This window comes from Streptococcus hepaticus (assembly GCF_043656315.1).
In the GTDB taxonomy this organism is placed as follows: Bacteria; Bacillota; Bacilli; order Lactobacillales; family Streptococcaceae; genus Streptococcus; species Streptococcus hepaticus.
Genome location: NZ_JBINIY010000001.1, coordinates 1 through 115343, shown reverse-complemented (window position 1 = coordinate 115343; position 115343 = coordinate 1). Strand labels below are relative to the sequence as shown.

Annotated in this window: 104 protein-coding genes, 4 tRNA genes and 7 pseudogenes (1 of these 115 running past the window's edge); 19 read left to right on the top strand and 96 right to left on the bottom strand. The window is 41.8% G+C overall.

Annotated elements, in window-relative coordinates; genetic code table 11:
• From alr to ACHUFA_RS00550, 6 genes are all read right to left on the bottom strand, one after another.
• Positions 1-854, bottom strand: partial view of an alanine racemase gene (gene alr, locus ACHUFA_RS00575; RefSeq protein WP_394404612.1) — the 5' portion only. It extends 247 nt beyond the left edge of the window; 854 of the gene's 1101 nt are visible here — the first part of the coding sequence; the start codon lies at positions 852-854; the stop codon falls past the left edge of the window.
• Positions 844-1206, bottom strand: a complete 363-nt coding sequence (gene acpS / locus ACHUFA_RS00570) for a holo-ACP synthase (RefSeq protein ID WP_222347112.1) — start codon at positions 1204-1206, stop codon at positions 844-846. The genes alr and acpS overlap by 11 nt, the downstream gene beginning before the upstream one ends.
• 60 nt (positions 1207-1266) lie before the next feature.
• A complete protein-coding gene (gene secA, locus ACHUFA_RS00565; protein WP_222347113.1) occupies positions 1267-3798 on the bottom strand; it encodes a preprotein translocase subunit SecA in 2532 nt (843 codons plus the stop codon).
• Between the two features lie 82 nt (positions 3799-3880).
• Complete coding sequence (gene manA, locus ACHUFA_RS00560) at positions 3881-4822, bottom strand: mannose-6-phosphate isomerase, class I (RefSeq protein WP_222347114.1); 942 nt, start codon at positions 4820-4822, stop codon at positions 3881-3883.
• 107 nt (positions 4823-4929) lie between these two features.
• A complete protein-coding gene (scrK, locus tag ACHUFA_RS00555) occupies positions 4930-5808 on the bottom strand; it encodes a fructokinase ScrK (RefSeq protein WP_394404611.1) in 879 nt (292 codons plus the stop codon).
• Positions 5809-5914: 106 nt separating this feature from the next.
• A complete protein-coding gene (locus ACHUFA_RS00550; protein WP_394404610.1) occupies positions 5915-7780 on the bottom strand; it encodes a sucrose-specific PTS transporter subunit IIBC in 1866 nt (621 codons plus the stop codon).
• Between the two features lie 197 nt (positions 7781-7977).
• Here ACHUFA_RS00550 and ACHUFA_RS00545 point away from each other — a divergent pair, with 197 nt between their 5' ends.
• Positions 7978-9417, top strand: a complete 1440-nt coding sequence (locus tag ACHUFA_RS00545; RefSeq protein ID WP_222347117.1) for a sucrose-6-phosphate hydrolase — start codon at positions 7978-7980, stop codon at positions 9415-9417.
• A 1-nt stretch (position 9418) separates the two neighbouring features.
• Positions 9419-10384: a LacI family DNA-binding transcriptional regulator gene (locus ACHUFA_RS00540; RefSeq protein WP_222347118.1), complete on the top strand. Its 966-nt coding sequence runs from the start codon at positions 9419-9421 to the stop codon at positions 10382-10384.
• Positions 10385-10451: 67 nt separating this feature from the next.
• On the opposite strand, the gene ACHUFA_RS00535 is transcribed toward ACHUFA_RS00540, so the two are convergent.
• The 5 genes from ACHUFA_RS00535 to ACHUFA_RS00515 form a co-directional block, all read right to left on the bottom strand.
• On the bottom strand, positions 10452-13403 hold the full coding sequence (locus tag ACHUFA_RS00535) for an EndoS/ChiA family endoglycosidase (RefSeq protein ID WP_394404609.1): 2952 nt from the start codon (positions 13401-13403) through the stop codon (positions 10452-10454).
• 367 nt (positions 13404-13770) lie between these two features.
• Complete coding sequence (nusB, locus tag ACHUFA_RS00530) at positions 13771-14190, bottom strand: transcription antitermination factor NusB (RefSeq protein ID WP_394404608.1); 420 nt, start codon at positions 14188-14190, stop codon at positions 13771-13773.
• The gene (locus tag ACHUFA_RS00525; RefSeq protein ID WP_394404607.1) at positions 14180-14572 is read right to left on the bottom strand and encodes an Asp23/Gls24 family envelope stress response protein; all 393 of its coding nucleotides are present in this window, start codon (positions 14570-14572) and stop codon (positions 14180-14182) included. Before ACHUFA_RS00525 ends, nusB begins: the two co-directional genes overlap by 11 nt.
• Before the next feature lie 48 nt (positions 14573-14620).
• On the bottom strand, positions 14621-15181 hold the full coding sequence (efp, locus tag ACHUFA_RS00520) for an elongation factor P (protein WP_222347122.1): 561 nt from the start codon (positions 15179-15181) through the stop codon (positions 14621-14623).
• A 90-nt stretch (positions 15182-15271) separates the two neighbouring features.
• The gene (locus ACHUFA_RS00515; RefSeq protein ID WP_394404781.1) at positions 15272-16336 is read right to left on the bottom strand and encodes a M24 family metallopeptidase; all 1065 of its coding nucleotides are present in this window, start codon (positions 16334-16336) and stop codon (positions 15272-15274) included.
• Positions 16337-16491: 155 nt separating this feature from the next.
• Here ACHUFA_RS00515 and ACHUFA_RS00510 point away from each other — a divergent pair, with 155 nt between their 5' ends.
• Positions 16492-17352: a hypothetical protein gene (locus tag ACHUFA_RS00510; RefSeq protein WP_394404606.1), complete on the top strand. Its 861-nt coding sequence runs from the start codon at positions 16492-16494 to the stop codon at positions 17350-17352.
• A gap of 52 nt (positions 17353-17404) precedes the next feature.
• On the opposite strand, the gene ACHUFA_RS00505 is transcribed toward ACHUFA_RS00510, so the two are convergent.
• Both ACHUFA_RS00505 and uvrA read right to left on the bottom strand, forming a co-directional pair.
• Positions 17405-17893 (bottom strand): prolyl-tRNA synthetase associated domain-containing protein, encoded by a 489-nt coding sequence (locus ACHUFA_RS00505; RefSeq protein ID WP_222347186.1) that lies wholly within the window; start codon positions 17891-17893, stop codon positions 17405-17407.
• 88 nt (positions 17894-17981) lie between these two features.
• Positions 17982-20810: an excinuclease ABC subunit UvrA gene (gene uvrA, locus ACHUFA_RS00500; RefSeq protein ID WP_222347124.1), complete on the bottom strand. Its 2829-nt coding sequence runs from the start codon at positions 20808-20810 to the stop codon at positions 17982-17984.
• Positions 20811-20937: 127 nt separating this feature from the next.
• On the opposite strand from uvrA, the gene ACHUFA_RS00495 reads away from it, so the two are divergent.
• Together ACHUFA_RS00495 and ACHUFA_RS00490 are read left to right on the top strand one after the other, a co-directional pair.
• A complete protein-coding gene (locus ACHUFA_RS00495) occupies positions 20938-21882 on the top strand; it encodes a magnesium transporter CorA family protein (protein ID WP_394404605.1) in 945 nt (314 codons plus the stop codon).
• A gap of 26 nt (positions 21883-21908) precedes the next feature.
• Positions 21909-22556, top strand: coding sequence for a DUF1129 domain-containing protein (locus tag ACHUFA_RS00490; RefSeq protein ID WP_222347126.1), 648 nt, complete (start codon positions 21909-21911; stop codon positions 22554-22556).
• 188 nt (positions 22557-22744) lie between these two features.
• Here ACHUFA_RS00490 and rpsR read toward each other — a convergent pair whose 3' ends face one another.
• The 18 genes from rpsR to truA form a co-directional block, all read right to left on the bottom strand.
• Positions 22745-22984, bottom strand: a complete 240-nt coding sequence (gene rpsR, locus ACHUFA_RS00485; protein ID WP_049618463.1) for a 30S ribosomal protein S18 — start codon at positions 22982-22984, stop codon at positions 22745-22747.
• 36 nt (positions 22985-23020) lie between these two features.
• On the bottom strand, positions 23021-23515 hold the full coding sequence (locus tag ACHUFA_RS00480; protein WP_222347127.1) for a single-stranded DNA-binding protein: 495 nt from the start codon (positions 23513-23515) through the stop codon (positions 23021-23023).
• A 9-nt stretch (positions 23516-23524) separates the two neighbouring features.
• Positions 23525-23815 carry a 30S ribosomal protein S6 gene (rpsF, locus tag ACHUFA_RS00475; RefSeq protein WP_222347128.1) on the bottom strand — a complete coding sequence of 97 codons (291 nt, stop codon included), beginning with the start codon at positions 23813-23815 and terminating at the stop codon, positions 23525-23527.
• Between the two features lie 134 nt (positions 23816-23949).
• Positions 23950-25611, bottom strand: coding sequence for a DAK2 domain-containing protein (locus ACHUFA_RS00470; protein ID WP_222347129.1), 1662 nt, complete (start codon positions 25609-25611; stop codon positions 23950-23952).
• Between the two features lie 2 nt (positions 25612-25613).
• Positions 25614-25979 carry an Asp23/Gls24 family envelope stress response protein gene (locus tag ACHUFA_RS00465; RefSeq protein ID WP_222347130.1) on the bottom strand — a complete coding sequence of 122 codons (366 nt, stop codon included), beginning with the start codon at positions 25977-25979 and terminating at the stop codon, positions 25614-25616.
• A 136-nt stretch (positions 25980-26115) separates the two neighbouring features.
• Positions 26116-26304 carry a 50S ribosomal protein L28 gene (rpmB, locus tag ACHUFA_RS00460; RefSeq protein ID WP_001140949.1) on the bottom strand — a complete coding sequence of 63 codons (189 nt, stop codon included), beginning with the start codon at positions 26302-26304 and terminating at the stop codon, positions 26116-26118.
• 543 nt (positions 26305-26847) lie between these two features.
• Positions 26848-27729: a class II fructose-bisphosphate aldolase gene (locus ACHUFA_RS00455; protein WP_394404604.1), complete on the bottom strand. Its 882-nt coding sequence runs from the start codon at positions 27727-27729 to the stop codon at positions 26848-26850.
• A gap of 159 nt (positions 27730-27888) precedes the next feature.
• Positions 27889-27974, bottom strand: a tRNA-Leu gene (locus tag ACHUFA_RS00450).
• Between the two features lie 67 nt (positions 27975-28041).
• Positions 28042-29646, bottom strand: a complete 1605-nt coding sequence (gene pyrG / locus ACHUFA_RS00445; RefSeq protein ID WP_394404603.1) for a CTP synthase — start codon at positions 29644-29646, stop codon at positions 28042-28044.
• Between the two features lie 147 nt (positions 29647-29793).
• Positions 29794-30381: a DNA-directed RNA polymerase subunit delta gene (gene rpoE, locus ACHUFA_RS00440; RefSeq protein ID WP_222347133.1), complete on the bottom strand. Its 588-nt coding sequence runs from the start codon at positions 30379-30381 to the stop codon at positions 29794-29796.
• A 78-nt stretch (positions 30382-30459) separates the two neighbouring features.
• The gene (locus ACHUFA_RS00435) at positions 30460-30606 is read right to left on the bottom strand and encodes a FeoB-associated Cys-rich membrane protein (RefSeq protein WP_222347134.1); all 147 of its coding nucleotides are present in this window, start codon (positions 30604-30606) and stop codon (positions 30460-30462) included.
• A 3-nt stretch (positions 30607-30609) separates the two neighbouring features.
• Entirely contained in the window at positions 30610-32763 is a 2154-nt protein-coding gene (gene feoB, locus ACHUFA_RS00430; protein ID WP_394404602.1) for a ferrous iron transport protein B, read from the bottom strand.
• Positions 32760-33233: a ferrous iron transport protein A gene (locus tag ACHUFA_RS00425; RefSeq protein ID WP_222347136.1), complete on the bottom strand. Its 474-nt coding sequence runs from the start codon at positions 33231-33233 to the stop codon at positions 32760-32762. Before ACHUFA_RS00425 ends, feoB begins: the two co-directional genes overlap by 4 nt.
• Before the next feature lie 141 nt (positions 33234-33374).
• Positions 33375-34658: a trigger factor gene (tig, locus tag ACHUFA_RS00420; RefSeq protein WP_394404601.1), complete on the bottom strand. Its 1284-nt coding sequence runs from the start codon at positions 34656-34658 to the stop codon at positions 33375-33377.
• 213 nt (positions 34659-34871) lie between these two features.
• The gene (locus tag ACHUFA_RS00415; protein ID WP_394404600.1) at positions 34872-35435 is read right to left on the bottom strand and encodes a TIGR01440 family protein; all 564 of its coding nucleotides are present in this window, start codon (positions 35433-35435) and stop codon (positions 34872-34874) included.
• Between the two features lie 21 nt (positions 35436-35456).
• Complete coding sequence (locus tag ACHUFA_RS00410) at positions 35457-35933, bottom strand: ECF transporter S component (RefSeq protein WP_222347139.1); 477 nt, start codon at positions 35931-35933, stop codon at positions 35457-35459.
• 9 nt (positions 35934-35942) lie between these two features.
• Entirely contained in the window at positions 35943-36698 is a 756-nt protein-coding gene (locus ACHUFA_RS00405; protein WP_222347140.1) for a bifunctional hydroxymethylpyrimidine kinase/phosphomethylpyrimidine kinase, read from the bottom strand.
• Entirely contained in the window at positions 36664-37437 is a 774-nt protein-coding gene (gene truA, locus ACHUFA_RS00400; RefSeq protein ID WP_222347141.1) for a tRNA pseudouridine(38-40) synthase TruA, read from the bottom strand. Before truA ends, ACHUFA_RS00405 begins: the two co-directional genes overlap by 35 nt.
• 139 nt (positions 37438-37576) lie before the next feature.
• Between truA and ACHUFA_RS00395 the strand changes: the two genes are divergently transcribed.
• Both ACHUFA_RS00395 and ACHUFA_RS00390 read left to right on the top strand, forming a co-directional pair.
• On the top strand, positions 37577-38017 hold the full coding sequence (locus ACHUFA_RS00395; protein WP_222347142.1) for a Fur family transcriptional regulator: 441 nt from the start codon (positions 37577-37579) through the stop codon (positions 38015-38017).
• Between the two features lie 6 nt (positions 38018-38023).
• Entirely contained in the window at positions 38024-38896 is an 873-nt protein-coding gene (locus ACHUFA_RS00390) for an SLAC1 family transporter (RefSeq protein WP_394404599.1), read from the top strand.
• 16 nt (positions 38897-38912) lie between these two features.
• Here the strand turns inward: ACHUFA_RS00390 and ACHUFA_RS00385 are convergent, their stop codons facing one another.
• From ACHUFA_RS00385 to ACHUFA_RS00260, 26 genes and pseudogenes are all read right to left on the bottom strand, one after another.
• Positions 38913-39581: an amino acid ABC transporter permease gene (locus tag ACHUFA_RS00385; RefSeq protein WP_394404598.1), complete on the bottom strand. Its 669-nt coding sequence runs from the start codon at positions 39579-39581 to the stop codon at positions 38913-38915.
• A gap of 64 nt (positions 39582-39645) precedes the next feature.
• Complete coding sequence (locus tag ACHUFA_RS00380) at positions 39646-40521, bottom strand: transporter substrate-binding domain-containing protein (RefSeq protein WP_222347145.1); 876 nt, start codon at positions 40519-40521, stop codon at positions 39646-39648.
• A 90-nt stretch (positions 40522-40611) separates the two neighbouring features.
• A complete protein-coding gene (locus ACHUFA_RS00375) occupies positions 40612-42054 on the bottom strand; it encodes an amidase (protein ID WP_394404597.1) in 1443 nt (480 codons plus the stop codon).
• Between the two features lie 81 nt (positions 42055-42135).
• Positions 42136-43272, bottom strand: a complete 1137-nt coding sequence (gene dnaJ, locus ACHUFA_RS00370; protein WP_394404596.1) for a molecular chaperone DnaJ — start codon at positions 43270-43272, stop codon at positions 42136-42138.
• Between the two features lie 560 nt (positions 43273-43832).
• Positions 43833-45656 (bottom strand): molecular chaperone DnaK, encoded by a 1824-nt coding sequence (gene dnaK, locus ACHUFA_RS00365; protein WP_222347148.1) that lies wholly within the window; start codon positions 45654-45656, stop codon positions 43833-43835.
• A gap of 433 nt (positions 45657-46089) precedes the next feature.
• Positions 46090-46617, bottom strand: a complete 528-nt coding sequence (gene grpE / locus ACHUFA_RS00360; protein ID WP_222347149.1) for a nucleotide exchange factor GrpE — start codon at positions 46615-46617, stop codon at positions 46090-46092.
• 11 nt (positions 46618-46628) lie between these two features.
• Positions 46629-47663: a heat-inducible transcriptional repressor HrcA gene (gene hrcA / locus ACHUFA_RS00355; RefSeq protein WP_222347150.1), complete on the bottom strand. Its 1035-nt coding sequence runs from the start codon at positions 47661-47663 to the stop codon at positions 46629-46631.
• A gap of 158 nt (positions 47664-47821) precedes the next feature.
• Complete coding sequence (locus ACHUFA_RS00350; protein ID WP_222383457.1) at positions 47822-48022, bottom strand: hypothetical protein; 201 nt, start codon at positions 48020-48022, stop codon at positions 47822-47824.
• A gap of 30 nt (positions 48023-48052) precedes the next feature.
• Positions 48053-48115: pseudogene (locus ACHUFA_RS00345) on the bottom strand (hypothetical protein); the annotation flags it as partial.
• The gene (locus ACHUFA_RS00340; RefSeq protein ID WP_222347151.1) at positions 48090-48356 is read right to left on the bottom strand and encodes a DUF2812 domain-containing protein; all 267 of its coding nucleotides are present in this window, start codon (positions 48354-48356) and stop codon (positions 48090-48092) included. The gene ACHUFA_RS00340 and the pseudogene ACHUFA_RS00345, both read right to left, overlap by 26 nt.
• Positions 48346-48669, bottom strand: a complete 324-nt coding sequence (locus ACHUFA_RS00335; protein ID WP_222347152.1) for a PadR family transcriptional regulator — start codon at positions 48667-48669, stop codon at positions 48346-48348. Before ACHUFA_RS00335 ends, ACHUFA_RS00340 begins: the two co-directional genes overlap by 11 nt.
• Positions 48670-48785: 116 nt before the next feature.
• Complete coding sequence (locus ACHUFA_RS00330; protein WP_222347153.1) at positions 48786-49481, bottom strand: histidine phosphatase family protein; 696 nt, start codon at positions 49479-49481, stop codon at positions 48786-48788.
• An 88-nt stretch (positions 49482-49569) separates the two neighbouring features.
• Positions 49570-50151: a TlpA family protein disulfide reductase gene (locus tag ACHUFA_RS00325; protein WP_394404595.1), complete on the bottom strand. Its 582-nt coding sequence runs from the start codon at positions 50149-50151 to the stop codon at positions 49570-49572.
• 65 nt (positions 50152-50216) lie between these two features.
• Positions 50217-50798: pseudogene (locus ACHUFA_RS00320) on the bottom strand (M15 family metallopeptidase); the annotation flags it as partial.
• A 243-nt stretch (positions 50799-51041) separates the two neighbouring features.
• Complete coding sequence (locus tag ACHUFA_RS00315; protein ID WP_394404594.1) at positions 51042-52379, bottom strand: PFL family protein; 1338 nt, start codon at positions 52377-52379, stop codon at positions 51042-51044.
• Between the two features lie 9 nt (positions 52380-52388).
• Positions 52389-52655, bottom strand: a complete 267-nt coding sequence (locus ACHUFA_RS00310) for an ACT domain-containing protein (protein ID WP_394404593.1) — start codon at positions 52653-52655, stop codon at positions 52389-52391.
• A gap of 94 nt (positions 52656-52749) precedes the next feature.
• Positions 52750-53850 carry a type 2 isopentenyl-diphosphate Delta-isomerase gene (fni, locus tag ACHUFA_RS00305; protein WP_394404592.1) on the bottom strand — a complete coding sequence of 367 codons (1101 nt, stop codon included), beginning with the start codon at positions 53848-53850 and terminating at the stop codon, positions 52750-52752.
• Between the two features lie 9 nt (positions 53851-53859).
• Positions 53860-54939: a phosphomevalonate kinase gene (locus ACHUFA_RS00300; protein WP_394404591.1), complete on the bottom strand. Its 1080-nt coding sequence runs from the start codon at positions 54937-54939 to the stop codon at positions 53860-53862.
• On the bottom strand, positions 54936-55964 hold the full coding sequence (mvaD, locus tag ACHUFA_RS00295; RefSeq protein ID WP_222347160.1) for a diphosphomevalonate decarboxylase: 1029 nt from the start codon (positions 55962-55964) through the stop codon (positions 54936-54938). Before mvaD ends, ACHUFA_RS00300 begins: the two co-directional genes overlap by 4 nt.
• 1 nt (position 55965) lies before the next feature.
• The gene (mvk, locus tag ACHUFA_RS00290; RefSeq protein ID WP_394404590.1) at positions 55966-56889 is read right to left on the bottom strand and encodes a mevalonate kinase; all 924 of its coding nucleotides are present in this window, start codon (positions 56887-56889) and stop codon (positions 55966-55968) included.
• 313 nt (positions 56890-57202) lie between these two features.
• On the bottom strand, positions 57203-57523 hold the full coding sequence (yajC, locus tag ACHUFA_RS00285; RefSeq protein ID WP_222347162.1) for a preprotein translocase subunit YajC: 321 nt from the start codon (positions 57521-57523) through the stop codon (positions 57203-57205).
• Between the two features lie 111 nt (positions 57524-57634).
• Positions 57635-57908, bottom strand: a pseudogene (locus tag ACHUFA_RS00280) (hypothetical protein); the annotation flags it as partial.
• Between the two features lie 102 nt (positions 57909-58010).
• Positions 58011-58332: pseudogene (locus ACHUFA_RS00275) on the bottom strand (carboxymuconolactone decarboxylase family protein).
• Between the two features lie 110 nt (positions 58333-58442).
• Positions 58443-58883, bottom strand: a pseudogene (locus tag ACHUFA_RS00270) (cupin domain-containing protein).
• Between the two features lie 91 nt (positions 58884-58974).
• Positions 58975-59331: a DUF2200 domain-containing protein gene (locus ACHUFA_RS00265; protein WP_222347164.1), complete on the bottom strand. Its 357-nt coding sequence runs from the start codon at positions 59329-59331 to the stop codon at positions 58975-58977.
• 159 nt (positions 59332-59490) lie between these two features.
• Positions 59491-60783, bottom strand: coding sequence for an adenylosuccinate synthase (locus ACHUFA_RS00260; protein ID WP_222347165.1), 1293 nt, complete (start codon positions 60781-60783; stop codon positions 59491-59493).
• A 353-nt stretch (positions 60784-61136) separates the two neighbouring features.
• On the opposite strand from ACHUFA_RS00260, the gene gshAB reads away from it, so the two are divergent.
• Positions 61137-63386 carry a bifunctional glutamate--cysteine ligase GshA/glutathione synthetase GshB gene (gene gshAB / locus ACHUFA_RS00255; protein ID WP_394404589.1) on the top strand — a complete coding sequence of 750 codons (2250 nt, stop codon included), beginning with the start codon at positions 61137-61139 and terminating at the stop codon, positions 63384-63386.
• Positions 63387-63558: 172 nt separating this feature from the next.
• Here gshAB and rhaD read toward each other — a convergent pair whose 3' ends face one another.
• From rhaD to ACHUFA_RS00225, 6 genes are all read right to left on the bottom strand, one after another.
• Entirely contained in the window at positions 63559-64365 is an 807-nt protein-coding gene (gene rhaD / locus ACHUFA_RS00250; protein ID WP_394404588.1) for a rhamnulose-1-phosphate aldolase, read from the bottom strand.
• 65 nt (positions 64366-64430) lie between these two features.
• Positions 64431-65183, bottom strand: a complete 753-nt coding sequence (locus tag ACHUFA_RS00245) for a class II aldolase/adducin family protein (protein ID WP_222347168.1) — start codon at positions 65181-65183, stop codon at positions 64431-64433.
• Positions 65184-65423 (bottom strand): hypothetical protein, encoded by a 240-nt coding sequence (locus tag ACHUFA_RS00240; protein ID WP_222347169.1) that lies wholly within the window; start codon positions 65421-65423, stop codon positions 65184-65186.
• Positions 65413-66762, bottom strand: a complete 1350-nt coding sequence (locus ACHUFA_RS00235) for a PTS galactitol transporter subunit IIC (RefSeq protein WP_222347170.1) — start codon at positions 66760-66762, stop codon at positions 65413-65415. Before ACHUFA_RS00235 ends, ACHUFA_RS00240 begins: the two co-directional genes overlap by 11 nt.
• A 40-nt stretch (positions 66763-66802) precedes the next feature.
• Positions 66803-67105 carry a PTS sugar transporter subunit IIB gene (locus tag ACHUFA_RS00230; protein ID WP_222347171.1) on the bottom strand — a complete coding sequence of 101 codons (303 nt, stop codon included), beginning with the start codon at positions 67103-67105 and terminating at the stop codon, positions 66803-66805.
• Between the two features lie 28 nt (positions 67106-67133).
• The gene (locus ACHUFA_RS00225) at positions 67134-67589 is read right to left on the bottom strand and encodes a PTS sugar transporter subunit IIA (RefSeq protein WP_222347172.1); all 456 of its coding nucleotides are present in this window, start codon (positions 67587-67589) and stop codon (positions 67134-67136) included.
• A gap of 227 nt (positions 67590-67816) precedes the next feature.
• On the opposite strand from ACHUFA_RS00225, the gene ACHUFA_RS00220 reads away from it, so the two are divergent.
• The 4 genes from ACHUFA_RS00220 to dusB all read left to right on the top strand — a co-directional run bounded on the left by ACHUFA_RS00220 (position 67817) and on the right by dusB (position 71434).
• A complete protein-coding gene (locus ACHUFA_RS00220; RefSeq protein ID WP_394404587.1) occupies positions 67817-68554 on the top strand; it encodes a DeoR/GlpR family DNA-binding transcription regulator in 738 nt (245 codons plus the stop codon).
• A gap of 17 nt (positions 68555-68571) precedes the next feature.
• Complete coding sequence (locus ACHUFA_RS00215; protein WP_222347174.1) at positions 68572-69516, top strand: 1-phosphofructokinase family hexose kinase; 945 nt, start codon at positions 68572-68574, stop codon at positions 69514-69516.
• A gap of 69 nt (positions 69517-69585) precedes the next feature.
• Positions 69586-70458, top strand: coding sequence for an Hsp33 family molecular chaperone HslO (gene hslO / locus ACHUFA_RS00210; protein WP_394404586.1), 873 nt, complete (start codon positions 69586-69588; stop codon positions 70456-70458).
• Complete coding sequence (gene dusB / locus ACHUFA_RS00205; RefSeq protein ID WP_222347176.1) at positions 70445-71434, top strand: tRNA dihydrouridine synthase DusB; 990 nt, start codon at positions 70445-70447, stop codon at positions 71432-71434. The genes hslO and dusB overlap by 14 nt, the downstream gene beginning before the upstream one ends.
• Before the next feature lie 45 nt (positions 71435-71479).
• On the opposite strand, the gene glpK is transcribed toward dusB, so the two are convergent.
• From glpK to ACHUFA_RS00180, 5 genes are all read right to left on the bottom strand, one after another.
• A complete protein-coding gene (glpK, locus tag ACHUFA_RS00200) occupies positions 71480-72982 on the bottom strand; it encodes a glycerol kinase GlpK (protein ID WP_222350096.1) in 1503 nt (500 codons plus the stop codon).
• Between the two features lie 70 nt (positions 72983-73052).
• Positions 73053-74090: an AAA family ATPase gene (locus ACHUFA_RS00195; protein WP_222350098.1), complete on the bottom strand. Its 1038-nt coding sequence runs from the start codon at positions 74088-74090 to the stop codon at positions 73053-73055.
• 201 nt (positions 74091-74291) lie between these two features.
• The gene (locus tag ACHUFA_RS00190) at positions 74292-74804 is read right to left on the bottom strand and encodes a GNAT family N-acetyltransferase (RefSeq protein WP_222350100.1); all 513 of its coding nucleotides are present in this window, start codon (positions 74802-74804) and stop codon (positions 74292-74294) included.
• A 1-nt stretch (position 74805) separates the two neighbouring features.
• Positions 74806-77256: an ATP-dependent Clp protease ATP-binding subunit gene (locus ACHUFA_RS00185; RefSeq protein WP_394404585.1), complete on the bottom strand. Its 2451-nt coding sequence runs from the start codon at positions 77254-77256 to the stop codon at positions 74806-74808.
• A gap of 1 nt (position 77257) precedes the next feature.
• Positions 77258-77716 (bottom strand): CtsR family transcriptional regulator, encoded by a 459-nt coding sequence (locus ACHUFA_RS00180; protein WP_222350104.1) that lies wholly within the window; start codon positions 77714-77716, stop codon positions 77258-77260.
• A 148-nt stretch (positions 77717-77864) separates the two neighbouring features.
• Between ACHUFA_RS00180 and ACHUFA_RS00175 the strand changes: the two genes are divergently transcribed.
• On the top strand, positions 77865-78224 hold the full coding sequence (locus tag ACHUFA_RS00175) for a DUF6568 family protein (protein ID WP_222350107.1): 360 nt from the start codon (positions 77865-77867) through the stop codon (positions 78222-78224).
• Between the two features lie 26 nt (positions 78225-78250).
• On the opposite strand, the gene ACHUFA_RS00170 is transcribed toward ACHUFA_RS00175, so the two are convergent.
• From ACHUFA_RS00170 to ACHUFA_RS00150, 5 genes and pseudogenes are all read right to left on the bottom strand, one after another.
• On the bottom strand, positions 78251-79393 hold the full coding sequence (locus ACHUFA_RS00170; RefSeq protein ID WP_222350109.1) for an MFS transporter: 1143 nt from the start codon (positions 79391-79393) through the stop codon (positions 78251-78253).
• Between the two features lie 74 nt (positions 79394-79467).
• Positions 79468-80508, bottom strand: coding sequence for a translation elongation factor Ts (gene tsf / locus ACHUFA_RS00165; protein WP_222350111.1), 1041 nt, complete (start codon positions 80506-80508; stop codon positions 79468-79470).
• Between the two features lie 129 nt (positions 80509-80637).
• Entirely contained in the window at positions 80638-81414 is a 777-nt protein-coding gene (gene rpsB, locus ACHUFA_RS00160; protein WP_222350113.1) for a 30S ribosomal protein S2, read from the bottom strand.
• Between the two features lie 190 nt (positions 81415-81604).
• A pseudogene (locus ACHUFA_RS00155) lies at positions 81605-82392 on the bottom strand (ABC transporter permease subunit).
• A pseudogene (locus ACHUFA_RS00150) lies at positions 82373-83166 on the bottom strand (ABC transporter ATP-binding protein). Before ACHUFA_RS00150 ends, ACHUFA_RS00155 begins: the two co-directional pseudogenes overlap by 20 nt.
• A gap of 272 nt (positions 83167-83438) precedes the next feature.
• On the opposite strand from ACHUFA_RS00150, the gene ACHUFA_RS00145 reads away from it, so the two are divergent.
• Positions 83439-83509, top strand: a tRNA-Cys gene (locus tag ACHUFA_RS00145).
• Positions 83510-83974: 465 nt separating this feature from the next.
• Here ACHUFA_RS00145 and nusG read toward each other — a convergent pair.
• The 4 genes from nusG to pbp2a form a co-directional block, all read right to left on the bottom strand.
• Positions 83975-84514, bottom strand: coding sequence for a transcription termination/antitermination protein NusG (gene nusG / locus ACHUFA_RS00140; protein WP_394404584.1), 540 nt, complete (start codon positions 84512-84514; stop codon positions 83975-83977).
• 100 nt (positions 84515-84614) lie between these two features.
• Complete coding sequence (gene secE, locus ACHUFA_RS00135; RefSeq protein ID WP_394404583.1) at positions 84615-84791, bottom strand: preprotein translocase subunit SecE; 177 nt, start codon at positions 84789-84791, stop codon at positions 84615-84617.
• A 9-nt stretch (positions 84792-84800) separates the two neighbouring features.
• Complete coding sequence (gene rpmG / locus ACHUFA_RS00130) at positions 84801-84953, bottom strand: 50S ribosomal protein L33 (protein WP_394404582.1); 153 nt, start codon at positions 84951-84953, stop codon at positions 84801-84803.
• Positions 84954-85001: 48 nt separating this feature from the next.
• Entirely contained in the window at positions 85002-87182 is a 2181-nt protein-coding gene (gene pbp2a, locus ACHUFA_RS00125; RefSeq protein WP_394404581.1) for a penicillin-binding protein PBP2A, read from the bottom strand.
• Positions 87183-87333: 151 nt separating this feature from the next.
• Between pbp2a and ACHUFA_RS00120 the strand changes: the two genes are divergently transcribed.
• From ACHUFA_RS00120 to ACHUFA_RS00110, 3 genes are all read left to right on the top strand, one after another.
• The gene (locus ACHUFA_RS00120) at positions 87334-88302 is read left to right on the top strand and encodes an NAD(P)/FAD-dependent oxidoreductase (protein ID WP_222348683.1); all 969 of its coding nucleotides are present in this window, start codon (positions 87334-87336) and stop codon (positions 88300-88302) included.
• A gap of 1 nt (position 88303) precedes the next feature.
• The gene (locus ACHUFA_RS00115; RefSeq protein WP_394404580.1) at positions 88304-89188 is read left to right on the top strand and encodes an RluA family pseudouridine synthase; all 885 of its coding nucleotides are present in this window, start codon (positions 88304-88306) and stop codon (positions 89186-89188) included.
• Between the two features lie 127 nt (positions 89189-89315).
• Complete coding sequence (locus ACHUFA_RS00110; protein WP_222383488.1) at positions 89316-89612, top strand: hypothetical protein; 297 nt, start codon at positions 89316-89318, stop codon at positions 89610-89612.
• A gap of 387 nt (positions 89613-89999) precedes the next feature.
• Here ACHUFA_RS00110 and purR read toward each other — a convergent pair whose 3' ends face one another.
• From purR to rsgA, 6 genes are all read right to left on the bottom strand, one after another.
• Positions 90000-90821 carry a pur operon repressor gene (gene purR / locus ACHUFA_RS00105; protein WP_222348687.1) on the bottom strand — a complete coding sequence of 274 codons (822 nt, stop codon included), beginning with the start codon at positions 90819-90821 and terminating at the stop codon, positions 90000-90002.
• 95 nt (positions 90822-90916) lie between these two features.
• The gene (locus ACHUFA_RS00100; RefSeq protein ID WP_222348689.1) at positions 90917-91858 is read right to left on the bottom strand and encodes a 3'-5' exoribonuclease YhaM family protein; all 942 of its coding nucleotides are present in this window, start codon (positions 91856-91858) and stop codon (positions 90917-90919) included.
• On the bottom strand, positions 91848-93086 hold the full coding sequence (locus ACHUFA_RS00095; RefSeq protein WP_222348691.1) for a DNA recombination protein RmuC: 1239 nt from the start codon (positions 93084-93086) through the stop codon (positions 91848-91850). Before ACHUFA_RS00095 ends, ACHUFA_RS00100 begins: the two co-directional genes overlap by 11 nt.
• A 1-nt stretch (position 93087) precedes the next feature.
• Positions 93088-93720 (bottom strand): thiamine diphosphokinase, encoded by a 633-nt coding sequence (locus ACHUFA_RS00090; protein WP_222348693.1) that lies wholly within the window; start codon positions 93718-93720, stop codon positions 93088-93090.
• Positions 93713-94372 carry a ribulose-phosphate 3-epimerase gene (gene rpe / locus ACHUFA_RS00085; RefSeq protein ID WP_222348695.1) on the bottom strand — a complete coding sequence of 220 codons (660 nt, stop codon included), beginning with the start codon at positions 94370-94372 and terminating at the stop codon, positions 93713-93715. The genes ACHUFA_RS00090 and rpe overlap by 8 nt, the downstream gene beginning before the upstream one ends.
• A gap of 14 nt (positions 94373-94386) precedes the next feature.
• Positions 94387-95259 (bottom strand): ribosome small subunit-dependent GTPase A, encoded by an 873-nt coding sequence (gene rsgA / locus ACHUFA_RS00080; protein ID WP_222348697.1) that lies wholly within the window; start codon positions 95257-95259, stop codon positions 94387-94389.
• 115 nt (positions 95260-95374) lie between these two features.
• On the opposite strand from rsgA, the gene ACHUFA_RS00075 reads away from it, so the two are divergent.
• Positions 95375-95457 (top strand) — tRNA-Leu (locus ACHUFA_RS00075).
• Between the two features lie 248 nt (positions 95458-95705).
• Positions 95706-95794 (top strand) — tRNA-Ser (locus ACHUFA_RS00070).
• A gap of 39 nt (positions 95795-95833) precedes the next feature.
• On the opposite strand, the gene ACHUFA_RS00065 is transcribed toward ACHUFA_RS00070, so the two are convergent.
• The 13 genes from ACHUFA_RS00065 to ACHUFA_RS00005 all read right to left on the bottom strand — a co-directional run.
• Positions 95834-96697, bottom strand: a complete 864-nt coding sequence (locus tag ACHUFA_RS00065; RefSeq protein WP_394404579.1) for a putative RNA methyltransferase — start codon at positions 96695-96697, stop codon at positions 95834-95836.
• Positions 96672-97544: a 16S rRNA (adenine(1518)-N(6)/adenine(1519)-N(6))-dimethyltransferase RsmA gene (gene rsmA, locus ACHUFA_RS00060; RefSeq protein ID WP_222348699.1), complete on the bottom strand. Its 873-nt coding sequence runs from the start codon at positions 97542-97544 to the stop codon at positions 96672-96674. Before rsmA ends, ACHUFA_RS00065 begins: the two co-directional genes overlap by 26 nt.
• A 24-nt stretch (positions 97545-97568) precedes the next feature.
• Complete coding sequence (locus tag ACHUFA_RS00055; RefSeq protein ID WP_394404578.1) at positions 97569-99863, bottom strand: DUF2971 domain-containing protein; 2295 nt, start codon at positions 99861-99863, stop codon at positions 97569-97571.
• 12 nt (positions 99864-99875) lie between these two features.
• A complete protein-coding gene (rnmV, locus tag ACHUFA_RS00050) occupies positions 99876-100439 on the bottom strand; it encodes a ribonuclease M5 (protein ID WP_222348704.1) in 564 nt (187 codons plus the stop codon).
• On the bottom strand, positions 100432-101205 hold the full coding sequence (locus tag ACHUFA_RS00045) for a TatD family hydrolase (RefSeq protein WP_222348706.1): 774 nt from the start codon (positions 101203-101205) through the stop codon (positions 100432-100434). Before ACHUFA_RS00045 ends, rnmV begins: the two co-directional genes overlap by 8 nt.
• A 409-nt stretch (positions 101206-101614) precedes the next feature.
• Entirely contained in the window at positions 101615-102436 is an 822-nt protein-coding gene (locus ACHUFA_RS00040; protein WP_394404577.1) for a carbohydrate ABC transporter permease, read from the bottom strand.
• A gap of 236 nt (positions 102437-102672) precedes the next feature.
• Positions 102673-103044, bottom strand: coding sequence for a LacI family DNA-binding transcriptional regulator (locus ACHUFA_RS00035; protein WP_222348709.1), 372 nt, complete (start codon positions 103042-103044; stop codon positions 102673-102675).
• A gap of 138 nt (positions 103045-103182) precedes the next feature.
• Positions 103183-103320 carry a 50S ribosomal protein L34 gene (gene rpmH / locus ACHUFA_RS00030; protein WP_018368178.1) on the bottom strand — a complete coding sequence of 46 codons (138 nt, stop codon included), beginning with the start codon at positions 103318-103320 and terminating at the stop codon, positions 103183-103185.
• Between the two features lie 185 nt (positions 103321-103505).
• Entirely contained in the window at positions 103506-104081 is a 576-nt protein-coding gene (locus ACHUFA_RS00025) for a ribonuclease P (protein ID WP_222348802.1), read from the bottom strand.
• Positions 104082-104130: 49 nt separating this feature from the next.
• Positions 104131-105078 (bottom strand): RNA-binding cell elongation regulator Jag/EloR, encoded by a 948-nt coding sequence (gene jag, locus ACHUFA_RS00020; protein WP_222348711.1) that lies wholly within the window; start codon positions 105076-105078, stop codon positions 104131-104133.
• A gap of 21 nt (positions 105079-105099) precedes the next feature.
• A complete protein-coding gene (locus ACHUFA_RS00015; RefSeq protein ID WP_222348713.1) occupies positions 105100-105912 on the bottom strand; it encodes a YidC/Oxa1 family membrane protein insertase in 813 nt (270 codons plus the stop codon).
• Positions 105896-106255: a ribonuclease P protein component gene (gene rnpA, locus ACHUFA_RS00010; RefSeq protein ID WP_222348715.1), complete on the bottom strand. Its 360-nt coding sequence runs from the start codon at positions 106253-106255 to the stop codon at positions 105896-105898. Before rnpA ends, ACHUFA_RS00015 begins: the two co-directional genes overlap by 17 nt.
• 164 nt (positions 106256-106419) lie before the next feature.
• The coding region (locus ACHUFA_RS00005; protein ID WP_394404576.1) for an isopeptide-forming domain-containing fimbrial protein at positions 106420-115343 on the bottom strand (8924 nt) is incomplete at its 5' end.

Here is a 115343-nt window from a genome sequence, read left to right as displayed (position 1 = left end):
AAGCCATCCGCATAGCCAATCGGAACAGTCCCGATCCATTCTCCTTCGGAAGCGGTGTAAGTTCCACCATAACCCACCTTAGCACCTGCCTCCACCTGCTTAACATGGACTAATTCCGATGTCAGCGATAAAGCTGGTTGGATAGAGTAAGGCATGTCTAAGACACGACCACTTGGATTTAAGCCATAAAGAACATCTCCTAGACGCACCGCATTAAATACGGTATCTGAATGCCAAATACTCGTTGCGGAATTACTAGCATGCACTAATGCAGGACAAGTTTCTAGGCTACCTAGTAGCTCTTTGAAAAAGTCTAACTGTTGATTGAACTGCTCTTGGTTCACTTCATCAGCTGTCGCAAAATGAGTAAAAATCCCTTCAACAAGGGCACCATTCTCAAGTAAGAGTGCTTGCGCACTTTCCAGCTCTGCCTTTTTACGAAAACCAATCCGTCCCATGCCACTATCCACTTTCAAATGGACCTGCAAATTTGATACGTTGCTAGATGTAATTGCCAATTCCACCCATTCAAGACTGGCCACAGCTAAGGTAATATGAAACTGCTGCGCTAACGAAACCGCTGATACTGGGACAACTCCTAAGACAAGAATAGGCTCTTCAAAACCAGCTTGCCGCAATTCAAGTGCTTCATCCATGTTCGAAACACAAAATCCATCCACTAAGGTTGCCAATGTTCTAGCAACCTCTTGTACACCGTGACCATAGGCATTGGCCTTGACAACCGCGAAACCCTTGGTATCTTCCGACAAATGCCCCATAACCTGTCTAAAATTACCTTCTATGGCATCTAAATCTACACTTGCCAAAGTCGGTCTGTGTATGCTAGCTTTCATTTTCTTCCTCCAAAATCAAACTGGCCTGTACAAAATTTCCTGAATGGCTGATACTAAGCCATATTCTTCCAGAAAAGGGAGAGCGATTGATATAGGGAGCACCTTTTTCATCGTTTAGAATTTCAATATCTTGAAATCCTAGAGTTCCAATCCCCGTTCCCCAAGCCTTTGAAAAAGCTTCTTTAGCCGCCCACCGTCCTGCTAAATACTCCATTTTTCGTTTACCAGTCAGTGTTTCAAATCGAACTAATTCTTGTATCGTCAATACTTTTTCAGCAAACCGAGGACGTCTCAGATAGGCCTCTTCAATAGCAGAAATTTCCTGCAAATCTATTCCATGTCCAACTATCATGTTATCTCAAAAGGGACTGGGTGTGATTTTACTCACGCCACCAGCCCCTCATTCCTTTGTTTATTGTAAACCAGCACGTCCGTGACAGTTTTTGAATTTTTTACCAGAGCCACATGGACATGGATCATTGCGATCTACACCGTCAAAACTTGGTGTAGAAGCCTCTTGAGCTTGTCCAGGGATAATATTTTTCACTGCAGTAGTGTGTGCTTCTTGACTTGCACGTTCACGTTCAATGTTATCATGAATTTGTGCCTTCATCATCAGACGTGTCACATCAAATTCAATGGCACCAATCATGTCATTAAACATTGAAAATGCCTCTGATTGATACTCAACAACCGGATTGTTTTGTGCATAACCACGAAGGCTAACTGCATTACGCAATTGATCAAGGGCATCAATATGATCTGTCCACTTGCTATCTACCACACGGAGAATAAGCACTTTTTGGAACTCACGAATACGCTCTTCTTCGCGTAATTTTGCAACCTGGCTATTATAGACTTCAACCGCACGATCAAAGAGATAAGCCTTGATTTGGTCATCGGTTTTATCCGCTAGGTCTGCGCGGCTAATTGAATCTTCCGCTACCAAGTTTACTTGAGCAAATTTAAGAATCGCATCGATAGCTTCATCACGTTTGCTTGCCTTATGACCGTCCACTTGACGATTGATCGTACGTTTGATCATGCTCTTAATTTCAGGCGCCAAGTTACGTTCAGCTGTAATCACATCATGGCGTTGGCTGTAGATGATTTCACGTTGCTCACGCATAACATCATCATATTGAAGAATTTGTTTACGTGAATCGTAGTTGTTTCCTTCAACACGCTTTTGAGCACCTTCAACTTGGCGTGTCAACATACCAGACTTGATAACAGACTCTTCTTCTGAAAGATTCATGCGTTCCATAAAGGCCTTGATACGCTCTGAACCAAAGCGTTTCATCAAATCATCTTCCAATGACAGGTAGAATTGTGACTCACCTGGGTCACCTTGACGACCTGAACGTCCACGAAGCTGATTATCAATACGGCGACTTTCATGGCGCTCTGTACCAATGACACAGAGACCTCCCAATTCGCGAACACCAGGGCCCAACTTGATATCGGTACCACGACCAGCCATATTGGTTGCAATAGTGACTGCACCACGTTGACCAGCATTCATAATGATTTGCGCTTCACGGAAGTGGTTTTTCGCATTGAGCACTTCATGAGGAACACCAGCTGCTACCAAACGTTTTGACAAGAGGTCTGACGTTTCAACGGCTACAGTACCAACCAAGACAGGTTGACCTTTTTCATAACGCGCCTTCACATCTGCCACAACTGCATTGAACTTGTATTCCAAACTTGGGTAAAGCAAATCTTCATGGTCAATACGAGCTATTGGTTTGTTAGTCGGGATTTGTACAACGCGAATGTTGTAAATTTCACGGAATTCTTCTTCTTCTGTTTTACCAGTACCCGTCATCCCTGCCAATTTCTTGTACATACGGAAGAGGTTTTGGTAGGTCACAGAAGCGCTTGTTTTTGATTCATTTTGAACAGGGACACCTTCTTTAGCCTCGATAGCTTGGTGAAGACCATCTGAATAACGACGGCCTTCCATGGTACGACCTGTAAATGGATCAATGATCATGACTTCTTGCTCTTCATTCACCAAATAATCAATATCATAAATCATGATATAGTTGGCACGAAGGGCATTGTCAATAAAGTGCGTCAAGGCAACATTTTCAATATCATAAAGGTTTTCCAAGCGGAAGAATTTCTCAGCCTTATCAATACCTGAATCTGACAAACCAATTGCTTTTGACGAAACATCGATAATATAGTCATCTTCACTCAATGACTTCACAAAATTGTCTGCCATGAAGTAAAGCTGGTTTGTTTCAGAGTTTGTTGCGCCTGATACGATAAGTGGGGTCCGAGCTTCATCAATCAAAACAGAGTCAACTTCATCGACTAAGGCATAATTGAGTGGGCGTTGCACCATATCTTCTGCACGAACAACCATATTATCACGCAAGTAGTCAAAACCAATCTCTGAGTTGGTTGAATAAGTGATATCACAGTTGTAAGCTTCACGTTTTTCAAAAGATGATTTCGCTGCCAAGTTGATTCCGACTGACAAGCCTAACCATGAGTACAATTCACCCATTTCTGTCGCGTCACGTGTTGCAAGGTATTCATTGACAGTGACAACGTGTACCCCTTGACCAGCAAGGGCGTTGAGGTAAACTGGCATGGTCGCAGTCAAAGTTTTTCCTTCACCAGTACGCATTTCAGGTACGTCACCATGGTGGAGGACAATACCACCCATGATTTGGACTGGATAAGGATAGAGACCGAGTACACGCTTTGAAGCTTCACGAACAACCGCAAAAGCCTCGTAAAGAAGGTCATCGAGACTTTCTCCTTTTTGGTAGCGTTCCTTAAATTCGGCAGTTTTTGCTTGCAAAGCTTCGTCTGACAATGCAGCCATTTGATCAGCATAAGCGATAACCTTATCTGCCATTTTTTCTAATTTTTTCAACTCTCCCTTGTCATTTTCTACAAGAGAACGTAGGATATTTTTTTCCATTTCATACTTCCTAATTTTATTTCAGTTCAATACCCTATTTTACCACAATGATAGGTTTTTTTCAAGGAAGTAAGCGGATTTGCTAGGCATGACTCGCAATCATTTCCAATTGACCATCAAAGCTCCATTGCTCAATGGTAGCAGGTAAAATAAAGTGCTGACCTTTTGAAAGAGGATAGGTTTGACCATCAACTGTCAAACTTCCCTGACCATCCAACACACTGATCAGAGTATAGGCAGCTGTTTTTTCCATGTCTACTAGTCCTGATACTTGCCATTTGTAAACTGTGAAAAAGGCATTGCTGACAAAGGTCGTTGCTCGGAGATTACCCACAACAAGAGTGTCAGGATAAGAATTGGCAACTGGACCAATGGTCATGACATCAATGGATTGCTGAATGTGTAAGTCACGAAGATTGCCTGCATCATCACGGCGATCAAAATCATAAACACGGTAAGTGGTATCACTAGACTGCTGCGTTTCTAAAATCATAATTCCCTTACCAATGGCGTGCATGGTGCCACTTGGGACATAGAAGAAATCCCCCGCCTTAACCGGTACACGCGTTAGTAACTCATCCCAGTTTTTATCCTCAATCATTTGAGCCAATTCCTCGCGTGAACGAGCATTGTGCCCATAAATAATCTCCGCACCTTCCTCGGCAGATAAAATATACCAACACTCTGTCTTACCTAATTCACCTTCATGTTCCATACCATAGGCATCATCTGGATGAACCTGTACACTGAGCCAATCATCTGCGTCTAAGATTTTAGTCAAGAGCGGAAAAACAAGCTCTTCTGGATTGCCAAAAAGTTGTGGCTCACTGGCATAGAGTTCGTCTAACTTACGACCAGCAAATTCTCCTTTTTCCACCAAAGAAACACCGTTTGGATGAGCTGAAATTGCCCAGTATTCTCCTACCTTATCACTTGGTAAATCATAGCCAAATTCTGTTGCTAAACGATTTCCGCCCCAGATTTTTTCCTGTAGAACTGATTTTAAAAACAATGGTTGCGCCATCACATTCTCCTTTTTCATGACATTTTCTTATTGTCATCATACCAAAAAGCCTATTTTTCGTAAATGAAAAGCCAGTCTTTTAGACCAGCTTCTATTATTTGTTGAATTTATTCTGAAATTTGTTTGGCAAGTGCAAAGTTTCCAAGCGTTGCAGAGCCATTTTCAGGAACAGCAGGAGTGACAATATACTCTGTCACATCTGGTGTTGGCAAGTAGCCATTCATAAGAACAGTAAATTTCTCACGAACACGACGGAGCATATGTTCTTGCCCCATAACACCACCACCGAAAACAATAACTTTCGGACGGTATAGAAGGGTTGCTTGAACAGCGGCTTGAGCAATGTAGTAAGCCTGCACATCCCAGACATCTGAGTTTTGTTCGATCAATTCACCACGGATACCTGTACGAGCTTCAAGAGATGGACCTGCTGCCAAACCCTCCAAACAGCCATTATGGAAAGGACATACTCCATGAAATTCACGTGCTTGGTCTTGTGGGTGCAAGGCAACGTAGGTATGCCCAGCTTCTGTGTGCCCCAAGCCTCCGATGAATTCACCATTTTGAATAGCACCCGCACCGATACCAGTACCGATGGTGTAGTAAACCAAACTCTTCACACCCTTACGGACAATAGTCTCACCAAAGGCAGATGAGTTTACGTCCGTTGTAAAGTAAAAAGGAATCTTGAATTCTTTCGCAATCAAACCCAACAAGTCAACATTTGCCCAGTGTGGCTTTGGCGTTGTTGTTACATAACCATAGGTTGATGAATTTTGGTCAATATCAATCGGACCAAATGAACCAATCGCAATCCCTGCCAGACGGTCTTCGTAACGTTTGAAAAATTCTACTGTGCGTTCAATCGTTTCATAAGGAGTTGTCGTTGGAAATTGTGTCTTTTCGACAACCTGAAAATTCTCATCACCCACTGCACAAACAAATTTTGTCCCACCAGCTTCCAGACTTCCGTATAATTTTGTCATAATCGACCTCGTTAGTTTTTATTTTTCTCTATTATATCATAGATAACTAGTCTGTAAAACAGAAGAAAAAGGCTTTCGCCCCTTCCTTTTTAAGAATTTCTTCTCTTTATTTTACAACTTTAATAAAGTCAGCTCCGTGTGCAACAGTTCCTGAAGCAAGACCGTCAACACTTGTGAAGTCAGCTGTATTTGTCACGATAATCATCGTCATGGCATCCAAGCCAGCTTCTGCAATTTTAGCTGCATCAAATTTCGCGATTGGAGTACCTGCGGCAACCTTGTCACCTGCGGCAACCAATTTCTTAAAACCGTTACCGTTCATAGAAACAGTATCGATACCGATGTGGATTAAGAGTTCTGCACCTGAAGCAGTTTTCAAACCGTACGCATGACCTGTTTCAAAAGCGATTGTTACTTCAGCATCTGCTGGTGCATACACGACACCTTCATATGGTTTCACTGCCAAACCTTTCCCCATAGCACCTGATGAGAATACTGGATCATTTACATTTTCAAGGGCAACAACTTCGCCTGACAATGGAGAAACTAGTGTTTCTTCAGCAAGTGTCGCAACTGGAGCAACAGCTGGTGTTGCTGGCTTTTCGTCAACTTTTACTTCATCTTCATAACCAAATAAATAAGTCAATACAAAACCAAGAACAAATGATACAGCCACCATAAAAAGGTATTTAAGAAGTTGACCATTCCCTACATAAAGAGTCATACCAGGAATGATCGTAACTCCCATACCAGTACCAGCAAGACCTAGAATAGAAGCAAAGGCACCACCGATAGCACCTGCAATCAATGAAAGCACAAATGGTTTACGGTAACGCAAGTTGACACCGAAGATAGCTGGTTCAGTAATTCCAAGGAATGCTGAAAGAGCTGCTGGGAAAGCAAGAGCTTTTAATTTAGGATTTTTTGTTTTAACACCAACCGCTACTGTTGCAGCACCTTGCGCTGTCATAGCCGCTGTGATGATTGCGTTGAATGGGTTGGCACCAGTTGCCACTAATTGCGCTTCCAAGAAGTTGAAGATATGGTGAACACCAGATACAACGATAACTTGGTGAACTCCACCAATAAGCAATCCACCTAAGCCAAATGGTAAATGCAGAATTGCTTGTGTACCTGCCAAGATATAGTTTTCAACAACGTGGAATACTGGTCCAATGAAGAACAAACCAAGGATTGACATAACAAACAACGTAATAAACGGTGTCAACAAGAGGTCTAATACTTCTGGAACAACTTTTCGAACAGCTTTTTCAAACTTAGCCCCGATAACACCGATGATGAAGGCTGGAAGAACTGAACCTTGTAAACCAACAACAGGGATAAAGCCGAAGAAAATCGTTGGGGTAACATCACCACCTGAAGCAACTACCCATGCATTTGGTAATTGTCCCGCAATTAACATCATCCCTAGCACAATACCAATCGTTTGATTCCCACCGAATACACGGAAGGTTGACCATACCACCAAGGCTGGAAGAACGATAAAGGCTGTATCTGTCAAGATTTGACTATAAACATTTAAATCTTCTGGAAGGGTGTAACCTACCGCTGCCAAGAGACCACGAAGACCCATGAAAAGACCAGTCGCTACGATAGCTGGGATGATTGGAACGAATACATCACCAAAAGTACGTACAGCACGTTGGAACCAGTTTCCTTGCTTAGCAGCTTCTGCTTTCATTTCATCTTTAGATGAAGTTGGCAAGCCGAGTGATACGACCTCATCATAAATTTTATTAACAGTACCAGTACCAAAAATAATTTGGTATTGACCTGAGTTAAAGAAAGCACCTTGTACTTTTTCGATGTTTTCAACAACATCTTTATCGATGATAGTCTCATCTTTTACCATGACACGGAGGCGAGTCGCACAGTGAGCTACGCTGCGTACGTTTTCCACGCCACCAATTGCGTCAATGACCTGTTTTGCAATTTCAGTGTTTGAAGCCATTTTGCAAAATTCTCCTTTAAATATTTTATATCTCTTGAAAGTGTTTTCACATCTTTCTACGTTCTCCATTATAGCACAATCCATAAATATGTCAAACGTTTTGCAGAATTTTATTTTTTTAGGGCTAAACCGTTGATTTTTAATGTGAAAACGTTTAATATAAAAAGTGACATATTTGACAGAAATAGGAGATACCCATGAATTTACCAACTGAAGTCCGCTATCGTCCCTATGCAGACTGGACTGTGGAAGAAAAAGAAAAGATTGCTGCAAATGTTGCGGCTTCTCCTTGGCATGCCAACTACCATTTAGAACCTAAGACTGGCTTGCTCAACGACCCGAATGGATTTTCCTACTTTAATGGAAAATTCCAGCTCTTCTATCAAAATTGGCCCTTTGGCGCTGCCCACGGCTTGAAACAATGGATTCATGCTGATTCAGAAGATTTAGTTCATTTTACAGAAACAGATATCAAACTCCTTCCCGACCACGCGCATGACAGCCACGGTGCTTACTCAGGGTCTGCCTACCCAGTCGGTGATAAGCTTTTCCTCTACTATACTGGAAATGTCCGCGATGAAAATTGGGTACGTAATCCACTACAGATTGGTGCTTGGTTGGACAAGGAAGGCAAAATTGAAAAATTTGACGAAGTCCTCATTCAACAGCCTGATGATGTGACCGAACACTTCCGTGATCCTCAAATCTTCGACTATCAAGGTCAATTTTACGCTATTATTGGCGCGCAGAACCATGACAAACAGGGTTTTATCAAGCTTTATAAAGCAGTTGATAATGATGTGAAAAACTGGGAATTTATTGGCGACCTTGACTTTGGTGGAACAGGTTCTGAGTACATGATTGAGTGCCCAAACTTGGTCTTTGTAGATGGCAAACCTGTTCTTCTCTACAGCCCACAAGGTCTGGATAAGGCAGAGCTTAACTACGATAACATCTACCCAAATACCTACAAGATCTTCCAAGAATTTGACCCTGAAAATGCAAAACTAATTGGTGGAGCAGATATCATCAACCTAGATTATGGCTTTGAAGCCTATGCAACTCAAGGCTTCAATAGCCCTGATGGTCGTGCTCTAATCGTTAGCTGGATTGGACTACCTGATGTGGACTACCCAACTGACCACTACGACTATCAAGGAGCCATGAGTTTGGTCAAGGAGCTGTCTATCAAGGACGGGAAACTCTACCAAATTCCTGTAAAAGCCATAGAAAATCTCCGTTCCAGCCAAGAAACTTTCGGAGATAAGACTACAACAGGTAATTGCTATGAGTTGGACTTGACGATTGCTGAAAACAGCCGAGCTGAATTGGTACTCTTTGCTAACCAAAAAGGAAATGGACTAGCTGTTACAATCGATACTAAAAATGGAAATGTGCGGATTGACCGCTCAAAAGCAGGCAAACAGTACGCGATTGACTTCGGTGTAACACGCGAATGTAGCATTGACACTGACCAGACAAGCGCTCGTATCTTCATTGATAAATCTATCTTTGAAATCTTCATCAACGGAGGTGAAAAAGTCTTTACCGGACGTGTTTTCCCAGACACTGACCAGTCAGGCATCCAAGTCCTATCTGGTAAGGTGACCGGAACTTACTACGAATTGACTTACTAATATGGTTGCAAAATTAACAGACGTCGCTGAGTTGGCGGGGGTTAGCCCGACTACCGTCTCTCGCGTTATCAACAAAAAAGGCTATCTTTCCCAGAAAACCATTGACAAGGTTCAGTCTGCCATGCGGGAGTTGGGCTACAAACCCAACAATCTGGCCCGCAGTTTACAGGGGAAATCTGCCAAACTCATCGGGCTCATTTTTCCAAATATCAGCAATATCTTCTATGCCGAATTGATTGAACGCCTTGAAATTGAACTTTTCAAAAAAGGCTACAAGACCATTATTTGCAATAGCGAAAATAACTCCATCAAAGAACGGGAATATCTGGAAATGCTGGCTGCCAATCAGGTTGACGGCATCATCTCATCCAGTCACAATCTAGGCATTGAGGACTATGAACGTGTGGAGGCACCAATTGTCGCCTTTGACCGCAATCTGGCTCCTAATATTCCTATCGTGTCTTCTGATAACTTTGAAGGCGGCAAATTAGCTGCTCAAACTTTGGAAAAAAATGGCTGCAAAAATATCATCATGATTACAGGTAATGATAATTCCGAATCTCCGACAGGACTACGCCAGCTTGGCTTCTCCTTCCATCTCGGAAAACAAACGCCCATTATCAAAGTACCAAACAACCTCTCCAATATGCGCCGCGAAATGGAAATCAAGTCTGTCATCGCATCACAGAAACCAGACGGTATCTTTGTATCCGATGACCTAACCGCCATCTTAACTATCAAAGTCGCTGGACAGCTCGGACTCCATATCCCACAAGACTTGAAAATCATTGGCTACGACGGGACAGACTTTGTTCAAAATTTCTATCCACAACTGACAACGATCAAACAGCCACTGGAAGAAATTGCTAACCTGACCGTCGAAGTTCTGCTTAAAAAAATTGCAGGCGAGAAAACCAGCAAAGACTATATCCTTCCTATCCAACTACTTCCTGGAAATAGTATCTAAAAAACTCCCGAGACATTTCTCGAGAGTTTTTCTAATTTTTAGGAGAACTATTTATGAATGATGAACATTATTGAGCTGGTGATTCTGCTGCTGTTTTAGGAGGAACAACATTAAATTCTTTATCCAATTCAATGCTAGAAAGTTTAGCAACTTCTGTCATTTTAATCTTCATATCAACTACCAAACCTACAAGAGTTTGGTCATAAACCGACTCACCTAATTTGGCATCAATTTGTGAATCAATTGGCATCATCTCATTGTGAATAGCTTTAATTTTCTCAAAAGTTGACTTATCAAGCTCTAATGTTTTAACTTTATTCATTAATGCACGATAGTTTGCTTGAATGTCATAACCAATTTTTTTATTTTCAACTTGCGCCGTTAACCCCTTAGCAAGTTCTGACAACTTAGTTGCTACAGCATCAATACCGGCTTGAGTCAATTCTTTTACTTCTAATCCGTTTTTAGCTTCTGCTACAGCTTCATCAAATGCTTTAATAGTCTCTTCTGAAAGCTCTACCGTTGCTGCTTCCTTAGCATTATTTACTTCTTCCAATGCTGAAAGGTAGCTTTCACCATTAACCTTCCAACCAAGAATTTGGAATTCAGAGAGGTATGGAGAATTACCATTATAGGTCTTTTTGATATCAAGCTTCCAATAACGTGCTAATACATTAACAGAATTTTCTTCAATCAATTTACCATTCGTAATATTAGCAACTTCTACCCAATCTTCTGATTTAAGTTTTGTGACATCTGTAATATGTGGATTTTTAGGAACTAGGATAGTTGCTTCTTTAATACGATGTTCTACAAGATTCCCACCAATGCCTGTCTCAGGATTGATGATGCGCCAATGACGCACCAAGCCTAAACTTCCGAGATCTGCAAGTATTGTTCCTTTCTCATAAAAAGATCTATAAGTGGTACTTTTATCTCCATCAAATACATATTTTATAACATCTCTCATCCCAGGAGTATTCTCTACAATTTTAGCACCAAGAGATAAATTCTCCATAAATTTCTTACCTTGCCCAACATGAACTTTCATTTGATGGATTTCTTGGTCTCCGTTATAAATACGGACATCATAACTTTCATCAGTTGAAGTGTTAAGTGAGCGATTAGTCTCTTCTCTTAATGTTGATGTAGAGCTTACAACGGTATGGTTATCATATTTGGCACGAAATTCTTCATATGTCCAATTTTGATCAACAAATTTACGACCATCAATCTCTTTTTGCTTATAAACATCAAAATCCTCTTTCCCGCTAATGAAAAATCCTGCCTTAGTCACGCTACCGAACACTGCTTGTGAAAAAATGTCATAAGGAACACCATCAGCTGGTACTGTCACTTCTGTTGTCTCATAAGATTCCGGAAGATAGCCACTTGGTTTTTGACCTTCAAAAACTGTATCGCTGTTGTTTGCCAATGGGTTGTTCTTTTTAACTGTTGCTAGCAAGGTTGCCAGGCCACCTTTATCTCCTTCAAAATCAAACTTATTGTTAGATAAATCAAATTTAGTCAACTTGGTCATAGAATCCACATCAAGATCAGCAAGAGATTGCAACTCCGATTTTGGCAATTGGAGAATTTCTAGACCTGACATACCAGTCAGCTTGATATCACCTGTTTTACGTAAGCTATCTGGCAAGTCTGTTTCTTTTAGCTCTTTTAAGTCTGTCAAATTGGTCATTTCAAGTGAAGTTAGTTTGCTCAACTTGTTCAAGCCAGTCAAGTTTGTAATACCAAGACCATCCAATTTTAGACCTTTTGTATAAAGCGCCAAATCACCGCGATAAGGGCTTACTTGCTCTTTAACAGCTTGCAAAAGCGCTGGATCTGGGAAATCAGTTGCATTGATAAGAGCATAATCTTTATTTTTTAACATCTCAGCTTTTAATGCTCTCGAAACCGAATAATCTGTTTTAACAATTTTATCTAAGTCAGGATTCTTTTGTAATTTTTTGGGATGACCTACACCGTCACGTTCCAAAGCATAACTGAAGATTCCTCCTTTCAATCCACCATCTGGTTGCCAATTAGCATAATCTTTAGCACGAGTCCCTTCAATACTTTTCGAAACTTGAGGGTTTGATGCATCATATTGATTTACATCAAACCATTGATTATTATCAGGTGCTCCTTCTTCATAAAAAGTAAACCCAATCATAAACTGCCTTGGAGAAATATATTGACTATAACCTTTCCAATCCTCAACAATATTTTTTCCTTGTGGTCCATAATATTGACGAAGCACTAAATCTAACGACTTAGCATTTTCTTTCAAAATAGTATGGTTATCTGATCGAAGTGTGGTATCAAGAATTAACATTTTTTCATTGTCAGCACCATTCTTACCAATCAATTTTGCAATTTCTACAAAAACTTTATTGGCACGCTCAACTTGCGCTCTTTCTTCCGGCTTGGCATCAGAGCGTACATTATAATCATGTAACTCAACATCAATATCCAATCCGTCTACTTCACGATCATAAACATACTTTTCAACTATAGCTTTAGCTAAAGCCTTATTACTCTCCTCAGTGTCTTCTGGATAAACATCTTTAGATAGGCCTGCTTTACCACTTAATTCTTTTACACCAATTGTCTGAACAACCGCTGTTCCTTGAGCATGCATTTTAGGAATATACTCCTCTTTTAAAATCTTCCAAAATGGACTTTCCTCATGGACATAGTTATCAAAAACAAATAAAATATCTACGTCACTAGGTACATCAGCCATTGAGTTAGGGCGTCCAAAATTTTTATTAAGTTCTGCTTCTTGAACATGACCGTCCTTATCTTTTGCAGCTTCTTCGTTCTTTGTCGCTTCCTTATCATGCCATGTACGGAAATAACCACCATAGATTGGTCCGCGTGTTCCTTGACGGATTTCATTCACAATTCCCTTGCTATCTTTTGCACGCGCACCTTGTTCTTGAGCGTGAACAATCGTTGGCTCCAAGCTTGAAAGTCCGAAGCTTCCTCCAGCTTGCACTGAAGCACTTGCCAAAACTGCTGCGCAGACCAAACCAACTGCACACTTGGTAAATTGACGTTTATCCATTTGATCCTCCTTGGATAATGTATGATATAGTCTTATGAAGTCACTTTTTATTTGTAAGCGATTTCATTTCGTTGACTAAAGTATACCAGTCCTCTATTTTACAAAAAATACAGAAAATATAGATTTCTTACTACAAAGTTAAGAAATCCTGCATAAATATTTATACATTTCTATTTTGTCGCAATTTTGAAAAATTCCCGTAATAAGCCTGTAACTATTGATTTTTAGCAACATTCCCTTTCAGATAATTTGCTTAAAAATTACAATGATTTTACTTTTTTATACAAAAAAACACCCCTTGAGGGATGTTGATTTATTCAGTAACAAAGTGAGTCAAAACACCATTGATGAATTTGACAGAGGCTTGGTCTGAGAATTCTTTCGCTAATTCGATGGCTTCATTGACCGCGACACGCGCAGGTGTTTCTTCAAAGTAGCAGGCTTCATACAAGCCGAGACGCAAGAGGCTCTTGTCAATCGTGGTTAAACGATCCAAGGTCCAACCAGCTTTCAAGTACTGACTGAGCTCTTTATCCAATTCTTCGCGGTGAGCATCCACTCCTGTCACGAGATTGAGAAGAAAGAGCGGGATTTCCACTTCTCCTTCTACTTCTTCCTTGTCGTAAAGGTAAGAAAATTGTGCTGCTTGTAGCGGATCTTGTCCAAATTCAAGGGACACGATGGCCTGCAAGGCGCATTGACGCAGGTATCTTCTCGAATCCTTATTCTTCATCGAGGAAGTCCTCGCCGAACAAGTCTTTCAAGTCTGGTTTTGGTGTTTTTTCTGGAACAATACCATCTACGTGAACATTCACTGTTGAAACAGTTACTTCAGCGTAATTATGGATAGCTGTCTTAACAGCTTTTTGGATGTTCATTGAAACTGTTGGAACATTTACACCGTATTCCAAGTAGACATAGATGTCTGCTGTAACAGTACCGTCTTCGTCTGTACGGAGGTAAACTCCACGATTAAGGGCTGTTTTTGACAATCCATCTGTAATGCTCTTGTTATGAAGCGAATGCACACCCTCCACTTTAGCAGAAGCGATACCTGTAATAACTTCTAGCACGTGTGGGGCGATAACGATTTCGCCAAGATTTTCTTTTGTCATAGTTTTTCCTTTCTTTCAGTTCCACCCAAGGAGCGAAGTGAGCGAGGATTAAGCGCGTGAAACGTAAGTTCCTTCAGCAGTATTGATGACCAATTTTTGGCCTGCTTCGATGAAGTCTGGTACGTTTACCACAAGGCCAGTTTCCATAGTTGCTGGTTTACCAGAACCTGTAACAGTAGCACCTTTGATAGATGGTTGTGTTTCAGCAACTGTCAATTCAACAGTTGTAGGTACTTGCACACCGATAACTTCTGTTCCGTAGAATTGAATTTTTACTTCTGAGTTTTCCAAGATGTAAAGCAATTCTTGCTCAACGTTTACAGTTGGGATTTCATATTGCTCAAAGCTTTCAGTATCCATGAAGTACGCAATATCGTCCATTTGGTAAAGGTAAGTTGCCACGCGTGTTTCAATGATGGCTTGGTCAAATTTTTCGTCTGGACGGTAAGTTGTGTCAAATGTTGAACCAGTACGAACATCACGTAATTTCATACGCATGATAGTATTTCCTTTACCTGGTTTGTGGTGGCTTGCTTCCAATACGCGGAGCAAACGGCCATCATCTGTTGTAAACGTCATACCTGATCTTAATTTACTTGCATCTACCATGTGTAGTCTACCTCTTCAAAATTTATTATTCGTTCTATTTTATCATAGAAAAGGATTTTTCTCAAATCTTTCATTCAGCTGGAACAAGGCTTATTTGAGAACAATCAATTCTTTCGGTGCTTTTGTCAAGACTTCACAACCTGTTTCTGTGATGAGGAGGTCATCTTCAATACGAACACCATATTTATCTGGCAGATAGATACCTGGCTCATCCGTTACCATATAACCAGCCTCTAATTTTGCATCGGAATTGCCAAAGAAAGGAATCTCATGAATATCCAAACCAATCCCGTGTCCAATCCCGTGAGTAAAGTAGTCTCCGTAACCTGCTTCATTGATGATTGCGCGTGGAATCCCATCAAAATCACGGTAGCTCATGCCTGCTTTAGCTTGCTCAATCAAGGTCTGGTTAGCACGAAGGGTTACATCGTAGATTTCGCGCTCTTCATCTGTCACTTGACCAATGTGAATAGTACGCGTCATATCGCTGACATAATGTTTGTAATAGCAACCAAAGTCAAAGGTTACTGTCTCTCCTGCCATGATCAACTTGTCACTGGCACGCCCATGCGGCATAGCAGAGCGGTAGCCTGATGCCACGATAAATTCAAAGGAAGCTCCGTCAGCACCCAATTGACGCATGCGAGCGTCCAAGAAGTGGTTGACTGCCATTTCTGTTGTTTGCCCTGGCTTGATAAAGTCCAACACATCGATAAAGGCTTGATCTGAAATGGCACAGGCCTTGCGAATGGTTTCAATTTCTACCTGGTCTTTAATCATGCGCAACTCTTCGATAAAGTTGGTCTCTGCTGCTAGCGTTACTCTTGGAAAATTCGTTTGTAACCCTTGATAAAATGAGAAAGTTACTTCACTCTCAAATCCGATTTTTTCCAATTTATCTGCAGCAACAATTTTTGCAATTTCTACCAGAGGAGTACGAGTTTCGATGATATCAAATCCATGTACATTTTCCTTAGCAATCAAGGTATAACGGGCATCTGTCAAAAAGAGACGGCGATTTTTAGAAATAAAAACGGTCCCAGCTGTTCCCCAAAAATCTGTCAAATAATAGATATTATTTTGCCCTGTCACCAAAAAACCATCTAAGTCTGTCTGCGCTAATTTTGCCTCAAAACGTGCTAAACGATCTGCCAAATGTTGTTTCATATCTACTACTCCTTGTTCTATCTGTTACTAGATATTGTAGCACGATTGGAGAGGGATGAAAAGAGGGATTTTCACTATTGACAAGGCTATATTCTAGGCTTAAAATAATAGTGCTTCATCCTATATTTATTTTGGAGGTTTTTATGAAAAAGAAGAATAGTTGCTTAACAGTATTCTTATATCTCTTAGGTGGATTACTTATCCTCTCTCTGATTCTCATGTTGATGCCCGTCATCCTCATTGGTGGTGTAATCGCCTTTTGGTACTATACCAAGAAAAAACCTGATCCAAAGAAACGAAATTTTGCTCTTACTGCAATAATAATTGGACTTATTGGTAGCTTGTTTGCAGTCCCTTCAATGCTGAAAAATAATGATACTAATACCAATTCCTCTATTCAAACCTTGGTTTCAAATAGCTCCACTAAACACTCCAAAAGAAAATCTACTCAAGAAAATAGTCAAACAAAACCAAGCATTGATCCCAACATTAATCAAGCTGAAACTGCCGTAGCAAGTCTAGAACAAGCTCCTAACGAGGAACAATATAGCATTGCTACTGCCGCCGTTGAAAAAGTAACGGACCCCCAGAAAAAAGCCGAACTTGAAAATCGTCTAGCCCTTGTCCAACAAAACTTAGCCACCCAAGAAGCAGAAACTAGCGTCAAATATCTGGAAGATCATCAAGAACGGGGAAATATCGAGCCCGCCAAACAAAAAATAAGTGCTGTTATAGATGAAGCCCAGCGAAATGGATTTGAAAATCGGATTAGTGCAGTTGTCACAGCCATTGAAACCCGTGAAGCCCAAGCAGCTCAGCAAGAAGCCGAAGAAGCTGCAGCTGCACAAGAAGAACGGATTGTCTATATTACCGGCGGTGGAAAATCTGCTGTTTATTGGTATTCTACAACAAATATGCCTCATAACACTAACATGTCAAATATCATCACAATGTCTGAAGCAGAAGCGATACGGATGGGAAAACGGCACTCCCGATCTGATTAATCTAAACTGCAACAAAGCCATCCGTAGAAAATCTACGGATGGCTTTGTTGTTTTACAACTCTATCACATGTACATCATAGCCAATCGCTTCGATGAATTTCACCAAGTCTGGAGTGTCTAGGAAAATAGTCTTTTCATTGGTGTTAGGATGAAAACTCATGCGTTTTTCAGGCATAATTTCCTGGTCAATGTAAACCGCGATGTCTTTTTCAGGATTATTGAGGAGACCAAACGGAGATACTACACCTGGTGGCAGGAGCATTTTATCATAAAGGCTATCGCTTGATGCCATACGAATCCGGTTTGCTCCGACAATCTCCTTGAACTGGTCCATGTCTAGCATTTTTTGCTCATCCATGATAAGGAGATAAAATTGCGTCTTTTTCTTATTGGTCAAAAACATAGTCTTGGTACGAACACCGTCAATACCTTCGATAAAGCTGTCCGCCTGTTCAGTGGTCAAGGCAGGTTCGTGCTCCACAATTTGAAAAGTTATACCTAAGTCATTTAATTTGTCAGCAACAGGTGTATAGAGGTCCATCATGTTTCTCCTTTTGCATTTATTTGACTATATTTTACCACAATTTTTCAACATAAAAACACAAAAAAACAGCTGGAAAAGCTGTCTTTTATAAATGCAATTTGGGTTTTAAATAGTGTCCTGTATAGGAAGCCGGATTGGCCGCCACTTCTTCTGGTGTTCCTGTCGCAACAATGGTTCCACCACCGACACCGCCTTCTGGGCCGAGGTCAATAATGTGGTCTGCAGTTTTAATAACATCCAGATTGTGCTCAATCACCAAGACAGTATTGCCATCATCTACAAAACGAGAGAGCACCTTGAGCAGACGCGCAATATCTTCTGTATGCAGACCGGTCGTCGGCTCGTCGAGGATATAGAGCGACTTGCCAGTCGAACGCTTATGAAGCTCGGAAGCCAGTTTCATCCGTTGCGCTTCTCCTCCTGAAAGAGTGGTAGCTGGTTGCCCCAAGGTCACATACCCCAGTCCTACATCCTGAATGGTACGAAGTTTCCGCTCAATTTTTGGCAAATGCTTGAAAAATTCCACTGCATCATTAACCGTCATATCCAATACTTCAGAGATATTTTTCTCCTTGTAATGCACTTCCAAGGTTTCACTGTTGTATCTGCGACCATGACACACTTCACAAGGGACAAAGACATCTGGCAAGAAGTGCATTTCAATCTTGATAATCCCATCACCGGAACAGGCTTCACAACGACCGCCCTTGACATTGAAAGAGAAACGGCCTTTCTTGTAACCACGAACCTTGGCTTCATTTGTCTGCGCAAAAAGGTCGCGAATATCATCAAATACACCAGTATAGGTAGCTGGGTTGGAACGCGGAGTACGACCAATCGGACTCTGATCAATATCAATGAGACGGTCCACGTGTTCAATTCCTGTCAGAGCCCTGTGTTTTCCAGGCTTTTCAGAATTGTTGTTAAGCTTGTGAGCCACTGCTTTTTTAAGAATGCTATTGACAAGTGTAGACTTACCAGAACCGGACACGCCCGTCACCGCGATAAATTTGCCCAAGGGGAATCGAGCCGTCACATTCTGCAAATTGTGCTCTGTCGCTCCTTGAACTTCAAGGAAACGACCATTGCCCACACGACGTTCAGTTGGAACTGGAATTTCCCGTTTGCCAGAAAGATATTGCCCCGTGATAGACTTTTTATTTTTAGCAACTTGGGCAGGTGTACCTGCCGCAACAATTTCACCACCAAAGACACCTGCACCGGGGCCCACATCAATCAAGTAATCCGCTGCCATCATGGTATCTTCATCATGTTCCACCACAATCAAAGTATTACCCAAATCTCGCATTTTCTTCAGACTATCGATCAAACGATCATTGTCCCGCTGATGAAGACCGATGGAGGGTTCATCGAGGATATAGAGGACACCAGACAGGTTGGAACCAATCTGAGTTGCTAGACGAATGCGTTGACTTTCTCCACCAGACAGCGTGCCCGCAGTCCGAGACAGGGTCAGATAGTCCAGACCAACATTGCTGAGGAAGGTCAAACGGTCACGCACTTCTTTGACAATGGGTGTTGCAATAGTTTTTTCATTTTCAGAGAGTTGCAGGTGTGCCAAGACTTCCAAGTGGTCCGCTATAGACAAGTCTGAAATTTGTCCGATATGAAGTCCCTCTTCTCCCCCAACCTTGACCGCTAAAGCTTGGTCATTGAGGCGATAACCGTGACAAGTCTGACAGGCCAACTCATTCATATAAGCTTTCATCACATTGCGCGTGTAATCACTATTAGTATCATGATAACGACGGTTAACATTGGTAATGACACCCTCAAAAGGAATGTCAATATCGCGCACACCACCAAAATCATTTTCGTAGTGGAAATGAAACTCCTTGCCATCCGAACCATACAGAATCACGTTCTGCTCTTCTTCAGACAGATTTTCCCAAGGTGTATCCAAATCAATCCCAAACTGAGTCATAGCCTGTTCCAGCATACTTGGATAGTAGTTGGAAGAAATCGGATTCCATGGCGCAATAGCCCCTTCTCTCAAGGTCTTTGTCCCGTCAGGCACGATCAAGTCCGTATCAACTTCCAGACGCATTCCCAAGCCGTCACACTCCGAGCAAGAGCCAAACGGTGCATTGAAAGAAAAGAGACGGGGTTCCAGCTCAGGCACAGTAAAACCACAAACAGGACAAGCATAATGCTCAGAAAAGAGCAATTCCTTGCCATCCATGGTATCAATCACTACATAGCCATCTGCCAAACGCAGGGCAGCTTCTACCGAATCAAAGAGACGCGAACGTACCCCTTCTTTGAGAACAATCCGGTCCACAACAATCTCAATATCATGTTGCTTACTCTTAGATAATTCAGGCACTTCCGTCACATCGTAGACTCCTCCATTGACTCGAACGCGAACGTAGCCATCTTTTTGCACTTTTTCAAAGACAGTCTTGTGCTGCCCTTTTTTCTTACGAACAATTGGCGCTAAAATCTGCAGACGTTGGCGCTCAGGCAATTCTAAAATCTCGTCAACAATTTGCTCCACTGATGAAGCTGAAATGGCTCCATGTCCATTAATACAGTAAGGAGTTCCAACACGAGCATAGAGCAAACGGAGATAGTCATGAATTTCCGTTGCTGTTCCTACCGTAGAACGTGGATTTTTGGATGTTGTCTTTTGGTCAATCGAAATAGCTGGACTCAAGCCCTCAATTGAATCCACATCCGGCTTTTCCATATTGCCTAAAAACTGCCGAGCATAGGCTGACAAACTCTCCACATAACGGCGTTGTCCTTCCGCATACAGCGTATCGAAAGCCAGACTGGATTTACCAGAGCCTGATAACCCCGTTACGACCACTAGCTTGTCACGAGGAATGGTCACATCAATATTTTTTAAATTGTGGGCGCGAGCCCCATGAATCACAATCTTATCTTGCATATTTTCTTTACCTCTTAAACCCCACTATTATAACACATTTTCCATAAAAACCTTTTCCTTTACCTCTCTTTTTGATATAATAGGGGGTGCGTCGTGTGCGCTAAAATTCAACTGAGGAGGGTCCTGTATGAAGCAAATTTTTCTTTCTACAATTACTGATTTAGAAGAAATCCAAACATTCCAACCAGGTGCTTGGATTAACTTGGTCAACCCTTCCCAGAGCGAGTCTATGGAAGTCGCTGAACACTTTAATATCGACATCACTGACTTGCGCGCCCCGCTCGATGCTGAAGAAAGTTCTCGTATCGTGGTAGAGGATGACTACAAGCTCATCATCGTTGACGTTCCTATTTTAGAAGAGCGCAACAACATGACCTACTATGTCACTATTCCACTCGGTATTATCTTGACCGAGGATAGCATCATTACTACCTGTTTGGAAAAATTACCACTCTTTGACCAATTTATCCATCATCGTTTGCGAAATTTCTATACTTTTATGAAATCACGCTTCGTTTTCCAAATTCTTTACCGCAATGCCCAACTCTATCTATCAGCCTTGCGGACCATTGACCGAAAGAGCGAAGAAATCGAAAGCCAACTCCATGAAGCGACCAAGAATGAAGAACTAATTGTTCTCATGGAGCTAGAAAAAACCATCGTCTACTTTAAGGCTTCCCTTAAAATGAACGAGCGAATCGTTAAAAAGCTATCTGGCTCTTCTAGCCTATTGCGTAAATACGAAGAAGATGAAGACTTGTTGGAAGACACTATGGTTGAGACCCAGCAGGCCTTGGAAATGGCTGACATCTATGGCAACATCTTGAACTCTATGACGCAAGCCTACGCTTCTATCATTTCGAACAATCAAAATACCATTATGAAGACACTGGCTTTGGCAACCATCGTTCTCTCTGTCCCTACCATGGTCTTTTCGGCCTACGGGATGAACTTCAAAGGAAATGCCATCCCCTTCAACGATATTCCTCATGCATTTGAATGGGTCATCTTTGCAGCCTTTGCCATCAGCCTTTCCCTTACCTTCTACTTCATCCGAAAAAGATGGTTCTAAACTTATCTACACAGAAAGACAATCACATGGAATTACAAGAATTAACTAAGAAAAACCAAGAATTTATCCATATCGCAACTAGCCAACTCATCAAAGATGGCAAATCTGATCAAGAAATCAAGGCTCTTCTTGAAGAAATCCTTCCAACAATCATCGAAAATCAGAAGAAAGGCGTCACAGCTCGCGGTCTCTACGGAGCACCAAGTGATTGGGCTAAAAGCTTTACCAAATCTGCTGACCAAACTAACACTACACCAGAAACAAATGACAACCCTTGGCTCATGTGGCTTGATTCTAGTTTGCTCATCTTAGGACTCCTAGGAGCAATCAACGGACTTATGAATCTCTTCCAATCTGGAACAAAGTATGGTCTCTTGACTTTCTTGACAATCGGTTTTGGTGTTGGTGCAGGAATTTACCTCATGTACCACCTTATCTATCGTAATATGGGAAAAGATGGGCAACGACCAAAATTCTGGAAAGCCATTCTCTATCTCATTCTCACAACCCTTGCCTGGTCTGTTGTCTTCCTCTTGGCCGCATTGATTCCAGCAGCCATCAATCCAACCCTCTCACCAACTGCCACTCTCCTCTTCGCAGCAGTTGCAATCGGTTTGCGGATCTATTTGAAAAAACAATTCAACATACGTAGCGCTATGCAGCCTGTACAATAAAATTAAAGACAGACTACGGTCTGTTTTTTGATGCTTCTTTATTTCTAAGCACACAAAAATGACCCGTGCGAGGCAGGTCATTATTCACTCTTGCATTTCCATGCTCACGAAAGACAGTCCTACGAGCTAGGTTTCTGCACTTTTTCGTTTCTAGGTGCAAAGAAAAAGAGGTCCATCGGACCTCTTTTTTAATCTTCGTTTACGAATGGCAAAAGAGCCATAACGCGAGCACGTTTGATCGCTGTTGTTACTTTACGTTGGTTTTTAGCTGAAGTTCCAGTCACACGACGTGGCAAGATTTTACCACGTTCTGAGATGAAACGGCTAAGAAGCTCAGTATCTTTGTAATCAACATATTCAATTTTGTTAGCTGCGATGAAGTCAACTTTTTTACGGCGTTTGAAACCGCCACGACGTTGTTGAGCCATGTTTTTTCTCCTTTATAGTTTTAATTCAGTCCATCCTTAGAATGGAAGATCATCATCTGAAATATCCATTGGATTAGTTGTACCAAATGGACTTTCTTCGCGTGCAAAGTTTGGTGTAGATTGTGCAGGTGCTTGATAAGGCGAATTATAGTCATTGCCACCAGAATATGAATTTCCAGCGCTGTAACCACCACCTTGACCTTCACGTGCAGTACGGCTTTCCAAAAGTTGGAAATTATCTGCAACAACTTCTGTCACATAGACACGTTGTCCTTGCTGATTTTCATAATTACGAGTCTGAATACGACCTGTAATTCCAATCAAAGCACCTTTTTTAGCCCAGTTTGCCAAATTTTCAGCTTGCTGGCGCCAAATAACAACGTTAATAAAATCCGCTTCACGCTCACCATTTTGATTTTTAAATTGGCGGTTAACAGCCAAGGTAAAAGTCGCAACGGCCTGATTAGACGGTGTGTAACGAAGCTCTGCATCACGGGTCATACGACCAACTAGTACTACATTATTAATCATACACTATCCTTACGCGTCAGTTTTGACGATCATGTGACGAAGAATATCGCCGTTGATTTTTGACAAACGGTCAAACTCGTTAAGAGCTACATCATCGTTTGCTTCAACGTTAACGATATGGTAAAGTCCTTCGCGGAAATCTTTGATTTCGTATGCAAGACGACGTTTTTCCCAATCTTTTGATTCAACAACAGTTGCACCGTTGTCAGTCAAGATAGCGTCAAAACGTGCTACCAAAGCGTTTTTAGCTTCTTCCTCAATGTTTGGACGAATAATATAAAGAATTTCGTATTTAGCCATTGATAGTTCCTCCTTTTGGTCTAATGACCTACACTCCTTGGTGCAGGTAAGTGAGGGATACTCACAAGAAACTATTATACCACAATTCACAACAAAAGCAAGAAAAAAGCAGGCCTAAACCCACTTTTTTCTGCTTATTCTACACTGAAAAGATATGGATAAACTGGTTGATTACCTTGGTGGATTTCAACTTCGATATCTTCAAATTTCTCTTCTAGGTCATCAGCGATTTCTTGCGCCAAATCTCGGCTACCATCTTCGCCGACATAAATTGTAACAATTTCGCTATCTTCGTCCAACATTTTGGCAAAGGTTTTTTCCAATGTTTCCATCATATCTGGGCTAGACACAACGATTTTTCCGTCAACCATACCCAAATTATCATTTTCATGGATTTCAAGACCGTCAATCGTTGTATCGCGAACAGCTGTCGTTACACTACCACTCTTGACATCAGCAAGTGAAGCAGTCATAGCTTCAAAGTTATCTTCTATAGAGCTGTTTGGATCGAAGGCCAAAAGACTAGTAAAGCCTTGAGGAATCGTACGTGTCTCAATAACCTTAACCGCAACTTCTGCAACTTCTGCCGCAGATTGAGCCGCCATGAAGATATTTTTGTTGTTTGGCAAGATGATGACATTACGCGCATTCACCAAATCAATCGCTTTAACAAAATCTTCTGTTGAAGGGTTCATGGTTTGACCACCTGAAATCACATAGTCTACACCTTGTGATTTGAAGATTTCTGTCAAACCTTCACCAGCTGCTACAGCAATCACTGCATATTCTTTTTGCTCAGCTGGTTTTTGGTAAGTATCTTTTTCAAGAACTGCCTCATGCTGATTACGCATGTTGTCTACTTTGACCTTCACCAAGCTACCGTATTGGAGACCCGCTTGCATCACAAGCCCTGGATCTTCAGTATGGACGTGGACCTTAACAATTTCATCATCATTGACAACCAAGAGAGAGTCCCCAAGGTCGTTCAAGTAATTACGGAATTCTTCATATTCAAAGTCTTTGACGTAAGTTGGTCCTTGACGAAGAGCCACCATGATTTCTGTACAGTAACCAAATTTAATGTCTTCAGTCGCTACGTGACCTGCTACAGATTTATGGTGCTCAGCGTTAATCATCTCCGTCATGACTGCTGGAGTTGCTTGGAATTCTTCAGAAGCAATGTATTCCCCTGTCAAAGCTGACAAGAAACCTTCGTAGATATAAACCAAACCTTGACCACCAGAGTCCACAACTCCAACTTCTTTCAAAACTGGCAACATTTCTGGCGTTTTCTTAAGAGCACGGTTTGCACCTTCCAAGGTTGCACGCATTACTTCAACAGCATCATCTGTTTCTTCTGCTTTTTTAAGAGCAGCAGTTGCAGCACCACGAGAAACTGTCAAGATAGTCCCTTCAACTGGCTTCATAACCGCCTTGTAAGCAACTTCTACACCATTTTGGAAGGCATGAGCCAAGTCTTTCCCATCAAGTTCTTCTTTGCCCTTGATAGACTGACCAAAACCACGGAATAATTGGGAAGTGATAACACCTGAATTTCCGCGAGCGCCCATCAACAAACCTTTTGATAAGATTTGCCCAACTTCACCAACTGTTGAAGCTGGTTTGTCCGCAACTTCTTTGGCACCATTTGTAATCGTCATTCCCATATTTGTACCAGTATCTCCATCTGGAACTGGGAAAACGTTCAATGAATTAACATATTCTGCTTGTTTATTCAATCGAGAAGATGCTGCCTGCACCATTTCTTGAAATAAACTAGTTGTAATTTTTGACACAATTATTCTCCTACGACCTTGATATTTTGAATGTAAACATTAACAGTATCTGCTGCGATTCCAAGTTGGTTTTCAAGATTGAATTTTACACGTTCTTGGATATTGCGAGAAACTTCGCTGATTTTGACACCGTAACTCATGACAGTGTAAACATCAACTGCAATGTTTCCTTCTTCAGTCGTTTTTACAACAACACCTTTGGCATAATTTTCCTTACGAAGGAGGGCCTGGAAATTATCCTTGATGGCTGACTTGCTGGCCATACCGACTACACCGAAAATTTCAGTTGTAGCACCGCCGACAACTGTGGCAATCACGTCATCAGTCAATTCGATTTGGCCGTCTTTTGTATTGATTTTAACAGTCATATTTTGCTACCTCAAATAGTTTTATCACACTATTTTACCATAATTTCAAGCTCCTGTAAAAAAGAAGACTGTTACAACCGATATCTTCTCCTTTTGGACACAAAAAAATGACCCTTAAGGATCACTTCTTCTGTTATTAAACGCGTTCTACTTTGCCTGATTTCAAAGCACGAGCTGAAACCCAAACTTTTTTAGGTTTACCGTCGATCAAAACAGTAACTTTTTGAAGATTTGGTTTAACAGTACGTTTTGTTTGGTTCATAGCGTGTGAACGGTTGTTTCCTGAAACAGTCTTACGACCAGTAAAGTAACATACTTTAGCCATTTGTATTTCCTCCTACGTAGTATAATTAAGGATGTGCTAGCACCACATACTAGACCATTCTACCACAACTATGTGTGTGATGCAAGATTTTTTTCTGTTAATTTCAGATATAGTCTACTTCTCTTCTTATAGAATCTCAGAATCTAGAACACAAGAAGAAAAAAACTATATATCAGACTTTTTATGAAGCTTTGTTTGCTCCAAATCAGAGATTTGTTCGCAGATAACCTATATTCTCTACAAAATAGAAAAAGATCTGAATAATCAGAGCTCCTTCACTTTATTCAATTAAGCTTTGTTTGCTCCAAATCAGTGATTTGTTCGCAGATAACCTATATTCTCTACTACAAAGTAGAAAAAGACCTGAATAAGCAAATCTTCTTTTCCTCTTCATTCAATTATACTTTGTGTGCTTACGATGAAACATCGTTTCGTAGAAAGTCATGAAAAAAGAAAACCTACTGTATTGTAGATTTTCTTCATTATTTTCAAAAATATTTGATTAGGCTTTGTTTGCTCCAAATCAGAGCTTTGTTCGCAGTTTTACGCCTTATTTGCTGAACCGAATACGTCGATACGTTCTTCAACTGATGCTTGGATAGCTTTTACGCCGTCAGCCAAGAATTTACGTGGGTCGAAGAGTTTTTTCTTGTCGTATTCTGCTTCGTTCGCTTCATAAGCTGCTGCAAATTTACGAGTTGCGTTAGCAAATGCGATTTGGCATTCTGTGTTAACGTTAACTTTAGCAACACCCAATTTGATAGCTTCTTGAATTTGTTCGTCAGGGATACCTGAACCACCGTGCAATACGATTGGGAAACCTGGAACAGCTTCAGTCAATTTCTTCAAGTGGTCAAGGTCAAGACCTTCCCAGTTTGCTGGGTAAGGACCGTGGATGTTACCGATACCTGCAGCAAGGAAGTCGATTCCTGTAGCAACCATAGCAACAGCGTCTTCGATTGGTGCCAATTCACCTTTACCGATGATACCATCTTCTTCACCACCGATAGTACCCACTTCAGCTTCCACTGAGATACCTTTAGCGTGTGCCAATTCAACTACTTCTTTCGCTTTTGCAAGGTTTTCTTCAACTGGAAGGTGTGAACCGTCAAACATGATTGAAGTGTAACCAACTTCGATACACTCAAGTGCATCTTCGTAGTGACCGTGGTCAAGGTGGATAGCAACTGGTACAGTGATGTTCATTGACTCAACAAGACCAGCAATCAAGTTGCGAGCTACTTTGTAACCACCCATGTATTTCGCTGCGCCCATTGAAGTTTGGATGAGAACTGGAGCTTGTTTAGCTTCTGCTGCACGCAAGATAGCTTGTGTCCACTCAAGGTTGTTTGTATTAAATCCACCAACAGCATATCCGTTTTCACGAGCTGCTTGGACAAATTTTTCTGCTGAAACTAATGGCATTAGAATCGCCTCCTATTATTTTTTGGGGAACTCCCCATACCCTTTCATTCTACCATTTTTTCAGGGAAAAGGCTAGTCTTATCTGGTTTTCTATGCGCTTTCATAGTTTTATTTTATAATTTGCAACAAAAAAAGACAGGTACAAAACCTGTCTACTTCTGCGGAAAGGGGGACTTGAACCCCCACGACCTAAAGCGGTCACAGGATCCTTAGTCCTGCGCGTCTGCCAATTCCGCCATTTCCGCTTAACACAAGAACTAGTATATCATCACACTAGTTCTTTGTCAACACTTTTTTCAAAAAAATTGAAAATTATTTCATGTTTTTTACTGCAGCTGTTACAAAGGCTGTGTAAAGCTCTTCAGCATGGTTTGGACGTGATTGCAACTCTGGGTGATATTGCGCAGCCACGAAGAATTTTTTCTCTGGTAATTCAACAATTTCCATCAAACGGTTGTCTGGTGAGACACCTGAGAAGACAAAACCAGCCGCTTCAAATCGCTCACGGAATTTTGTGTTGAACTCATAACGGTGACGGTGACGACGCTGAACCACTTCTTGGTTGTTGTAAGCTGCTGCTGCTTTTGAGCCAGCTTTCAATTTACATGGGTAAAGACCAAGACGGAGGGTACCACCCATGTCTTCAATGTCGATTTGATCACGCATGATATCAATGATTGGGTATGGTGTTTCTGGATCCAATTCTGCAGAGTTAGCACCTGCAAGGTTAAGAACGTTACGAGCATACTCGACACAGGTCAACTGCATACCAAGACAGATACCAAGCATTGGCACATCGTTTTCACGTGCATAGCGGATAGCTTCAATCTTACCTTCTGTTCCACGGTGACCAAAACCACCAGGAACAATGATACCATCAGCATCACCAACCAGTTCAGCAATGTTATCAGCAGTGACTTCCGCAGCGTTAACCCATTTAAGATCAATAGCCGCATCATTAACGAAACCTGAGTGTTTAAGGGCCTCAACAACTGACAAGTAGGCATCTGGCAATTCAACGTATTTACCAACCAAAGCGATTTTAACTTTTTTCTCAAGGTTAAGAACCTTGTCAACCATCTCTGACCATTCTGTCATATCTGCTTTTGGTACATCAATCTTCAAGTGGTCACAAACGATTTGGTCCATGTTTTGCGCTTGCATGTTAAGTGGCACTTGGTAGATGTGCTCAACGTCCATAGACTTGATAACAGCTTCTGGCGCCACGTCACAGAATTGAGCCAATTTGTTTTTCACACCTTGCTCAACAGGTTGCTCTGTACGGATAACCAACATATTTGGTTGGATACCAAGACCACGCAATTCTTTAACAGAATGTTGTGTTGGTTTGGTTTTCATCTCACCCGCAGCTTTAAGGTATGGAAGGAGTGTTGTGTGGATATACATGACATTGTCTGAACCCACATCAGCCTTCATTTGACGAAGAGCTTCAAGGAATGGAAGCGACTCGATATCCCCAACGGTCCCACCAACTTCTGTAATAATCACGTCTGAGTCAGTTGTCATGGCAGCGCGTTTGATTTTTTCTTTCAAAGCATCTGTGATGTGTGGTATAACCTGAACAGTCGCACCAAGATACTCACCACGACGTTCTTTTTTAAGGACTTCGCTGTAAATTTTACCAGTTGTCACATTTGAGTATTTGTTCAAGTTAATGTCGATGAAGCGCTCATAGTGACCAAGGTCAAGGTCAGTTTCCGCACCGTCATCTGTTACATAAACTTCACCGTGTTGGTAAGGGCTCATTGTCCCTGGGTCAATGTTAATGTATGGATCAAATTTTTGGATAGTGACTTTCAAGCCACGGTTTTTCAAAAGACGACCAAGACTCGCTGCAACAATCCCTTTACCAATAGAAGAAACTACACCGCCTGTTACAAAAATATATTTTGTCAATTTTTACTCCTTTAGAATTTTTCTTCTGGGAAAAACAAAAATAGCCCCCTAGAAACTAGGGAGCCTTTTCACCGACCTCTAAAAAGAGGTGCCCGTACAATATCATAAACTATTTCCAGATTCTTGTCAAATTTCTTTTCCGAAAACTTACTCTACTTCTTCCAAATCGTCATCAGAGTATTCATCATCTTCTTCGTTCAATTCAACATCTTCATCCAAGTCTTCGTCTGGAATGATTTTGTTAATTTCTGAGTCATATGATTCTACTTCATCTTTTTCGTCATCTGGATTTTCTTCATCATATGAAGAGTTGTCTTCTGTGTCATCATCGTATGAATCTTCATCTTCTGGATCATCGTTACCATAATCAATGGCATCATCATCTCCATCCATGAAGGCATTAACACGTTTTTTCTTACGTTTTGGTGCATCTTCATCGTCTTCTTCAAGTGTAATCACTTCTTCGTCGATTTCGTCGATTGCATACCATGAACGAAGTCCCCACTTGTTTTCACCTAAAGGAATAAAGCTGCCATCTACATTCAGGTCTGAATAGAAGATTGGAAGAGCTGCACGAATCTCACTGTTAGATTTTTCTAAGTAATTTTGAATTTCATTGACCAAGTCATTGAAGTACATTTCATTATCACGACCACGTTCCTCCAAGATAGCACGTGCCACCTCGATCATTGATAATTCACTTTTTTCTTGTCCTGCAAATACGTTTAATTCCAAGGTTATTCTCCTTTTTTGTCTTTCCTTACTATTTTACGCTAATTTTTACAAATAGTCAAAGATATTAACAAAGACTTTCTATTTCTCCTTCTGCGAATGTGCCATTTCTTCCTTAATGGGACAGGACACATGACAATCACCACAGGCTCCTTTTTGTTTGAGGCTATAGCGAATACTAAAGAAAACTGCTAAAGCTATCAATATTGAAATGATAATTGTTGCCATCACTTACCCCTTTTCCCAAACAGCCAAATTTTCTAAGCCAATCACATTTTCCTTGGTGCCTTGCGGTTTTCTCAAAATAAAGTAAGCTATTGCGAATAGAGCAAGTCCAGCCAAACCCGTCCACATGGTAACCGGCTGTCCATAAAGAAGGACCAAGCCAAATTGATAAATAACAAGACTGACAACATAAGCCAGAACGGTCTGAAAACCAATCGCCGCCCAAGTCCACTTCAAATCTACCATCTCACGCTTGATAGCTCCCATAGCAGCAAAACAAGGTGCACAAAGTAAGTTAAAGACAAGGAAAGAATAAGCTGCCAAGGCCGAATAATCCGCCTGCAAACTATGCCAAAGTGCTTTACTGGTTTCTTCGGCATTAGGATTGTTGTAAAGAATACCAAAAGTCGCAACAACAGTTTCCTTGGCCATTAAGCCCGTAATAGCTGCAACCGTTGCCTTCCAGTTTCCAAAACCAAGTGGCGTGAAGAGCCAGGCAAGACTACGCCCCAGGACAGCTAAAATAGATTGATCCGTTTCGACAGCCTGTAAACGAAGATTATAATTTGACAAGAACCAAATCAGAACTGTCAAACTAAAAATGATGGACCCTGCTCGCTTTGCAAAACTCAGACCTTTTCCAAAAGCATAGCGGAGCACAGCCGTCCATTTTGGGAGATGGTAACTAGGTAATTCCATGATAAAGGGACTAGTATAACCACCCAAAGCCTTGGTTTTCTTTAAGGCGATTCCTGATAGAACAATAGTCCCAAATCCGATAAAGTAGGTACTTGGCGCTACCCAAGGCACCCTTGGAAAGAAGGCACCTGCAATTAAGGCGATAATGGACAACTTGGCAGAACATGGCATAAAAGTAGCCGTCATAATGGTAATCTTGCGATCACGTTCATTTTCAATGGTCCGACTAGACATAATGCCCGGTACACCACATCCAGTTGAAATCAGCATCGGAATAAAGGATTTTCCAGACAAACCAAAACGTCTAAAAATACGGTCCATCACAAAGGCGATACGACTCATATAGCCAATGTCTTCCAAAATTCCCAAACATAGAAAAAGGATGATAATTTGCGGTAGAAATCCCAAGACACCTCCTACCCCTGCTATAATACCGTCAAGAATTAAGGATTGGAGCCAGGCTTCCACCTTAAGTGACTCCAACCAAGAAGCAACTATCTGAGGAATCCACTCTCCAAAGAGAACATCATTGACCCAATCTGTCCCCATGGTTCCAACCGTCTGAATAGATAGATAATAAACAAGATACATGATGAAGGCAAAGATTGGGAGAGCCAAGATTCGATTGGTCACCACACGGTCAATCTTATCGGAAAGATTCAACTTAAAGTCAGCTTCTTGACTTTGAGCTAGTTTACAGACTTTTTCGATAAAACCATACCGTTCATTGACCACAATAGACTCTGCATCTTCAGTGAAGATTTCCTCTGTAATTTGGACAATTTCTGTGATTTCTTTCCGTTGAAAAGCCGATAAATTCAACTCCGCCCAGACCAACTGGTCTCCTTCAAAAAGTTTAATCGCATAAAATCGACTAGACCGCCCTGGAACTGTGTCTCCCAAGACTTCGATTATTTGGGAAAGGGCTGCTTCAAACTTAGGATCATATTGCGGGAAAACAACCGTTTCTATCTGTCCTTTGGTCGTCTGGCTGGCTATTTTTACAGCTTTATCTACACCTGTGTTTTGTAGGGCACTGATAGAGACCACGGGTGTTCCTAGTTGATAAGCCAACTTTTCTTCATTAACCGCTTTTCCTTGCGATTGAAGCAGATCGGTCATGTTTAGCGCAAGCATAACAGGCACACCCGTCTCAATCAACTGAGTCGTTAAATAAAGATTCCGCTCTAGATTTGTGGCATCTACCACATTTAAAATCACATCTACTTGTGGACTTAACAAATAGTCACGCGCCACCTTCTCCTCTGGACTATAGGGAGACATGGAGTAAATCCCCGGCAAATCTTGTACCATCCAGTTACTATGTTTTCGAACGCTACCGCTTTTTCTTTCTACTGTCACTCCAGGCCAATTCCCCACACGCTGACTGGCACCTGTTAGAGCATTAAATAGGGTGGTTTTTCCTGAATTCGGATTTCCAATCAAGGCAATCTGTGTCATACTTTTTCCTCCTCAAGCGGTAGAACACTGATGAGTTGAGCCTCTGACTTCCGCAAGCTAAGCTCATAGCCCCTCAGGCTGATTTCAATCGGATCCCCTAAAGGAGCAACTTTTCTCATGTAAATCTTTGTATGCCGTGTCAAGCCCATATCCATTAGACGCCGTTTGGCTTCTTTTACAGCGTAAATCCCATCTACTATGGCAAACTGTCCAATTTTTAATTCTGACAAAGGAAGCGAAGCCACTTGATGGTCTGCCTCCACCACTTCTACCTTAGATAAAATAGAGGCATCGAAGGCAAGCCGATTGCTTTTGAGCATAACAATGGCACTATTTTTCGTTTTGGAAATGAGTTCCAAACGAGCTCCCACCTTTAAACCTAGGTTAGCTAAATGATGGACACTCTCATCTGGCAAATCAATTGATAAAATTTCATAAGGGTAAGATACTCTTGCATCAAGTAAAATCAAATTTCTTGACCTCCGACTTCAAATAGGATAAAGACATCGTTTCCATTATAGTATAACACACTTTAGAATTATCAGATAATTATCATCAAAAATATTTCGGCATAAAAAAGACCGGAATGGCTTCCAGTCTTTCTATCTAAATTATTTTACAGTTGCTGTACTTGTGATTAATTCAACAGCTTTTTTAACTGTGATATCGTGCTTCAACATATCTTCTGAAAGAAGACCACGTACTTGAGCTACTTCCATATTGTAAGTTGCAGCCAATTCTTCGATTTCAGCAGTGATTTCTTCTTCACTTGCTTCAAATCCTTCTGCTTTTGCTATAGCTTCGATAACAAGGTTAGTCTTAGTACGTTTTTCAGCGTCAGCTTCGTATTGAGCATGAAGGTCTTCTTGAGTTGTACCTGTGATTTGGAAGTACATTTCTGGTGAGATACCTTGTTGTTGCATACCACCCAAGAATTCGTTCATAGCGCGGTGTACTTCTTCATGTACCATTTCACCTGGCAATTCAACGATTTCAGCGTTCGCAACAGCCAAGTCGATAGCTGCTGATTCAACAGCGTCGTCAAAGGCGATTTCTTTCGCTGCTTCCAATTCTTTACGGTATTTAGCTTTCAATTCGTCCAAAGTTTCAACTTCTTCGTCGATATCTTTTGCCAATTCGTCATCCAAAGCTGGAACTTCTTTTACTTTTACTTCGTGGATAGTTGTTACGAAGAGAGCTGGTTTACCTGCCAAGTCAGCTGCTTGATAGTCTTCTGGGAATGAAACTTCAACGTTTACAGTTTCGCCAGCTGAGTGACCAACCAATTGGTCTTCAAAACCTGGGATAAATTGACCTGAACCAAGTTCGAGTGAGTAATTTTCACCTTTACCGCCGTCAAATTCAACACCATCGATAGAACCAACAAAGTCAATCACAACTGTGTCGCCTTTTTCAGCAGCACCTTCTTTGATTGCCAATTCAGCCAAGTTATTGCGTTCGCGTTCAACTTTAGCGTCTACTTCTTCGTCAGTTACTTCTTTAGTAGCTTCTACTGAAACTGCAAGGTTTTTGTAGTCACCCAATTTTACTTCTGGTTTTGTAACGACTTCAGCATTCACAACCCAGTCTTGACCTTTTTCCATAGAAACAACGTCAATTTTTGGTTGTGCAACAACTTCGATACCAGCTTCTTGTACAGCTGCTTCGTAAGCGTTTGGCAACAATGCGTTTACAACATCTTGGTAAAGCGCTTCTTCACCAAAACGTTTGTCAAAGATAGCACGAGTGATTTTACCTTTACGGAAACCTGGAAGGTTGATATCTTTTTTAACTTTGTTAAATACGCGATCCAATTCTGGTTTGATGGCTTCTTGAGCGATTGTGAACGTCAATACGCCATGGTTTGTTTCTTTTACTTCAAATGATACAGACATTAGGTCTAACTCCTTAAAATTTTATTGTCATTCCTATCAATTCTACCATAAAGTCTTGAAAAATCAAAGGTTTTCATCGTTTTTTACCAATCTTCAAGAAGTTGCCAGACTGCAGAAAGATTTCTCCAAAAGAATGGGCATTTTTTCACTTGATGGATACAATTTCCCTGAGATCGTTCAATATGAGACGCACATTTCACAGCGAAAGTCGACTTAAAATTTACGAATCGAATCCGTAGTATAAGTCGCACGCGCGCCACCAATCAATTTGGGACGAGAGGCTAGTGCTGTCACATGAGCCCCACCAAGTTCACGCATGACAGGAACCAGTGGCACCTGCACCCGCTTGACATGCATTCCAATAGAAGTGTCCCCTATATCCAAACCAGCATGGGCGACAATTTCTTCCACCTCAACAGGCTCCTTCATAAATTTAAAAGCTGCCACTTGACCGCTGCCACCTGCATGAAGGTTAGGAATGACATTAACAATTTCTAGATCCTTAGCCTCAGCCAGCTCCTCTTCAACAACCAAAGCACGGTTGAGGTGTTCACAACCTTGAACGGCTAGGTAAATACCTCGCTCTGTCAATTCATCTAAAATTGTTTTAACAATGACTTCACCAATCTCAGCACTGGAATTTTTACCAATTAAGCCACCTGCTACTTCACTTGATGACAAACCGAGGACAAAAATTTGTCCTTTTTTAATAGCACTTCGCTCAATAATATCTACAACAATCGTACGTGTTTGTTCTGCTAATAGCCTTAAATCCATGATGTCACCTCTTTATTCCAATTAAGCTCTGCTATTTCCACCAAAACGACCAAAGGCTAAGTTAAGGGCATAACCTGCAATCAAGCCAACCAAATTTTGCATAAACTCAGCCGACATCCCAGGAAGTGCCGCAGCCCATCCATAAAGCAAACCACGGCCAAAAGCATATCCTCCAACCATGACCACAAAGGTTCCGACAAGACCCAGGTAATGGCTTTTTCCTGTTAAACCAGCCAAGTACCCCTGGGCCCCATGGATAATCAAACTGAAAACCATCCAACTGGCATAGCCACCAATCAAGTCAATCAAAAATCCTGATGCTGCGCCAACAATCGCCCCCTGGCGTTTCCCAAGATAAAGGGCGGTAAAAACAACACCTGCATCCAATAAGGTCACAAACCCAGTCGGCGTTGGCAGGCTCAAAAATTTCCCTAAAACAACTGACAAAGCTGTCAGCACTGCCAATAAGGCAAGCTCTCTTGTTTTCGTTTGTCTCATCAGCACCTCCTAAAAGTGTTGGCTAACACCATATTGGTCAGCGTGTTGAATGGCTTGGTAAACAAAGACCTTGGCCTCTTTTACCGCATCCAAAACAGAGTATCCTTGTGCCAATTTGGCTGCAATGCTTGAGGCAAAGGTACAGCCTGCTCCCACATTGTTCTGTTCCAAAATCGGATAGGTAAAGGTCTCAAACGTCTGTCCGTCATAGAAGAGGTCAACCGCTTCATCTTTTTGCAGACGATTACCACCCTTAATCACCACATTAGCGACACCCAGCGCATGCAATTTCTCAGCTGCAACCTTCATATCGTCTAAAGTTTTAATGTCCATTTGGGCCAATAGCTGAGCTTCCACCAAGTTTGGTGTCACGATGGTAGCATAAGGGATGAATTTGAGTAATTCATCTCGCAAACGGCTGACTTCCAAATCATGGTTCTCCTTACAAACCAAAACTGGATCCAAAACGACTGGATGGTCAGCATGCGCTTTGACAAATGCAAGCGCCACATCCGCCGTTTCAACGTTAGGAAGTAAGCCCAATTTGACCGCCGCAAAATCCACATCCTTCAAACTAGCCAACTGCTGTTCCAAAACCTTGTCGTCAACAGGAATGACCTCAAAACCATTCTCAGTCACAGCTGTCAAACAAGTCACCGCTACAAATCCATGCAATTTTTCACGCGCATAAGTGGTCAAATCTGCATACAAACCACCACCAGAAAAAATGTCATTGCCCGAAATCGCTAGAATATTCTTGCTCATAGATAATCTCCTTCATATACAAACCATTCCCAGCTGCCGTTGGACCAGCCAAGTCACGATTTTTAGCTTCCAAAATCGTCTTAATCTGGCTCACTGGCATACGACCATTCCCAATTTTCAAGAGGGTCCCAACCATATTTCTGACCTGTTTATAAAGAAAGCCATTTCCTGTAAAGGTGAAAATCAAGAAATTACGGTCTTCTTCAAAACGAACATCCGCCTTGAAAATGGTACGAACCTTGTTTTCCACGCTGGTACCAGCTGCTGTAAAGCCTGTGAAATCATGAGTCCCTTCCAAGTCTTTAATAGCTGTCTTCATAGGTTCAAAATCAACTGGGTAAGGGTAATGCGTGGCATAGTTACGCATCATGGGATTCTTAGGACGACCAATATCCACCAAAAACTCGTAAGTTTTGAAATGCTTATTGTAGCGGGCGTGAAAATCGTCGGGAACTGGTTCCACGGCAACGATGTCAATATCATCTGGGCATTGGGTATCGAGTCCAAAGCGTAGCTTTTCCACATCACGCGCCTGAGGCAAATCAAAGTGAATCACCTGACCATAGGCATGAACGCCAGCATCTGTCCGCCCCGCCCCATGAATGGTTACTGGCTGACCACTGTTCAACCGCAGAAGCGTCTTTTCAATCTCTTCTTGGACCGTGCGACAATGTGGCTGACGCTGAAAGCCCGAAAAATCTGTCCCATCATAGGAAATAATTGCTTTATATCTTACCATAGTTAGATTGTAGCTTATGGAAGGGCATTTCACAAGTAAGACTATTCCTATCTGTGCTAGGTCAGATACCTGCTCGCATTTCTAGCTTAAATAGTGTATAATAACAGAAAAAATACGGAAAAAGGAGCCTGCTCCAGCAATGTCTCAAACAGCACACACCAGAGCCTATGAACAGGTTATTTCCCATCTGAAACATCACGGCGTTCGTATTACTGAAACACGTAGGGCTGTCATTCGTTATCTGATAGAACACCACTACCATCCTAGCGCTGAGATGATTTATAGTGAATTAAAACCATTCTTTCCTAACATGAGTCTGGCAACAGTCTATAACAATTTGAAAGTCTTGGTCGAACACGGATTTGTGACGGAAATCAAACGCAGCAAAGATGCAACTACCTATTACGATTTCATGGGACACGATCATCTCAATGTCATCTGTGAAAATTGTGGAAAAATTACAGATGTCGAATTGGACCTTCCCTCTATCGGACAAGAAATCGCCCTGTTATCTGGCTATAAAATCACGCGCGAAGTTACCACTGCCTACGGTCTTTGCCCCGATTGCGCTACAAAATAAAGGTTTATGAAAAAAATTAAAAAACTGCCCTTTGCAAGCACTGGATTGCTGCTCGGTATCGTCGCCCTCGGCAACCTCATGAAAAACTTCAACCCAATCCTCTCCAACCTACTTTTTGGACTGGCAGGTTTGCTTTTTTTCGCCTTGCTGATAAAAATCAACAAATGCACTGACGAACTGAACAACATCCTCAGTAAAAGTCTACCAACGTCAAGTCTGCCAACCTTCACTATGGCGCTCATGCTGACAGGTACACACCTGCCCTTCTTCTGGTATTTAGGCATCCTACTGCACCTAGGCTTTATCGTCCATTTCACACGGTTGATTTGGAAAAAAGCAGAGCTAAAAGATATTTATCCTAGCTGGTATATCATCTACGTTGGACTGGCAGCTGGCGCTATCACTGTACCACAGGTTGGAATCCCGGCCCTTGGCTGGTTTTGCTGGCTATTCGGATTGGTCAGTTACCTTATCCTCCTGCCTTCTATCCTCTATCGTCTGAAAACCATTGCTATTCCAGCTGAAAACAAACTCAATATCGCTATCCTAGCAGCACCTGCCTCACTCTTGCTCTTAGGAGCATTATCTCTCAAGATTAGCTGGACCATCGTCCCACTCCTTGTCTTATCACAGACTTTCTATTTCTGGACGATTTTTCTCTTGCGAAACGTGTGGAAAACACCCTTTGTCCTAATCTGGTCAGGTATGACCTTCCCATCTGTCTCAACAGCAACTGCTCTCCGCGGTAGCCTGCTTTATCTGGGGATTAGCAATCCACTACTTTCTAGTCTTTCTGCACTTGAAATCATCTTTGCCAGCACCATTGTGATGATTGTTGCTGCCCACTATCTGAATTTTGTATATAACAAAAAGGACTAGACAGCCCTTTTTTCATTTAGTAAGTTGCTAAGCGTTTTTCCAATCGGTCTTGACCAAAGGCGTAAGCCGTACAGATAATCCAGTAAATCAAGGCTACACAGATGTAAACTGTCATATAATCCGACTTGGCACCACCCACGATTTTTGCCTTATTGAAAATTTCTGGTACAGTAATCATAGCCGTTAACGAGGTAGATTTGACCATGTCCAAAAGAACATTGCTCAGAGGGGGGAGGGCAATCCGAAAGGCTTGCGGAATGATAACCTTGCGATAGATAACAGATGTTTTCAATCCTAAAGAGCGTGCCGCCTCCCATTGTCCCACATCTACTGCTTTCAAAGAAGAACGTATGATTTCAGAAATGTAAGCACTAGACATGGAGGTAAAAGCGATAATACTGGATGTCACCGCATCCAGCTCCAAGCCCATAAAAGGAAGGCCAAAGTAGATGAAGAAGAGCAAGACCATAAGTGGAATACCCCGCATAAGGGAAACATGAAGCGTCGCTATCCAACGAAAAGGAGGGAATTTAGACATCCGCATAAGGGCGACAAAAAAGCCACAAAAAGTTCCCAATCCAAAGCCAAGCAAAGACAAGGACAAAGTAAAGGGAAGACCTTCCAAGATTTTTGGAAGAGCTTCAAGCGCCAGCTTCGGGTCAAAAATGGCTTGCCAGTTAATCATGTATTTCTCCTTTTACAAACAAAGAAGTCGGGAGGACCCAACTTCTTTTCACGGTGTGAACCGTTTAGTTTTTGACATCTGAAGTATCAACAACTGGAATATTGTCTACATTTTCCAATTTTTCAGTCAAATCTTGACCAGCGTAATATTTTTCAGAGATAGCTTTGAGAGTGCCGTCTTTTTTCATTTCTTTGATGACGCCGTCAATTTTTTCTTTCAAACTTGTATCTTTTTTGCTCATGATGATCACGCTGCTTGAAGGATTATATTTGACATCACCCATTTTCACCTTAATATCTGGGAATTTTTTAGTAATCAATTGTACGGCAATCACTTGTGTGTAGTAGTCATTTGGAATGAAGTCCGTACGTCCAGTTGACACATCACGAAGATAAACATCATTGGTCACATTGTCGTAGATAACTGGCTCTGCACCCAATTTTTCAGCAATTTTCATGAACTGTGTACCAGCACCACCACCAGCTTTTTTGCCTTTCCAGTCTGAAAGATCAGCTTTTGTAATGTTTGATGAGCCGTCTTCACGCACAATCATACCCCCCACTGAGTACTTGTAGGCTTCTGAAACATTGTATTTCTCTTTACGCTCTTCAGTTGGATCAAAGTTATTGACAGTAATGTCTACTTTACCACTATCAAGAGAAGTGAAGGCTTCTGCGACACCGATTTCTTGGTAGTCAATCTTGATATCCAAGCGTTTCCCAATTTCATTGAGCATATCGATTTCGTAACCAACCAATTCATCCTTGTCATTATGGAAGGAAGTTGGATAGAGGGTACCAGGGGTAGCGACTGTGATAACGCCGGCTTCTTTGACGCGGTCCCATTCGCTTTGGTCAGCAGATTTTGAAGAACCATTTGAACAAGCCGCAAGAGCTAATGTAGACACAAGGGCAACTGAGGCCAACACTTTTTTGAACATATAAATCTCCTTTTTTCTGATGTTAAATCATCAACAAAAATAGGTTAACACATTGAAAGCCCTTTTAGCAAACCATTTGTCTGAAAATTTTTAGAAAGTTTCACACCTCAAAATACCAGTAGTTTCAAGTTCACTCGCTAATTGTAATAAAAGATTTTCTCTGCCTTTGGCGGCAGTAAATTGAGTTCCTAAAGGTAAACCTTCTACCGTTTCATAGGTTGGTAAGCTAATAGCTGGTTGTCCTGTTAGATTTGCTTGCTGAGTAAAGGGCGTCCAAGACAGACTCTCTGCAAACATTTCCCAGATCAGTTCCTGCTGCTTTTCCATATCAAACTCGTCCATGTGCAGCAGTTTCTCCTGCAATTCTTTGCCTAAGGCAAATTGACCATGCTTGGGTGCAGATCCATTGACTGTCGGTGTGAGTAGCAAGTCAAATTCTTGATGAAAATCCCACATTTTAGCACTGTAGCGGTCCCAATCCTGCAAAACCTTTGAGTAAAGTTTAGCAGGAATTTTTTGGCCACTGCGAAAAATAGCCCATGTCATGACTTCCATGTCATCTGGCGTCATTGCTCGACCAAAACCAGCTTCAATCTCGTCGAACATTTGTGCTGTCTCAACGCTGTTCATGATGTAGTAGGACTGCATAGCCTCCACACCATTGATGGGCTGGCCGGACATTTCTATAACCTCATGCCCCATTTTTTCTAAGATTGGAAGCAAGGATAAAACAGCCTGTTTGGCGTCTTCTGAAACGTGTGAACCAATGGGAGATTCTACAGAAAAAGCAATCTTCAGAGACGATTTATGCTTTTCATTCTGCAAAAGTGGCAGTGGAAACGGACTTTCCAACTGACAGACCTGCATACCGTAGAGAAGATTTTTTGTGTCTCGGACTGACTTGGTTAGGGCAAATTGACTCGAAGCACCTTGCCAACCTCTGTAAGAAGAGGGACCAACTGGAATCCGACCACGACTAGGCTTGAGCCCAATCAGTCCATTGAAACTAGCCGGAATACGGATAGAGCCACCGCCATCAGAAGCAGCAGCTAGCGGCACCATGCCAGAAGCAACCGCAGCGGCCGCACCGCCACTAGAACCACCTGCATTTTGACCTAGATCAAACGGATTATGAACCACCCCATGCAAGCTACTATCTGATATATTTTTAAAACCAAACTCAGGTATATTAGTCCGACCAAGCACAATAAAACCTAATTCTTCTAATTTTTTAACATAATTATCTGTCCCTTGAGCACGGAAATGGACAAACAAACGAGAACCAGATGTTGATAAGTGACCTGCTTGGTTTTGACCTAAATCCTTGAGAAGAATCGGCACACCAGCAAATAATTTTCCTGTAAAATCAGCAGACTGCGCCCGCTGTAAAGCTTCTTCGTATTGCTTATAGACCACTGCATTGAGATTAGGATTGTGTTTCTCAATTTTTTTAATAGCCTCCTCTACCAATTCTGTCGGAGTGACCTTTTTCTCTCTAACCGCTTGCGCCATAGACGTCGCATCCATCCACATACCGCACCCTCACTTTCTTTGCACCTAGACTATCACAGACACAAAAAATCAGCAAGTCGTGCAACTTACTGATTTTTGATTTTATAAATCTTCGAAAGCATCCTTCACTTTGTCAAAAAAGCCTTTTTTCTGCGGGTTAATGGAAATATTGCCTGCTGCCGCAAAGTCTCGAAGAGCTTCTTTTTGCTTATCGTTTAAGTTGGTTGGGGTCACCACATTAACAGTGACATATTGGTCTCCAATACCATTTCCACGGAGACTTGGCGCCCCCTTACCTTTGAGACGGAAAGTTTTACCAGTCTGCGTCCCTTCTGGAATAACCAAGTCCACATCGCCATGAACAGTTGGGACATGGACTGTATCACCAAGCGCTGCTTGAACAAAATTGAGGTTGAGACTGTAATAAATACTTGTCCCTTGACGTTCAAATTTGTCAGAAGCCTGCACCTGAATAACGACATGAAGATCTCCGTACGGACCACCGTTGAAACCAGCCTCACCTTGACCTGCTAAGCGGATTTTTTGACCTGTTTCCACACCAGGAGGAACCTTAACAGGGACTTTGTGTGCTTGTTTTTCATGACCTGTTCCGTGACAAGTTTGACATGGATCCTTGATTTCTTTTCCACGACCGTGACAGACATCACAAGTCATTTGACGACGCATGGTACCCAGTGGCGTATGGGTATCCACGTTGATTGTCCCCGTACCGTGGCAACGACCACATGTTACAGGGCTAGTACCTGGTTTTGCACCCGAACCCGTACAAGTATGACAGGTTGCTTCACGGTAGTATTTGACTTCTTTTTCTGTCCCAAAAATCGCTTCTTCAAAGGTAATTTCCAAGCCATAAGTTAAGTTATCACCTTGACGCGGAGCGTTCGGATTACGGCTAGCGCCTCCACCACCAAAGAAGCTAGAGAAGATATCTTCAAAGCCACCAAAACCAGCTCCGTCAAAGCCACCAAATCCTCCTGCGCCTCCACCGAAGCCACCATTAGCTCCTGTAGGGCCATACTGGTCATAGGCTGCACGTTTTTGGGCATCACTCAGTGTCTCGTAAGCCTCTTGGACGTCCTTATATTTTTGCTCAGCACCTTCCTCTTTATTGATGTCTGGATGGTATTTCTTAGACATCTTACGGTAAGCCCGTTTAATTTCATCCTGGGAAGCATCTTTTAACACCCCAAGACGATCATAATATTCTGTATTGTTCATATAAGATACCAAGCCCGTAAAAGGCAAAGTGAAAATAGGGAATCAACAGAAAATCCTAATTTTCTAGGTGATCCATCTTTTTCACACGGCCTTTAGGGCGGGTTCAATTCCTTTCAAATTTCTATGTCTGGAGATACACTTGTTGATAAGTGCCTTGAGTGATGGGGCGCAAGCGACCACCGTTGGACGAATGTGAAAAACACTGCGTTTCCTATTCCCAACCTCTTACAATCCCCCAGACTGTAAGAGCATTGCTAAACAGCAAGCCTAGAGGCTTGCTATTTCCCCTGACCAATGATTCTCATTGGTCTTTTCACCACGGCGAAAACCATTCGTGTTGGCAACGTTGGCAACCTTTGGTCGCATCTGTCTTTTATTGACAAAACAGGCGGAGCGAGGCGCCCCGCCTATTTAAATTTTGATTTCCTCTTACCAGTTACGACACGAGGAAGCAAAATCAATACTATTTTGCTGACGAATTAGTAAGGCACTTAGCTTCTCACAAAATAGTAAGAAGCGTTACTCAATGAGTCACTTTAGTGACCATTGAGTTTAGTGTCTTATTTTTCTGTAAACTCGCCGTCAATGATGTCATCGTCTGCTGAGTTTGCATTTGCAGCGCCTTCTGCACTTGCTTGGGCTTGTTGTGCGGCGGCAGCTTGTTCGTAGAGTTTAACTGCCAAAGCTTGTGCTTTTTCGTTGAGGTTTTCAAGTTTTGCTTTCATATCGTCCAAGTTACCAGCTTCTTGGGCTGCTTTCAACTCGTCAAGAGCTGCTTGAGCTTGGTCGCGTTCTGCGTCGAAGCCTTTACCTTCAGTTTCTTTGAGAGTTTTCTCAGTCGCAAAGATTGCTTGGTCCACATCGTTACGAAGGTCCACTTCTTCCTTACGTTTCTTATCTGCTTCCGCGTTTGCTTCTGCATCTTTCATCATGCGGTCGATTTCTTCATCTGTCAAACCTGAGTTAGACTGGATAACGATTGTTTGTTCTTTTTGCGTACCAAGATCTTTGGCTTTTACAGAAACGATACCGTTCTTGTCGATGTCGAATGTTACTTCGATTTGTGGAATACCACGAGGTGCTGCAGGGATGTCAGTCAATTGGAAGCGACCAAGAGTCTTGTTGTCCGCTGCCATTGGACGCTCACCTTGAAGCACGTGGATGTCAACAGCTGGCTGATTGTCTGCAGCAGTTGAGAAAACTTGTGATTTAGAAGTTGGGATAGTCGTGTTGCGGTCGATGAGTTTTGTGAATACACCACCCATTGTTTCGATACCAAGTGACAATGGGGTTACATCAAGAAGGACAACGTCTTTAACATCACCAGTGATGACACCACCTTGGATTGCTGCACCCATGGCAACCACTTCGTCAGGGTTAACAGATTTGTTTGGCTCTTTACCAGTTTCAGCTTTTACAGCTTCCACAACGGCTGGGATACGAGTTGAACCGCCGACAAGGATAACTTCATCGATTTCTGACAAGCTGAGTCCTGCATCTGAAAGGGCTTGACGAACAGGAACTTTTGTACGTTCTACAAGGTCGTAAGTCAATTCGTCGAATTTGGCACGTGTCAATGTCATTTCCAAGTGAAGCGGACCTGCTGCACCAGCAGTGATGAACGGCAAGCTGATTTGAGTTGAAGTCACACCTGAAAGGTCTTTCTTCGCTTTTTCAGCCGCATCCTTCAAACGTTGAAGGGCCATCTTGTCAGCTGACAAGTCGATTCCGTTTTCTTTCTTGAATTCAGCTACCATGTGGTCGATGATCTTTTGGTCAAAGTCGTCACCACCGAGCTTGTTGTCACCTGCTGTTGCAAGTACGTCAAAGACACCGTCACCGAGCTCAAGGATAGATACGTCGAAAGTACCGCCACCAAGGTCGAACACCAAGATTTTCTCATCTTTGTCAGTCTTGTCCAAACCATAAGCAAGAGCTGCTGCAGTTGGTTCGTTGACGATACGTTCTACTTCAAGACCAGCGATTTTACCAGCGTCCTTGGTTGCTTGACGTTGGGCATCGTTAAAATATGCAGGAACAGTGATAACAGCTTTAGTTACTTTTTCACCAAGGTACTCTTCAGCGTAGCCTTTCAAATATTGAAGAATCATAGCTGAGATTTCTTGCGGTGTGTATTCTTTACCGTTTGCTGAAACTTTTTCAGAAGTTCCCATTTTTGATTTGATAGAGATGATGGTATCTGGGTTGGTTACTGCTTGGCGTTTTGCCGCATCACCAACGATGATTTCACCATTTTTGAAAGACACAACAGACGGAGTTGTACGGTTTCCTTCTGGGTTTGCAATGATTTTTGATTCAGTTCCTTCAAGAACTGCAACTGCTGAGTTTGTTGTACCTAAGTCAATACCGATAATTTTAGACATGTTTTTTACCTCTATTTTAATTTCTTTTTTCCACATTGCTTTAAGTGGTGGCGTCGCTCTTAACTTCGCTTCGTCAATCTCTAGGCAAGGCTTGTTGTTATCTTTTAGATACCAACGCCTTCCCAAGAGCTTTATCTAGCGAATTTTTAGAGCTAACTTTTGAGCCAAAGTCTCAAAAGTTCCGCAAATTCACCACGGCAGCAATCTGGGGGTTGCATAAGCTTTTCTATTTTATGAAAGCTTACGCTCTTTATCTTTTTTGTGTTACAACATGTAACGGGGTTTTCACCACAGTAGAAAATATTGGTTAGGACTCATTTCATTCGTCCGTAGGGCACCAAAGGTACCTTATCTATTTTTATTACTATTTTCAATTAGTTTTCTGTCATTACGGACAGATTAATTTTTTATACTTTTTCAGAAAAGCATAAAATCAGTTATACACCACCACCATAGCTGGTCTGAGGACGCGTTCGTGGAGTTTGTAGCCCTTTTGGAAGACTTGTGCGATGGTATCTGCTGGGTGGTCGTCATCCGCAGGTACTGTCTGAATCGCCATGTGGAAGTTATGGTCGAAGTTACCTTCTGTTGAGACTTCTTCGATTCCCTCCTCTTTTAGGGCTTGAATCAAGCTTTCCTGTACCATTTCTAAGCCTTTTTTGACATCGTCTGTCAAGGCTTCAACTGCAAGAGCACGCTCTAAGTTGTCCAAACTTGGCAAGATTTTTTTGGCCAAATCTTGTGAACGGTAGCGCTGCAATTGCTGACGTTCTTCATTTGCGCGGCGTTGGATATTTTGCATTTCTGCATGAGCTCGGAGGTATTTATTTTCAAAATCCTCTGCTTTTTCCAAAGCTACTTCCAATTCTGATTTTTCAGGAGTTTCTTCAGTTGTTTCGACAACTTCTTCAGCTGCTTCCACTTCCTCAGTCACTTCTTCTTTTTTAATATCTTCTGACACAAGGGCCTCCTTTAATGTACTTCATAATGATTGCTATTGAGATAACGATAATAGTCTCCCAACTTCAGAAAGAGTACGCGACTGATGATGTTGATGAGACTCATCTGTCTACGGTAATCCATATCAACTGGACCAATCAAACTCAACTGAGCCATCCCTCTATAAGGGATTGGAAATTGGTGCTGGATAACTGTCAAGTCCTGCAAGGCTGCTTCCGCATGGTCGCCAACCCAAATCTTTGTCGGTTCATCTTCTGTCAGACCATTTCGCAAACTGAGCGCCACCGCTTGTTCATTATCCAAAAATTGATAAGTCGCAAGCCCGCCATAATTAAGCGAAGCAACCTTTCCTGCGATGAAGACGGTTTCCTCAAAGAGATTTGCAAAGATATAATCCATAAGATCCAGCACATTGTCTGTCGTTGTGAAATATTTCTGCACCACTTGAGGAATTTCTGTCCGCAGACGATAATGGATATCCAGAACCGTTTGCCCGCAAAATCGTTCATCAACCAGTTGCTTGAAAATCAACAAATCACGGCTAAGAAAATTTTTAGGAATGGCAAACTGAGCTGTCACCGGCTTCGATCCATCCAGAGTCAAAACTGCCAAAGCATCGTGGCTACTAAGCTGTACGATATCAAAAGAAGTCAGACGCTGGTGTCTGGGCTCCACATCCAGTAAGACAGAGGTAAAACCTGTCAAGTCAGCCAAAAGCTGGCTAGCCCGTTCCAAGATATCCTCCAAGCGAAAGGCTTCAAAATCAAAAGCCTTCATCACTTGATAGATATCCTCTTCATCAATCAATTCACGATTGAGAGAATGGGTGACAAAGTATTGAAAACCTGCACGACTGGGGAGACGTCCCGATGACGTATGAGCCTTTTCTAACAAGCCCAACTTCTCTAACTTGGCCATATCATTTCGAATGGTCGCGCTAGATGAAGCAATCACTTCCTGCAGGGTCTTGGACCCAACTGGATCATGGTAGCGTGTGAACAAGTCCACAATCAAATTCAAAATATCATTTTGACGCTGGGTTAGCACACCACCACTTCCTTTCCAGATTTAGCAATCATTAGCACTCTCTGTTACCGAGTGCTAAGTCTATGATTTCATTATACTCCTAAAAAATGCATTGTCAAGACAAAAAGCCAAAAAATTAGCACTCTTGGCACAAGAGTGCTAAAAATCAGTCCGAGGACCTAGTTTTTATAATTTCTTAAGAGACGGAAATAGCCTACCAGTATATAAACCAAGACCATCAGCGTGAAAATAACAATTACCATAATCGGCCATTTTAGACCTAGATGAGCCAAATTACCATTCAGCATCAAATTATTAAAATTTAAGAAAAGAAGAATGACTTGCAAGCCAAGAATAGACGCTGCCACACGCTCGACCATATCTAATTTAGACTCAGTATCGCTAAAAAGCTCTTGTTCTTCACCTTCTTCAAAATCAGCTACCGACTTACGAAAATAAGAAAAGCCATTGATATCTTGCAGATATTTCCAACCATAGTCCGCAAACAGTTACACATAGGTCTCTTTTGCCGGCTGTTCTCGACGATAATCCAACTTGTAAACCACATCCTCTGGCTCTACTTTTTTCAAAGTAATAGTTCCACAGCTTTACTTCCGTCAACTTCCAACCTGCCTCGTGCATGAGACGAAGATAATCCTCTTCCCGATCATAGTCCACAAATGTAAAGATTTTGATTTCTTTCTTAGTTTCCATCATTTTCTCCCCTGCTATTTTTGTACAAGCGTTCAATCCGCGCCAACTCGAAATTCAAGAACTCTCTACCCAAGTCTGTTATCCGGTAAATTTTTCGCTTATTTTCTTCACGGACAAAGCGAATCAATCCATCTTTTTCCATTTTAGACAGGGTTCCGTACATGGTCCCTGGGCTAATCACTACTTGTCCTGACGTCAGTTGCTTGGTCTTCTGAGTGATATCATAGCCATGATTTTCCTCCTGCAAGGCAAACAAAATATAGAAAGCCGTTTCTGTCATAGGAACATAGACTCGTTTTAATTTTTCATTCATTGCAACTCCTTACTATATCACCTCGATGTATCGAACCTCTATATACAACATATCTCACTACGATACATTTGTCAAGATTTTTAAAAAAGAAAAGAATGCTTTCGCATTCCCCTAACTTATTTATCCGCTGCAATGATTTCTGCACCACGGTGACGATAAGACATATCCCCAACTGCTTCAATGTGAAGTTTTCCATCTTTATAGTTGAGCACTGTGATAGAGCCATTGTCCAAAGAAAGATTAGTTGGACGTTCTGGTTCTAAAAGATCTACCAAGGTCGCAATGGTCATACCGTGGCTGACCACCAAGGCATTTCCTCCACCCTGTTTTTCCAAATTTTCCGCAATGGAGGTAAATCCGTCCAAGATACGACCACTTAGCTGGCCCCAAGTTTCCGCCCAGTTAGCCGTGTCCGCTTCATAGACACCATTACAGATTTGCTCAAAGTCCATCTTGTTCGCTTCAACGATGCCATTGATCCGTGGCAAGACACCACTGAAAAGTTCGACATCATACATGCCTTCAAAGCTGCCAAAACACCACTCACGAATGCGTTTGTCTTGATAATAAGGAATCTGTCCCAAAATGCCTAGCTCACGCTGGGCAATCGTGATGGTCTGAACCGTCCGTCCCAAGTCACTGGACACCGCCAGCTTAAATTTCAAACCAGCATCTTTCAAGCCCAAGCCCAATTCACGAATACCTTCTTCACCTACCTTGGTCAAAGGAGTATCTGCCCAACCTTGAATACGACCAATCGTATTAAACATAGTCTTCCCATGACGGGAAATGTACAATTTTGTCTCTGTCATAATGTTCCTCCGATATATCCTTATACCATTATAGCACGAAAAACCATTTCAATTGACAAAAAATCGCCTCTTATCGAGACGATTGACCTTAGATAACAGATTTGAAGTTTGATTCCAATTGTTTTTGTGATTGGTTGACTTCATAGGCAAATTGGATATTGCCTTCTTTATCCAAAATATACATAGTTGGGATGTATTCGACGCTAACAGAATCTGCTGCAACTAGATGATTGTCATAATAATAAGCAAAATCATAACCTTTGTCCGAAAAATATTTCTGACCAGCTCCCAATTTTTCACGGCTACCATCTACCACATTGACCATAACAAAATTGACATCATCCTTGTATTTCTTATACATCTTATCAATGATTGGCAATTGTGCTTGGCAATCTGGACACCAACTTGCCCAAAACATGACAAAAGTTGGTTTATCAGATGATTGCAAACTTGAAAAATCTACTTTTTTATCCTCTTTATCCGCAAAAGACATGGTCTTGATATTCGTACGAATCTCATCTGTCACTTCTTTTTGGACACCGTCATTCTTGTTTGAAGAAGAGGTTGTCGTGCTTGTTGTAGACAGACCAGAATCTTTCACCAAAAAGTAAACACCCCCAACAAGGGCAAGTCCTGCCAATAGGGTCAAAATCCAATACTTGATTTTCATAATTTCCTCCATTCTGAGAAACTATTATAGCATACTCAGACAAAGACGTCTTTATATTGGTTTGTTTATTTACTATTTTGTTGAAGGAGTTCCAAATATTCTTCTAAACTCAAATTGTGTTCTGTCATGTATTTAGCCGACGTCACTCCTACATAACGATAATGCCAATCTTCGTAGCCAATACCTGTCGAACTGGTTTTCTCCCCTTGAAAACGAAGAACAAAACCATATTCCGAGGCTATTGCTTGCACTTTAGCAACCACCGCTGGATCACTTTCATTAAGCGTATCAACCGTACTCATGTCAATGGCTAGGCCCGTCATATGCTCACTGGCTCCAGCTGGTTGCGAATAGGTCTGCACCTTGGCTTCAGCCGCTACTTGACTGAGGCTAGGGTCAGCTGCCATTTCTTGCTGGATATAAGAAGCGTAAATTTCTTCTTGATAGGCAAAGCTACGGTAGCCTGAAATAAGGTGTTCATTTGGGTCAATCGCTTGCGCTGCTGCTAAAAAACTCTGAACATTTTCAGCAATCCGACTATCTACGGATATACCTGCTACTTCTGTCAACTGAGGATTCATTTCAGCATGAATATGATCTCGATTCACTAAAATCAATTCCCAATCTGTAGAAGATACATTTGGTACATTCCGTTTTTTCTCCGCTGAGGACGAACGACTTGTTTTTATCGTAGTCGTTATCTGTCGACTGGACCTTTTATCTGTCACGACAACAAGCATGGCCGACACCGTTAAAAGCAAAAGTACCGCGAGACAAAAAACTTGATAAAACTTATTTTTCATCCTATCCCCCAAAATTCATTTTCTTCTATTATATCAAAATCCACCCAGCACAGCAGAAAAAGACCGGCAAAGCCAGTCTCCTAACATCTAATTTTTAAAGCTATGAATCGGTGCTGGGATTTGACCACCGCGAGCAATGAAGTCAGCCGAGGAATTCTTGTTAACAGACATGACTGGAGCTGTGCCAAGCAAGCCACCGAACTCAATCATATCTCCCTCTTTCCCCTTAGGAATAATCCGAACCGCAGTCGTCTTTTGATTGATAACTCCGATAGCTGCCTCATCCGCAATCATTGCAGCAATGGTCTCATACGGCGTATCTGCTGGAATAGCAATCATATCCAGACCAACTGAACAAATCGCCGTCATGGCTTCTAGTTTTTCGAGATTAAGCGAACCACTTTGCACCGCTGCAATCATCCCCTCATCCTCAGACACAGGAATGAAGGCTCCAGACAAACCACCAACCTGATTGCAGGCCATGACACCACCTTTTTTCACAGCATCGTTCAACAAGGCTAGCGCTGCTGTCGTACCATGGGTACCGACCATTTCAAGGCCCATCTCTTCTAGCACACGGGCAACAGAGTCTCCAACAGCAGGCGTCGGAGCCAAAGATAAGTCTACAATACCGAATTTAATCCCTAAACGCTCTGAAGCCATTTGACCAACCAACTGACCAATACGAGTAATCTTGAAGGCTGTTTTCTTAACTGTCTCAGCTACTACATCAAAACTTTCACCACGTACTTTTTCTAGAGCACGCTTGACCACACCAGGACCAGAAACGCCGACATTGATCACCACATCCGCTTCACCAACACCATGGAAGGCTCCCGCCATAAAAGGATTATCCTCAACGGCATTAGCAAAGACCACTAATTTAGCAGCCCCCATATCCGATACTTCCGCAGTTTCCTTGATAATTCGTCCCATATCACGAACTGCGGTCATGTTAATGCCTGACTTGGTTGAACCGATATTCACTGATGAGCACACCTTAGCTGTTTGAGCTAAAGCCTGAGGAATAGAGTTAATGAGGATTTCATCACCCTTTTGGTAGCCCTTTTGAACCAAAGCAGAAAAGCCACCAATAAAGTCCACACCAATTTCGTGCGCAGCCTTATCCAGAGCCTTCGCCAAGGGCACATAATCAGTCGCATCCGTTGCTGCACCAATCAAGGCAATCGGCGTCACAGACACACGCTTATTAACAATTGGAATACCTAACTCAGCCGCAATCTCATCTCCAATCGCTACCAAATTCTTAGCCTTAGAAACTACTTTCTCATAAACCTTTTCAGCAGCACGATCAATATCCGGATCGATACAGTCCAGAAGCGAAATCCCCATGGTAATCGTACGAATATCGAAATTTTGCTCCTCAATCATCGCGATCGTTTCAGTAACTTGTCTAATATCCATACCGACCTCCTAGATATTGTACATAGCGTCAAAAATGGCAACAGACTGGATATTAATTTTTACATTAAGCGTCACACCAAAGGCTTCTAATTTTGAACGCAAGAAACTAAAGTCCTTTTTCTCACTGCTTGATACCACAGCCGTCATGGTAAAGTATTCATCCAAAACAGTCTGTGAAATATCGTCGATATTCAAATCCAGTTCAGCTAGCTTACCGGCTACTCCTGCAACAATTCCTTTACTGTCTTCTCCAACAACGGTTACAATTGCTTTCATCTGTATGCTCCTTTGATTTTTATCATTTTATCATAAATATAGGGGTTAGGATATTAAAAATAAAGAAAAAGGGAAATAATCTTCCCTTTCTATATTATTGACGAACATTTTTGAATTTTGCAGAGCGATTTGCATATTGTTTCCAATCAATCCCTCTAGCTTCACACCAACGCTGCACATTGGCACCAAGAATGATATCTTTCTGACGAAGCTCAACCACATTCCGAGCACCCAATAAGGTCATGATTTCACGAGTATAGGTCTTAAAATCATTGAGCTCACTAAGGGCTGGCTCCAGACCACGATTTGATGTAAAAATTTGCAAGAATCGATTTGATAAGCCGACTGCATCCGCTCCAAGCGAAAGGGCCTTAATAATATCCAGAGGGTTTTTGACCCCACCAGACGCCAATACCTGCGGGCGAAGTTCTTGAGGCATATTCATCACTTCTACCAAGGAAACCACTGTTGAATTCCCCCAACCTTCCAAGAAATCATAGGAATCAAGAATGCGACGGGCACTTTCAATTTTGACAAAGTCTGTCCCACCAGTACCAGACACATCAACGGTTTGAACTCCAATAGAAGTCAACTGCTCAACTGTTTCACGGCTCATCCCAAAACCAACTTCCTTAACAATGACAGGGACTTCAATTTCTCGCACAATATTCTCGATATTGCTGAGCCACATAGAAAAGTCTCGGTCTCCTTCGGGCATGACAATTTCTTGCGGTGCGTTGAGGTGAATCTGCAAAGCATTGGCTTCTAGTAAATCTACAGCTCGCTTGGCATTTTCCACATCATGATGTGCGCCAAGGTTAGCAAAAATAATTCCTTTCGGATTTTCAAAACGCAACACAGAAAAAGTCTTAGCCACTTCTGGATCCTTGATAGCTGCGCTAACTGAACCTGATGCTACCGGCGTCTTCGTCAAGCAAGACAAAATCCCAATTGTTTGGTTGATTTCCCCTGTCTTTTCAGTTCCGCCTGTCATGGCATTGATATAGTAAGGGGTAGGGAATTCAATCCCTGCAACGGTAGTGGAAATATCCACATCTTCTACGCTCATCTCAGGCAAAGACTGGTGGACAAAGCGTGCTTCTTCAAAATCCCGGGCAGTCTCTGCATTGTATTGGTGACGAGCCAAATCCAAATGTTGGTCTTTTCTATTTGCGTAATAGTCGTAAATAAACATTTTTTCTCCTTATTGCCTTTCGGCGATTGATAGGGGCAACACTTGAATTTGTTCCCGTGCCCATGCAGTTGTAATTACTTCTCTTTGTTGGTCATTTTCTATGAAACAAATCCCGCAATCTCCTCCACCAGCTCCGGATGATTTAGCAGCAAGGCCATTTTCTTCAGCGATTTGGCAAAGCTTTTCCAACCTCTCTGTCTCAATCTTCATTCCCATATCTTTTGAAAATTGTCTGAGCAATTGGCGGTTGTCTGAAATCCCTTGTTTGAACTGATTTGTATCATCTTCTCTGCAAGCCTGAATCAACTTTTTAACACATTGACGACTATCTGACAAAAATTGACGGTGGGCCAGATCACGTTCTTCTTGACCAAGCTTGTCTTGGACATAGCTGACCAAGTCGTCTGTTGAGGCTGCTGCCCCCGTCCAGCCTACTTGCAAGGTTAAGGATTGGGGGATGGTTAGAGATTCAATAGCCAGTCCTTGCCAAGGTGTTTCAAGTAAATCCAGCAGAGACAGCTCTGCTATTTTCCCTGAAAGCCAACCCTTATCCACTGAATGATAAGCGATAACACCACCAAAACTGGAGGCTGCGATGTCCCCAAAAGACCCCTTCATCTGCAACCGCATTTGGGCAAGAACTGCCAGTTTGTAGATCAAATCCGGATTCGCAAACTGGTTAAAATAAGCCAACACAGCCTTCACCACTACAACTGTTATCGCTCCGGATGAGCCTAATCCATACTTTTGACCCGTTGCTTCATTGTCCAAATCAGAAGTGATCGATATCTGATAGACGGTCTCCAACGACAATCCCAAGGCTGACACATAGTCTTCAGCAATCTGCATGGCTGACTCCACCAAATCATAAGGGTGGTCTGTCTGGCAGACAATTCGATCGCCCATCCGCATCCAAGGGACTTCTAAGTGAGGATCCTGACTAGAAAAAATCGTACCCCTACTTGCTTTTTGAATAGTGACGTGAATGTACTGGTCAACTGCCATGATGAGAGCAGGATATCCCGCTTCAACTACCGCATATTCACCAGCTAAATAGAGCTTCCCTGGTGCCTTTACCGCTATTTTCATCGAGAGGCTCCTGCAAATTTTTGCACAGAAGCTTGCCAATCTTCCTCTGTCAAGACATAGGCTGCCTTCCCTGGCAAACTAGGAATAATTTTTTCTGCTGGCAGATATTTTTGTAATTCCACCACTAGAGCTTCCATATCTGATTGACGGCAAAGCACCTTCACATTTGGACCGGCATCCATGGTCATATAGGCTGGAATACCCGTCTCTTCTCGAATAGTTCGAACTGCTTCTTGAGCTTCCAGACTTTGGGCTGAAAAGTAGGTAAATGGTGGATTGGCAGACAGGGTTGTCGCATGCATTTTCATCCCATTATGCTCTGTAATCTGACCAACTGTTTCAAAATCACGCGCAGCAATGGCTTTTTTGATTGCTTCCAAGTCTATTCCTGCTGTTTCCACCCAAGCCTGATAAAATGGTGATGTTTCCACTGTATGGTCCATACCAACCCGACTGGCAATTTTCTTCTGACCTGTATTGACAGCAAGGATAATCATCCCAATATCCCAACTAGCATCATCCACTGGATGAGCCATCGAATCTTCTGAACAAGTGCCCTTATCCCACTCAACAAAACCTCCAAATAGACTACGAGTGCTAGAACCTGAGCCACGACGGGCAAAGGTGGACAATTCTTCAGGACTCATTTCCAAGCCAAGGGCTGTCGCTGTCGCTAAAGCAAGAGCTGCAAAAGCAGAGGCTGAGCTGGCCAAACCGGCTGCTGTCGGTACAAAATTCAAACTTTCTACCCGAGCAAATTTGCTCTCACCTATATATTCGCGAAACAAATCCAAAAAACGAGAAATTTTTGAAATTTCTTTTTCAGATTGCAATGTTCCGTTCAAATAAAAAGAATCCGCTGTTAATTCATCGTCAAAAACAACCTTGGTATCCGTATAAAAAGCGTCTAGCGTCAAAGACAGACTAGAATTCATGGGCAAAAAGAGTTCCTTGTCCCTCTTCCCCCAGTACTTAATAAGGGCAATATTGGTATGGGCACGCGCCCGTCCAATCGCTTTCGTCATATCATTCTCCTAAAAATTGTATCCAGGTTTGGCGCGCACCAGCTTGTTCCAAGCTGGCTGCAATCTTCTCCGCATTTTCTTGACTATCGGACAAGGCAATCATGCAACCACCACGACCACCACCTGTTAATTTTGCTCCGAGAGCGCCATTTTCTCTCGCCAACTGGACAAACTGATTCAGGGCCTCATTCGACACACCTAGTTTTTGCAGATAGATCTGAGCTTGGTTCATGAGATTTCCCAGTTCATCAACTTGCCCCGTTCCTAGAACTTTCCGTGTGTATTGGGTCAATCTTCCCAGCTCCTCAATCCAGTTTTTAGTCTCAAGATTTTCAACTACTAAGCTCGCAACATCTGCAATCGCCTCATGTGTATTCCCTGTTATCCCTGTATCAGCTACCACCAAATAGGCATTGACCGCCAAAGAAATAGGCTCAATGGTCTGTCCCTTAACAAAGTAAATCGGCGATTTTCCGCTAGTAGTAAGAGCATCGATTCCTGACGGATTACCATGGGCAATTTTTTCTGATGACTGGACAATATCCCAAAGTTCCTCATCGGTTAACTCTTTTTCATAAAAAGCAAATAAGGCTCGCGCAACTGCAACTGCTACCGCTGCACTGGACCCCATCCCCCGCTCCGCAGGAATAGTGGAACGAATGTCAATATGAATAGCCGGATCCGTCGGCGCCCCAATCCGATAGAGAGAAAATCGAATAGCATGCTTGAGACTCTCCCAAACCTTGGGCATTTGATGGACCAAGCCCTCGTAAAAATCACACGCTACCGATAAAGCTTGTCCTCCAGCAGTCACTTGAGCAATGATTTCTACCGCAGAAAAAGGCATAGCAATAGCCGGTTGCCCATAAACAACCGCATGTTCTCCCATTAAAATAATCTTGCCACTTGCTCTTCCAACTGCCACAAGAAAACCTTCTTTCTCAGATCTTATCCTTACTATTGTACCATTTTCTAAAAAAAACTTCTAAAACAAATAAAATCACCCGACAGGCAGGTGATTTCTAGGAAAGTTATGAAAAGAATTTTTAGGATTGAGATAAGTATAAGTAAATCAACTTAAAGTTTGCTAAACCGAGCACATTTCTATATAAGCAAAAGAAAAACAGCCTTGCAGCTGTCTTTCAGGAGATATATGAAAAAGAATATGGTTAGTATACTGGACAAACCTTAAAGAAATCTTAAATTAGTGATATATCCCCAAAAATAAAGAGTAAATCTTACTCTTCATTTGATTCAACTGCTGTTTCAATCGTTTCAGTAGTTGTCTCGACTGGACTTGTTGTTGCTACTTTTGCTTCTGTCACGCGCTCACGAATAGCAAAACGAGCAAAGGTTAAATAAACACCATCAACGTCCAAGACAACCTTTTTATCGTCAATTTCGTCAACAATACCGTACAGACCACCAATGGTTACCACTTCGTCACCCTTTTGGATGGCATTCATTTTTTCCTGCTGTTTCTTTTGTTGCTTCCGTTGGCTGTAAAACATCCAAGCAACCATAGCTAGCATAATCATTGGAAAAAGAAATTGATTCATTCCTACACCTCGAAATATTTAATAGTTTCATTATAACAGATTGAAGAAAAATTGCAAAAGCATCTCTCGAACTAAGAAAGAATTCCCCGACAAATCTGTCAGGGAACTGCTTTATTGTAAACTGCGAATAATCTCTACACGGGCAATCCGATCACCATGCATATTGTCGATACGGAGGGCAAAATTATTGTAGTAAAGACACACGCCAATAGCAATCGTTTTTTCCTCTTCTTCTAAACGACGTACCATAAAGGTCCCGCAAGGTCTCGTGCTTTTCACCAGGAATAGACACACGTGCAAGAACATTGGCAATTTTGACTTTCTGACTAGCACGGACAACGATGCTGTTTGATGTGTCAAACTGGGTAAAGAGATATTTTCTCATAACATTCCTTTACTTCCATGTTTGTCGGCAATACCTATTTTTATTATAGCATGTTGCCGCTGTTATCTCTATTAGAAGGTTTTGTGAGATATTTCCCAAAAACTAGTCTGTCCAAACATCTTTGGCAAGATTGAATGCAGCCCAGGCTTTTGACCAACCTGCATAGAAAGCAATATGGGTAATGGTTGCTGAGATTCCAGCTTTCGTTACCCCATTATTTTTAGCATTTTGAAGGTGATAAATGAGAGAAAAGTCTGTGATACCTAAAGCAACCAAGGTTGTCACGGTCAAAAGGCAACGTGTTTTAAGGTCCAGATCTTGGTTGTTCCAGTTTTCACCGAACAAAATATCATCATTGAAGTGGGCAAAATCAGGAGCAAATTCTCCTAGTTGGTCACGGTCCTGAGGTTTGTTTAATGGTCATGAGTAAGTCCTCCTCTATATTAAATAGCTAACGCTAGCAAATCATCACTTGTCAATAGTAAATAGCTTCCACGCCAATTCTTGTAAGAAGCTAGCGATAGCCCATTTTTCCTAGTCTTTAAGAGCTTGGTAATCCTCATCTGAGACTTCTTCAAGCCAGACATTATCGGTATTTTTACCAGGGACACCGAAGGCGACGTGGCTAAACCATGAGTCAGCCTTGGCACCGTGCCAGCGCTTAACGTTAGCTTGGATGACAATGACTGAGCCTTCTTTGAGCTCAAGTGCATCCTTGCCTTCTTCTGGGTACCAACCTTCACCAGCGGTACAAATGAGGACTTGACCGCCACCCTTGTCAGCTGTATGGATGTGCCAGTTGTTGCGACAACCAGATTCAAAAGTGATATTGTGAATAGCTAGCGCTCCGTCCTCAGTCGCACCAAGCCCATTCAAATAAGACTAACCGATGAAGAATTGCGCAAAAGCGTCGTTACTTTCCCCAAAACCAAATACATTTGCTTTATCAAAAGCTTCTTTGCTTGCGTATTTCATCTCAACCCCTCCTTATTATAGCTATCATTCTAGTCCTATTTATCTAGAAATTCAAGTAAAAAATGAGAGCAGGAATCACCCTATCCTCATTTTATTGTTCATATTTCCCGATCACTTGCTCAACTGTCTTCCCTTTTGCAAGCCAATCAACAAGTTTGTCCAAACGGCGCAGCTCCTGCATAATCGGGTCTTCCAAAGTTTCAATCTGAACCCCACAAATTTTTCCAGTGATATTACTACGATAAGGCGTGTAGGCTGGTCCCTGCTGAATAAACTCTCCGTAGGTGGTTTCCGACTGTTTCAGCCCTGCAATTTGGTCCAAAGAATAACCTGTCAACCAACTCGTCACAGCGTCAACATCAGCTTCTGAGCCACCCTTGCGCTCCACCTTTGCAACAAGCGCCTTGTAGACTGATGGGAAAGTCATTTGATAAATTCGATGTGTCATTGTTCTTCCTTACTAGTAGAAAAGCCACGAAAAATCGCGGCTTTTAGCTTATTTCTTACGTTTTTTATCCCAAATAGAAAATATGATGAGTCCAACACAAGTCAAGGTCAGTCCAATTCCTATGAAATCATACATCTTCGTTTCTCCTAGCTAGGGATATTAGATATTTGCCCAAACTGACTCAAGAATGTTAGTTTGTTCGCGACCTGGACCTACTGAGAAAGTAGAGATACGAACACCAACCAATTCACCAACACGGCGAACATAGTTACGAGCATTTTCTGGTAATTCTTCTAGGCTACGGCAACCTGTGATATCTTCTGACCAACCTGGAAGTTCTTCGTAGACTGGTTTACAACGCTTCAATTGTTCAAGACTTGCTGGATAGTGGTCAATACGCTCACCATCAAGGTCGTAAGCCACACAGATTTTAACAGTGTCAAGACCTGACAAAACGTCAATTGAGTTGAGTGACAAGTTAGTAATCCCTGATACACGACGGCTGTGGCGCATCACAACTGAGTCAAACCAACCTACACGCCGTGGACGACCTGTTGTTGTTCCGTATTCTTTACCGATTTCACGGATTCGGTCGCCAGTTGCATCAAAGAGTTCTGTTGGGAAAGGACCATCACCAACACGGCTAGTGTAGGCTTTACATACCCCAACAACCTTATTGATTTTGCTTGGTCCGACACCTGAACCGATAGTCACACCACCAGCAACTGGGTTAGATGATGTTACGAATGGGTAAGTTCCTTGGTCGATATCAAGCATGACACCTTGTGCCCCTTCGAAAAGAACACGTTTGCCATTATCAAGAGCATCGTTCAAGATAACTGATGTATCAGTCACATATTGTTTAATTTGTTGACCGTATTCGTAGTATTCTTCGAAGATTTCATCAAATTCAATTGGAGTTGAATCGTACATTTTTTCGAAGAGACGGTTTTTCTCTGCCAAGTTTGTTTTCAAACGTTCAGCAAAGATGTCTTTGTCAAGAAGGTCAGCGATACGGATACCAACACGCGCAGCCTTATCCATGTAAGCTGGACCAATCCCTTTGATAGTTGTACCGATTTTGTTGTCACCTTTAGCATCTTCTTGCAATTGGTCCAATTTGATGTGGTATGGCAAGATCACGTGGGCACGGTCAGAAATACGAAGATTATCTGTTGTCACGCCTTCTTCATGAAGGTAAGCCAATTCTTTAACTAATGATTTAGGGTTAACAACCACACCGTTACCAATAACAGAGATTTTTTCTTTGAAGAAAATACCTGAAGGAATCAAGTGCAATTTGAATTTTTTACCGTCGATAACGATTGTGTGACCCGCATTGTCACCACCTTGGTAACGCGCAATTACTTCAGCATCAGCTGACAAGAAGTCAGTGATTTTACCTTTACCTTCATCACCCCATTGGGTACCTACAACTACTACTGATGTCATATTCTTCATACTGGACAGAGACTCTGTCCAATCCTTTCCTGATAAACTAGGGCAGGAATTGCACCTGCAAGTTTTACATTACAATCTATTTTATAAAAAAAACGAACATTTTTCAAGATAGGACCATTAAAAGAGTGAACAAGCCAGTCTTTTGATTTGTTTTTTGAAAATATTTAGCCATTTCTGAACAAGACAGGATTTTCTCGCTTATTTTTTAAAGCAATCTATACACTTGCTAATCTCACACAGAACAAACTGACTCAAGCCTTTTTTCTCAAAACGTAGCGGAAATTTGTCATTCAAAAGCAAAGAGTTTACAATGAAATTAACGAATTTAGTTAGGTTAATAAAGCATGAAACTTTCACAACTTTTACAAAAATCACCCGCAAACTTACCGATTTTACAAGCTACCTTTGGACTGGAAAGAGAATCCCTCCGCATCAATAGCCAGCACCGAGTTGCTCAAACAGCTCACCCATCAGCTTTTGGTTCACGGAATTTCCATCCTTACATTCAAACAGATTATAGCGAGCCTCAGTTGGAATTAATTACACCCATTGCCCATTCAACTCAGGAAGCTCGTCGGTTTTTAGGTGCCATTACTGATGTGACCCAGCGTTCACTTGAAGACGACGAATACCTCTGGCCCCTGTCTATGCCACCTCACATCACAGAAGATGAGATTGAAATTGCCGCTCTGGAAAGTCCTGTCGAATACCAGTATCGACTTGATCTAGCCGAACGTTACGGTAAACTTCTCCAATCCATGAGTGGGATTCATTACAATATGGAGTTGGGTAAGGACCTAACAGCGCAGCTCTTTGCCCTCAGTGACTACACAGATGAGAAAACCTTCAAAAACGACCTTTATCTGAAATTAGCACAGAATTTTCTCTACTATCGTTGGTTCTTAACCTACCTCTATGGAACAACCCCTATTGCAGAAAAAGGATTTTTAGCTACCGACTTGGATAAACCTGTTCGCTCTTTGCGCAATAGCTCCTATGGATACGTTAACCATGAGGATATCCAAGTCTCCTTCGCTAGTCTGGAAAATTACATTTCCGATATTGAGGGCTATGTCAACACTGGAAAATTATCTGCCGAAAAAGAGTTCTACTCCGCTATCCGCTTGCGTGGCAGCAAATTCGTCCGTGATTATCTGGAAAAAGGCATCAGCTACCTGGAATTCCGCTCCTTCGACCTCAATCCTTTTGATCACCTAGCTATCAGCCAAGAAACGCTAGATACGGTTCATCTCTTTATTCTCAGCCTTCTTTGGATGCCCGAATTAGACCATGTAGATGAAAAATTAAGATGGGCTAGCCAACTCAACAATGACATTGCACTGGCTCATCCTTTGGACAAATTACCTGAACAGGCACCTCTTCAAGATATTTTAGGTGCTATGACTGCGATTGTGGAACACTTCAACTTGGATAGCTATTATCAAGAGTTACTGGAGACAGCCAAGGCGGCTGTTGCAGATCCTCGATTGACCTTAGGTGGTCAGCTCTGTAATCAGATTAATCAGCTTTCTTTAGAAAAATTTGGTCGCAGTCAGGGTGCTGATTTCCACCAATTCGCCTGGACGGCGCCTTATGCACTCAAGGGCTATGAAAACATGGAATTATCCACCCAAATGCTGCTCATTGATGTGATTCAAAAAGGAGTGAATTTTGAGATTTTAGATGAAAACGACCAGTTTCTCAAACTCTGGCACGGTAATCATGTGGAGCTAGTCAAAAACGGCAATATGACTTCCAAAGATAATTATGTGGTGCCCTTGGCCATGGCTAACAAGACGGTTACTAAGAAAATTTTAGATCAGGCTGGTTTTCCTGTTCCTGCTGGGAATGAATTTTCAAGCAAAGACCAGGCGCTTCGCTACTACAATTTTGTTGCAGACAAGGCTATTGTTGTCAAGCCAAAATCCACTAATTTTGGACTGGGAATTTCTATTTTCCAAGAACCTACCAGTCTAGCCGACTATGAAAAAGCCTTGGATATCGCCTTTGCTGAAGACTCCAATGTCTTGGTGGAAGAATTTATCGCAGGCACCGAGTACCGCTTCTTCGTCTTGGATGGAAAATGTGAAGCAGTGCTCCTGCGCGCCGCAGCCAATGTCGTAGGCGATGGCAAGCAAACGATTCGCCAATTGGTAGATGAAAAAAATCAAAATCCTCTCCGCGGCCGCGATCATCGTTCACCATTGGAAATCATCAATCTCGGCGACATTGAACTACTCATGCTCCAACAGCAGGGCTACACACCGGACACCATCCTTCCCGCGGGTGTTAAAGCCGACCTTCGGGGCAATTCGAATATCTCCACTGGTGGGGACTCCATTGATATGACCGAGCTCATGGATGATAGCTATAAGCAATTGGCGGCTGATATGGCAAGTGCCATTGGAGCCTGGGTATGTGGCGTAGACCTCATCATCCCAGACCGCCAGCTCATTTCCACCAAGGAACATCCAAACTGCACCTGTATCGAACTCAACTTCAACCCTTCCATGTACATGCACACCTACTGCCATGAAGGACCAGGGCAAATTGTGACACGGAAGATTTTGGATAAGTTGTTTGAGGAAATGTAGGCCACTCTCATCATCACAATGTAATATCTAGAAGGATTACATATTAAAAAGCTTCGAACTGTAAAGACCACTAAAAAAAGTTTAATGAAGGAGTACACTTATATATTCCTATATTAAACTAATATAGCCCCAAAAGTTAGAGAACTTGAGACTTTTGCCTCAAGTTCTCTTTTTAACCTTCCAAAAAACCTGCACGTGGAGATACCCTTAAAGCACGACAAACTGCTAGCAAATCTGCATCAGATAGCCCTTCATAACGTTTAATCGCCATCGTATCAAGGTACATCTTAGCAGCCTTATCCACTGTTTCAATCAAACCAAAACAATCTTGAAAGTCCTTCCCAGTTGCTAAGATTCCATGAAACGCCCACACAACAATACGACAATTAACAAGTTTCTCAACAGAATTTTTGGCGATCTCCAAGGTCCCAGGTAGCTCCCACGGTAAAATCCCTACACCGTCTGGGAATACGACAATACTCTCAGTCAGCACCCTCCACAAAGGTAGGGTATATTCTTTATCACTATGTTCAGAAACCAGCGAATAAGCAACTGCATTCGGCGCATGATTGTGTACTACAACTCGATGATGTGGATCTTGAGCTAGACGCCCTTCGTGCGCTAATAAATGCATATAAAATTCACTCGTTGGGCGACGTTCTTCATCAAATCCCCAAATCACATCATAACCACTCTCTGTGATACGAACAACTCCTAAATCTCTTTCAATATGATCTTTTAAATTTCTGAAATGACTGCCAGAAGCTGTGATAATAATATATTTCCCAATCATAACTGACGGTATATCTGCTACCGGCACCTGTTTTAACACTTGTCCTGTGTCCAACCCTTCCAAATCCTTATCGCTCAAAATGCAACTGACATTGCCACCATTGTATTCATCCCATCCTTTTTGCCACATATCATATGTTAATTCACATATTTCTGCAACAATGCGAGAATCTTCAAATTTTACCATCTCATTTCCTTTCATATTATAAACAATCAGGAGGATAGTTGTCCCTATCCTCCCACCAGTTACTTTTATTCTAGACCTTCATCTTTTTTCTCTTGGTTCCATATTGGACGACCTTGTAACAAATCATCCAAATCTCCAATTTTACGCCCTTTTGAATAATAACCATCCAAAAGACCTAATTTTTGAAAGATCGTTTGTTTATAGGCTATCTCTGCATTCCATTCTACAGTATCAATAATCTGTAGAGCTTTATTCAAAGCTTCTTCACCATCAGCACCAGGTGTCAAAACAAGAATACCATGGCTATCTAATAGATACTCTTTTGGTAATTTATTGCCAGCAGATAATAACTCTTGTCGTACAATTTCAGCTAGCTCTGGAGTTGTATTGGGAGCAAAATCTAGCACCTTAATATATTCTACCTTTTGTGTTGCTTCAGATAAATTTGGCATATCTAAATGACTCGTTGCCCAAAACATAGCATTTGGAGCATGCGCATGAAAAACACACTTGATATCTGGGTTTGTTTCATAACAAGCAAAGTGCATGTTGATCTCACGAGTTGGTTTTCCTTCACCTGCAACAACTTCCTTAGTCTCAAAATCAATGACCAACACTTGGGCTGCGCTCACCTTCCCATGATATGCCTCAGACATCATAGAAGGAGTCATGATAATATACTCTTTTCCTGAAGCATCCGTTGTTTTAAAAGAGAAATTTCCACCAGCTGTATTGGTATTTTTTCGATAAAAAGTTAGTTCAATAGCTTCTGCCATCGCTCGTCGTTCTTGTTCAAACATAATTTTTCCACTAGTCATCTACTTTTCTCCTTTTTTGCCTTCTCTCAAAGCAGAATAAATCTTTTCTGCCGTTTCACGCTTCGCTTTTTGCTGTTCATCATATTCTTGAAATAATTCTTTATACCCGTAACGATACACAATAAAGCTGACAATAATCGCTAGTACATTGTAAAGATAGACTCCACTATTCAAGCCTAATAGGAATAGAAGTATTGCTACAAATAAAAGTAACATCCAAAAAGTTTTATCAATTTTCATAACGTTTTGACGGAACTTCTTGTGTCATCATGGTCTTATACAACCATACAAAGAGCAACACAAAGATTACCGTCCCTCCAATTGCCAAGACATTACCATTGAATAATTCTGCAAATAGAATACGCATTTCTGGCGCTTCAATGGTTGACCATGTAATCAATTTACCTTTTTCAACATCCACAGCTCCAGTAGAGTTTGCAAGTCCTGTCAAAATTGGCGCAAAATAAGTTGCGCTATAAAGATAGAGTGGAAGATAAATCAAACCAAGGATCATCATACGTGCCAAGTTTCCGCCTGTAAGTAACAAACCACCTACAGCAATTGAATAGTTCAATACACCTGCAATTGGCAACACTGTATTTCCAGGTAGGATGAGTGAGTAACCAATGAAGAATGGTACCATCAAAATCAATGTTACCCAAACTTCTGAACGACCTGCCAAAAGTGGCCAGTCCATCCCAATGTATACTTCACGATCATTAAAGCGTTTTTTCATAAATTCGCTCATAGAATCCGCTAACGGAGAAAGAGCTTGCATGAACAATTTACTTACCATAGGGAAGAGACCCATCGCAGTAGCTACTTGAATACCCAAATTCAGTGAAGCAGACACAGAATAAGCACCCGCAAAACCAAGTAAGACACCGATAATGAAGCCCATAACAGAATTTTCTGAGAAGATACCTAATTTTTTACGTAAAGCGTTTGTATCGGCTTTTTTATTAAGAAATGGAATTTTATCCATCACTTTATTGACTGGCAACATAAATACTGCTGAAAGATTCATACAGTGTGTCACTGTAACCATTGGAATTCCTGTTAAATCTTCAATATGTTTTTGGAACATATCCCCTAATTTTAATTCAAGGATAACTTGCAAAGCCGCCACAAGGAAACCAGCCCAAAGCTTACCACTTACATAATAGACAAGGTAACCTGTTAATGCTTTCCCCCATACATTCCACATATCCACATTTAACGTCTTTGTCCAATTCAAACTCAACATTACCACGTTAATAACGATTTGTACCGCAAAGAAAGTAAAGGCATATGCCCATGACCAAACTATACTTGCCGCTCCTGTCCAACCTAGGTCAAGTGCTGGGAGAGAAATTCCTGTGTTTAGAGCAAGTGCTTCTGAGGCAGGTGATACCGCATTGGACATAAAACCGATAATCATGGACATACCAGTAAAGGCAACACCTAATGTAATGGCAGAGATAAATGCTTTTTTCAAGTTCATCCCTACTAACAAACCTAGAACAAAAATAATCAGCGGAACAAAAATCGCAGAACCCAAATCCAAGACCCACTGAATAACATTTTGAAAGATTTCCATAATCTTTTCTCCTTTTATTGTTAGAAAATATCCTAAAACTTTATTTATTTGTTGCTTCTACAATCTGTTCATAGACACTGTCTACACCCATACCGGTTAAAAATGGGACACCTGGGAATACATCCACACCTAAACGATCAGCTTCATCCAAAACTTCTTGCTCAGGCATTGCAATATATACATAAATGCTTGCTTGTGGTAATTCATTTAGGATAGACTTGTAATCTACCGCCTCAACAGGATACTGAATTCCATCATCTTCAAAACGTGTTTTGATTTTTTCTGCAATTGTAGTACTAGTTGCAACACCACTACCACAAGCTACAATAAGTTTTTTTGCCATTTGTTTGGCCTCCTTTTAAAAAGTCTTATTATAAATTTTGATTTAACAATTCGAACATAGCTGTCTCACATTCTTCTTGAGCAAATTGTGAAACAAATTCCTCTTCTGAAAAAATTTCCATTAACCTCGCCAACAATCCCACTTGACCTTTTGGATCCTTAATACCTAAAAATAGAAAATTTTGACAAGGTGTTTCTGAATTATCTCCCATCTGCAACATTGTAATCGGCCGATCATTGCGCACTACAAATATAAAGGGGATACGAATCACTTCGGGATCTGTGTGGGGCAAAGCAATATTTAAAAATCTTGTTTTCAACCCTGTCGGAAATCGACGTTCACGTTCCAATAACGCCGTAAGATAGCCATCTGTGACATAATCCTTCTCCACCAATTCCTCGGTAACAAGATGAAACAACTCTTGATAATCAGAGGCGCTACAATCTAACCGAATCAAATCCGATTGCAACATCATTTTATACATATTACAACTCCTTTAAAAATAGTTGTTATTTTTTGTTAACTTTTTGTTATTTTTTGTTATAATGTGATTATAAATGTTTTTTTATAGTTTGTCAACGCTTTCAAAATAAAAATATGATTTCTTTTTGTTTCTTTTTGTTTCTTTTTGTTATCTAAGACAGGTTTGGTAATTTGTGCTATTATAGTTACAAACTACCACTTTATCTTTATAGAAAGGATGGATATAAAGTGAAATCCAGCCGAAAAAAAGAAATCTTAGAAATCGTTAATCAAACTGAAATTGTTTCCTATCAAACCCTCGCAGATAAACTGCAAGTTTCCACAATGACTATCCGAAGAGATATCAACGAACTTGCAAATGAAGATAAGGTCATCAAAGAGCACGGAGGGGTTCGACGTGTACTTGCTATCAAGGCTACTAACGAAAAAATGGCTCTCAATGTAGAAGAAAAAGAGTATATGGCAAAAGTCGCTTCAGACCTTATTCAACCAAATAGTGTTATCTATTTGGGAGCCGGAACCAGCATTCTTTACCTAGCAAAACAATTAAAAAACGATCACAAACATATTATTACTAATAGTTTGTTCACTTTTAATTGGCTCGTTGAAAATAATTTTGAAAATGTTCTGCTAACAGGTGGAGAATACGTTTCTAAAACAGGGGAATTCCATGGCAAACATGCTGAGAACTTAGTGCAAGATTTTTTAATCGACTATGCCTTCTTAGCTACCAATGGTATCTTTGAAAACAATATGACAACCTTTTCTCCATTCTGCGCACGACTTCAAACTATTGTAATGGAACATTCAAAAGAGACCTACTTATTGGTAGATCACTCTAAATTCGGTGTTAGCGATTCTTACATCTTTGGCAAGCTCAATCAATTAACAGCTGTTATATCCGATGACAAACTAGACGAATCTGTAAAAAAACATTATGAACAATATGCAAAAATTATTCATTAAAAAGAAAGAGGTAAGATATGGTACTCATTCTAACACTCAATCCGTCTATCGATTTGTTATATTTCGAAAAAACATTCCAACTCGGTGCTCATAACCGTTTCAACAATTCTACTATCATGCCTGCTGGAAAAGGAATCAATTGCGCACGCGCCTTGTCCTATCTTGGAGAAATTGCCGAAACCATCACTGTCGTGGCTGGTACAAATGGTGAATACTTCAAAACATTGTTAAAAAAAGAAAAATTTTCTCAGCAATTCATTACCGTAGAAGGCGAAACAAGACACGCTATTACGATTATGCACGATGATAATATTCATACTGAAATTGTTGAAGCTGGACCAAAAGTTTCCACAGAACAAAAAGAATTGATATTCCAGACAATACTCGATACCATCATCAAAAAAAATATTCGCATCATCTCTTTGAATGGGTCTGTTCACTCAGATGACCCCTACTTCTATAATGATTTACTCACTTTTTTAAGAAAAAATACTGCTCCAGATACTATTATTTTAGGTGATTTTTCAAGACAAACTTTGGATTTAGTGGTCAATCATGCTGCTGATAAACCTGATTTCATCAAACCAAACATGGACGAATTTTCAGAACTCGTTGGTACAACATTTACTACGAAGCAAGAAATCATTGAATATCTGAGGAATTTTCCTTCTCCAATCCGCTATACTTTAGTATCTTGTGGTGAACAAGGAGCTGTCGCTCAATTCAACAACAAGCTATACGATGTCAGCGCACCTCGAATTGAATTAGTTAATCCAACAGGTTCCGGTGATTCTACAGTAGCTGGTGCTATCTATGCATTTAAACATCATCTTTCTGATGAAGAATTTTTGAAATACGCCATTGCCAGCGGGACAGCGAATGCTATGGAAAGCGGTGTGGGAGTCATCGCCCCTTCTCACCTTGAAATGCTCTTTGAAAATATTTCCATTAATCCACTCTAACCCCTAGCTTACCATTCGGTAAGCTTTTTCTCTTAACTCCCGCTAGCTTTTTGTGCTATAATATTCCTTATGGATAAACTGATTAAAACTATTTCAAACAATGGGCATTTTCGTGCCTTTGTGCTAGACAGCACAGAGACTGTACGGACTGCCCAAGAAAAACATAATACAATGGCATCTTCTACTGTTGCCTTGGGACGAACGCTGATTGCCAGCCAGATTTTGGCCGCAAATGAAAAAGGAGATACAAAGATCACCTTAAAAATTCTGGGCGAAGGCGGTCTTGGCGCAATTATCGCTGTTGCCAATTCTAAGGGACAGGTCAAGGGCTATATCCAAAATCCTGATGCTGACTACAAACGGACTTCAACAGGTGAAGTCATCGTGGGACCTCTTATCGGCGCAGGGCAATTTTTGGTCATTACTGATTACGGTACTGGGCGCCCTTACCACTCTATGACCCCCTTGATTTCCGGTGAAATCGGCGAAGACTTTGCTTACTATATGACAGAAAGTCAGCAAACTCCATCTGCTATCGGTCTCAATGTTCTCTTAGATGGTGAAGACAAGGTCAAGGTTGCTGGCGGTTTCATGTTGCAGGTCTTACCAGGTGCTACAGATGCAGAAATTGCTCGCTTTGAGAAACGCATTCAAGAAATGCCTGCCATCTCTAGCCTCTTGGCTTCTGACAACCACAGTCAAGCCCTCTTAGAAGCTATTTACAACGAGGACGACTACAAGCTCTTATCAGAAGAAGAACTCAACTTCGTCTGCGATTGCTCAAAAGACCGCTTTATGGATGCCTTATCTAGCCTACCTGTCTCTGACTTAAGCGAAATGAAAGAAGAAGACAAGGGCGCTGACATTACCTGCCAATTCTGTGGCAACCACTATCACTTTACAGAAGACGACTTGGAGGAACTCATTCGTGACAAATCTTAATACACCTTTTATGATCGGAAATGTGGAAATCCCCAATCGTACCGTACTGGCCCCAATGGCCGGCGTGACTAACTCTGCCTTTCGGACCATTGCTAAGGAAATGGGCGCTGGCCTGGTGGTCATGGAAATGATTTCTGAAAAAGGTCTCCTCTATAACAACGAGAAGACCCTTCACATGCTTCACATTGATGATAATGAAGCGCCAGTTTCAATCCAGCTTTTCGGCGGTGATGCCGAAGGCCTCAAACGCGCAGCTAACTTTATCCAAAACAATACCAAGACCAATATCGTTGACATCAACATGGGCTGCCCAGTCAACAAGGTGGTCAAAAATGAAGCGGGTGCCAAATGGCTCAAAGACCCTGAAAAAATTTACCATATCATCAAAGAAGTGACCTCAGTCTTGGACATTCCGCTAACTGTTAAAATGCGGACCGGTTGGAACAGTCCTGAACTAGCCGTAGAAAATGCCTTGGCAGCTGAGTCTGCTGGTGTTTCTGCCCTTGCCATGCACGGACGAACTCGTGAGCAAATGTACACTGGAACGGTGGACTTGGAGACCTTGACCAAGGTAGCAACTGCCATCACCAAGATCCCCTTCATCGCAAACGGCGACATCCGCAATATCCAAGATGCTCGCCAACGTATCGAAGAAGTCGGTGCTGACGCGGTCATGATTGGGCGGACTGCTATGGGCAATCCTTATATTTTCAATCAAATTAACCACTACTTGGAAACAGGTGAAATCCTGCCTGACCTTTCCTTCGATGACAAGCTTAACATTGCCTTTGAGCATTTGACTCGTCTGACTGCTCTCAAAGGCGAAGGCATTGCCGTCCGTGAATTCCGTGGACTGGCACCGCACTATCTTCGCGGAACAGCTGGCGCTGCTAAAATTCGTGGGGCTGTTGCCCGTGCTGAATCTATTCAAGAAGTCCAAGACCTCTTTGACCAAGCACGCACCCACGCAAAATAGACAAGAAAAGAGACTGAATTTCAGCCTCTTTTTTGTTCGATCCATTTATTCCTCTGCGAAGGCCTGCGTAGCTTTGACAGCCCGCTTCCAGCCCTTGTAGAGTTTTTCTTTCCGTTCTTGTTCCATGCTTGGATGGAAAATTTGTCCTGTTTGATTGAGGGACTGCAATTCAGCCATATCCTTCCAGAAACCAACTGCCAAACCGGCTAAAAGCGCCGCACCTAACGCCGTTGTTTCCAGATTTTGAGCGCGAGCAATTTCAATTCCCAAAATGTCCGCTTGGAACTGCATGAGATAACTGTTCATAGCCGCACCACCATCTACCTTGAGACGAGGAATGGCAATTCCTGAATCAAGTTTCATGGTATCAATAACATCTCGAACTTGGTAGGCAATGGACTGCAGAGTCGCTTTGACAAAATCTTCCTTACTAGACCCCCGTGTCAATCCAAATACAGCTCCGCGTGCTTCTGAATTCCAATATGGAGCACCCAATCCCGTGAAAGCCGGTACTACATAAACCTCATCATCACTCTGCGATGCCCGTGCTAGTTCTTCAGAATCCTGTGACGAATCAATCATCCGTAAACCATCTCGTAGCCACTGCACCGCGCTACCAGCTATGAAAATGGAACCTTCCAGAGCATAATTGACCTGACCATTTAAACCATAGGCAATGGTTGTCACCAGATTATTTTCGGACAGTTGCATTTCCTGACCTGTATTCATAATGATAAAGGAACCCGTACCATAAGTATTTTTTATCATTCCTGGCTCAAAGGCCAATTGTCCAAAGAGGGCAGCTTGTTGGTCACCCGCCATACCTGCAATAGGAACCTGACCACCATAGAAATGGTAGGCAGCTGTTGTCCCGTAAATCTCTGAATTCGACTTGACCTCTGGCAAAATAACAGCAGGGATATTGAGCAGATCCAGAATTTCCTCATCCCACTTAAGTTCCTTGATATTGTAGAGCATAGTCCGCGAAGCATTGGAATAATCAGTCACATGAACCTGACCACCTGTCATCTTCCAAACCAGCCATGTATCAATGGTTCCAAAAAGCAATTCTCCCTTTTCAGCCCGCTCTTGCGCCCCCTCTACATGGTCCAAAATCCAGCGAACCTTGGTGGCAGAAAAATAGGCATCGATCATGAGCCCTGTCTTTTCATGAATCATCTCCACATAGCCAGAAGCCTTGAGTTTCTCTGCCAAATCCGCTGTCTGACGGGACTGCCACACAATAGCATTGTAGATAGGCTGTCCTGTCTTCTTATCCCAAACAACAGTTGTTTCTCGCTGGTTGGTAATCCCAATCCCCGCAATCTGGTCTGGCTTAATCCCACTTTCAATAAAGGCATCCGCAATAACCGACTGAACAGAATGCCAAATTTGATTGGCATCATGCTCTACCCAGCCTGCTTGTGGAAAAATCTGTGGAAATTCTTTTTGGCTACTAGCCACTTGCTGGCCATCGTGATTAAAAATAATAGCCCGAGAACTGGTTGTTCCCTGGTCAATAGACATTATATAAGGTGCTTTTGTCATTTTAACCTCTCGTAAACGTTTTCTTTTATTATACCCTAAAAATGAGAAAAAAGCAGGATAGACCTGCCTTCTACTCTTCTTTATAAATTGTATCAATTAACTCAATCGCACGTTGGTAATTGCCAGCGTAAGAGCCATCTAAAAAATGAATCGGCGTGTCGGGATGATTGCGCATCACCAAATCCTTGAGTAACTCTGTAAAGGCTTGGCGAATGGATTCGTCTGCCATAGTCATATCACGGAAACCATCATCCACATAAGAACCCGTTGGCAAAATAAAGAGAATCAAAGCCCATTTCTCACTCTTAGCCGTATCAGCGCAAAGCGAGTGGAAAGAAGTTGAAGTCTTTCCGATATAGTAATCATAATAAGCCTGAGTCACTGTCGAATTGGTATCTGCGATGACCAATCCACGATTGCTATCTGAATCAATCAAATCTGAAGTCTGACGGTATTGCCCCGTCAGCAGGTAATTATAATCCCTACCTGTTAACTCATCATCGCGTACATTGTAATGTTGCTGATAGTAACGGGAGTACTCTAGCGAAACTGGACTGGAATAATAGCGCCCCAAATCACGTGCCAGTGTCGTTTTTCCATTTGAAGCAGAACCAACAATTAGGATATTCTTTGAGAAATGACCACGAAAAGGCTTGGCAATCGCATTCCAATATTTGATTGGATTTTCTCGAATCAAGGTCGCAGAAATACCAAAATTACGCTCTGTAAAGTGAGCCTTGAGACCTCGACTCTCTAGCTCATCCGCATAATTTTTCTCCGAAACATAAAAATAGAGCTCTTCATCCTCTTCTATATCCGCCAATTCTATCAAGGCATTAAGCCAAGGAGTCCAACCTTCTGGATAGGGAGGCATTCCCGTCTCATCCAGCTTCAGAACAGTTACTAAAGACTCATCATTAAAGGTCTCGCGAATATAACGAAACCGTTTCTGTAAACCTAAACCAATCTTATGTCCACGGTCATTTTCATAACCAGAAACAATGACAATGGCACGACTGCACTCACGCTTAGCTCGCTGAATCAGGTCAATATGACCCTTGTGCATGGGAGCAAAGGTCCCAAAAATTACGGCAACTTGTTTTTTCATAATAATCCTTTTTAATCTTATACTCAATAAAACCTAAAAATTACCAAGACAAACAAACTGCTGCTAGCATCTAAGTACAGCAAACTAGTAATAGATAGAAATTTTGAGTTTCGAAGAGTATTACTCCCCCTATTGTACAGAAATACCCTTTCTTTGCCAATTAATTGATATGAAAAGGCTGGACTTTCGTCCAAACCTTCTCTATAAATCTTTCAAGTAAATATAATCCGTGTCAATGGTATCTCCCATTTGAAAATAGTGCTCTCCAACGCGGCGGAAACCATGACGGTCATAAAAGGCAAGAGCAGCATGATTGTGCTCCCAAACACCCAACCAAATAGCAGAGCAACTTTTCTCACGTGCTTTCTCTAAGGAAAAATTCATGAGCTGAGTTCCGTAGCCACGGTGTTTTCTGCTGGAACGAACATAAATCCGCTGAATTTCCATACTGTTAGCCGCCACTTGCTCCGTCTGGGCAGAACCAATATTTAGCTTGAGATAGCCAGCAATTCCCTCCGCATCCTTGAGAAAATAAACAGCTGACTCCGCATCCTTTAACTCACTTTGTAACACATCAATCGCGTAAGCTTGCGACATGTATTCTTGAATATCCTCTTCACGATTGACGGCACCAAAGGTATCGTAGTAGGTTTCTCGGCAAATATCCTGCAACTCCTCAACCTGCTCGACACCGATTTTGACAATTTCTAACATACTAGTTCTCCACAATGTCAAACTTAAGATGACCAGCTTTCACACCGATTTTCAAAGTCTGACCTGCCTTAACTTCTTCACGCAAGAGCATTTCTGCCAGCTGGTCTTCTACCTTGGTCTGGATAAGTCGGCGCAATGGGCGAGCTCCCATCTCTGGGTCGTAGCCTTCTTTGGCCAAGAGTTTCAAAGCAGATGGTTGGAACTTCAAGTCAATACCTTTTTCAGCAATCACAGCGTAAAGCGGTTTAACCATGACCTTAACTACTTCTTCCATATCCTTGTCTGACAAGCTGTGGAAAACAACCTTTTCATCAATACGGTTGATAAATTCTGGGCGATAAGCTTTTTTCAACTCTTCAAAAATCCGTTTTTCCACATGAGCCTGATTATGAGACAAGTCTGCTGCACCAAAACCAACTGTTTTATCATCTCGCAAGGCTGTTGCACCTAGATTAGACGTCATGATAATAATAGTATTTGAAAAATCAACTTTGCATCCCTTATTGTCCGTCAAAACACCATCATCCAAGACCTGCAAGAGGACATTGAAAATATCAGGATGAGCTTTTTCCACCTCATCAAAAAGAAGAACAGAGTAAGGCTTATTGCGAACTTTTTCAGTTAATTCGCCACCTTCTTCATAACCAACATAACCAGGAGGCGCTCCATTTAAGCGAGAAGCCGCAAATTTTTCCATATACTCAGACATGTCAAAACGAATAAGAGCTGATTCATCATCAAAGAGCACTTCTGCCAGCGCCTTGGCTAACTCTGTCTTACCGACGCCAGTTGGTCCCAAGAACATGAAGGAACCGATGGGACGTTTCCCTGTACGAATACCTGATTGATTTCGACGAATAGCACGGCTAATGGCGGAAATCGCTTGGTCTTGACCAATCACGCGCTTGTGCAATTCATTTTCTAGATTGAGGTATTTCTTAGCATCAGTCTTGCTTAACTTCGTCACAGGAATCCCTGACAAGCGACTAAGTGTTTCCAGAACACGGTCTTCGGTCACTTTGAGCTCATAGCTGGTGGCTTGCGCTGCAGCATCCATTTCCTTGACTAAAAGACTGGCAACCGTCTTATATTTCCCAGCTAAGAGGGCCTGATCAGCAGCAGAGATATGCGAATCTTGAACCACTGCAGTCCGACTATTTTGAACTGTAGCGCTAGCTTCATCCAGCAAATCAATAGCTGAGTCTGGCAAATTTTTTCCTGTCAAATAGCGTTTAGCAAATTTTGCAGCCGTCACAATGGCCTCATCTGTAATTTCTACCTGATGATGAACCTCGTAAGATTGTTTCAGACCACGTAAAATAGCAATACTATCCTCTACACTTGGCTCCTCAACCGTTATCTTGGCAAAACGACGAGAAAGAGCTGCATCCTTTTCAATATGCTTTTGGTACTCATCCTGCGTTGTCGCCCCTACCATATGGAGTGTCCCACGAGAAAGGGCTGGTTTCAAGATATTGGCTGCATCTAGGGTTGAGTCAATCCCTGAACCTGACCCCATAATAGTGTGAAGCTCATCAATAAAAAGAATAACCTTACCATCTTCTTCAATATCATTAATGATATTGTTCATCCGTTCTTCAAAGTCTCCGCGGAAACGAGTCCCTGCCACAACTGACATGAGCTCTAATTCGAAGACGCGCATACCAGCTAGACTAGCAGGCACTTCACCATTTGCAACACGTTGCGCCAAGCCCAGTGCCAAGGCTGTTTTTCCGACACCTGCTTCCCCAACTAAGACAGGATTGTTCTTAGTCTTTCGTGATAAAATTTGGATCATACGGGAAATTTCTTGATCCCGACCAATAACAGGTTCCATTTTGCCTTCTTTGGCTAATGCTGTCAAATCACGACTATAGTCTTCCAAACCACCACTTTGTGACTGTGGCATGCCCATCATCCCTGTTGCTGCTGTTTGAGGGCTTGGGGTCCCTCGAAGAATAAGACGAATAGCCTTCAAATCTTCCTTGCTAAAACCAGCCTTGATTTCCAAATTTTTTCGCAAATCAACCAAGCGAATCTTATCATCTGAATCCTCCAAATGAAAACCAACTCTGTCTAAAATCAATACCGCTGTCGAACGCTTATCTAAGAGCATGGCAAGGAACAAATGCTCCGTCCCCAACTGACTCGCCTTAACAACTTCTGCAATTTTTTCAGCTAATTCCATAGTTTCTTTAGCCTTTTTAGACTGTGGTAACAGATTTGTTAGCGAAACTTGCTCCTGATAGAGACGATCAGTTACTAGATAAACCACCTCTTCATAGTCAGACGCATCCACTGGATACTCTGCCAAAACAGTCCCAGCAATCGTATCTTGATTGACCACAAAAGCCAACAAAAAATGCCAGGTTTCAATAAACTCACTACCATAACGGTGAGCAATAATCTGAGCATCCTCTAAAGCACGCTCCACTCCAATCGAATACTTCATTCTAATCCTCTTTCCTGTCAATCTTACTCAAAATCTCACGCATCATCCGAGCGCGAATAAAGGAAGCCTCTTCACCTAGCACTTCATTTCTAGCTGTAGCTAAAAACAAATTGCCCTCTCTTTCTGTAATCAAGTCCTCATCAAACAAGAGCTGCATCAAATCTTGAAAGACTGGCCAAGACAGACTAATGCCCATATTTTTCTGCAAATCACGAATCAAGTCATGCTTGTCTGAAAACGTTACTCGTCCAATGCGAATGTAGCCTCCGCCACCACGCTTACTCTCCACAATGTAGCCACGGCTGGCTGTAAACCGTGTTTTAATGACATAATTAATCTGGCTAGGCACTACCTCAAATCGACTGGCCAATTCGCTCCGCTTGAGCTCTGCCACACTAGCTGTCTCCAAAATGGCCTTGATGTGTTCTTCAATATAATCCGATGTATTTTTCACGACCAACTCATTCCTTTCCACACTGACTAACTTTGACTATTCTTTTATTATATCGAAAATGAAGCCATTTGGAAAGCAAAGACCACTTTCATTCCCTCTTACTTGAAACTTCTTAACGATTTTACTATACTAAGAAAAAGGAGAAGGAGAAATCATGTTTAGTCCACAAGAATTTTTAGAAGCCGTTCAACACTTTACTGCTGTTACCCCCTCAGAAGCACAAGAATTACTCCTCAAAAAAGAGGGAGGACTGCTTTTTATAGGCCGCGAATCCTGTTCATTCTGTAGACGATTCTGCCAAACCTTGTTAGAATTTTTCAAAGAAGAAAAGCAAGAAGTTTACTTTCTTCATAGCCAACATCCTGATTATTCTCCACTGGAAATAGCTGAGCTCCGCAATCAATACCAGGTTGTTACCGTCCCTGGTCTTCTCTACGCAGCAACAGACGGTGTCCGCGTTCATTGCGATTCCAGTATGACAGCCGACCAAATCCGTGAATTCATCTCATATTAAAAATCCGAGAAAACTCTCGGATTTCTTTATTTTTTCGCAAAACGATAAACAACCAAAGCCAGAACCATCATTCCCGCAGTCAGGTAGAATGGCAAGACAAAAACATCTAAGGAAAGAGCAGCTAACAGTTTCGTTAAAATAAGTGGCGTCAAAATAACCCCAATATTTCCGGCTGTAATGGCCATACTGGTTACGAAGTTAATCTGTTTGAGCTGATACTGCTTGGCAATAGCATTGAAAACTGAAGACATGCCACCAACAAAACTAGCTCCAATCAAAATTGCTCCAATATAAAAGAGCACTTGATGATTACCCAAAGCAAACATGAGATTTCCCAATCCTATCATCCCCAACATTGTTGGTAAGGTATTTTCTTGCAAGATTTTGGCTAATTTCCCAAAGAAAATTCCCAAAACAATCCCTGAAAAAGCCAATAAGGTTAACATTTGACTAGAAGCCAAGCCACTATAACCATAACGAGTCACCATCAGACTCGGAATTTTAACAGTTGCACCAATATAGGCAATCCCAATCAAGAAAGTTATCAACATCCAAAGGACAACACCTTTGTCAAAAACAAGAGATTTTTCTACAGTTTCTTCTGAATTTGGAATTTCATCCACAAGTTTGTGGAAAACAAGGAGAACTGGCAGAGCCAAAAGATAGACAAGGAAGATATAACGAACTCCTAACAACATAGCAAAACCAACCAAGAAAGTCGTCACTGTTTTACCGATGTTCAACACAGCAGTCCGCAATCCAATCATCCCCGCACGCTTTTCGCCATCAAAATAATCACTAATCAAGCTGATAGAAAGAGAATTGTAAAGACCGATTCCCACTCCAAGTAAAAGACGGCTTAGTAAAACAAGTTGAAATTGTTGGCTAGCAAAAGAAAGCAAACCTGACAACAAAATCAAGACCAATCCAAGCTCAACAGTCCGTTTTTTCCCTAGCTTGGTCACAATCACATTACTTAAGATAACAACGATTGTAATGGTCATGGCAGGAATGGTTACCAAGGTTTCAACAGAAGTCAAGGTCAGTTTCGGATTTGCTGCATGATAAAAGTCATATAACTTTGGAATAGCGGGCGCAATAGCCAAGTGGGACATTAAAAAGAAAGAGATAGAGAGCAGAGCTGCACTCAAATAATTTTGTTTTTTCATAATTCCTCAACATAATAAAACAACAGAAAAGGCTGACGACCTGCGCCAGCCTCCATCATCTGTTGTAAATCTTATTATTTACCAAGAGCTGCTGCCATTGTAGCTGCAACTTCCGCTTCAAAGTCGTTTGAAGCTTTTTCGATACCGTCACCAACTTCGAAACGAGCAAATGTTACGGCTTTAGCGTTTACTGATTCAAGGTAAGCTTCAACTGTTTTGCTGTCGTCCATGATGTAAACTTGAGCAAGAAGTGTGTAAGCTTGGTCAACTTTCGTGTTGTCAAGCATGAAGCGGTCCATTTTACCTGGAAGGATTTTGTCCCAGATTTTTTCTGGTTTGCCTTCAGCAGCCAATTCAGCCTTGATAGCTTCTTCTGCAGCAGCAACAACTTCTTCAGTCAATTGAGCTTTTGAACCATATTGCAAGTGTGGAAGAGCTGGTTTACCAACCATTGCACGGCTTTCGTTATCTTGGTCAATAACGTGGTTCAATTGAGCCAATTCATCTTTAACGAATTGTGGGTCCAATTCAGTGTATGAAAGAACTTGTGGTTTCATGGCTGCAACGTGCATTGAAACTTGTTTAGCAAGAGCATCGTCGCCACCTTCGATAACAGTGATAACACCGATACGGCCACCGTTGTGTTGGTAAGCACCGAAGTGTTGCTCGTCAGTTTTTTCAACCAAAGCAAAACGACGGAATGAGATTTTTTCTCCGATTGTAGCAGTTGCTGATACAAATGCTTGTTCCAAAGTTTCACCTGAAGGCATTACCAAAGCAAGTGCTTCTTCATTGTTAGCTGGTTTGCCTTCTGCGATAACTTTAGCTGTTTCGTTTACCAAAGTAACGAATTGGTCGTTTTTCGCAACGAAGTCAGTTTCAGCATTCACTTCGATAACTGCTGCAACGTTACCGTTAACGTAAACACCAGTCAAACCTTCAGCGGCAACACGGTCAGCTTTTTTAGCTGCCTTAGCCATACCTTTTTCGCGAAGCAATTCAATCGCTTTTTCGATATCACCGTCAGTTTCTACCAATGCTTTTTTAGCGTCCATAACGCCAGCACCTGATTTTTCACGCAATTCTTTAACAAGTTTAGCTGTGATTTCTGCCATGTCTATTCTCCTATTAGTTGATTTAGTTTAAATATAAAAACGAGACAGAGCGGTCTGCATCTGCCCCGTTTTAGTGTGTATTTACAAAGTTAATTTGAATGGCACTTGGACTACTGTCCTCGTTGATTCTTATTTACCTTCAACAACTTCAACCAATTCTTCGATTGATTCAGTTGATGCTGGTTCAGCAGCCAATTCAGCTTCTACTGCTGCAACGCTGTCTTCACCTTGGTTACCTTCAATGATAGCGTCAGCCATTTTAGCTGTAATCAATTTAACAGCGCGGATAGCGTCATCGTTAGCTGGGATGATAACATCGATATCATCTGGATCAGTGTTTGTGTCAACCATCGCTACAACTGGGATACCCAATTTTTTAGCTTCTTTAACAGCGATTTGTTCTTTATGTGGGTCAACAACGAACATTACGTCTGGAATACGTGGCATATCAGCGATACCACCCAAGAATTTTTCAAGACGAGCACGTTGTTTGTTAAGAAGTGCAACTTCTTTCTTAGGAAGAACTTCAAAAGTTCCTTCTTCTTCCATGCGGTTAATTTCTTTCAAACGAGCGATACGTTTTTGGATTGTACCCCAGTTTGTAAGAGTTCCACCCAACCAACGGTGGTTGATGAAATATTGACCAGCACGAAGAGCTTCGTCTTTAACAGCTTCTGCTGCTTGTTTCTTAGTACCTACGAACAAGATAACTGCGTCGTTAGCTGCTGCATCACGAACGAATTCGTAAGCTTGGTCAGCCAATTTTACAGTTTGTTGTAAGTCGATAACGTGGATGCCGTTACGCTCAGTGAAGATGTATTTAGCCATCTTAGGGTTCCAGCGACGAGTTTGGTGACCGAAGTGAACACCAGCCTCAAGAAGTTGTTTCATTGAAATTACTGCCATGAGTATTTCTCCTTTTTGTTTTTTCTCCTCTCCCAAACGTCAGCTTGCAGAGCAACCAAAAGGGCAACAGCCCCACAATGGATTTGGAATGAGTATTTTGTTGCATAGACAACTTCATAAGTATAACAGATTTCGCGCCATTTATCAAGTGAAATATTTTGAAAAGTCGCTTATCCGTGCTCTTGCTGGATTAACCATTTAAATCTTTTCTATGATATAAGATGAAACTGACAGATAGCGCAACAATCGTCAAACAGCAGGCAATAATAAGACCAACCGCATTCAAATCACTAGCACTCCAGACGGCTGCGCCATTAGCAAAACCAAAAGGTGTCAAATCTTTTAAAAAATCAATATCTGGTACAATCCGACTCATCATATCCATGACATAAAAGAGGAAAGTCAGTCCTAGGGCTGCGCTAATTGTTTCTTATGACTAAGGGCAGAAAGTAAGAAGCAAAGTGTGGCAATCTCTATCTGCATGAGAAAAGCTAGACCATGATAAAGTAGAAAATACTCCCAAGAAAAGGCGAGATTGACTTGCCAGACAGCAAATGCCTCTAGTCCCATCGCTATCACATTGAAACTCAACAAACTCATAACTATGGCCACATATTTCCAAATGAGGATTTGTGAGCGGTCATAGGGCAAGGTATAAAGAAATTCACTAGTGTGTCCTTCCTCCTCTTTAGAGAGAGAATTTGCACCTAGCATGGCAGCATACATGCCGGTTCCCAAACCAAACATCATGACTATTTCTGTTGCAAAATAACCTCCCAGTGTAGTAAGACTTACCTTATCCATACCAAAAGCTTTAGCGACGTCCCCCATATTTGCATATAATTTAGCCGTCTCAGAAATCTGATTTGCAACACTCTTATAAAGCCAGATGCAACCAGCACAGATAAAAGCAACACTCAAGGACCAGATGAGAAGAGTCTTAAACCCTTGTTTCAACTCATGCTTTAGTAGAATCATGGGGCACCTCCTCGTAGTAATGCATAAAGAGATCTTCCAGAGACGGCTCCTCCACTAGAAAATCATCTGGTGTCAAATTACCTAATTTTGCTAACAATTCCTGACTAGAGCCCGTGTGAGAAAATACTTCCTGCTGTCCGTCTTTCCAAATGGTTACTTGTTTCGTTTGGGTATGGGGCAAATTTTCCACACTATCCACCGTCAAAATCTTGCCGTCTTTGATGATCGCCACCCGGTCACAGTAATTCTTGATTTCAGACAGGACATGGGAGGACAAAAAGCAAGTAGCTCCTGCTGCACAGGCTTCCCTGATTAGACCAAAGAAACGCTCTTGTATGAGAGGGGCTAATCCAGAAGTCGGCTCATCAAAGATCAAGAGTTCTGGCTTGTGTTGCAGAGCGCAAACGATGCTGACCTTCTTCCGATTTCCCAGCGACAAAGCCTCAATTTTCTTATCGACAGGAACTTCTAAAATCTTACACAAGCGCTCCGCTTCCTTGGAACAATCTTTTTTCGTGATTTAGCCGCGAAAGCGATGACATCCTTAACCTTCATTTTAGGATAAAACATAGTCTCAGAAGGCATATAGCCAATGTGCGCTGGACACTCTGTCATACTGGCGTAGCGACCGCCAAAGAGTTCAATATCCCCCTTTGTCTTATGAATGAGTCCCAGCAAACAGCGAATAGTGGTAGATTTCCCAGCTCCATTAGATCCTAGAAAACCAAAAATTTCTCCCTGTTCAACAGTCAGAGATACGTCCTTTACACCCATATGCTAGCTATAATATTTATACAATCGATGGATCTCAATAATTGCTGCCATTGCAATGTCCTTTCTGTGCAAGGTTTGAACACATGATGAAGAGTTTTTCACTACTAACCCTTTTTTCCGAACCCACTCTCATTCTCCCCATTGTCTTTGGCATTATTGTAGCAAAAAATAAATGTCTTTAGCTTAATACATAGCCAATAAAACGATAAAATACAGGTCAAAATTTTTCACTTGACCAATTGTCCATTTTAGGGTAGAATAGTTTCTGTTATGGCGGTATAGCCAAGTGGTAAGGCACGGCTCTGCAAAAGCTTGATCGTCGGTTCAAATCCGTCTACCGCCTTAAGATTAGTCCCGTCAGGGGCTTTTTTTATGTGATTTTTTACATAATAGGTATCAGATATGACTGAGAAAGAGAAAAATTGATTCTTAATGCAAAAATTAAATACCCTACACTTTTAAGAATTTGGGTTATTCTATTGTATTCATTGCCTTCTATTTGGGCAGTGAGTTATCATTTTGACTTTTTTTATTTTTCTCATTTTGGGAGGTTGGTTGCCTATTTGCCTGCTCATAAAAAGGTATCAGTACAAGCGTCATGTTACAGATTGGCGAAAAGATTATTTGGAAAGGGGACTAGTATCTTTAGCTCAGTCCTACACCCACAACAACCTTGCCTCTATCATGAACGATTATGACATTATCTGGCTTTGGAAAAAATTTTGGAAAAATTAATACAATCCACCTGATCTCCCCTACTCTTTTATCATTACGTACAAAAAACCAGCCCCAAAGGACTGGTTTTTTCTTATAATTCTGCGATTTGGCTGAGGCTCACTTCTGCTACGGTATCGTTCCCGAACATAGAGATAATCATTTTCACCTTGTTGTTATCAATCTCAGAAATCTTACCTTCGTAACCTGAGAAGGCACCGTCGATGATACGAACTGTATCGCCAACTTGTACTTTAATATCAAATTCTTGGACAGTTTGACCCATTGATACTAAGATTTGACGGATTTCCTCTTCCAAAAGTGGTGTTGGTTTTGAACGGTTACCATGTGAACCTACGAAACCTGTAACGTTTGGCGTGTTACGGACAACGAACCACGCTTCGTCAGTCATAACCATTTCCACCAAAACATAACCTGGGAAGCGGTTTTCTTCCACTTCTTTTTTCTCACCATTTTTCTCAACTTGAACCGTTTGAGTTGGAATTTCCACGCGCAAAATATTGTCCAACATGTCATAGGTATGGGCACGTTGAAGAAGATTTTCCTTTACTTTATTTTCGTAACCAGAGTAGGTTTGCAACACAAACCAGCCTTTATCAAATGAATCTAACATCATGCTTCCTTTCGTTTTTAGGAAATTTTTCATAAAAAAAAGCCCGAAGGCTTTCGCTGACTTCATTATATCACGGCAAGAATGCCCATGCAAGTATTTACTAGAAAAGATTCAGCATGGCAATCAGACCTTTTGACAAGACTAAGTCAAAAAGATAGATAATGGTTACAAAGAAGGCAGAGTACTGCAAAACAGAAACAAAGTCTGTCCAGCCTTGCTTTTTCGTTGGCCAAGTCGTGTCTTTTAAAATTTGAATGGTATCTTTCAAAAATTTCACGTCATTCTCCTATCTAGTTTCTTTGTGGATCGTGTATTGACCGCAATGTTTACAATATTTATTTACTTCTAATCGTGTTGGTTTTGGAGTGCTAGAAAGCTTAATTGAGTAGTTTCTAGAACCGCAAATGGTACACGCTAGGCTTGCTTTTTTTAGTGCCATAGAGCCCTCCATCCTTGCTATTCTACCATTTTTTTATTTATTTGACAACTAGTTAAACCATGCAGTCACTGTATCCCACAGGGTTTTAGCGCGTCCAGGTAAGTTGGCGTCTTCTAAGCCTTTCTTGGTTTGCTCCAGAAGACTTTGCGCCTTGTCTGAGATATCCTTCAGATTTGCCTCAATGTCCACCTTATTGGTATGACTATTTTGTGACGGATTGGCGACAATACCATTGGCAACGTAGGCATTTTCAACAGTAAAGCTGGTACCAGCTGTATTTGGTAACAAGGCTCCCGCAACTGTCTGGAAAACGACTGGTGCCATCCAAGAATTGCTACCGTCGATATAGTGATTCTCATCTGTTTTTTCAAAACCTACCCATTGGGTCATAACCAAATCCGGTGTGTAGGCGATAATCCACTGGTCATTGATCAAATCCGCATTAAAGCTAGTCTCAGTAGTTCCTGTTTTACCAGCTAGATTATAGCCGTAGACATCTGCATTGACTCCCGTACCATTGGTGTAAGTCCCCAACATCATGGAAGTCATCTTGTCTGCTACAGACTTGTCAATCACGCGCTTACTGCTAGACTTGTGTTCTGCTAACACCTGACCGCTAGCTGACTCAATTTTCGTAATCAAGTGAGCATCTTTCATCACACCACCATTGGCAAATGTTGCATAAGCCTGCGCCATTTGAAGTGGATTGGTAGACACACCACTACCGATAGATACTCCTAGTACACGGTCGACTTTATCCATCTGCAAGCCAAACTTACTACCATATTCAAAGGCCGTATCTACTCCCAATTGATGGACAATAGAAGCTGCCGGAAGATTGTAAGACATGGCCAAGGCCTGGTACATGGGAATGGTTTCAGATGTACTATAGTCATAGTTATGTAGGGTATAATTCCCATAGGTTTCCGTGTGATTATCCAATTCCTTGTCAATAGCCCAGCCAGCAGTAAGAGCAGGTGTGTAAGCTACCAAAGGCTTAATGGTCGAACCCGGACTTCTGGACGATTGGGTCGCAAAGTTGAAACTGCGGAAGGTCGCATTTTCAGAACTATTGACACGACCAACCAGGGCACGCACCCCACCAGTTGTCGGGTCTAGGGCGACACTAGCTGACTCTGCGATTTCTCCATCGTAGGCTGAAGCTGGGAACATGCTCTCATCGTTGTAAATCAACTGCACACTGGCTTGAGAATTTTGGTCCATTTCCGTGTAGATACGATAGCCGTTGTTGATGATGTCACCCTCGTTCAGACCATACCTATCGACGGCTTCTGCTACAACAGCATCAAAGTAAGAAGGATAGTTATAGTTGTCCTGCTTGCCTGTATAGGCATCATTGAGCTCACTAGACAAGTCCACAGCCTGCTCTGCCTCTTGCGTTGCTTCGTCAATGTAGCCAGCATCTTTCATGACACCGAGAACCGTATTACGACGGTTGGTTGCATTTTCAAGCGAATAATAGGGATTGTAAATCTCAGGCCCCTTGAGCATTCCTGCAATCAGAGCCGATTGCTCGATAGACAAATCTGCCGCGCTGATGCCGAAATATTTTTTACTAGCATCTTCCACACCCCACACACCATTGCCAAAATAGGCATTGTTGAGATACATGGTTAGAATTTCTTTTTTACTGTATTTTTTATTGATTTCAAGCGCTAGAAAATACTCCTTGGCCTTACGACTAACCGTTTGTTCCTGCGTCAAAAAGGCATTTTTTGCCAGCTGCTGGGTAATGGTTGAACCACCACCTGAACGACCCAGGGTCAAGACAGCCAAAATAGTCCGCTTATAGTTGATTCCTGAATTTTTATAGAAAGTTCGGTCTTCGGTGGCAATAACTGCATTTTCTAAATTGTCAGAAATGGCATCTAACTCGACATAGGTACCCTTTTGACCAGATAAGGTCCCCGCCTCATTGCCGTCTTTATCATAAATCACGGTCGTCGCCTTCAGAGCAGCCTGTAAATCTTCTACGTTAGCTGACTTAGCCAAGTAAAACAGGTAACCTCCTACTGTCAAGATGGTTGCACCAATGATAATCAACAAAATCTTAGTCAGCTGATAACGGCGCCAAAAACGGCGAATGGGTTCTGGAATTTTTGATTTTTTCTTCTGTGTTTCAGGTCGTTCTCCGTGCCGACTTCGACGGCTGCGCGACATCTCTTCTCGGGGAAAATCATTCTCAAAGGTATCAAACTCTTCTCTCATAACAAGTCCTCTCTATCTATTCCCAATATTATACTACAATCCAGCTTTTGATAGAAATATTTACTGGTAAGAAGCGTTCCAGCGGATTTTCCCACGTCAATGATGGACTTTTATGATAAAATGGAGATATTCTGTTTTGAAGGGGAATTTTATGTCTGAAATTTTTGATATCACCATTATCGGAGGAGGTCCTGTTGGACTTTTTGCTGCTTTTTATGCCCATCTGCGCCACGCTAGGGTTAAAATCATAGACTCCTTGCCACAGCTTGGGGGACAACCTGCCATTCTCTATCCTGAAAAGATTATTTTGGATATTCCTGCCTACAGCAAGATTACGGGACAAGAATTGACAGACCGCCTTCTTGAGCAACTCCAAGATGTTGACACGATGATTTGTCTCAATGAAACGGTAACAGCTATCCAGACTGGCGACATTATCACTCTTGAAACGACCAAGGGAAGCCACCAGACTAAGACTGCCATTGTCGCTATGGGAGGCGGTGCCTTCAAGCCACGTCCACTGGAAATTGATAACGCCGACCAATATGAAAATGTTCGTTATCACGTTTCCAACCTGCAACAATATGCGGGACAAGAATTGGTCGTGCTAGGTGGAGGAGACTCTGCTGTTGACTGGTCATTAGCTTTTGAACCAATCGCCAACAAGACCAGCATCGTTCACCGCCGTGATAATTTCCGCGCCTTGGAGCACAGCGTAGAAGCTCTGAAGCAGTCTAAGGTTGACATTTACACACCTTATACACCAAAAGCCCTCATCGGCGACGGCACAAAGGCTACTCACATTGAGTTTAGCAAGGTCAAAAGTGACGAGACACTTACTTTGCCATTTGATCAACTCTTTGTCAACTACGGCTTCAAATCTTCTGTAGGAACCCTCAAAGAATGGGGACTGGACTTGCAGCGCAACCGCATTATCGTCAACAGCAAACAAGAAACTTCTGTAGCCGGTATCTATGCTATCGGAGATTGCTGTTTCTATGAGGGAAAAGTTGACTTGATTGCAACTGGCTTGGGAGAAGCTCCAACTGCTGTTAACAATGCTATGAATTTCATCAATCCTGCTGAAAAAGTTCAACCAAAACACTCAACGAGTCTTTAAAATGAAATACACCATTCCCATTCCGCAAAGTTTTCCACAAATGACCGTCAAGGAATTGTTGGAAGACTACTTTCTCATCCCTCGTAAAATCCGGCATTTTCTACGGACAAAAAAACACGTCCACGTCAACGGACAAGAAATTAACTGGCAGAGCCCCGTCCAAGTCGGCGACCTTCTCGAATTGACTTTCGATGAGGAAGATTATCCTGAAAAAACTATTCCTCTGGGTAAGGCAGAGCTGGTAGACTGTCTCTATGAAGACCGGCATCTGATCATTGTCAATAAGCCCGAGGGTATAAAAACCCACGGAAATGAGCCTAGAGAAATCGCCCTGCTCAACCATGTGTCTGCCTATGTCGGACAGACCTGTTATGTCGTCCATCGCCTGGATATGGAAACTAGTGGTGCCGTTCTCTTTGCTAAAAATCCATTTGTTCTTCCTGTCCTCAATCGACTCTTGGAAGACAAAAAAATCTCCCGCCAATACCTTGCACTCTGTCAAGGAAAATTGGAGAAAGAACACCTAACTTACACTGATAAGATTGGTCGCCACCGCCATGATCGTAGAAAACGGGTTGTGGACCCACGAAATGGCCAGACAGCTACAACCCATGTCAGCCTCGTCCAGCAAATAGGGTGCAACAGCCTTGTGCATTGCAAGTTAGAAACAGGGCGGACGCATCAGATTCGCGTCCACCTATCACATCATGGCCATCCTATCATGGGTGACCCGCTTTACAACCCACAGAAGGCAGAGCGTCTCATGCTTCACGCAGAGAAACTGACACTGATACACCCATTTACTCTGGAAAAGATTTCTGTGACCGCCAAGTCAGCTAGTTTTGAAAAAATCTGCCCACCAACACTTCATGAAAAAAATTTTTAAGCCAACTACAAACTCACATTACTGGTTTATCCTAAGCCTCTTTATAGTTTCGATTATTTGGCATTTTATGCTAACGACAATTAGCTGACCGTCCGCAAAATCTAGCCTAGCTAGTTTTTTTGCTGGAATGTTTACGGAACACCAATATACTGACCAGCAAATCTTATACGGTATTGGAGATATCTCCGCCTATCTGTATGGGAGTATCGTCCTTTCAATCTGCATTATCGCTCTACTCACTCATTCGACAGTTCTTAATACCTCGGAAAACTACGAAGAAAATGAAGTCCAAGACAAAGAAAACTTCTCAAAAACGGGTCAAAAAAACCGTTTGGGAACAATTCAAAAATTTTTTATTAACCATTTGGCTATGTCTTATTTTCCTCATTATCTTCCTGCTTCCATTTTTATTTCTTCCATCTGAGTGGGAAAAACTGGCTAGTAGTTGGGAACTGGCTAGCCCAAATCCTGATCACAACTACCAAGTCCGTCCCAAAACTTTATACACAACTCACTCGACTTATCACCATGGCGGAAAACACAAGGATTCCTATACAGAGTATTTTATGGAATTAGAGTCAGATTCCGATGTTTCTACCTGTCAGATTCTCAATGCAGGTGTGCTAGAAAAAAGTTATCATAAATTGAAGACGGACAAAGGATTTATACGATCATTGAAATTAGTCCAGACGGACAAGAAAAGATTCTCTACGCCGACGATAATAAAGTTGACGTAAAAATGTATTAAAGACCTATTTGCAAAAATAGATGATATAAAAAACAGACAAGCCCTGTAGCTCGTCTGTTTTTCTTATTTCATATCATCAAAAATATTACCTAGTTCTACGCTGACTTTATTTTCTTTGACATTAATATCTGTTACAGCTAGAAGGGATTTGTAATTGGCAACTCCGCGATCGCCATTTTGGTTTTCTGCAAAGACGGCTACACCTGCCAGGCTGCTATCAAATTCCTTGAGGAGGCTGATCATCCCGTTGATGGTTCCCCCATTTTTCAAGAAGTCATCAACGATGAGCACACGGCTACCTGCTGGGAGACTGCGTTTTGAAAGAAACATTTTTTCAATACGGTCGCTTGACCCTGACACATAATTGACAGAAACGGTTGAACCTTCTGTGATTTTCAAGTCACGACGGACAATGACAAATGGTACATTCAAAACATTGGCAACAGCATTTGCCAAAGGAACGCCCTTGGTCGCAACCGTCATAACAGCATCAATCTGCTCATCCTTGAAACTTTCAGCAATGATACGACCGATATTTTTCAGGGTAATAGGTGTTGACAAAAAGTCCGAAGAATAAATATAGCCACCAGGCAAGATACGGCTGCTTTCTGCCATTCGACTACGCAAATCCTCAGCAATCTCTAAGGCTTCTTCCTTGGACATAGAAGGTGTGAAAACCACGCCACCACTAGCTCCGGTAATCGTTTCAATATTCCCGATAGAACTTTCTTCAAAAGCTTTCTTAATGATGGCAATGTCTTCTGAAATGGAAGACTTAGCAGACTCATACTTGTCAGCAAAAAGATTCAAACTGGTCAACTGGTAAGGGTGGTTAATCAAATAGTTAGAGATGACAACCATACGCTCACTTCTTCTTAATTTCATACAAACATCCTTTTTTTATTTTTTCTAATTATTATACCACAAAAACAAAAAAGGCGAACTTTTTATATGAAAAGTTTTTCCTTTTTCGTTATTTTTTAGTCAATATTCGGTTTATAGAAGGAACGATTGTCCATGGCAAAGATTCTATTGGTCATCTCACCTGGTCCAACCTTGTCCAAAGCTGTCATCATCATCATCATTTCCGCATCAATATTGTCAATCATGTGAATGATTTCAGCCTCCATAATTTGTGGACGGACAGGGCTACCGTATTCTAACAATCCATGATGACTGAGGATAACATGGCGCAACACCGTTACTTCTTCCTTGGTATCATCAATTTTCAACTCCATCAATACCTTGGTAATTTCCTCGTCAATCAGAGAAATATGCCCAATCAGATTGCCTCGAACCGTATAGCCCGTATTGTCTGGGCCTGTCAGCTCAATGACCTTAGCCAAATCATGCAACATAATTCCCGCAAACAGCAGACTTTTATTGAGCTGCGGATAAATATCCCCAATCTTGTCTGCCAAGCGGACCATGGTCGCCGTATGGAAGGACAGACCTGAGTAGAAGGCGTGGTGATTAGTCTTAGCTGCTGGATAGGAATAAAATTCCTTATCGTACTTGCTATAAAGCGCCCGCACAATTCGTTGCCAAACAGCATTTTCAATGCGGAAAACGGCTTGACTTAAATACTCACGCGTATCCTTAACATCTACCGGTGGTTTTTCTTTAAAATCTGCTGGATCACTGGGTTCACCATTCATAGGCAAGCGAAGAATAATCTGGTTGACCTGAGGCATGTTATTGTAAACCTCACGACGTCCCTGCATATGCACGACCACACCCGCTACAAAATCCTTGATTTTCCCCGGCTGAGCATCCCAGATATTTCCAGAAATTTCTCCTGTTTCATCTTGAAAGGTTAAGGCTAAAAAATCTTTCCCTGCCCTTGTTTGTCGCAATTCTGCTGACTTGATCAGGTAGAATCCTTCAAAGAATTCATCCTTTTTCATTTGATTAATTTTCATTTTCATTCTCACTTATTTCTGGAATATGGAGGAGGGAACGAGTAGTCTCGTCCTCGTAGAGCTCGATATTTCGGAGCGCGCGCTCAATCGCATTGGTGCGGCGAGTTAAAAGTTCATCCAAGTTACTGCTAGCATTGTTGAGGTGTTTTTGCGCCTTGATCAAGATGCCGCCAAACTTACCAAACTCGGTCTTGACATTGCCCAAGACCTTACTGATATCATCTGCTGACCGTTGAATATTGAGTGTCTTAAAGCCAACCGATAGGGAATTGAGAAGAGCCGACAAGGTCGATGGTCCAGCCACCACAATCTGCTCACTTCTACGCAAATCATCAAAAAATTCAGGATTACGCACTACTTCTGAATACAGTCCCTCTGTTGGCAAAAAGAGAATCCCAAAATTAGTGGTCTCAGGCGGATTGAGGTACTTGGTCTTGATGTCCTTGGCAAAGCGCTTGACACTGGCCAAGAGATTTTTCCGATGGAGGTCGATCTCTTCCTTGCTACCGGACTCATAGGCATCCTCAAGGCGATAGTAGTCCGCCAAGGGAAACTTGGAGTCAATCGGCAGGTAGACTGTTTCATCCTGAGACTGCCCTGGCAACTTGACCGCATACTCGACACGTTCGTTCGAGCCCGCAACTGTCGCAAACTCACGCTCATACTGACTAGGTGTCAAGATATCTTCGATAATCTGCCCCAGCTGCAGCTCACCCATAATGCCTCGCGTCTTGGTATTAGACAGGACCTTGTTGAGTGTCGTCACATCACGCGCCACATTTTGCATTTCTCCTAGACCACGATTGACCGACTCCAACTGCTTGGAAACTGTCTCAAAAGAATCCTGCAAGCGGGTTTGTAAGGTTTTTTCCAGCTTTTCTTCCACTGTCTGACGCATCTCTTCCAGACGTTTTTCATTGGAATCCTGCATGGTTAAGAGACGGCGCTCAGTCACCTCACTAGTCTGCTGTAAACTTTGTTGCATGTCCTGACGCAGGTCAATCAAGTGCTGAAAGAGCTCGCGACGCAGGTCAGTCATTTCCCTATGAATGGCTTGCTCTTGTAACAATTGCTGGCGCTCTAGCTGAAAACTCAACTGATCTGACAGATGATCTGCTGTTTCTTCAGATGCCTCTTCTAGCTGACGCGGTAGCAAATTGAACCGAAGAAAGAGGAAAACCAGTCCGACTAAAATCAAGATCAGCAAGAAGACAATGATGATTTCCATACTAACTCCTGTCCTTACTGTAGATCACGACCACATAACCCGAATCCAATTCGATAAAAAGGTCCTCATCTATAAATTCGTTACTGCTGTAACATTTTTTGAAAAAATAATTTCTAGCATTGAGCGGATATTTTGCCCCTTCAATAGTCAGCAGACTACCATCTGACGGCATAAAGGAGATATAGGTCATCCCCTGAACAGGCTCAATCTGGTGACGACCAGCTGGGTAAAAACACACTCGGTTGAGAGAATCTACTAGCTCAATTTGGCGCATACAGGGTGATAAACTAAGCTCACTAGCTAGAAAAAGATTGGACATCATATGGTCTAAACGACCACCGAAAGCGCCGAAAACCGTAGCTTGGGCATCTGGATAAAGGCTGAAGACCATTTTCAGAGCCAATTCTAAGTCTGTGTCATCTTTCTCGGCAGGTGCCTGAATGCATTTTATCGCGCTAGCTTTTATTCGCTCCAAATCACGTGCAGAGACCGAGTCAAAGTCACCAACGGCTAAGTCCAGTGGTAGACCATTTTCCAAGAGAAAAAGAGAGCCTGCATCTACACCGACAAAGATGTCAAAGTCGCCTGCAAGCACATCTAAATCTCCACCCGCAATCAAGGCAACCTTAATCATTGAGCACCGCTCTCAGGGCGTTCACACCTGTCTGCAAGTCGCTCTTAAAGAGGTAAGAACCTGCTACAAAGACGTTGGCACCCGCATCCTTAGCAGAACGAATGGTCTTGTCGTCAATACCGCCATCTACTTCAATGTCAAAGTCCAACCCCTTCTCTTGGCGCATCTTAGCCAAGGCTGCAATCTTGTCTGCCATTTCTGGAATGTAGGCTTGACCGCCAAAACCAGGATTAACCGTCATAAGCAAGACTTGGTCTGCTAAATTGAGAACATGCTCGATACTTGCTAAAGGTGTCCCTGGATTAATGACCACACCTGCCTTCATACCTGCTGCCTTAATCTTTTGCAGGGCACCATGAATGTGCACAGTTGCTTCCGCATGAATGGTCATGATGTCTGCACCTGCACGCGCAAAGGTTTCGATATGATTTTCAGGATTGGACACCATGAGGTGACAGTCAAAAACCAGCTTGCTGTGCGGACGCATCGCAGCGACCACATCTGCACCAAAGCTGATATTTGGCACAAAATGACCGTCCATAACATCAATATGAACATACTCCACACCTGTTTCTTCCAAGCGTTTGAGCTCTGTTTCAAAATTTGCATAATCTGCGGCTAAGATTGATGGGGCAATTTTGTAATGTGACATGAAGGACCAACTTTCTATGGTTTTTTACTAACTTTTTTATAGGTTTCTCGTGTATTTTGAATTTCACTGAGAAATTGCAGGTAATTCTCATAGCGGCTCTGGGCAATCTCACCAGCTTCCACAGCAGGCTTGACAGCACAAGAAGGCTCGTGGGTATGAGTGCAGGTACGGAATTTACAAGACTGACTGGTTTCAGCGATTTCTGGGAAACAATCCGTTAAAATTTCCGCCTCAGCCACTTCATAGTCTAAAGATGAGAATCCTGGGGTATCCGCAATTTTCCCGCCATTGACATTGTAAAAGCTAACCGCCCGCGTCGTGTGGCGACCACGTCCCAAGCTATCTGAAATCTCACCCGTCTCCAGTGCCAAATCGGGTGCAATCTTATTGAGTAAGGTCGACTTACCGACACCTGTCTGCCCCATAAAGACCGTCACTTGATTGTTCAGGTGAGGCAGGAGTTCATCCAGACTATACAAAAATGGATAACTGATTTTTTCATAAATCGCCTTGAACTTATCCAGTTCAGATCGGTCTTCCAACAAATCTAACTTGGTAATATAAACTAGAGGACGAATGGTTTTCTGTTCTAGCAACACTAAAAACCGATCCAACAAATTTGGATTGAAATCCGGTTCCTTGGCTGACATGATGACCACCGCTTGGTCAATATTGACAACAGGCGGACGCACCAGACTATTTTTTCGCTCCTCAATACTGAGAATATAGCCTTCAGAATTTTCCTCAGCAGAGAACTCGACAAAGTCCCCAACATAAGGCTTCTGCCCCTTTTTTCTAAAATTTCCACGCGCCCGAGTCTGGTAGACAACACCATCTGACTCCACATAGTAAAAACCCGCTAGCGCTTTGATAATTCTTCCTTGCATTTTACTCCCTTGGTCACTTGACCACTTTAATAGCCCTATTATATCAAAATTTTGCTTAAATTTGTGCTGAGCTACTAGTCAAATGCAGAATTTTAGCGTATAATGAAAGAGTTCCGCGGAGGTGGTGGAACGGCAGACACGCATGCTTCAGGCGCATGTGCCCGTACGGGTGTGAGGGTTCAAATCCCTTCCTCCGCATCCTTTAGGACTAGTGACCGCGTTAGCTTTGCTTGATGAACACAAGTTCTATCATCGCTTTGCTGTCTTGTCACTAATCCTAAACTGATTTCAAATCATTTGCCTTGCCTCAGCAGACTTCAGTCTAAACTTTGACTACGTCGCCTTGATTCAATTCACAGACCTTTTTCTTTTGACAGCCTTAGATTGGTGCGATGGATACAAGTGCAATCTTTGATTGGTTGTCTTATTATTACTTCTGCCATGTTGGAAAGGTGGCCCAGCTTGGTACGGCACCGGACTCGAAATCCGGCAAGTGGACTTCGTTCACACGCGGGTTCAAATCCCGTCCTTTCCTTGATTGCAATATACTAAAAGACGAGCCCTGCGCTCGTCTTTATTTTACTTTTCCGACCAAAATCATAGCTCCAACTGAAATACGAACCACATCTAACCAGTCAATCTGGCTGGTGTCCACATTGAATAAGAGCGGTGTCATATCAATGAAGGCCTGGCGTTCTTCTGCCGAACAGGCCGTCGTTTTCACGATTTCTTTCTGAGTCACAATCTCAAACGATTCTTGGAAATGGGCTACAATTTTCTGATTAGAATATTCCTTTTCCTGCAAATGCTCACGAACTTTGGCTCGCAATTCTTGAACGTGCTCAGCTGTCGGAATGACTTTAATCAAAAGACCGTCCTCAGCCAGCACGCGCTTAAATTCTCCATAATTTGCTGGCGAAAAAATATCTAGGATAACATCCATTTTCCTCAATTGAATGGGTAAATTCGCCAAGTCTGACACAAACCATTTCCCACGGTACGTCTGGTCGCTCTTAGCCGCAATCTGCACCGAATCCTTAGAAATATCAAAAGCTAGGATTTCCTTGTCCGTCTTTTGCAAAAGCTGGCGCGAATAATAACCCTCACCACAGCCAATATCAAGAAGGGTCTTGACCTGCGGATAGTCAGACACAATTTCCACAATCGCCGTCAGAATATGGTCATAAAAACCATTCTCCAAAATCAACTTACGATTTTCAAAGGATTCCTTACTGTAATGATCATTCACTTTTTTCCCGCCTAGAAGATTGACATAGCCAAACTTGGATAGGTCGTAGGTGTGATTGCTAGCGCACTTGAGACTATTTCCGTCTTTTTCCAAAGCTTGCCGACAAATGGGACAGGCAAAGAAATCTGCGCTATTATCAAAACGCTGGCGCTTGTCAACCACATTACACCCCAACTTCCTTGAGAGCATCCGCTAATTTTCCAAAATCTTCAATGGAAAGCGCCTCACCACGAACAGTCGGTGTCAATCCTGCCTTCTCCAAAGCTGCTTCCAACTGCGCCTTGACCTCCTCGGACTTGCCGAAACGATTTGTCAAGTTGTTCCACAAGGTCTTGCGACGGTGCACAAAGCTAGCCTTTGCCACATCAAAGAGAAAATCTTCATCTTGAACTTCAACCAAAGGTTGGTCACGACGAGTCATTTTTAGAATGGCTGAATCCACATTGGGCGCTGGCACAAAGACAGTGCGTGGCACGATGAAAGCAACTTTGGCAGTCATGTAATATTGCACTGCGATTGACAAGCTACCGTAAGCCTTTGTGTTAGGCTCAGCTGAAATGCGGTCCGCCACTTCTTTTTGCATCATGACGACAAACTCTTGGAAAGGAATCTTGCTCTCAATCAAGTGCATCAAAATCGGCGTTGTGATGTAGTAAGGAAGGTTGGCCACCACCTTGATCGGCAGGTCTGGATTGGCAAATTCCTTGATACGCGCCTGCAAGTCCGTTTTGAGGATATCTTCGTTGATAACCTTGACATTGTCAAAGTCACGAAGCGTATCAGCAAGGATTGGAATAAGACGGTCATCAATTTCAAAAGCCATGACTTCAGCAGCATTCTCCGCCAAAAATTCTGTCAAAGCCCCAATACCAGGACCAATCTCGATGACATTGACAGTCTTGTCAATCTCTGCCGTATCCACAATCTTCTGCAAAATATTCGTGTCGGTCAAAAAGTTCTGACCAAATGATTTCTTAAAAGTAAACCCATGGCGCTCAAGCACCGCCTTGGTTACGCTGTAATCTGCTATTCTCATGTGTGTTTTCTTTCTAGGAAAATCTTATCTAAATTTCTTTTCTGATTTTTTATACTTAATATTTTTGTCCAGAAGTTTGATTAAGGGTGTTACATACTCAGGATTTTTAAACTTAGGACCAAATACTATTCCCTCTAACTTCAGAACATCATCACGTTCAAGGTATAACCGAGCAATCTCTTGGGTGTTGTCTATCCTAATACTAGCATTATTTGGTTCTAAACTAGCATATTTTAATATACGTAATTCTGATTCATACTTATAATCTGAGGATTTGAACAGGTACCGAATTTCTTCAAGACACATATTAATATCATTTTTAAAATTGTGGTCATGATACTGTTCACATTCTTCCAACATTCCCTTCAATTCATCGATATATTTTTTCAATTGTTCTAATTCTTTGTTTTCAAATAATTCTGTCTTAGAAAGACTAACTCTTCCCTCAGAAAGACAGTCAATATAACAAATTCGGTATAAATAATCACCTTTTTTGCTAACTAAGTCATTTTCTTCTACAGAAGATTCTTCACTCAAGCTCTTTTTACTTTGACTAATATCAATATTTTCTGCAGTAATTGATTGTTTCCATTCAATGCTTGCTAAATCTTTTGCCAAGGTAAAAGTAGCATTATCTAAAACCAAACAAACACCTTCTGCATCATTTCCATACTGAGACCACATAGCCAAATCGTCTGTTTCAGTTGTAAAGCTCATCAAAAACCATGAACTAGGTTCCAAATCATTTGATTTTATCCCATCTAATATCTTAGAAGCTAAAACCTTGTCTAAAACTTTCCCTTCCTCTGGGTCATTCATATAGTTAGCATTACTTAGACGAGTTTTTCCTTTAATTATATACTTCTTTTCGTCGTATAACTCATTATTTTGCTTCAACAAAATTTGCAACACTTTACCAGAAGTATAGTGACCAACCTTAAGATTTTCTGGAAATTTCTTCATTGCTAGTAAATATTTAACCATTTGAACTTGTAGATAAATATCTAATATTTTTTCTAACTTATCTTTATCATTACTATATTTGTTAATCCAGTCTTTCTGAAGCTCATATTTAGTTCTTCCTACCAGATTATATTTCACAGCATCCGTAATAAGTTTAATCTTATTTTTCTTTGGGACATATTTTGAATAAAAGTGGCTATCTAAGGCTTTGGCTACTGCAATAGATACATCTTTATTATCATTATCAGGATACTCCTTTAATCCCAAATTAGTTAACGCTTTAATGCCATTTTCAAGAATAGAAGCAACTGGATTGTTTTCTAATATACCAAAAATAATATCAATCGATTTTTCAGCAGATTGTGTTGACTGTTTAACAGACAAATTTACCAAGGATACCGCATATTGTTCGGCTATGGAGTCAGATACTTTGTCAGAGTCTTTAAATTTATCATAAATGGCACTAAGCGTATCTACTGTGGCTTGGAGACTTGATTTATCTGTTTGCTGAATTGATAAATTTCTTAATGCAATCGCATACGATTCCCCCATATCGGCTGAGTCATTAAACTTATCGTAAAGTGCCTTTACTTTTTCTGATGTTGAGCGTCTAGCTTCTTCATTAGCTTGTTTAACTGACAAACTCACCAAGGAAGCTGCGTATTGTTGAGTTATGGATTCCGATACGGTGTCAAAATCCTTGAACTTATCATAAATAGCGCCGAGCTTATCTACCGTACTTTGTCGACTTGGTTCATCTAGTTGTTGAATTGATAAATTTCTTAATGCAATCGCATATGATTCTGCTATGTCGGCTGAGTCATTAAACTTATCGTAAAGTGCCTTTACTTTTTCTGATGTTGAGCGTCTAGCTTCTTCATTAGCTTGTTTAGCTGACAAATTTACCAAGGAAGCTGCATATCGTTGAGCTATAAATTCCGATACGGTGTCGAAGTCTTTAAATTTATCATAGATAGCACTAAGCTTATCTACTGTGGCTTGTCGACTTGATTCATCTGTTTGCTGATTTGATAAATTTCTTAATGCAATCGCATATGATTCTGCTATGTCGGCTGAGTCATTAAACTTATCGTAAAGTGCCTTTACTTTTTCTGCTGTCGATTGACTTGAGCCTTCCTCAGTTTGTTTAGCTGATAAGTTTAATAGTATCTTCGCATACTGAATAGCGTTATCTATAGATTTCTTATTTTCACATAACTTTTGAGCATCTTCAGATATTCTAGATAGTTCTTCTATAGAGGAACTATTATTAGATTGAGTTACTAGAGAGACTAATTTTTGATTCTCTACTTTTGATTCTTGTTTTAATTGATGTTTTCTATTTTTACTTCCCAAAATAATTATCTCCTAATATCTCCCCATCACATCTTCCAAGTCAGCCAAGGTCACACCAAACAGTTCCAAGCGTTTTAGGAGTTGCTTGCCATTACAGTAACCAATGCGGAGCGCTTCTCCCAGATACTCACGGCGTTTGCGGCTATCGGCTCCCATAAGCAAGCCAAAACGGATAAGGTCTGCTCGGCTAATGTCAAAATTATTCTGATCATCGTAATTTCCCATGACAGATGACAAGGCTTTTTGCAGATCTTCAAAGCTAGCGTGTTCGATACCAAGTGAACGCCCCTTGGTTTTTGATTTTGGGACTGCTTCGCCTCGGTTGAGGAAGGCGTGTTTTGCGGTGGGAACTGCCTGCATAATCATTTTGCGGATGCGCTCGCCGTTGTAGTCAGGATCCGTGAAGACAATAACACCGCGGAGATCATTGAGCTTTTCAATACGTTCTAGGTCATCATCAGAAATGGCAGACCCTCGGGTTTCGTAGGTATCCACATCGTAGAAACGGCGTAGGTTTGCGGTGTCGTCCTTACCTTCGACGACTACCACTTCTTGAATTTTAATTTTCTCAGTCAAGGTTAAAAATCCTCATAGCATTCTGGTAAGTCGCGTCGGCCACTTCCTCCACGGTCATGCCTCGCAGCTCTGCAATTTTCTCCACCACATAGCGGGTGTAGGCGGTTTTATTCTCGCGGCCACGTTTTGGTACGGGCGCAAGGTAGGGGGCGTCCGTTTCGACTAGGATTTTGTCTAGGGGCAAATACTGCGCTGCTTCCTGAATGTCCAGTGCTTTTTTGAAAGTTACGACACCAGAGAAAGAAATCATCATCCCCAAGTCAACGAATTTCTGTGCCTCGGCCAGACCTCCAGAGAAGGAATGCATGATACCGCCTCGTGGTCCCACACCTGCTTCTTTGATGACTTGGTAGGTATCTTCAAGGGCATCACGGGTGTGAACAACGAAAGGTAGGTCGTGATCCTTTGAGAGCTGAATTTGACGTTTGAAAACTTCAAATTGAACTTCTTTTGGGTCTTCCATCCAGTGGTAATCCAGCCCGATTTCACCGAGAGCGATGACTTTTGGATTTGACAGGTTCTGGACAATCATGTCTTCGATGTCTTGGTTATAAGAGCCAGCCTCTGTCGGGTGCCAGCCGATGGTACTATAAACCTGGTCAAAACGTTCTGCCAGCGCAAGCGATTGGGCAATGGTCTCTTGGTCAAAACCGACCACGTTCATCTTAGTCACACCAAGTTCACGCGCCAAGTCAATCTCTTCTTCTTCTTTTCCTAAAAAAATTTCCACATTAAGGTGGGTATGGGTATCAAAAATTTCTAACATACCACTATTATAGCACAGTTTAGGGGATTTTTAGGGAGTGGGAAAGAACTCATAACAACTTATAGAGAGTTCGTCTTCCCACCCCCGCACAGTTGATTAGGTTATCTTTGGAACTTGAAAAGTGAATAAAGATACCAATCAACCACTGCGTTTTGTTATTCTAACTAACATAAATTTAGGAGCTAGACTTGAGCCTAACTCCTCTTTACTATAAAGCGATGACTAGAGCTTGATAGGGTTGCAAGTCTAGGAGGTTTTCCTGCAGCTCCACTTTCTTGTTATTAGTTCTTTTGGTGCATGTGGTAAAACCACTTGTGCAGCCTGATCTTGGAAATTTACGATAACCTGTACACGCTCTTCGCATATACGCTCATAGACAATGACATTTTCCAGGTTCATATAGGCTGGTTCAAACTGGCTGAAGCGAATGGCTTCTCCGTACACAGGGTGACGATAAAGGGCTGTCAAAGCCTTGTAATAGCATCGTGATTAATACTGCTGGGAAAATCAAATCCCAGGAATTACCATATTGGCCTGACTCCAATTTAGCAAAATAGACCGAGAGCGTCAATGTCTTGATCTCACTGTTCCCAATCACCAAGAATGGCAAGAGATAGTCATTCCAAATCCACATGCCATTCAAAATGATAACTGTCATCGTTGTGGGTTTCAAAAGTGGCATGATGACCTTAAAATAAACCTGCACAGGGCTTGCACCATCAATAATTGCAGCTTCTTCGAGAGAAACTGGAATACTCTTGATAAATCCATGATAGAGGAAAAGTGACATACTGAGCCCAAACCCACCATACATAATCACCAAGCCAGGAACATTTTTCAAACCCATATTATCAAACATGCTAATTAAAGGATACATGATGGCCTGGAAAGGAATCAACATTGATGCTGTGAATAAAAGCAAGAGAACTGTTGAAATCTTTGATTTGAAACGAACCATCATCCAAGCCGCCCCCGATGAGATACGGATAATCAATGCCACTGATAAACTTGTAATGAGCAAAGTTAACAAGAAAGAGCTTCCCAGGTCAATCCGCTCAATCGCTGACTGAAGATATTTGAAAGAAAAGTGCTCTGGCAAAGCCATCGGTTGTTTAACGATTTCCGTTTGTGACCTAAAGAAATTTAAGAGCAAAAATACAATCGGAAAGAGGGTCACCAAGGCCATAACCGTTACGATAACATAGCGGAAGTAAGTATTTGATTTTCTCATTGCGCCTCAATCTCCTCACGTTTCGTAAACCAAACCTGTATCAATGATACCGCTGCAATAATCACAAAGAAGATAACTGCTTGCGCTTGCGCCATACCGTAGTTGTTAGAAGTATCTTTTGTAACTTTCTCTTCATCAATTTTGATGATTGGTAGCTAACTATCCACCAAGCTACGATTGCACAACACAATCTCACCTTTTTTTTACAAGATTTACTACTTCTTCCGTATGAGTTTCTAAGGAAGTAGAATTAAGCCATCCAACTGTTTCCGCTTCAACATCCCAATAAAAACTTCTTCTCGTTGAACATCTTGAAGAGTTTGCAAAACTACAATATTATAGCCGTTTTCGGAAGCATTTTTTTCAATACTATCCACTAAATAGGAAAAGAAGGGGTTTGTAATATAGGATACAATCACACCAATCAACTTGGTCCCTTTACCACGTAGCTGGCGTGCGCCACTATTTGGAAAGTAACCCAGTTCATCCATAGCTGCCTGAATTCGCTGCTTAGTCTTCTCAGATACATACGGATGATCATTCATAGCACGTGATACCGTAGTCGGTGAAACATTGGCTAACTTTGCAACATCTTCAATCCCTACCATCTCTTATCCTCACTCATTTCTTGATATTTACATGCTCATTGTATCACATTTTTCATAACTGCTCTAGACCGATACTCTAAATTTCTAGCACAAAAAAACCAACAGACTCGAGTTTCTGCTGGTTTTCATTTCTTCATCTTATGCTACAGCAAGCACTTTGCGCCCTTTACGGCGACGAGCTGCTAATACGCGACGTCCATTTTTAGTAGACATACGGTTACGGAAACCGTGTTTACGCGCGCGACGGATTTTACTTGGTTGAAAAGTACGTTTCACGATGAATACCTCCTGATAGATTTTCGTATTCGTTTAGCCGGCTAGTTATGATCAGTTACTAAACATACCATACTATTCTACAGTTTTTTCCAGTCATTGTCAAGCACATCTATCTTTTCATGTAAATTTTCAACTGATTTTTTTACTCAAAAATAGAAAATTTTAACAAAATACTCTAGCAACAGCTAGTTTATTCTGGTTGCTTCATAATAAGGTCTTAGCAGGTCCACACCATTATGGAGTTGATTAATCAACTCTTGGGTATCCAATCCTTCGCATAAAGGGATATCTGTCTTGATAAGCACTTTACGCAAGTCTCCATTTTCAAGGCGTTTTTTTAGTAGTTGACGATTCTCCTCGGTAGCAGGTAATTTGATACTTGCATCGTTTTCTACATACTGGTAATAGGTTCCCATAATAGGAGCAACCTCTAAAATCCGCGCCTGCTTAGCCAGACTCTCCTCATCCCTCTTGCGCTCAATGATACTCACTTCAACGGAGATACCAAATTCTGTAGCATTTTCATACAAGCGAAAGGCAAACATGGGATCTGATACAGCTTCCTCCTGCCGCAAATAAACCCAGAAATGAGGGCGCGCAATTTGCGCTTGATTGACCCAGTTGCTAACTCGTTCTAAGGTGAAATTCGGATAAACCACTTGAAAATCTTTGGCAATCTGAGAAAAAACGAGACGAGCTTCCTGCCCTTCTCGTTTTAAATCTTTCATGGTTTCTTTCAGATTGCCTGCCTTTTTAGGCATGATATATTTGACTCCCTGAGCAGCCAAATAGGTCGACAAAGCTGAAATATTAATCACGGCTTCCCTCAATATCTACTACCACATAACGGTTTGGTTCATTGCCTTCTGAGTAACTTGTCAAGCCGTCCATTTTAGAAATGATTCGGTGAATGATTTTTCGTTCACTGCTAGACATTGGGTCTGTGTGGTAAGCTTCTTGGTCTTCCAAAACACGCTCAGCCAATTTTTGTGCGTAGCCTTGAAGAACTTCTGCACGGTGTTCTACATAATCATTGACATTGATAGTAATGTAGAAATTACGCTCATAGCGATTGTAGAGGAAGTTTTGCGCCAAAAGTTGCAGAGCTTTCAAAACCTTACCATGGTAGCCGATGACACGGCCTGGTTCATTAGTATCCACTTGGATATTGATAGTACGACGATTATGTGTGGCTTCAAGCTGAGCATCCACATCCATATCATCTAAGATTTCTTGAACATAGTCAGACACTTCTGTCACCACTTGATCAATATCATAGCTTTGTTCCACTTTGATATTCAAGTCTTCAAAACTGTTTGACACAGGTACCCCTTCTGTTACATGCTCATCCTTGATGATTTCAATACGACCTGTTTCTTCCAAGATAGTCTTGGCATCCTTATCATTTTTAAGGATTTCAGCCTTGATGTCATCATCTAATACTTGACCAGATTTTTCAAATTCTTTTACGGCTGCTACAACTTTACCAAGATCAATGGTCGCTTCGGAAACGCTCTTTACTGGTTCATTGAGCTCATTGATTTCACTTGGAACGCCACGAACAGCTTTTTGATTTGCTTTCGCAACGGTTGTTTCATTGATGACATTGATATCTACTTGGGCTGGCTTCTTACCAAAGCCAAAGAAACCACGTTTTTCACGTGCTAAAACTGTAATGTGTGCCTTTTTACGCGGAATATTTAATTCATTCAAACCATTTTGAATGGCTTCTTCCACAGTAGTTCCTGTAAATTTCATACTCTTATCTCCTATTTCAGACTATTTTTTCTTACGAGCTTTCTTTTGAGCACGGCGGATTTTTGCTTCACGCTCTTTCTCTGCATCAATCTTAGCTTGACGTTCTGCAATGATTTTGAAAGGATTGTTCAATAAAAGGGTCTGGAAAACTTGGTAGGCATTTGAAACAACCCAATACAGCGATACCCCACTGGCAGCTGTCAAGGCAAACCAGAAAATCATCACTGGAAAGATAATCATCATGGCTGTCATAGCACCATTTTTTTCAGGTGCAGCCTTATTGGTCAGCCACATACTAAGAAGAGTGAAAACTGCTGCTAATACAGGCAAAACGAAGTATGGGTCTGTCGCCCCTAAATTCAGCCAAAGGAATTGACCAACTTTCAGTTCTGGCACGCGACTGAGGGCTTGAAAAAGGGCAATCAAAATCGGCATCTGAACGAGAATTGGCCACATGGATGCTGTCATGCTAACCCCATTCTCCTTATAGAGCTTAGAAGTTGCTTCACTCAAGGCTTGACGGCTCTCCATATCCGTACCTGGATACTGGGCTTGAAGCTCTTTGAGTTTAGGCTGCAACTCCTGCATTTGCCGCGATGACTTCATTTGAATCTGGAAAAGCGGCAATAAGATTGTCCGAATAATCAACGTAAAGAGGATAATCCCAATTCCGATATGTCCACCAATTGATAAGTGCTGAATAAATTGACCAAACCAATAAACAAGTTGGTTCCATGCCCCCGTGGATTCGCTCGTAACAGCACTCGTTCCACAGGCAGTCAATACGAGAAGTGACAAACTTAACAAGCCTGCCCATTTAACTTTCTTTTTCAAGAGATACACCTTCCTGGTAAATAGTTGCTAATTTTAAAACATGAAGCAGATTTTTTCTTACTTCCTGATAAGGCAAATCCTCTACCCCTTTACGGGCAATCACCACAAAATCATCCTGGGTCAAATGAGGAGAAAACTCCATCAAAACGTGGCGAATTTTCCGCTTGATACTATTGCGTACTACCGCATTCCCCAGCTTCTTGCTCACCGATAATCCAACACGAAAATGACCTTGTTCTTTCGGCAATCGGTAGACGACAAATCTGCGATTGGCAACGTTTTTTCCTTGTGTAAAAATATCGTTAAAATCGCGTTTTCGCTTGACACGATAGCTTTTTCTCATCGTCCACTCCATCTTTCAAAATTAACACTATTATAACATATTTGTAATCAAAATTTCAAAAAAAGCCAATAAACTGCCTGTTTACCAGCTACTTTTGGCAATATTTTTCTCCAAAATACAAAAAACAGAGGAAGATGATTCCTCTGTTTCTTTAGAAAGAGATATTAGCTATCTTTTCTTTTTTTGCCATAGGCGTAAGCGAGAATGCCCGCAAGTCCCATACCTACAAGTGCCCAAATGTCTGATTTAGTTGAACCAGTACGTGGCAATACCTTCTTAGGTGTTGGCGTTGGTCCTTGTGGTGTAGGAGGTGTTGGCAAGTCACCTTTCGGCTCATCAGGAGTCGTTGGAGGTGGCGTTGGTTTTTCTGGCTTAGGTGGGATAACTGTTACTGTATTTGTCTTCTTCGTCAAATCAGTGTTTGGATTATGATTGAATTGTACTGTTGCAGTATTTTCAATTCCCTTAGTGAAGTGTACATCTGTCAAAGCTTTTACATCCTTGATAGATGAGTAAATGATAACACTTACTGTACGTCCTTTAAGGGCTTCCATTGTGAATTCGTCTGAGAAGTCAACCGTTACAAGTTGTCCTTCAACCTTAATTGTACCGCCCAAAGCTACGATAGCTTCAGCTGTCAATTCGCCTTTGTCATTTACTTTTTCAAGTTCAGCAAGTTTAGCTTGGAGCTTAGCTTGTTTTTCTTTCACTTGATCAAGTGCTTTTTGTTTTTCTACAACAACTTTTTCTTGGTTTGCAACTTCCACTTTGACTTCAGCATCTGTCTTAGCAGTTGCCAAGGCTTCTTGTGCTGTTGTCAATGCTGCTTTAGCTGCAGTAACCTTCTTATCAAGTTCTGCAACAACTTTTTCTTGCTCAGCAATGGCAGCAGTATTATCTGTTGCTGGAGCTGTGCCTGATGTCGTTGTAGCATCTATTGATGAAGTTGTTGTATCTGTTGTAGCAGGAGCTTTCAACTCTGCTAATTTAGCTTGTGCTTGTGCCAATGCTGCTTCCAATTCAGTAACGGTTGCTTGCGCTTCTGTTACATTGTCTTTTGCGGCTGCGGCATTTGAAGAAGTTTTAATTTCTTCAAGCTTAGCAGTTTCAGCATCGAGAGCTGCTTGAGCTTTTTCTACGTCTTCGTCAATATAGTTAGCTGTTGCTGCTGGTGTACCTGATACTTTCACAGCTACTTGTTCTTTCTTCACAGTGAAGAGTGCATCCAAGGTATCTGTTACTGTCAAGCTTGTCAAGTTGATGCGTTTATCATCAGCTTGGTCAGCTGGAACAACCGATTTAATATCGAATCGGAAGGCATCTGTAGATTTAGCCAAGAGCTTGCTCAATGCTTGTTCCTTACCATCTACACCGCTAACCGTCTTCACAGGAGCATCTGGAGTTGGCTCTTGTGGTGTCGGTGGATTTGGTGTGTTTGGTGTTGGAGGAGTTACTGTTACTGGAACAGTGTCTTTATGTTTCTTCACACCATTACTATCTGTAAAGTCAAGGTTAGCTGTATTTGGAATGCTTGCAACATTATTTGTCATATAAGCAGTCAAATCAGCATCTGACTTAATGTAAGCAGGGATGTAAAGTTGGATTTGTTTGTAGCCTGCAAGTTTTGCAAAGTCTACAACAGTTGCGATAACACGATTTCCTTCAACTGTTACCTTCACAGCATCCGTTGTGTAGCCATCTACATAAGCAACAACATCGCCGTTGATTGCCAATGCATCTACCAAGTTATCCGTTACAATAAATTCGCGATATGTAGAGATGTCTGCCGGAATGTCCGCATTGACATTGTACATGTACGATTGGTTAGTTGGAATATCCAAGTGAGTTTCTGTACGATTGATTTTCTTATCAATACCAGGCTCATTTGGTGTTGGTGGAACTACAGGAACTGTATTTGAATCCTTCTTAGTAGCAGGATTATTGTTAATGAGGTAATTTGCTGTATTTGGAATGCTTGTTTGACCATCTACCATATATGGTGTCAAGTCTGCGCCATCTTTCACCTTAGCAGCAAAGACAACTTGCATAGCCTTACCTGCGTAAGCTTTAACTTGTTCTTTTGTCAAAGTAACTCGCAAGTCTTGACCATTTGTTGTAATTTGTGCTGATGGAACCATTTGACCATCAACAGTTGCTTTTACAACACCCTCGAATGACAATACCTCTTTCAAAGTATCGGTTACTTCAAAGGCAAACGCGCCTGTTGGTACCGTTGTTTCGATACTATATGTAAAGATTTCTGTACGAGCTTTCAGCGTTGCACTGTCCGCATTGTTTACTTTCTTCACAATCGGTGGTTGATTTGGTGTTGGAGGTGTGACGTTAACTGGTGGTGTCTTCGGCGTATTTGGATCTTCTGGTTTGTTTGGTCTGCCAGGAGTTCCGTCCGCATTTGGATGAGTAGAAATGATGAAGGCATCATTTGGTACTGTATCCAATACTCCTGCTTTCATTTGAGCAGTTACACGGATAACGACTTTGTCTTCGCCTTTCAGCTTAGTAAATTCGCCATCTTTCACGCTTACAACTACATTGTTTTCACCTGATGCAGTCGTTGTGAAGCTTGAGGCATTTGCACTTGTCACTTCAACTTTCTGAACTGCCAAACGAGAATCAACGGTATCCTTGATGTCAAATTGTGTGTAATCTTTGATCGTGCTTGGCAATGTAACGATGATTTCGTAATCGTAATCAGTTGCATTGTCAACTGTCATCTCATCGAGACGATTATCACCATCTACAATTTTCTTCGTGATAGTTGGTTCAGTTGGTGTTGGAGGAGTGACGTTAACTGGTGGTGTCTTCGGCGTGTTTGGATCTTCTGGTTTGTTTGGTACACCTGGTGTGCCATCCTTACCTGGTTTAGATGTAATCAAGAGAGCTGTGTTTGGTACAGTTTCTGTTACACCTGCCTTGATTTCAGCTTTCACACGAACCGTAATGGTTTCGTTAGCTGGCAAGTTCTTAATTTGATCTTTCTTCGCGTCAACACGAACAGCGTTCACACCTGCGCCTGTTGTGGTGAATTTATCTGCGTGGTCACCTTGAACTGTTACAGATTTCACTTCGAGACGTTTATCTACATCATCGTAGATTTGGAAGTTGTCGTATTTAGCGATGTCGCTTGGAAGAGTGACTTTGATTTCGTACTCATATGGTTTCTGAGTATCGATGTTCAACTCATCTACCAACTTGTCGCCATCTACGATTTTCTTCTCAATGGTTGGTTGTGTTGGTGGTGGCGTTACATTAACCGGTGGTGTACGTGGTGTGTTTGGATCTTCTGGTTTGTTTGGTGTACCAGGAGTTCCATCCGCGTTTGGACGAGTCGAAATGATATAGGCATCATTTGGTACTGTGTCCGTTACACCCTTACGAATTTGAGCTGTCACGCGAATCACTACTTCTTGAGCTTGGTCAAGGTTTGCGAATTCACCATCTTTCACAGAAACTTTAACAGCTGTAGCCTTACCTTCTTCACGAGTGATAGTTGGTGCATTGAACTGTGCTTTATGAGCACTTGTTACTTGAACATCTTTCACTTCAAGACGGCTATCAACCATATCTTCAATTGAGAAGCTTGTGTAATCTTTAATGGTGTTTGGCAACTTCACTTTGATTTCGTAAGCGTAATCTGTTTCGTTGTTCACATCCATTTCATCCAAGCGTTCGTCACCTTTCACGATTTTTTTCGTGATAGTTGGTTCGTTTGGTGTTGGTGGGGTTACGTTAACCGGTGGTGTACGTGGTGTATTTGGATCTTCTGGTTTGTTTGGTCTGCCAGGAGTTCCGTCCGCGTTTGGTTGTGTAGAAATGATATAAGCATCATTTGGTACTGTTTCAGCGACACCTGCTTTAATTTGAGCTGTGACTTTGATAACAACTTCGCCATTTGCTTCAAGGTTTGCGAATTCGCCGTCCTTGACAGAAACTTTGATCTTGTTATTGCCAGCTTCAGTCGTTATAAAGCTTGATGCATTTGCGCTTGTCACTTCAACCTTGCCAACTGTCAAGCGGCTATCCACATCATCTGAGATATCAAATTGAGTGTAATCCTTGATGTTGTTTGGCAATTTCACCTTGATTTCGTAAGCGTAGTCTGTCAATGTATTGACTTTCTTATCATCGACACGGTTTTCACCGTCAATAATCTTCTTAGAAATCTCTGGTTTTGTTGGAGGAGTAACGTTAACTGGTGGTGTCTTCGGTGTATTTGGATCCTCTGGTTTGTTTGGTCTGCCAGGAGTTCCGTCCGCATTTGGATGAGTAGAGATAATGTAGGCTGTATTTGGTACAGTGTCTGTCACACCCTTACGGATTTGAGCAGTTACAAGGATCACTACTTCTTGACTTGCATCAAGATTTGCGAATTCACCGTCTTTCACAGAAACTTTGACTGCAGTAGCTTTACCTTCTTCTGGTGTGATAGTTGGTTCATTAAACTGTGCTTTATGAGCGCTTGTTACTTGAACAGCTTTCACTTCGAGACGGCTATCCACCATATCATCGATTGAGAAGGCATTGTAGTCTTTAATGTTGCTTGGCAACTTGACTTTGATTTCGTACTTGTAGTCTGTTTCGTTAGCGACGAATAGGTCATCAACACGCTCTTCACCTTTCACAATTTTCTTCGTGATAGTTGGTTCAGTTGGTGTTGGAGGAGTGACGTTAACTGGTGGTGTCTTCGGCGTGTTTGGATCTTCTGGTTTGTTTGGTACACCTGGTGTGCCATCCTTACCTGGTTTAGATGTAATCAAGAGAGCTGTGTTTGGTACAGTTTCTGTTACACCTGCCTTGATTTCAGCTTTCACACGAACCGTAATGGTTTCGTTAGCTGGCAAGTTCTTAATTTGATCTTTCTTCGCGTCAACACGAACAGCGTTCACACCTGCGCCTGTTGTGGTGAATTTATCTGCGTGGTCACCTTGAACTGTTACAGATTTCACTTCGAGACGTTTATCTACATCATCGTAGATTTGGAAGTTGTCGTATTTAGCGATGTCGCTTGGAAGAGTGACTTTGATTTCGTACTCATATGGTTTCTGAGTATCGATGTTCAACTCATCTACCAACTTGTCGCCATCTACGATTTTCTTCTCAATGGTTGGTTGTGTTGGTGGTGGCGTTACATTAACCGGTGGTGTACGTGGTGTGTTTGGATCTTCTGGTTTGTTTGGTGTACCAGGAGTTCCATCCGCGTTTGGACGAGTCGAAATGATATAGGCATCATTTGGTACTGTGTCCGTTACACCCTTACGAATTTGAGCTGTCACGCGAATCACTACTTCTTGAGCTTGGTCAAGGTTTGCGAATTCACCATCTTTCACAGAAACTTTAACAGCTGTAGCCTTACCTTCTTCACGAGTGATAGTTGGTGCATTGAACTGTGCTTTATGAGCACTTGTTACTTGAACATCTTTCACTTCAAGACGGCTATCAACCATATCTTCAATTGAGAAGCTTGTGTAATCTTTAATGGTGTTTGGCAACTTCACTTTGATTTCGTAAGCGTAATCTGTTTCGTTGTTCACATCCATTTCATCCAAGCGTTCGTCACCTTTCACGATTTTTTTCGTGATAGTTGGTTCGTTTGGTGTTGGTGGGGTTACGTTAACCGGTGGTGTACGTGGTGTATTTGGATCTTCTGGTTTGTTTGGTCTGCCAGGAGTTCCGTCCGCGTTTGGTTGTGTAGAAATGATATAAGCATCATTTGGTACTGTTTCAGCGACACCTGCTTTAATTTGAGCTGTGACTTTGATAACAACTTCGCCATTTGCTTCAAGGTTTGCGAATTCGCCGTCCTTGACAGAAACTTTGATCTTGTTATTGCCAGCTTCAGTCGTTATAAAGCTTGATGCATTTGCGCTTGTCACTTCAACCTTGCCAACTGTCAAGCGGCTATCCACATCATCTGAGATATCAAATTGAGTGTAATCCTTGATGTTGTTTGGCAATTTCACCTTGATTTCGTAAGCGTAGTCTGTCAATGTATTGACTTTCTTATCATCGACACGGTTTTCACCGTCAATAATCTTCTTAGAAATCTCTGGTTTTGTTGGAGGAGTAACGTTAACTGGTGGTGTCTTCGGTGTATTTGGATCCTCTGGTTTGTTTGGTCTGCCAGGAGTTCCGTCCGCATTTGGATGAGTAGAGATAATGTAGGCTGTATTTGGTACAGTGTCTGTCACACCCTTACGGATTTGAGCAGTTACAAGGATCACTACTTCTTGACTTGCATCAAGATTTGCGAATTCACCGTCTTTCACAGAAACTTTGACTGCAGTAGCTTTACCTTCTTCTGGTGTGATAGTTGGTTCATTAAACTGTGCTTTATGAGCGCTTGTTACTTGAACAGCTTTCACTTCGAGACGGCTATCCACCATATCATCGATTGAGAAGGCATTGTAGTCTTTAATGTTGCTTGGCAACTTGACTTTGATTTCGTACTTGTAGTCTGTTTCGTTAGCGACGAATAGGTCATCAACACGCTCTTCACCTTTCACAATTTTCTTCGTGATAGTTGGTTCAGTTGGTGTTGGAGGAGTGACGTTAACTGGTGGTGTCTTCGGCGTGTTTGGATCTTCTGGTTTGTTTGGTACACCTGGTGTGCCATCCTTACCTGGTTTAGATGTAATCAAGAGAGCTGTGTTTGGTACAGTTTCTGTTACACCTGCCTTGATTTCAGCTTTCACACGAACCGTAATGGTTTCGTTAGCTGGCAAGTTCTTAATTTGATCTTTCTTCGCGTCAACACGAACAGCGTTCACACCTGTGCCTGTTGTGGTGAATTTATCTGCGTGGTCACCTTGAACCGTTACAGATTTCACTGTCAAGCGGCTATCTACATCATCGTAGATTTGGAAGTTGTCGTATTTAGCGATGTCGCTTGGAAGAGTGACTTTGATTTCGTACTCATATGGTTTCTGAGTATCGATGTTCAACTCATCTACCAACTTGTCGCCATCTACGATTTTCTTCTCAATGGTTGGAGTTGTACCTGGAGGGGTAACCGTTACTGGCTTAGTTTCCTTCGTTCCGTCAGCTCCAACTGTATTGGTGTAATCAATTTTCGCCTTATTCGGAATATCTGGAGTTGTTTCACCAGCCTTGATTTGAGCAGGAATGGTCAACTTCACTGTCTTACCTGCAAGAGCTTTTTCAACTTTCGCATTGTAGGCAGTCAACTCATCGCCTGTCAATTTCTTACGCTCTGACGCAATGTCTTTCATCGTTGCAGTTACTTTGTTTCCTTCAACTACTACTGTGAAGAATTCAGCTGCATCGCCTGCAATAGTAGGTTTAGCATCTGTTGTATTCAGTGCAGTCAATTTGTCATCCAAGGTATCACTGATAACAAATTTCTTATATTCAGCAATATCAACTGGCAAGTCTGTTGTAACAATGTAGTTATACGGAGTAACAGTCTCAATGTTCAAGTCTGTCACAAGTTCCTTAGTCTCTGGCGTTTCAATCTTCTTATCAATAGAAGGTTCACCTTGTGGAGGAGTCACTGTTACTTTTGGAGTTGTAATAACGTGAGGTTCTCCGTTTGGTTGAATTCCCGTCTTCGTTGCATCATTTGGAATGTTCATATCTGTAACATTCGCTTTAATATGTGCAGGAATATAGAGTTTCAAATGATATTTATCATGAAGACCTGACATCTTATCTTCAGGAACTGTTACAAGAACCTTCTTCGTTGCTTGGCCATCTTTTTGAGCCTCTTCAACAGTCACTTTGTAGTGTTCAGCGATATAAGACTCATCTGATTCACTAGCTGGTTGTCCATCTGGGTGAACAGCAATTAAGAATGGCTTTTCTGTTGTTGACAATTCAATACGCGGATCAAGAACATCTTCTAATTTCCATGACTTGTATTCAAAGATGTTAGATGGCATTGTAATATCGATAACATAGTTATAATCTACCATGTTTTCAATATTAAGATGTTCAACCAACTCTTTTGGTTCAGCAGTTGATTTAGGATCTTCAATCTTCTTATCAATCGCTGACGGTGTCGGAGGTGGTGGGGTAACAGTTACACGGTTAGATGTTTCTGTAAATTTATTATTGATAACGTAAGTTGCCTCATTCGGAATTTCAGCATGGTTCGAATCCGTTCCATATTCATCTGAATGATTGTCTTTAACGTAACGATATTTAGAAAGATCAGCTTCGTTATTAACTTCGGCCAAGAATTCAATAACAACAGGTTTGCCTTCATTATTAACAATATGTTTCGTGCTAAAAGTAGCTTTAAACACTGGACGTTTAACATTTTCAATAGTTTCTTCTGTTAAAGAAACTATCTCAGCCAATTCAGCTCCACGATATACTGTATCGCCAATTTTAACTGTGACATTTTCTACATTAGATGTGAAGTGAAGAACAGGTTCCAATGCATCCGTTACTACAAAATCTTTTGCATTGTAAGGGATACTTGTCTGAATAGTATATCGGAACTCTTGGTATCGACCTGTTAAATCTTTATGTAGCTGGTCATCAACCGTCTTGTTAATAGTTGGTTTATTAATCGGAGGAGTTACTGTTACAGTATTTGATTTAACCTTCGGATTATCATTTACCTGAATTGTAGCTGTATTAGGAGCTTTTGGCAACCCAGTAGTTGTATCCAAGTATTGAGTCAAACTTGCATTAACTTTAAATTTAGCTGCAAATGTTAATGTGATTGGTTTATCTGCATACTGTTTAATCTGCTCTGCTGTCAAAGTGGCAGAAATTGTATGGCGCTCTCCCGATGTATCAACCTTAATTTGATCAGCTGGAAGATTATATGCTGCTCCTTTAGGATCAATTACTACCGTACGAAGAGTAGCAGGCGTGCTGGCATCTGCCATTTCCATCTCTGGAATCAATTCATCCGAAATTGTAAATGTTGTGGCACCTTTCGGAACTGTTGAATTCACCTTATAGATATATGGGTCATTCCAAACAGCAAGCTCAATATCTTCACCAGCTTTATTGATTTTAGCAGTATATGTTCCAGCAGGAACGCCATCAGCTTCGCCAGCAATACGAGTCGTTACTGACGGTTCAACTGTTTTCG

What these genes read in the sequence shown, in the direction of transcription:
- acpS (WP_222347112.1), bottom strand. Translation starts at nt 1,206, where the DNA reads ATGATAGTTGGACATGGAATAGATTTGCAGGAAATTTCTGCTATTGAA.
- secA (WP_222347113.1), bottom strand. Translation starts at nt 3,798, where the DNA reads ATGGAAAAAAATATCCTACGTTCTCTTGTAGAAAATGACAAGGGAGAG.
- manA (WP_222347114.1), bottom strand. Translation starts at nt 4,822, where the DNA reads ATGGCGCAACCATTGTTTTTAAAATCAGTTCTACAGGAAAAAATCTGG.
- scrK (WP_394404611.1), bottom strand. Translation starts at nt 5,808, where the DNA reads ATGACAAAATTATACGGAAGTCTGGAAGCTGGTGGGACAAAATTTGTT.
- ACHUFA_RS00550 (WP_394404610.1), bottom strand. Translation starts at nt 7,780, where the DNA reads ATGGCTTCAAACACTGAAATTGCAAAACAGGTCATTGACGCAATTGGT.
- ACHUFA_RS00545 (WP_222347117.1), top strand. Translation starts at nt 7,978, where the DNA reads ATGAATTTACCAACTGAAGTCCGCTATCGTCCCTATGCAGACTGGACT.
- ACHUFA_RS00540 (WP_222347118.1), top strand. Translation starts at nt 9,419, where the DNA reads ATGGTTGCAAAATTAACAGACGTCGCTGAGTTGGCGGGGGTTAGCCCG.
- nusB (WP_394404608.1), bottom strand. Translation starts at nt 14,190, where the DNA reads ATGAAGAATAAGGATTCGAGAAGATACCTGCGTCAATGCGCCTTGCAG.
- ACHUFA_RS00525 (WP_394404607.1), bottom strand. Translation starts at nt 14,572, where the DNA reads ATGACAAAAGAAAATCTTGGCGAAATCGTTATCGCCCCACACGTGCTA.
- efp (WP_222347122.1), bottom strand. Translation starts at nt 15,181, where the DNA reads ATGGTAGATGCAAGTAAATTAAGATCAGGTATGACGTTTACAACAGAT.
- ACHUFA_RS00510 (WP_394404606.1), top strand. Translation starts at nt 16,492, where the DNA reads ATGAAAAAGAAGAATAGTTGCTTAACAGTATTCTTATATCTCTTAGGT.
- ACHUFA_RS00505 (WP_222347186.1), bottom strand. Translation starts at nt 17,893, where the DNA reads ATGGACCTCTATACACCTGTTGCTGACAAATTAAATGACTTAGGTATA.
- uvrA (WP_222347124.1), bottom strand. Translation starts at nt 20,810, where the DNA reads ATGCAAGATAAGATTGTGATTCATGGGGCTCGCGCCCACAATTTAAAA.
- ACHUFA_RS00495 (WP_394404605.1), top strand. Translation starts at nt 20,938, where the DNA reads ATGAAGCAAATTTTTCTTTCTACAATTACTGATTTAGAAGAAATCCAA.
- ACHUFA_RS00490 (WP_222347126.1), top strand. Translation starts at nt 21,909, where the DNA reads ATGGAATTACAAGAATTAACTAAGAAAAACCAAGAATTTATCCATATC.
- rpsR (WP_049618463.1), bottom strand. Translation starts at nt 22,984, where the DNA reads ATGGCTCAACAACGTCGTGGCGGTTTCAAACGCCGTAAAAAAGTTGAC.
- ACHUFA_RS00480 (WP_222347127.1), bottom strand. Translation starts at nt 23,515, where the DNA reads ATGATTAATAATGTAGTACTAGTTGGTCGTATGACCCGTGATGCAGAG.
- rpsF (WP_222347128.1), bottom strand. Translation starts at nt 23,815, where the DNA reads ATGGCTAAATACGAAATTCTTTATATTATTCGTCCAAACATTGAGGAA.
- ACHUFA_RS00465 (WP_222347130.1), bottom strand. Translation starts at nt 25,979, where the DNA reads ATGACTGTTAAAATCAATACAAAAGACGGCCAAATCGAATTGACTGAT.
- rpmB (WP_001140949.1), bottom strand. Translation starts at nt 26,304, where the DNA reads ATGGCTAAAGTATGTTACTTTACTGGTCGTAAGACTGTTTCAGGAAAC.
- ACHUFA_RS00455 (WP_394404604.1), bottom strand. Translation starts at nt 27,729, where the DNA reads ATGCCATTAGTTTCAGCAGAAAAATTTGTCCAAGCAGCTCGTGAAAAC.
- ACHUFA_RS00435 (WP_222347134.1), bottom strand. Translation starts at nt 30,606, where the DNA reads ATGGCAACAATTATCATTTCAATATTGATAGCTTTAGCAGTTTTCTTT.
- feoB (WP_394404602.1), bottom strand. Translation starts at nt 32,763, where the DNA reads ATGACACAGATTGCCTTGATTGGAAATCCGAATTCAGGAAAAACCACC.
- tig (WP_394404601.1), bottom strand. Translation starts at nt 34,658, where the DNA reads ATGTCTGTATCATTTGAAGTAAAAGAAACAAACCATGGCGTATTGACG.
- ACHUFA_RS00415 (WP_394404600.1), bottom strand. Translation starts at nt 35,435, where the DNA reads ATGGATTTAAGGCTATTAGCAGAACAAACACGTACGATTGTTGTAGAT.
- ACHUFA_RS00410 (WP_222347139.1), bottom strand. Translation starts at nt 35,933, where the DNA reads ATGAGACAAACGAAAACAAGAGAGCTTGCCTTATTGGCAGTGCTGACA.
- ACHUFA_RS00405 (WP_222347140.1), bottom strand. Translation starts at nt 36,698, where the DNA reads ATGAGCAAGAATATTCTAGCGATTTCGGGCAATGACATTTTTTCTGGT.
- truA (WP_222347141.1), bottom strand. Translation starts at nt 37,437, where the DNA reads ATGGTAAGATATAAAGCAATTATTTCCTATGATGGGACAGATTTTTCG.
- ACHUFA_RS00395 (WP_222347142.1), top strand. Translation starts at nt 37,577, where the DNA reads ATGTCTCAAACAGCACACACCAGAGCCTATGAACAGGTTATTTCCCAT.
- ACHUFA_RS00390 (WP_394404599.1), top strand. Translation starts at nt 38,024, where the DNA reads ATGAAAAAAATTAAAAAACTGCCCTTTGCAAGCACTGGATTGCTGCTC.
- ACHUFA_RS00385 (WP_394404598.1), bottom strand. Translation starts at nt 39,581, where the DNA reads ATGATTAACTGGCAAGCCATTTTTGACCCGAAGCTGGCGCTTGAAGCT.
- ACHUFA_RS00380 (WP_222347145.1), bottom strand. Translation starts at nt 40,521, where the DNA reads ATGTTCAAAAAAGTGTTGGCCTCAGTTGCCCTTGTGTCTACATTAGCT.
- ACHUFA_RS00375 (WP_394404597.1), bottom strand. Translation starts at nt 42,054, where the DNA reads ATGTGGATGGATGCGACGTCTATGGCGCAAGCGGTTAGAGAGAAAAAG.
- dnaJ (WP_394404596.1), bottom strand. Translation starts at nt 43,272, where the DNA reads ATGAACAATACAGAATATTATGATCGTCTTGGGGTGTTAAAAGATGCT.
- dnaK (WP_222347148.1), bottom strand. Translation starts at nt 45,656, where the DNA reads ATGTCTAAAATTATCGGTATTGACTTAGGTACAACAAACTCAGCAGTT.
- ACHUFA_RS00350 (WP_222383457.1), bottom strand. Translation starts at nt 48,022, where the DNA reads ATGGTCGAGCGTGTGGCAGCGTCTATTCTTGGCTTGCAAGTCATTCTT.
- ACHUFA_RS00340 (WP_222347151.1), bottom strand. Translation starts at nt 48,356, where the DNA reads ATGGAAACTAAGAAAGAAATCAAAATCTTTACATTTGTGGACTATGAT.
- ACHUFA_RS00335 (WP_222347152.1), bottom strand. Translation starts at nt 48,669, where the DNA reads ATGAATGAAAAATTAAAACGAGTCTATGTTCCTATGACAGAAACGGCT.
- ACHUFA_RS00330 (WP_222347153.1), bottom strand. Translation starts at nt 49,481, where the DNA reads ATGACAGAGACAAAATTGTACATTTCCCGTCATGGGAAGACTATGTTT.
- ACHUFA_RS00325 (WP_394404595.1), bottom strand. Translation starts at nt 50,151, where the DNA reads ATGAAAATCAAGTATTGGATTTTGACCCTATTGGCAGGACTTGCCCTT.
- ACHUFA_RS00315 (WP_394404594.1), bottom strand. Translation starts at nt 52,379, where the DNA reads ATGGATATTAGACAAGTTACTGAAACGATCGCGATGATTGAGGAGCAA.
- ACHUFA_RS00310 (WP_394404593.1), bottom strand. Translation starts at nt 52,655, where the DNA reads ATGAAAGCAATTGTAACCGTTGTTGGAGAAGACAGTAAAGGAATTGTT.
- fni (WP_394404592.1), bottom strand. Translation starts at nt 53,850, where the DNA reads ATGTTTATTTACGACTATTACGCAAATAGAAAAGACCAACATTTGGAT.
- ACHUFA_RS00300 (WP_394404591.1), bottom strand. Translation starts at nt 54,939, where the DNA reads ATGAAAATAGCGGTAAAGGCACCAGGGAAGCTCTATTTAGCTGGTGAA.
- mvaD (WP_222347160.1), bottom strand. Translation starts at nt 55,964, where the DNA reads ATGACGAAAGCGATTGGACGGGCGCGTGCCCATACCAATATTGCCCTT.
- yajC (WP_222347162.1), bottom strand. Translation starts at nt 57,523, where the DNA reads ATGAATCAATTTCTTTTTCCAATGATTATGCTAGCTATGGTTGCTTGG.
- ACHUFA_RS00265 (WP_222347164.1), bottom strand. Translation starts at nt 59,331, where the DNA reads ATGACACATCGAATTTATCAAATGACTTTCCCATCAGTCTACAAGGCG.
- ACHUFA_RS00260 (WP_222347165.1), bottom strand. Translation starts at nt 60,783, where the DNA reads ATGACATCAGTAGTAGTTGTAGGTACCCAATGGGGTGATGAAGGTAAA.
- gshAB (WP_394404589.1), top strand. Translation starts at nt 61,137, where the DNA reads ATGAAACTTTCACAACTTTTACAAAAATCACCCGCAAACTTACCGATT.
- rhaD (WP_394404588.1), bottom strand. Translation starts at nt 64,365, where the DNA reads ATGGTAAAATTTGAAGATTCTCGCATTGTTGCAGAAATATGTGAATTA.
- ACHUFA_RS00245 (WP_222347168.1), bottom strand. Translation starts at nt 65,183, where the DNA reads ATGACTAGTGGAAAAATTATGTTTGAACAAGAACGACGAGCGATGGCA.
- ACHUFA_RS00240 (WP_222347169.1), bottom strand. Translation starts at nt 65,423, where the DNA reads ATGAAAATTGATAAAACTTTTTGGATGTTACTTTTATTTGTAGCAATA.
- ACHUFA_RS00235 (WP_222347170.1), bottom strand. Translation starts at nt 66,762, where the DNA reads ATGGAAATCTTTCAAAATGTTATTCAGTGGGTCTTGGATTTGGGTTCT.
- ACHUFA_RS00230 (WP_222347171.1), bottom strand. Translation starts at nt 67,105, where the DNA reads ATGGCAAAAAAACTTATTGTAGCTTGTGGTAGTGGTGTTGCAACTAGT.
- ACHUFA_RS00225 (WP_222347172.1), bottom strand. Translation starts at nt 67,589, where the DNA reads ATGTATAAAATGATGTTGCAATCGGATTTGATTCGGTTAGATTGTAGC.
- ACHUFA_RS00215 (WP_222347174.1), top strand. Translation starts at nt 68,572, where the DNA reads ATGGTACTCATTCTAACACTCAATCCGTCTATCGATTTGTTATATTTC.
- hslO (WP_394404586.1), top strand. Translation starts at nt 69,586, where the DNA reads ATGGATAAACTGATTAAAACTATTTCAAACAATGGGCATTTTCGTGCC.
- glpK (WP_222350096.1), bottom strand. Translation starts at nt 72,982, where the DNA reads ATGACAAAAGCACCTTATATAATGTCTATTGACCAGGGAACAACCAGT.
- ACHUFA_RS00195 (WP_222350098.1), bottom strand. Translation starts at nt 74,090, where the DNA reads ATGAAAAAACAAGTTGCCGTAATTTTTGGGACCTTTGCTCCCATGCAC.
- ACHUFA_RS00190 (WP_222350100.1), bottom strand. Translation starts at nt 74,804, where the DNA reads ATGTTAGAAATTGTCAAAATCGGTGTCGAGCAGGTTGAGGAGTTGCAG.
- ACHUFA_RS00185 (WP_394404585.1), bottom strand. Translation starts at nt 77,256, where the DNA reads ATGAAGTATTCGATTGGAGTGGAGCGTGCTTTAGAGGATGCTCAGATT.
- ACHUFA_RS00175 (WP_222350107.1), top strand. Translation starts at nt 77,865, where the DNA reads ATGTTTAGTCCACAAGAATTTTTAGAAGCCGTTCAACACTTTACTGCT.
- ACHUFA_RS00170 (WP_222350109.1), bottom strand. Translation starts at nt 79,393, where the DNA reads ATGAAAAAACAAAATTATTTGAGTGCAGCTCTGCTCTCTATCTCTTTC.
- tsf (WP_222350111.1), bottom strand. Translation starts at nt 80,508, where the DNA reads ATGGCAGAAATCACAGCTAAACTTGTTAAAGAATTGCGTGAAAAATCA.
- rpsB (WP_222350113.1), bottom strand. Translation starts at nt 81,414, where the DNA reads ATGGCAGTAATTTCAATGAAACAACTTCTTGAGGCTGGTGTTCACTTC.
- nusG (WP_394404584.1), bottom strand. Translation starts at nt 84,514, where the DNA reads ATGTTAGATTCATTTGATAAAGGCTGGTTTGTGTTGCAAACCTACTCT.
- rpmG (WP_394404582.1), bottom strand. Translation starts at nt 84,953, where the DNA reads ATGGCACTAAAAAAAGCAAGCCTAGCGTGTACCATTTGCGGTTCTAGA.
- pbp2a (WP_394404581.1), bottom strand. Translation starts at nt 87,182, where the DNA reads ATGAGAGAAGAGTTTGATACCTTTGAGAATGATTTTCCCCGAGAAGAG.
- ACHUFA_RS00120 (WP_222348683.1), top strand. Translation starts at nt 87,334, where the DNA reads ATGTCTGAAATTTTTGATATCACCATTATCGGAGGAGGTCCTGTTGGA.
- ACHUFA_RS00115 (WP_394404580.1), top strand. Translation starts at nt 88,304, where the DNA reads ATGAAATACACCATTCCCATTCCGCAAAGTTTTCCACAAATGACCGTC.
- ACHUFA_RS00110 (WP_222383488.1), top strand. Translation starts at nt 89,316, where the DNA reads ATGTTTACGGAACACCAATATACTGACCAGCAAATCTTATACGGTATT.
- purR (WP_222348687.1), bottom strand. Translation starts at nt 90,821, where the DNA reads ATGAAATTAAGAAGAAGTGAGCGTATGGTTGTCATCTCTAACTATTTG.
- ACHUFA_RS00100 (WP_222348689.1), bottom strand. Translation starts at nt 91,858, where the DNA reads ATGAAAATTAATCAAATGAAAAAGGATGAATTCTTTGAAGGATTCTAC.
- ACHUFA_RS00095 (WP_222348691.1), bottom strand. Translation starts at nt 93,086, where the DNA reads ATGGAAATCATCATTGTCTTCTTGCTGATCTTGATTTTAGTCGGACTG.
- ACHUFA_RS00090 (WP_222348693.1), bottom strand. Translation starts at nt 93,720, where the DNA reads ATGATTAAGGTTGCCTTGATTGCGGGTGGAGATTTAGATGTGCTTGCA.
- rpe (WP_222348695.1), bottom strand. Translation starts at nt 94,372, where the DNA reads ATGTCACATTACAAAATTGCCCCATCAATCTTAGCCGCAGATTATGCA.
- rsgA (WP_222348697.1), bottom strand. Translation starts at nt 95,259, where the DNA reads ATGCAAGGAAGAATTATCAAAGCGCTAGCGGGTTTTTACTATGTGGAG.
- ACHUFA_RS00065 (WP_394404579.1), bottom strand. Translation starts at nt 96,697, where the DNA reads ATGCTCTCAAGGAAGTTGGGGTGTAATGTGGTTGACAAGCGCCAGCGT.
- rsmA (WP_222348699.1), bottom strand. Translation starts at nt 97,544, where the DNA reads ATGAGAATAGCAGATTACAGCGTAACCAAGGCGGTGCTTGAGCGCCAT.
- ACHUFA_RS00045 (WP_222348706.1), bottom strand. Translation starts at nt 101,205, where the DNA reads ATGTTAGAAATTTTTGATACCCATACCCACCTTAATGTGGAAATTTTT.
- ACHUFA_RS00040 (WP_394404577.1), bottom strand. Translation starts at nt 102,436, where the DNA reads ATGAGAAAATCAAATACTTACTTCCGCTATGTTATCGTAACGGTTATG.
- ACHUFA_RS00035 (WP_222348709.1), bottom strand. Translation starts at nt 103,044, where the DNA reads ATGGTAGGGATTGAAGATGTTGCAAAGTTAGCCAATGTTTCACCGACT.
- ACHUFA_RS00025 (WP_222348802.1), bottom strand. Translation starts at nt 104,081, where the DNA reads ATGCCTAAAAAGGCAGGCAATCTGAAAGAAACCATGAAAGATTTAAAA.
- jag (WP_222348711.1), bottom strand. Translation starts at nt 105,078, where the DNA reads ATGAAATTTACAGGAACTACTGTGGAAGAAGCCATTCAAAATGGTTTG.
- rnpA (WP_222348715.1), bottom strand. Translation starts at nt 106,255, where the DNA reads ATGAGAAAAAGCTATCGTGTCAAGCGAAAACGCGATTTTAACGATATT.